Annotated in this window: 75 protein-coding genes, 1 tRNA gene and 1 pseudogene; 25 read left to right on the plus strand and 52 right to left on the minus strand. The window is 58.2% G+C overall.

Annotated elements, in window-relative coordinates; translation table 11 throughout:
* Positions 1 to 757: 757 nt before the first annotated feature.
* The 3 genes from EIEH_RS09025 to EIEH_RS09035 all read left to right on the plus strand — a co-directional run bounded on the left by EIEH_RS09025 (position 758) and on the right by EIEH_RS09035 (position 5,590).
* The gene (locus EIEH_RS09025) at positions 758 to 2,470 is read left to right on the plus strand and encodes a pyridoxal phosphate-dependent decarboxylase family protein (protein ID WP_015870301.1); all 1,713 of its coding nucleotides are present in this window, start codon (positions 758 to 760) and stop codon (positions 2,468 to 2,470) included.
* Between the two features lie 163 nt (positions 2,471 to 2,633).
* Positions 2,634 to 4,085 carry a glutamine/gamma-aminobutyrate antiporter GadC gene (gene gadC, locus EIEH_RS09030; RefSeq protein ID WP_015870300.1) on the plus strand — a complete coding sequence of 484 codons (1,452 nt, stop codon included), beginning with the start codon at positions 2,634 to 2,636 and terminating at the stop codon, positions 4,083 to 4,085.
* A gap of 50 nt (positions 4,086 to 4,135) precedes the next feature.
* Positions 4,136 to 5,590 (plus strand): amino acid permease, encoded by a 1,455-nt coding sequence (locus EIEH_RS09035; RefSeq protein ID WP_035609332.1) that lies wholly within the window; start codon positions 4,136 to 4,138, stop codon positions 5,588 to 5,590.
* Positions 5,591 to 5,655: 65 nt separating this feature from the next.
* On the opposite strand, the gene EIEH_RS09040 is transcribed toward EIEH_RS09035, so the two are convergent.
* Positions 5,656 to 6,702: an FAD:protein FMN transferase gene (locus EIEH_RS09040; RefSeq protein WP_015870298.1), complete on the minus strand. Its 1,047-nt coding sequence runs from the start codon at positions 6,700 to 6,702 to the stop codon at positions 5,656 to 5,658.
* A gap of 316 nt (positions 6,703 to 7,018) precedes the next feature.
* On the opposite strand from EIEH_RS09040, the gene dpaA reads away from it, so the two are divergent.
* Positions 7,019 to 7,741, plus strand: a complete 723-nt coding sequence (gene dpaA / locus EIEH_RS09045) for a peptidoglycan meso-diaminopimelic acid protein amidase (RefSeq protein ID WP_015870297.1) — start codon at positions 7,019 to 7,021, stop codon at positions 7,739 to 7,741.
* On the opposite strand, the gene EIEH_RS09050 is transcribed toward dpaA, so the two are convergent.
* The 8 genes from EIEH_RS09050 to purL all read right to left on the minus strand — a co-directional run bounded on the left by EIEH_RS09050 (position 7,712) and on the right by purL (position 19,351).
* The gene (locus tag EIEH_RS09050; protein ID WP_015870296.1) at positions 7,712 to 8,479 is read right to left on the minus strand and encodes a class II glutamine amidotransferase; all 768 of its coding nucleotides are present in this window, start codon (positions 8,477 to 8,479) and stop codon (positions 7,712 to 7,714) included. The genes dpaA and EIEH_RS09050 overlap by 30 nt on opposite strands.
* A gap of 44 nt (positions 8,480 to 8,523) precedes the next feature.
* Positions 8,524 to 9,105, minus strand: coding sequence for a D-sedoheptulose 7-phosphate isomerase (lpcA, locus tag EIEH_RS09055; protein WP_015870295.1), 582 nt, complete (start codon positions 9,103 to 9,105; stop codon positions 8,524 to 8,526).
* 253 nt (positions 9,106 to 9,358) lie between these two features.
* Positions 9,359 to 9,697: a nitrogen regulatory protein P-II gene (glnB, locus tag EIEH_RS09060; protein WP_005283058.1), complete on the minus strand. Its 339-nt coding sequence runs from the start codon at positions 9,695 to 9,697 to the stop codon at positions 9,359 to 9,361.
* Positions 9,698 to 9,710: 13 nt separating this feature from the next.
* Positions 9,711 to 11,333, minus strand: a complete 1,623-nt coding sequence (locus EIEH_RS09065) for an NAD+ synthase (RefSeq protein ID WP_015870294.1) — start codon at positions 11,331 to 11,333, stop codon at positions 9,711 to 9,713.
* Positions 11,334 to 11,483: 150 nt separating this feature from the next.
* Positions 11,484 to 12,824 (minus strand): two-component system response regulator GlrR, encoded by a 1,341-nt coding sequence (gene glrR, locus EIEH_RS09070; RefSeq protein WP_015870293.1) that lies wholly within the window; start codon positions 12,822 to 12,824, stop codon positions 11,484 to 11,486.
* A gap of 3 nt (positions 12,825 to 12,827) precedes the next feature.
* The gene (gene qseG, locus EIEH_RS09075) at positions 12,828 to 13,550 is read right to left on the minus strand and encodes a two-component system QseEF-associated lipoprotein QseG (RefSeq protein WP_232347327.1); all 723 of its coding nucleotides are present in this window, start codon (positions 13,548 to 13,550) and stop codon (positions 12,828 to 12,830) included.
* 8 nt (positions 13,551 to 13,558) lie between these two features.
* Positions 13,559 to 14,974, minus strand: coding sequence for a sensor histidine kinase (locus EIEH_RS09080; protein WP_015870291.1), 1,416 nt, complete (start codon positions 14,972 to 14,974; stop codon positions 13,559 to 13,561).
* A gap of 486 nt (positions 14,975 to 15,460) precedes the next feature.
* On the minus strand, positions 15,461 to 19,351 hold the full coding sequence (gene purL, locus EIEH_RS09085; protein ID WP_172468378.1) for a phosphoribosylformylglycinamidine synthase: 3,891 nt from the start codon (positions 19,349 to 19,351) through the stop codon (positions 15,461 to 15,463).
* A 280-nt stretch (positions 19,352 to 19,631) separates the two neighbouring features.
* Between purL and mltF the strand changes: the two genes are divergently transcribed.
* The gene (gene mltF, locus EIEH_RS09090) at positions 19,632 to 21,056 is read left to right on the plus strand and encodes a membrane-bound lytic murein transglycosylase MltF (RefSeq protein WP_015870289.1); all 1,425 of its coding nucleotides are present in this window, start codon (positions 19,632 to 19,634) and stop codon (positions 21,054 to 21,056) included.
* Positions 21,057 to 21,078: 22 nt separating this feature from the next.
* Here the strand turns inward: mltF and tadA are convergent, their stop codons facing one another.
* Complete coding sequence (tadA, locus tag EIEH_RS09095; RefSeq protein WP_015870288.1) at positions 21,079 to 21,591, minus strand: tRNA adenosine(34) deaminase TadA; 513 nt, start codon at positions 21,589 to 21,591, stop codon at positions 21,079 to 21,081.
* A 197-nt stretch (positions 21,592 to 21,788) separates the two neighbouring features.
* Between tadA and pspE the strand changes: the two genes are divergently transcribed.
* Together pspE and yiaY are read left to right on the plus strand one after the other, a co-directional pair.
* A complete protein-coding gene (gene pspE / locus EIEH_RS09100) occupies positions 21,789 to 22,127 on the plus strand; it encodes a thiosulfate sulfurtransferase PspE (RefSeq protein WP_015870287.1) in 339 nt (112 codons plus the stop codon).
* 261 nt (positions 22,128 to 22,388) lie between these two features.
* Positions 22,389 to 23,540 (plus strand): L-threonine dehydrogenase, encoded by a 1,152-nt coding sequence (gene yiaY, locus EIEH_RS09105; RefSeq protein WP_015870286.1) that lies wholly within the window; start codon positions 22,389 to 22,391, stop codon positions 23,538 to 23,540.
* A 31-nt stretch (positions 23,541 to 23,571) separates the two neighbouring features.
* Here the strand turns inward: yiaY and yfhb are convergent, their stop codons facing one another.
* Entirely contained in the window at positions 23,572 to 24,219 is a 648-nt protein-coding gene (gene yfhb / locus EIEH_RS09110) for a phosphatidylglycerophosphatase C (protein WP_370447960.1), read from the minus strand.
* Between the two features lie 152 nt (positions 24,220 to 24,371).
* On the opposite strand from yfhb, the pseudogene EIEH_RS09115 reads away from it, so the two are divergent.
* Positions 24,372 to 25,219 (plus strand): annotated as a pseudogene (locus EIEH_RS09115) (MurR/RpiR family transcriptional regulator).
* 1,127 nt (positions 25,220 to 26,346) lie between these two features.
* Here EIEH_RS09115 and EIEH_RS18990 read toward each other — a convergent pair.
* Positions 26,347 to 27,018 carry a phage portal protein gene (locus EIEH_RS18990; RefSeq protein WP_239642631.1) on the minus strand — a complete coding sequence of 224 codons (672 nt, stop codon included), beginning with the start codon at positions 27,016 to 27,018 and terminating at the stop codon, positions 26,347 to 26,349.
* A 28-nt stretch (positions 27,019 to 27,046) separates the two neighbouring features.
* Here EIEH_RS18990 and EIEH_RS17650 point away from each other — a divergent pair, with 28 nt between their 5' ends.
* From EIEH_RS17650 to EIEH_RS09130, 3 genes are all read left to right on the plus strand, one after another.
* Complete coding sequence (locus EIEH_RS17650) at positions 27,047 to 27,265, plus strand: head completion/stabilization protein (RefSeq protein WP_232347353.1); 219 nt, start codon at positions 27,047 to 27,049, stop codon at positions 27,263 to 27,265.
* Between the two features lie 171 nt (positions 27,266 to 27,436).
* Positions 27,437 to 27,781: a type II toxin-antitoxin system RelE/ParE family toxin gene (locus EIEH_RS09125; RefSeq protein ID WP_015870280.1), complete on the plus strand. Its 345-nt coding sequence runs from the start codon at positions 27,437 to 27,439 to the stop codon at positions 27,779 to 27,781.
* Position 27,782: 1 nt separating this feature from the next.
* Entirely contained in the window at positions 27,783 to 28,100 is a 318-nt protein-coding gene (locus EIEH_RS09130) for a helix-turn-helix domain-containing protein (protein ID WP_015870279.1), read from the plus strand.
* Positions 28,101 to 28,132: 32 nt separating this feature from the next.
* Here EIEH_RS09130 and EIEH_RS09135 read toward each other — a convergent pair whose 3' ends face one another.
* The 3 genes from EIEH_RS09135 to EIEH_RS17655 form a co-directional block, all read right to left on the minus strand.
* A complete protein-coding gene (locus tag EIEH_RS09135) occupies positions 28,133 to 28,510 on the minus strand; it encodes a type II toxin-antitoxin system death-on-curing family toxin (RefSeq protein WP_015870278.1) in 378 nt (125 codons plus the stop codon).
* Positions 28,507 to 28,635: a hypothetical protein gene (locus EIEH_RS19955; RefSeq protein ID WP_015870277.1), complete on the minus strand. Its 129-nt coding sequence runs from the start codon at positions 28,633 to 28,635 to the stop codon at positions 28,507 to 28,509. Before EIEH_RS19955 ends, EIEH_RS09135 begins: the two co-directional genes overlap by 4 nt.
* A 104-nt stretch (positions 28,636 to 28,739) precedes the next feature.
* Complete coding sequence (locus EIEH_RS17655; RefSeq protein ID WP_071525714.1) at positions 28,740 to 28,919, minus strand: hypothetical protein; 180 nt, start codon at positions 28,917 to 28,919, stop codon at positions 28,740 to 28,742.
* Positions 28,920 to 29,146: 227 nt separating this feature from the next.
* Here EIEH_RS17655 and EIEH_RS18500 point away from each other — a divergent pair.
* Positions 29,147 to 29,898 (plus strand): IS5 family transposase gene (locus EIEH_RS18500; RefSeq protein ID WP_107775188.1). Its coding sequence is split into 2 segments (ribosomal slippage): positions 29,147 to 29,423 and positions 29,423 to 29,898, totalling 753 coding nucleotides; the frame shifts between segments, so codons are not numbered across the junction.
* On the opposite strand, the gene EIEH_RS18995 is transcribed toward EIEH_RS18500, so the two are convergent.
* Positions 29,864 to 30,142: a hypothetical protein gene (locus EIEH_RS18995; RefSeq protein ID WP_133175613.1), complete on the minus strand. Its 279-nt coding sequence runs from the start codon at positions 30,140 to 30,142 to the stop codon at positions 29,864 to 29,866. The two genes, EIEH_RS18500 and EIEH_RS18995, sit on opposite strands and share 35 nt — an antisense overlap.
* A 604-nt stretch (positions 30,143 to 30,746) precedes the next feature.
* On the opposite strand from EIEH_RS18995, the gene EIEH_RS09150 reads away from it, so the two are divergent.
* On the plus strand, positions 30,747 to 31,007 hold the full coding sequence (locus EIEH_RS09150; protein WP_015870274.1) for a YfhL family 4Fe-4S dicluster ferredoxin: 261 nt from the start codon (positions 30,747 to 30,749) through the stop codon (positions 31,005 to 31,007).
* Between the two features lie 21 nt (positions 31,008 to 31,028).
* Here the strand turns inward: EIEH_RS09150 and nlpE are convergent, their stop codons facing one another.
* The 3 genes from nlpE to EIEH_RS09165 all read right to left on the minus strand — a co-directional run bounded on the left by nlpE (position 31,029) and on the right by EIEH_RS09165 (position 32,769).
* Positions 31,029 to 31,706: an envelope stress response activation lipoprotein NlpE gene (gene nlpE / locus EIEH_RS09155; protein WP_015870273.1), complete on the minus strand. Its 678-nt coding sequence runs from the start codon at positions 31,704 to 31,706 to the stop codon at positions 31,029 to 31,031.
* A 96-nt stretch (positions 31,707 to 31,802) separates the two neighbouring features.
* On the minus strand, positions 31,803 to 32,219 hold the full coding sequence (gene arfB / locus EIEH_RS09160; RefSeq protein ID WP_015870272.1) for an alternative ribosome rescue aminoacyl-tRNA hydrolase ArfB: 417 nt from the start codon (positions 32,217 to 32,219) through the stop codon (positions 31,803 to 31,805).
* Position 32,220: 1 nt separating this feature from the next.
* A complete protein-coding gene (locus tag EIEH_RS09165; RefSeq protein ID WP_015870271.1) occupies positions 32,221 to 32,769 on the minus strand; it encodes a YaeQ family protein in 549 nt (182 codons plus the stop codon).
* Positions 32,770 to 32,988: 219 nt separating this feature from the next.
* On the opposite strand from EIEH_RS09165, the gene EIEH_RS09170 reads away from it, so the two are divergent.
* Positions 32,989 to 33,189 (plus strand): YaeP family protein, encoded by a 201-nt coding sequence (locus EIEH_RS09170; protein WP_012847630.1) that lies wholly within the window; start codon positions 32,989 to 32,991, stop codon positions 33,187 to 33,189.
* Positions 33,176 to 33,436, plus strand: coding sequence for a Rho-binding antiterminator (gene rof / locus EIEH_RS09175; RefSeq protein ID WP_015870269.1), 261 nt, complete (start codon positions 33,176 to 33,178; stop codon positions 33,434 to 33,436). Before EIEH_RS09170 ends, rof begins: the two co-directional genes overlap by 14 nt.
* A 51-nt stretch (positions 33,437 to 33,487) precedes the next feature.
* Here rof and EIEH_RS09180 read toward each other — a convergent pair whose 3' ends face one another.
* The 24 genes from EIEH_RS09180 to rpsB form a co-directional block, all read right to left on the minus strand.
* Positions 33,488 to 33,817 carry a c-type cytochrome gene (locus EIEH_RS09180; RefSeq protein ID WP_015870268.1) on the minus strand — a complete coding sequence of 110 codons (330 nt, stop codon included), beginning with the start codon at positions 33,815 to 33,817 and terminating at the stop codon, positions 33,488 to 33,490.
* A gap of 32 nt (positions 33,818 to 33,849) precedes the next feature.
* Complete coding sequence (gene tilS, locus EIEH_RS09185; RefSeq protein ID WP_015870267.1) at positions 33,850 to 35,169, minus strand: tRNA lysidine(34) synthetase TilS; 1,320 nt, start codon at positions 35,167 to 35,169, stop codon at positions 33,850 to 33,852.
* Between the two features lie 173 nt (positions 35,170 to 35,342).
* Positions 35,343 to 36,809, minus strand: coding sequence for a dipeptide permease DtpD (dtpD, locus tag EIEH_RS09190; RefSeq protein ID WP_015870266.1), 1,467 nt, complete (start codon positions 36,807 to 36,809; stop codon positions 35,343 to 35,345).
* 77 nt (positions 36,810 to 36,886) lie between these two features.
* Positions 36,887 to 39,031, minus strand: a complete 2,145-nt coding sequence (locus tag EIEH_RS09195) for a lysine decarboxylase CadA (protein ID WP_015870265.1) — start codon at positions 39,029 to 39,031, stop codon at positions 36,887 to 36,889.
* Positions 39,032 to 39,171: 140 nt separating this feature from the next.
* Positions 39,172 to 40,503 (minus strand): cadaverine/lysine antiporter, encoded by a 1,332-nt coding sequence (cadB, locus tag EIEH_RS09200; protein ID WP_015870264.1) that lies wholly within the window; start codon positions 40,501 to 40,503, stop codon positions 39,172 to 39,174.
* A 419-nt stretch (positions 40,504 to 40,922) separates the two neighbouring features.
* Positions 40,923 to 42,569 carry a lysine decarboxylation/transport transcriptional activator CadC gene (cadC, locus tag EIEH_RS09205; RefSeq protein ID WP_015870263.1) on the minus strand — a complete coding sequence of 549 codons (1,647 nt, stop codon included), beginning with the start codon at positions 42,567 to 42,569 and terminating at the stop codon, positions 40,923 to 40,925.
* An 81-nt stretch (positions 42,570 to 42,650) separates the two neighbouring features.
* Entirely contained in the window at positions 42,651 to 43,070 is a 420-nt protein-coding gene (locus EIEH_RS09210) for a VOC family protein (RefSeq protein ID WP_015870262.1), read from the minus strand.
* Between the two features lie 147 nt (positions 43,071 to 43,217).
* Positions 43,218 to 44,177 carry an acetyl-CoA carboxylase carboxyl transferase subunit alpha gene (gene accA / locus EIEH_RS09215; protein ID WP_015870261.1) on the minus strand — a complete coding sequence of 320 codons (960 nt, stop codon included), beginning with the start codon at positions 44,175 to 44,177 and terminating at the stop codon, positions 43,218 to 43,220.
* Positions 44,178 to 44,189: 12 nt separating this feature from the next.
* Positions 44,190 to 47,678, minus strand: coding sequence for a DNA polymerase III subunit alpha (gene dnaE, locus EIEH_RS09220; RefSeq protein ID WP_015870260.1), 3,489 nt, complete (start codon positions 47,676 to 47,678; stop codon positions 44,190 to 44,192).
* Between the two features lie 56 nt (positions 47,679 to 47,734).
* A complete protein-coding gene (gene rnhB, locus EIEH_RS09225; protein WP_015870259.1) occupies positions 47,735 to 48,328 on the minus strand; it encodes a ribonuclease HII in 594 nt (197 codons plus the stop codon).
* Positions 48,321 to 49,505: a lipid-A-disaccharide synthase gene (lpxB, locus tag EIEH_RS09230; protein WP_035609342.1), complete on the minus strand. Its 1,185-nt coding sequence runs from the start codon at positions 49,503 to 49,505 to the stop codon at positions 48,321 to 48,323. Before lpxB ends, rnhB begins: the two co-directional genes overlap by 8 nt.
* A 3-nt stretch (positions 49,506 to 49,508) precedes the next feature.
* On the minus strand, positions 49,509 to 50,297 hold the full coding sequence (gene lpxA, locus EIEH_RS09235) for an acyl-ACP--UDP-N-acetylglucosamine O-acyltransferase (protein ID WP_035609345.1): 789 nt from the start codon (positions 50,295 to 50,297) through the stop codon (positions 49,509 to 49,511).
* A gap of 3 nt (positions 50,298 to 50,300) precedes the next feature.
* Positions 50,301 to 50,756, minus strand: a complete 456-nt coding sequence (gene fabZ / locus EIEH_RS09240) for a 3-hydroxyacyl-ACP dehydratase FabZ (RefSeq protein ID WP_035609348.1) — start codon at positions 50,754 to 50,756, stop codon at positions 50,301 to 50,303.
* 106 nt (positions 50,757 to 50,862) lie between these two features.
* Positions 50,863 to 51,885: a UDP-3-O-(3-hydroxymyristoyl)glucosamine N-acyltransferase gene (gene lpxD, locus EIEH_RS09245; protein ID WP_015870256.1), complete on the minus strand. Its 1,023-nt coding sequence runs from the start codon at positions 51,883 to 51,885 to the stop codon at positions 50,863 to 50,865.
* A 3-nt stretch (positions 51,886 to 51,888) separates the two neighbouring features.
* Entirely contained in the window at positions 51,889 to 52,386 is a 498-nt protein-coding gene (skp, locus tag EIEH_RS09250; RefSeq protein ID WP_015870255.1) for a molecular chaperone Skp, read from the minus strand.
* Positions 52,387 to 52,595: 209 nt separating this feature from the next.
* A complete protein-coding gene (bamA, locus tag EIEH_RS09255; protein WP_015870254.1) occupies positions 52,596 to 54,983 on the minus strand; it encodes an outer membrane protein assembly factor BamA in 2,388 nt (795 codons plus the stop codon).
* A 34-nt stretch (positions 54,984 to 55,017) separates the two neighbouring features.
* Complete coding sequence (rseP, locus tag EIEH_RS09260) at positions 55,018 to 56,373, minus strand: sigma E protease regulator RseP (RefSeq protein ID WP_015870253.1); 1,356 nt, start codon at positions 56,371 to 56,373, stop codon at positions 55,018 to 55,020.
* An 18-nt stretch (positions 56,374 to 56,391) separates the two neighbouring features.
* Complete coding sequence (gene cdsA / locus EIEH_RS09265; protein WP_015870252.1) at positions 56,392 to 57,249, minus strand: phosphatidate cytidylyltransferase; 858 nt, start codon at positions 57,247 to 57,249, stop codon at positions 56,392 to 56,394.
* 9 nt (positions 57,250 to 57,258) lie between these two features.
* A complete protein-coding gene (gene ispU, locus EIEH_RS09270; protein ID WP_015870251.1) occupies positions 57,259 to 58,020 on the minus strand; it encodes a (2E,6E)-farnesyl-diphosphate-specific ditrans,polycis-undecaprenyl-diphosphate synthase in 762 nt (253 codons plus the stop codon).
* Positions 58,021 to 58,299: 279 nt separating this feature from the next.
* Positions 58,300 to 59,499: a 1-deoxy-D-xylulose-5-phosphate reductoisomerase gene (gene ispC / locus EIEH_RS09275; protein ID WP_015870250.1), complete on the minus strand. Its 1,200-nt coding sequence runs from the start codon at positions 59,497 to 59,499 to the stop codon at positions 58,300 to 58,302.
* Between the two features lie 226 nt (positions 59,500 to 59,725).
* A complete protein-coding gene (gene frr / locus EIEH_RS09280) occupies positions 59,726 to 60,283 on the minus strand; it encodes a ribosome recycling factor (protein WP_015870248.1) in 558 nt (185 codons plus the stop codon).
* Between the two features lie 130 nt (positions 60,284 to 60,413).
* On the minus strand, positions 60,414 to 61,139 hold the full coding sequence (gene pyrH, locus EIEH_RS09285) for a UMP kinase (protein ID WP_015870247.1): 726 nt from the start codon (positions 61,137 to 61,139) through the stop codon (positions 60,414 to 60,416).
* Between the two features lie 139 nt (positions 61,140 to 61,278).
* Complete coding sequence (gene tsf, locus EIEH_RS09290) at positions 61,279 to 62,136, minus strand: translation elongation factor Ts (protein WP_015870246.1); 858 nt, start codon at positions 62,134 to 62,136, stop codon at positions 61,279 to 61,281.
* 161 nt (positions 62,137 to 62,297) lie between these two features.
* On the minus strand, positions 62,298 to 63,023 hold the full coding sequence (gene rpsB / locus EIEH_RS09295; RefSeq protein WP_015870245.1) for a 30S ribosomal protein S2: 726 nt from the start codon (positions 63,021 to 63,023) through the stop codon (positions 62,298 to 62,300).
* A gap of 335 nt (positions 63,024 to 63,358) precedes the next feature.
* Between rpsB and map the strand changes: the two genes are divergently transcribed.
* The 4 genes from map (at position 63,359) to EIEH_RS09315 (ending at position 68,549) form a co-directional block, all read left to right on the plus strand.
* Positions 63,359 to 64,165 (plus strand): type I methionyl aminopeptidase, encoded by an 807-nt coding sequence (map, locus tag EIEH_RS09300; protein ID WP_015870244.1) that lies wholly within the window; start codon positions 63,359 to 63,361, stop codon positions 64,163 to 64,165.
* 89 nt (positions 64,166 to 64,254) lie between these two features.
* Complete coding sequence (gene glnD / locus EIEH_RS09305; RefSeq protein ID WP_015870243.1) at positions 64,255 to 66,909, plus strand: bifunctional uridylyltransferase/uridylyl-removing protein GlnD; 2,655 nt, start codon at positions 64,255 to 64,257, stop codon at positions 66,907 to 66,909.
* A gap of 75 nt (positions 66,910 to 66,984) precedes the next feature.
* Positions 66,985 to 67,809, plus strand: coding sequence for a 2,3,4,5-tetrahydropyridine-2,6-dicarboxylate N-succinyltransferase (dapD, locus tag EIEH_RS09310; RefSeq protein ID WP_015870242.1), 825 nt, complete (start codon positions 66,985 to 66,987; stop codon positions 67,807 to 67,809).
* A 353-nt stretch (positions 67,810 to 68,162) separates the two neighbouring features.
* Positions 68,163 to 68,549 carry a DUF3461 family protein gene (locus EIEH_RS09315; protein ID WP_015870241.1) on the plus strand — a complete coding sequence of 129 codons (387 nt, stop codon included), beginning with the start codon at positions 68,163 to 68,165 and terminating at the stop codon, positions 68,547 to 68,549.
* A gap of 38 nt (positions 68,550 to 68,587) precedes the next feature.
* On the opposite strand, the gene EIEH_RS09320 is transcribed toward EIEH_RS09315, so the two are convergent.
* The 4 genes from EIEH_RS09320 to syd all read right to left on the minus strand — a co-directional run bounded on the left by EIEH_RS09320 (position 68,588) and on the right by syd (position 71,457).
* The gene (locus EIEH_RS09320; RefSeq protein WP_015870240.1) at positions 68,588 to 69,037 is read right to left on the minus strand and encodes a flavodoxin; all 450 of its coding nucleotides are present in this window, start codon (positions 69,035 to 69,037) and stop codon (positions 68,588 to 68,590) included.
* Positions 69,038 to 69,058: 21 nt separating this feature from the next.
* Positions 69,059 to 69,850 (minus strand): tRNA pseudouridine(65) synthase TruC, encoded by a 792-nt coding sequence (gene truC, locus EIEH_RS09325; RefSeq protein WP_015870239.1) that lies wholly within the window; start codon positions 69,848 to 69,850, stop codon positions 69,059 to 69,061.
* 91 nt (positions 69,851 to 69,941) lie between these two features.
* Positions 69,942 to 70,271, minus strand: coding sequence for a YqcC family protein (locus tag EIEH_RS09330; protein ID WP_015870238.1), 330 nt, complete (start codon positions 70,269 to 70,271; stop codon positions 69,942 to 69,944).
* A 631-nt stretch (positions 70,272 to 70,902) separates the two neighbouring features.
* A complete protein-coding gene (gene syd / locus EIEH_RS09335; protein ID WP_015870237.1) occupies positions 70,903 to 71,457 on the minus strand; it encodes a SecY-interacting protein in 555 nt (184 codons plus the stop codon).
* A 197-nt stretch (positions 71,458 to 71,654) separates the two neighbouring features.
* Between syd and queF the strand changes: the two genes are divergently transcribed.
* The 3 genes from queF (at position 71,655) to xni (ending at position 74,858) form a co-directional block, all read left to right on the plus strand.
* Complete coding sequence (gene queF, locus EIEH_RS09340; RefSeq protein WP_015870236.1) at positions 71,655 to 72,500, plus strand: NADPH-dependent 7-cyano-7-deazaguanine reductase QueF; 846 nt, start codon at positions 71,655 to 71,657, stop codon at positions 72,498 to 72,500.
* A 182-nt stretch (positions 72,501 to 72,682) separates the two neighbouring features.
* Positions 72,683 to 74,047, plus strand: a complete 1,365-nt coding sequence (gene ppnN, locus EIEH_RS09345) for a nucleotide 5'-monophosphate nucleosidase PpnN (RefSeq protein WP_015870235.1) — start codon at positions 72,683 to 72,685, stop codon at positions 74,045 to 74,047.
* 49 nt (positions 74,048 to 74,096) lie between these two features.
* Positions 74,097 to 74,858, plus strand: a complete 762-nt coding sequence (gene xni / locus EIEH_RS09350; RefSeq protein ID WP_015870234.1) for a flap endonuclease Xni — start codon at positions 74,097 to 74,099, stop codon at positions 74,856 to 74,858.
* Between the two features lie 29 nt (positions 74,859 to 74,887).
* Here xni and rlmM read toward each other — a convergent pair whose 3' ends face one another.
* The 3 genes from rlmM to EIEH_RS09365 are packed head-to-tail and all read right to left on the minus strand — an operon-like array spanning position 74,888 to position 77,360.
* A complete protein-coding gene (gene rlmM / locus EIEH_RS09355; RefSeq protein ID WP_015870233.1) occupies positions 74,888 to 76,012 on the minus strand; it encodes a 23S rRNA (cytidine(2498)-2'-O)-methyltransferase RlmM in 1,125 nt (374 codons plus the stop codon).
* Positions 76,005 to 76,400 carry a DUF423 domain-containing protein gene (locus EIEH_RS09360; protein ID WP_041730285.1) on the minus strand — a complete coding sequence of 132 codons (396 nt, stop codon included), beginning with the start codon at positions 76,398 to 76,400 and terminating at the stop codon, positions 76,005 to 76,007. Before EIEH_RS09360 ends, rlmM begins: the two co-directional genes overlap by 8 nt.
* A 12-nt stretch (positions 76,401 to 76,412) precedes the next feature.
* Entirely contained in the window at positions 76,413 to 77,360 is a 948-nt protein-coding gene (locus EIEH_RS09365) for a transcriptional regulator GcvA (protein ID WP_015870231.1), read from the minus strand.
* A 524-nt stretch (positions 77,361 to 77,884) separates the two neighbouring features.
* Here EIEH_RS09365 and csdA point away from each other — a divergent pair.
* Together csdA and csdE are read left to right on the plus strand one after the other, a co-directional pair.
* Positions 77,885 to 79,093 (plus strand): cysteine desulfurase CsdA, encoded by a 1,209-nt coding sequence (gene csdA, locus EIEH_RS09370; protein ID WP_015870229.1) that lies wholly within the window; start codon positions 77,885 to 77,887, stop codon positions 79,091 to 79,093.
* Positions 79,090 to 79,536, plus strand: coding sequence for a cysteine desulfurase sulfur acceptor subunit CsdE (gene csdE / locus EIEH_RS09375; RefSeq protein WP_015870228.1), 447 nt, complete (start codon positions 79,090 to 79,092; stop codon positions 79,534 to 79,536). Before csdA ends, csdE begins: the two co-directional genes overlap by 4 nt.
* On the opposite strand, the gene tcdA is transcribed toward csdE, so the two are convergent.
* Positions 79,515 to 80,330 carry a tRNA cyclic N6-threonylcarbamoyladenosine(37) synthase TcdA gene (tcdA, locus tag EIEH_RS09380; RefSeq protein ID WP_015870227.1) on the minus strand — a complete coding sequence of 272 codons (816 nt, stop codon included), beginning with the start codon at positions 80,328 to 80,330 and terminating at the stop codon, positions 79,515 to 79,517. The genes csdE and tcdA overlap by 22 nt on opposite strands.
* Positions 80,331 to 80,432: 102 nt before the next feature.
* Entirely contained in the window at positions 80,433 to 81,584 is a 1,152-nt protein-coding gene (gene mltA / locus EIEH_RS09385) for a murein transglycosylase A (protein WP_015870226.1), read from the minus strand.
* Between the two features lie 228 nt (positions 81,585 to 81,812).
* Between mltA and EIEH_RS09390 the strand changes: the two genes are divergently transcribed.
* A tRNA-Met gene (locus EIEH_RS09390) sits at positions 81,813 to 81,871 on the plus strand.

The following is an 81,871-nucleotide window of genomic DNA, read 5'->3' on the forward strand; positions in this document are numbered from 1 at the left end:
TAAAGCCCATATGGATGTAGATGATATTCCGCATCAACCCGTTCCACGCCTCAAACACACTGTATGAGAGTGCAGTATTCTTGAGGCAATTCAACCGCTGCGCTATCGTAACGGCAGTGTCGGATATAGCCACTCAATAAAACCATTACCATCCGTTTATAAATAATGACACAATTAAACTCTAAGCCTGCTTTGATTACAGCATGGTGATATTAATCACACGAAAAACACCTCACAGATAATTATTTCTCATGTAATTAAAGACAACCATTGCATAATGTTTCATATGTCACCCACTCTGTTTCACTCGAAATTAGCAATCAAAGCCATTTAAATATTTAGGTACAGTATTTGCATAGTCATGATATTGCGCCACAATAGGGATAACTGTCATGCAATAGTGCACTCACGACATGGCTGAATTTATATTATAAAACTATCAGCTCGATTTCCATCACGATCGGACTTTTGTCGCATTTACACTCTTTATTTCATGATAAGCACATCTGCGGTGCTAGAATTAAAAACGTTGACTGCGCAAGCTTAACTTATTTTAATCGACACGTTCAGCACGGTACAACATGCTGTTTTAATACCGCCACAACTTTCGTTTCCAGAAGACAGAGTTAATACATGCAATATAGAGTTTACTGACATTCCCATAGTCGTTTCCCTTTTCTCTGTGGTGTCATCCATCAGGGAAATTGGTCTGCGGCTTATCACTGACGTGATAGAGACCATATCAAGGACATTAAAAATGAAAGCGTGTAACTGCAATAATGACAAACAGTGGGCTAAATACCGCGAAGAGATGCGTTCTGCATTTCCGTCTGCATTCAGTGACGATCATGATCCTTTAACCAAATCGATAGCCAAAGCCATTGAACAGCTGAATAAGCTACGTCCTGCCGACGGCGGCCCCGCCTATTTGGGACGGAATCCGGCTTTGACTATCGATTTCGATAAAGTCAAAGACATTGAAATGGCCGATAAAATGAGCAGCAGCGACCAGGTCATTGCTGAGACCAGCGCTCTGTTTGAAGGGTTGCCTAACTGGGGCCACCCGCTGACCATGTGCAACGTGATCCCACAGGCGAACACCGCCTCTATTATTGCGGCCGTGATGTCAGAAATTTTCTCCCCGAACATTCTGGAAGGTGAATACTCCTGGAACGTTCACCGCGCCGAGCTGGAAAGCGCCGGGATGCTGGCCAACATGATCGGTTGGGATGCCAAACACGCCGGCTGCCTGTATACCTACGGCGGCTCAGGCTGCTGGACCTACCATGTTAAGTATGCGCTGACCCGCGTATTGCCGAACTCCCGCCACAGCGGTGTCCGTACCGATGCCAAGGTGCTCTGCTCTCAGCAGGCGCACTATACAATGCTGAACAGCACCGACTGGATGGGTCTGGGGATGGACAACATCATCCGCATCAAGACCGATCCTGACACCAACGCGATGGATCTGAACGACCTGGAGGCGGTGCTGAAATCGCTGCAGGCCCAAAAAATCCCGGTGGCATCCGTGGTATGTACCATGGGTACCACCGACGCCAACGCCTTTGACCCGGTGGGCGGAGCACGTAAACTGCTGGATAAATACCCCAACGCTGCCCCCTATGGCAAGGCGCTGTTGTACTGCGATGCCGTTACCAGCTGGTCATGGCTGGCCTTTAAGAAATATGATTTTGCCAAAAACCCGCTGCAGTTCACCAAGGAGCTGCTGCCGTTCATCGAGGCCAACTGCCGTGCCCTGCAGGACATGAAGTACGCTGACGCCATCGGATTTGACTTCCATAAAGCCGGCTTTACCCCCTATGCCAGCAGCTGCTTCACCTATCGCAACGCGGAAGAGTTTGAAAGCATCCTGAAACGCCCGGGCTCTGCCTATCTGCAGCCGCGATCTCCATACAACCCGCTGGATTACACGCTGGAGGTCTCCCGTGCGGCAACCGGCGCACTGGCAGGCTGGGCCACGATGAAATACTTCGGCTATGAGGGCTTCCAGGCCATCATGGGTGGTATTCTGGAGAACCAGTATTACCTGCGTAATCTGCTGCATGAAAATGCCGCTACCGTCTGCGTCAACCCCGATGACTACAGTCTGGTTACGCTGTTCCGTATTTATCCGGAAGGCGTTATGGCCCATCAGCAATACCAGCATGAGCTGAACGACCCGTCCTACAAATCTCAGTTGCTCACCAATAATAAATTAACCATGGATGTCGGTAATAAACTCTACGAGTGGTTCCGTAACGGTAAGAAAATCAACGGGCAATATACTCCATATATGAGTTTCAGTACTGGATTCCGGGTTACTAAATATAACCGTGATGCGCACGATCCCGATGCAACAGTATTTGCTCTGAAAGTGTATCCGATGAATGTTCACTTAACCCATGAAATTATGCAACACGTTGTGGATTGTGTAACTGCCGCACGTAATGAGGTGCTTGGCATTAAATAATGTCATCCGACCATCCCATTACGCTACATTACATCGATGCACCGTAATGGGACAGCGCCATCAATATATGCACAGGCCGGGTTATCCCGGCCTATATGCCTCTTTATTTTCGCATAGCTGACACATGAAGCACGTATAAATCAGGTTTTATCAAGGAGCATTTATGGCCTCCACATCGGACTCCACGACGCAAGGGAAACCTTCCGCCAAGCTCAGCATCGTGACGCTGGCAATAATGAATATCACCACGGTAGTCAGTTTACGTGGTCTGCCATCCGAAGCCGAGTACGGTATTACATCTGCCTTCTATTATCTTTTTGCCGCCGTTTTCTTTTTAATCCCCGTTTCACTGGTGGCCGCCGAGCTGGCGACCGGCTGGCCGCAGAAGGGCGGCGTCTTCCGCTGGATCAGTGAGGCCTTTGGCCACCGCTGGGGGTTCGTCGCCATCTATCTACAGTGGGTGGCGACCACTATCTGGTTCCCTACGGTGCTGATCTTCGCCGCCGTATCGCTGGCCTTTATCGGGCCGCACCCCGACGCCGACTCCCATCTTGCCGCCAACCGGCTGTATACCGTGGTGATCCTACTGCTGGTCTACTGGCTGGCCACCCTGGTCGCCCTGCGCGGGGTTAAATCCTCCGCCAAACTGGCAACGCTGGGCGGGCTTATCGGGACTATCATCCCGGCCATCATCCTGATGGTGCTGACACTGGTGTATGTTCTTAACGGTAACCCGGTACACTTTGTGGCGCGCGCCGCCGACTTCTTCCCCGATCTGACCAACCTGAACAATCTGGTGCTGGCCTCCAGTATCTTCCTGTTCTTCGGCGGGATGGAGATCAACGCCGTCCACGTGGTCGAAGTGGACAATCCATCACACAACTATCCGCTGGCCATCATCAGCGCCGCCGTCGCCACCGTCGTTATCTTTGTCTTCGGTACCCTGTGTATCGCCACCCTGATCCCCAAGCAGCAAATCAACCTGGTGCAGAGCCTGCTCATCGCCTATAACGCGCTGTTTGACCACTTTGGCCTGCACTGGTTGGGCGAGGTGCTGGCCGCCATGCTGGCGTTCGGGGTGCTGGGACAAATTACCGCCATCGTTGCGGGGCCGTCCACCGGTCTGCTGCAGGTCGGTCGCTCCGGCTATCTGCCCCCTTTCCTGCAAAAAACCAATCGCCACGGCGTACAACAGCACATTCTGATCTTCCAGGGTCTTGTCGTCAGTATCATCTCCGTTCTGCTGGTGGTGCTACCCTCAGTGCAGTCCGCCTATCAGATCCTGGGACAGCTGGCGACCATTCTCTATCTACTGATGTATATCATGATGTTCGCGGCAGCCATCTACCTGCGCTATAAAGAGCCCAATACGCCCCGTCCATATCGGGTCCCCGGCGGCGCGGTGGGGATGTGGCTTATCGCCGGTGCCGGTTTTATCGGCTCCCTGGTGGCTTTCGTCCTCAGCTTCATTCCCCCCTCCCAGATCCCCGTCGGTAATCCGGGCAGCTATATCCTGATCCTGATGGTCGGATCGGTCTGCTTCTTCATTATTCCGCTGATTACCTATGCCTGCCGCAAGCCCTCTTGGCTACCGGCCAACGCCGATCAGCAGTAACCGCAACACCCGGGCCGCCCGGTGCGGCCCCTTATCGTGAGCGTCTTATCATGAATTCACAATCGAGCAGCAAGCCTGTGCTGGCGGCGGCAAGCCTGGGGGCTGGTACCTTCGCCATGATGAACATCACCACCGTGGTCAGCCTGCGCGGACTGGCGGCCGAGGCCGAGTACGGACTGGCCGTCGTCTTCCTCTATCTGTTCGCCGCCCTGTGCTTCCTGGTACCGGTCTCTCTGTGCGCCGCCGAACTGGCAACAGGCTGGCCACAGAAGGGCGGGGTTTTTCGCTGGATAGGCCAGGCCTTTGGCGATCGCTATGGCCTGCTGGCCATCTTTCTACAGTGGCTGGCGACTACCATCTGCTTTCCCACCATGCTGATCTTTACCGCCGTCGCGCTGGCCTACGCGCTGCCCTTCCCCGGGGCCGACGCCCACCTGGCGTCCAATGCATTCTATACCCTGGGTATCGTGCTGCTCGTCTATTGGCTGGCGACCTGGATTAACCTGCGCGGCGTCCGGTCGGCATCACGCATCAGCGCCATCGCCGGGATGATAGGCACCCTGATCCCGGCAGCGATCCTGATCGGCTGCGGTATCCTCTACATCGCCCGCGGTAACCCGCTGCACTTTACCCTGGGGTGGGACGCGCTGTTTCCCAACATTACCCATCTGCATAACCTGGTACTGGCCGCCAGCGTCTTTCTGTTCTACTCCGGAATGGAGATCAATGCCGTCCACGTACGCGAGCTGAACAACGCATCGCGTAACTATCCGCTGGCTATCGGGATCAGTGCGCTGCTGACCGTGGTGGTACTGGTGCTGGGTACCCTGACCATCAGCGCACTGATCCCCGCCGATCGCATCAACCTGGTTCAGAGCCTGCTGGTGGCCTATAACCTGCTGTTTAGCTCGCTCGGCGTCCCCTGGCTCGGCCATGTCGTCGCACTGATGGTCGCCGTCGGGGTGCTGGGGCAGGTGACAGTGATCGTTGCCGGGCCATCGCGCGGCCTGTTTGAGGTGGGGCGGCAGGGATATCTGCCGCCGTTGCTGCAGCAGAGCAACAGCAGCGGCGTACAGCGCAATATTCTGCTGCTGCAGGGCGCCATCGTTACGCTGATGGCGATCATGCTGGTCTGCCTGCCATCTGTGCAGGCCGCGTTTCAAATCCTGGGTCAGCTGGCCGCCATTCTCTATCTGCTGATGTATATCCTGATGTTTGCGGCGGTGATCACCTTGCGCTACACCCAGCCCAATACGCCACGCCCCTACCGGATCCCCGGTGGCAACGCAGGGGTCTGGCTGGTGGCTGGCATCGGGCTGATCGCCGCCCTGCTGGCTTTTGTGCTCAGCTTTATTCCGCCGGATCAGATCCCGGTCGGCTCACCGGCGCGCTACGTCCTGCTGCTGCTGGGAGGCACCGCCGCCTTCGTGGCGCTGCCCCTGCTGCTACACGCCTACAGCCAGCGCAGCGCGGCGCACCACGACGAGCCCCACGCCAGCGTCTAGCCGGGCTGATAGCGCAACAGGAGCGCGGTGCCGCGGCCATGGTGCCTATGGATATGGCACCGTGGCTAAGGTTTGCCCGGTGCCCGATAGGCGTTAAACGCCGCCGAGGCGCGCTCCTCAAAACCGTGTTCGCCCTTGACGATCATATAGACGGGGATGTGCATCTGATTCGCCAGCGCCATCGCGCGATCCGGCCCCATCACAAACAGCCCGGTGGAGAGGCCATCGGCGGTCATACAGGTCGGTGCCAACACGGTGATCGATGCCAGGCGGTGTGTTACCGGACGTCCGGTATTGGGGTCAATTTCGTGGGAAAAGCGCAGGCCATCCTGCTCAAAATAGTTGCGATAGTCGCCGGAGGTTGCTATCGCCATCTGCCCTGGCTGAATGATCGTCTGCACCTGCTGCTGGGCGTCGCCCGACGGTTTCTCAATGGCGATACGCCACGGCACTCCCTCGCCGTTATCCCCTTTGGTTCGCACCTCGCCGCCGATATCGACCATATAGTTCTCAATATGCAGCGACTGAAGATACCTGGCGACGACGTCCACCCCATATCCCTTGGCGATAGCCGACAGGTCAACGTACAGCTGGGGGATATCCTTCACCAGGGCATTGCCTTGCAGCGACAGGTGCTGAATACCGACCCAGGCGCGGCGCTGTGCTATCTGTGCCGCTGCAGGCTCACGATCCGGGCGCCCCTCTGGGCCAAATCCCCACAGATTGACTAGCGGCCCCACAGTAATATCCAGCGCACCGTCCGTCAGCTTATTGATGCGCAGTGCCTCTTTCACCACCCGCGCCGTGTCCGTCGACACCGGGAATGGCACGTCCACCGTGCGGCTCTGGTTAAAGCGGCTCAGCTCTGAACCGGGGCGATAGGTGGACATCTGATCGTTGACCCGCTCCAGGCGGCGATCGATCTCGGCCTGAACCACTGCCGGCGCAGGAGCACCGTCCACGCCGACATATTTAACCGCATAGTAGGTGCCCATGGTTTTCCCGGCGAGATCCACCTGGGTCGGGCCACAGCCGCTCAGCAGCAGTACCGCCGTCAGCAGCGCGAGAAAGCGGGTCATCGGCCCGTGTCCGGTTGATTGATGTTTCATCATGCCTATTGCCTGTCTTACGGGTGTACACCTCGCGGCACACCGTTTATGGATGGCGCACATTATGGGGACAAGGCCACCGGGGGACAAGGCCACCTCAGCGTCCAATCCTATAAAATAGATATAATCAGCGGGTGGAATTCACACCTCTGGTTATAAAAAAGAGCGTAAGGCGGCGGCGTGTCGTTTTACCCGCCGTGAACAAAAAAAAACACTCACGATACCCTTCAGCTCTGGATTACACTGTGCCTACTTTGGGGATCGTCAATCGACCTTATCCTAAAAATTACTGGTATTACTCTCTTTGACAGGTTCTTAAATGGGTAAGATAGTTGCCATTCTGGCGATATGCCTGACATTGCCACTGGCGGCGAGCAAATCGTCCGCCAGCGAGTCCGGTATCACTCCACTCAACGACGCCAATAGTCTGCTGGGATCGCAGGTCTATATTCAAATCTTCAAGGAGGAGCGTCAGCTGGAGCTATATGCCAAAGTACAGGATAAATACCGGCTGGTAAAAAGCTTCCCGATCTGTAAGTTTTCCGGCGGCCTGGGTCCCAAGCGCACCGAAGGGGATTTTAAGAGCCCGGAGGGCTTTTACCAAATCGACGCCCGCCACCTGAAGCCCGATAGCCGCTATTATCAGGCCATCAATATCGGCTATCCGAACAGCTTCGATCAGTCCCACGGCTATTCCGGCAACTACCTGATGATCCACGGCGATTGCGTGTCGATCGGCTGCTATGCCATGACCAACGACGGCATCTCGGAAATTTACCGCTATGTACAGAGCGCATTCCGCAGCGGCCAGACGTTGGTCAATATCAATATCTATCCATTCCGGATGACCGACAGGAACATGCAGCTCCATCGTAACTCCAGCTACATCGGCTTCTGGCGCCAGCTGCAGCCGGGCTATCAATACTTTGCCCAGAATGCGTTGCCGCCGCAGGTCAACGTGCAGGATGGCCGCTACGTGGTCAGCGGCGCGCTGCCGGGCAGAGGCGCTCTGTCACGTCTGGCGTTCACCCAGGCAAAATAAGGCATACTCCCCCGGCGCGATCCGCTGCCACTCCTCATCGCAGGTCAGCGGCTGGGTCGCAATCACCGAAACGACGTCATTCGGCGTCGTTTCGGCCTGAAAATCGATCGCCACATCCTCATCCACCAGCGTCGCCTTGCCGAAGGGCGCGCGCCGGGTGATCCAGTGCAGCTGGGTGCTGCAGTAGGCCATCACATAGCGCCCGTCAGAAAGCAGCATGTTGAACACCCCGCGCTCGCGCAATTCGGCCGCACAGTCACCGATAAAATGAAACAGCGCCATCATATCGTCCGGAGGCCGGGGATAACGGGTACGCATCCGTTGCAATAACCAGCAAAAGGCATATTCACTATCGGTCTGCCCTACCGGACAATACATTCCCGTCGGCAGCGACAGATACTCCTCAAGCTGTCCGTTATGGGCAAAGGTCCAGTTACGCCCCCACAGCTCGCGGGTAAACGGGTGGGTATTCTCCAAGGAGACAGCCCCCCGGTTAGCCTGGCGCACATGGGAGACGACGGCGCAGGATTTGATCGGATACTCGCGTACCAGGCGGGCTATCGGTGAGCTGTGGCTGGGCTGTGGATCCTTAAAGGTCCGACAGCCTTTCCCCTCGTAAAAGGCAATCCCCCAGCCATCCTTGTGTGGGCCGGTACGGCCACCGCGCAGCGCCAGCGCGGTAAAGCTAAAGCAGATATCCGTCGGCACGTTGGCACTCATGCCCAGCAGTTCACACATTCCCGCTCCTTATCGCGGGGCAGACGCCGCCTGCCCCGTCGTCATCAGACTGACGCCATCTCTTTTTCGATCAGCTGGATCATGATATGGATCGCCTTGATGTGGATCTCCTGAATACGATCGGCGTAGCCGAAATGCGGCACCCGGATCTCCACGTCGGCGCTTCCGGCCATCTTGCCGCCATCTTTCCCGGTCAGTGTGATAACCTTCATCCCTTTGGCACGCGCAGCCTCGATGGCCCTGATGATGTTGCCGGAGTTGCCGGAGGTCGAGATCCCCAGCAGTACGTCCCCTTCACGCCCAACAGCCTCAACGTAGCGCGAAAAAACATAGTCGTAGCCGAAATCGTTGCTGACACAGGAGAGATGGCTGGGATCGGAGATGGCGATCGCCGGATACCCGGGGCGGTTCTCCCGATAGCGGCCGGTCAGCTCCTCGGCAAAGTGCATCGCATCGCAGTGGGAGCCGCCATTGCCGCAGGAGAGTACCTTACCGTCGGCCTTAAAGGAGGCCGCCAGCAGCTGAGCTGCCTGCTGGATTGCCAGAATGTTGGCCTCGTCGGCCAGGAAATTATTCAGTGTCTGCGCCGCTTCGTTCAGCTCGCTACGAATCAGATCTTGATACATGGGCACGCCTCGTCAATGAGTTCAATACGGATACCCCTGCAGTGTAACGGATTGACCAGGCGGCGAGAAGCAAGGCGGGCGCGCTTTCCTGCCACAGCAACATTTTCTTTTTCGAATGAGAAAGGGTTATATTCGAACAAAACACCCGCACCGCGGGGCGCGCAGGGAAGCGGCACACCGGGAAAGGAAAGGTTCGGCGGCCCCGGGAAAGGAGACGCCGATAGACAACAGTGGCTGCCGCAGCCCCCGGGGATCAGATGGCCTCTTCGTCCTGCTCGCCGGTGCGGATACGGACGACCCGCGCCACGTCGTAGACAAAAATCTTACCGTCGCCGATCTTACCGGTCTGTGCCGTCTGCATAATGGTCTCAACGCAGGTATCGACGATATCGTCAGCCACCACGATCTCCAGCTTTACCTTGGGCAGGAAATCCACCATATACTCCGCGCCACGATACAGCTCGGTATGTCCCTTCTGGCGGCCAAATCCTTTGACTTCGGTTACCGTCATCCCGGTAATGCCGACTTCAGCCAGCGCCTCACGCACGTCATCCAGCTTGAACGGCTTAATAATCGCATCAATTTTTTTCATCACAGCTCCTCAGTCACCAGTTTTTGCGGCCAAAGCCGGAGGTAATCGGATAACGGCGATCTTTACCAAAGTTACGCGCCGTAATGCGCGGCCCCACGGCGGCCTGACGGCGCTTGTATTCGTTGATATCCACCAGACGGATCACCTTGCGTACCACAGCCTCATCGAAGCCGTCGGCCACCAGCTGCGCTACCGACCTGTCCTGTTCGACGTAACCCTGCAGGATAGCATCCAGAATATCATAGGGCGGCAGGCTATCCTGATCGATCTGATCCGGTGCCAGCTCGGCGGAGGGTGGCCTGTCGATAACCCGCTGTGGGATCACCGGCGTCAGGGTATTGCGGTAGCGGGCCAGCTGGAATACCAGCGTCTTCGGCACATCCTTCAGCACGTCAAAACCACCGGCCATATCGCCGTACAGCGTAGCATAGCCGACCGCCATTTCACTCTTGTTGCCGGTGGTCAGCACCAGACGACGGCGCTTGTTCGACAGCGCCATCAACACCACCCCGCGGCAGCGCGCCTGGAGGTTCTCCTCCGTCGTATCGCGTTCGGTACCGGCGAACATCGGCGCCAGCTGCCCCATAAAAGCATCGAACATCGGCTCGATGGAGAGGATGTCAAACTCGACCCCCATCGTCAGCGCCTGCTCCCGGGCGTCGGCGACACTGATGTCGGCCGTGTAGCGGAACGGCATCATCACCGCCTGCACCCGCTCTTTGCCCAGCGCATCCACCGCGATGGCCAGCGTCAACGCGGAGTCGATCCCGCCTGACAACCCCAGCACCGCGCCCTGAAAACCGTTCTTACCGACGTAGTCGCGCACCGCCAGTACCAGCGCCTGATAGATCTGCGCCAGCGGCGGCAGTTCAGCCGCCGGCGAGGTCATTGGCAGCAGGCGTCCATCGTCCAGGCGAACCTGGGTCACCTGCTCGCTGAAGGCAGCCAGACGGTGCGTCAGCACGCCGCTGGCATCAAAGGCCTTGGAGCAACCGTCGAACACCAGCTCATCCTGCCCGCCCACCTGGTTGAGGTACAGCAGCGGCAAGCCGGTCCGGCGACAGTGATCCGCCAGCAGGGTATTGCGCATGTAAGGCTTTTCGCGGTTATACGGCGAGGCGTTGATGGTCAGCAGCACCTCAGCCCCGGCGGCGGCCAGCGCATCGACCGGCGCATCAAACCACACGTCCTCACAGATCAGCAGCCCCAGGCGGTAGCCTTTCAGGGTGACGGTGCATGGGGTATCCCCGGCGCTAAAGTAGCGTTTCTCATCGAACACGCCATAGTTGGGCAGACGCTGCTTGTAGTAACGGGCCAGCAGACGTCCTTCGGCAAACACCGACAGGGCGTTATACAGGCAATCGCCGTCGCGCCAAGGGTGGCCCACGATCACGGCGATCCCGGTGGAGGCCTGCTGCAGACGCGCGAGCTGACTCTGGCAGCGCTGATGAAAATCGTCGCGATACAGCAGATCCTCCGGCGGGTAACCGCAGAGCGCCAGCTCAGAGAACATCACGGCATCGGCACCCGCCTGTTGCTGCTGCGCCAGAGTGGCCAGCATACGCTCGGCGTTGCCTTCGATATCACCGACCAGCAGATTCAGCTGGGCCAGTGCGATGGAGAGGGTTCGACTCATAAATACTCACTGTCCGATATGCCGCTGGGCGCCGCACGCGGCATACCGCAGCCTGACTGATAAAAATCCGCAGGGAGTGTAAATCATTCCGGCGACTTTGTTTAGCGGCAGCGGCGGGCTATCCCCGCCACATGAGAAAAAATCAGAAGATTACTCTTTGAAATCATTAGAATCTAGCTCATGACGTGACAGCAACTTATAAAACTCGGTGCGGTTACGACCGGCCATACGCGCCGCGTGGGTCACGTTCCCTTTAGTGATCTGCAGCAACTTACGCAGGTAGTGCAGCTCAAAGAGGTGACGCGCCTCGACAAAGGTCGGCAGCGCCGTATTTTCGCCCTGCAGCGCCTGCTCCACCAGTGCCTCGCCGATCACCGGCGCCGTGGTCAGCGCCACGCACTGCTCGATGACATTGACCAGCTGGCGTACATTACCCGGCCAGCTGGCGCTCATCAACGCCTTCATCGCACCGCTGGAGAAACTGCGCACCAGCGGCTTATGACGCTCGGCGGCCTGGCGCAGCAGGTGGGCGGCCAGCAGCGGAATATCCTCCGGGCGCTGGTTCAACGCCGGCAGACGCAGGGAGACCACGTTGAGGCGATAAAACAGATCCTCGCGAAATTCCCCCAGCTCCATCGCCTTGGGCAGGTTGCGGTGGGTGGCGGAGATGATACGCACGTCGATATCGAGGTCGCGGTTGCTGCCCAGCGGGCGGACCTTGCGCTCCTGCAGCACCCGCAGCAGCTTCACCTGCAACGTCAGGGGCATGTCGCCGATCTCATCCAGAAACAGCGTACCGCCACCGGCGGCCTGAAACAGCCCCTCACGGCTGCTGACGGCGCCGGTAAAGGCGCCCTTGGCATGGCCAAACAGCTCTGACTCCAGCAGCGGCTCCGGCAGCGCGCCGCAGTTGATGGCGATAAAGGCCTTTCCGACGCGCGGGCTGGCGCTGTGTATCGCCCGCGCCAACAGCTCCTTGCCGGTCCCGCTCTGGCCGTTGATCAGGACGCTGACGTCCGACTGGGCCACCATTCGCGCCTGCTCCAGCAGACGCAGCATCAGCGGGCTACGGGTCACAAATGCCTGACGCCATCCGTCATCGCCGCCCTGCGGCATCGACTGCGCCAGCGCATCGTCGATGGCGCGGTACAGGGCATCGCGATCGACGGGCTTGGTCAAGAAGCTGAAGACCCCCTGTTGGGTGGCCGACACGGCGTCTGGTATCGATCCGTGGGCGGTCAGGATGATCACCGGCAGCCCCGGCTGACGCCGCTGGATTTCACTGAACAGCGCCAGGCCGTCCATCTCGTCCATGCGCAGATCGCTGATCACCAGGTCGATGGGAGCGCGGGCCAACAGACGCAACGCCTCCTGGCCGCTGGCGGCGGTCGTTATCCGAAACCCCTCGCTGCTCAGACGCATGCCCAGCAGCTTCAGCAGACTGGGATCATCATCGACCAGCAGCAGGCTGGCAGAGTGGGCGGATGTCATCCGTTAGGGCTCCTTGCTCGCGTCACTGCCTGCCGGTGCCGGGAGACTCTTGGCCTCCGGTACCATCTGCTTGCGCGATGACAGCTGGCGTTCAATATCAGTGAGGTTTTCCAGCTTACGCTGCGTCTCATCCAGACGCGCCTGCAGCAGCTGCCGCTCATCGCGCAGGCTCTCCAGCTGTGTCTCGCTGGCGGAAAGCAGCCGCTGATAGCGGGCCCGCTCCTCCTGCAGGGTGATCGCCAACGTCTGCTGGGCGCGCCACAGCTGCACCAGGGGCTGCAGCGTCGGCGGGATCTGCCCGTCCAGGCTCGCCAGGCGATCGAGGATCTGACGGCGTTCGGCTACGCTAGGATCGGCGCGTCCCACCAACAGGCTCTGCTTAAGGGCCGCCTGCCAGCTTTCTCCTCCTAACCGATGCGCCTGCGCCCGCGCCTGGGTACGGTTCATGCGCTCTGCGCAGGTCATGGCGCGCAGCCAGTACAGGCCGTTCCCCATCGTCAGGGGGGACTGCTCCTGCCATAGCGTATCACAGGCGGCATGCTGATAGTCGCGCATCACCGGCGTGCCGGTGCAGGTCCGCACCCCGGCGGACTCCACGGCGCGATCGCCACCGCGGCTACAACCGCTGAGCAACAGCAGCATCATCAGCCACAGGAGAACAGGTGGTCGCCGCAGCAAACGACCGCAGATGGGAGGACTCGGAAGGGGTAAGAACCACATACTCATGCTTGCTGTTATCTCACTATCGGGAGTTCAAGGCGGAAGCAAACATCGGCTTCATCGTCGGCGACCAGGCGCAAATCGCCGTGCATCCGGCGCAGCGAATCGCGGGCGATGCTCAGACCGAGACCGCTGCCCTTGACAGCACCTTTGCGCTGATGACTCCCCTGAAAAAAAGGCTCAAAAATCATCGCGTGCTCATTGGCCGGGATCGGAGTGCCGCTATTGGCGACCTCGATCACCAGACACTCCCCTTCCCTGCGGGTGCGCAGCCAAATGGTACCGGATTCCGCGCCATAGTGCACCGCATTGGAATAGAGATTCTCCAGCACCCGTTCCAGCAACACCGGCTGCACGCGGCAACGGGTCTCCTCCAGCACGTAACACGTCTGGATATTCTTGGCCCGCGCCGGCAGGCAGTGGGCGGTGACCACCCGCTCCAACAGCGCGGCCAGATCCAGCTGGGCGGACTCCAGCGGGGCATCGGCCAGGCGGCGGTTATAGTCCAGCAGCTGTTCGATCAGCACCTGCAGGCGACGGCTGCTGTCATCCAGAATCGCCACCACCTCGCGCTGATCCGGGCTCAGCGGTCCGGCAACCCCGTCCGCCAACAGTTCGGTGCCCTCCCGCAGGCTGGCCAGCGGGGTCTTCAGCTCATGGGAGAGATGGCGCAAAAACTCATGGCGCTGGGACTCCAGCCAAGCCAGCCGATCGCTGAGCCACAGAATGCGCTGCGCCAGCGTACGGATTTCACGCGGCCCGCGAAAAGGAGGACACGCCTGTAGGCTCAGTCCCTCCCCCAGGCGCCGGATCATGCGCTCTACGCCCTTCACCGGGCCGATGATCATGCGGGTAAACAGCGCCACCAGCAGCACACTGACCAGAAACAGCACCAGCGCCTGCCAGCCAAAATAGCGGCCTCGCCCGGCGATCGCCTGCTGCAGCTGCTGACCTCGGCCAAACAGCACGTTACGGGTCGCCTGCACCATCGCGCCGTTGGCGCGGGAAAACTGAGCCAGCTGACCGTCGGCGATCGCCAGCGGCAGGCTGTTTGCGCAGCGCGGCGCGACCAGCTGCCGCAGCAGGGCATCCAGCTGCGCGTAGTCGCTGCCGCCGGGCAACAGCGCAGCGTGGCGCTCCAGCAGCTGACGGTACTGGGCGTGCTGACGCTGATACAGCGCTGCCAGCGTCTCATCCCCCAGCACGCAGTACTGACGATAGCTGCGCTCCATCTCCAGCGCCAGCGCGGCCATCGCCTCGCTGCGACGGGCATCGCTCAGGGTGGTACGGTTGATATCCGCCGCCTGGGCGCTCAGGTGATTCAGACTCTGATAGGCCTGATAGGCCAGTACCAGCAGGGGCAGCAGCACCAGCAGAAAGGCCAACAGCACCAGCTGGCGCAGCGAACGGGGAAACAGGGGCCACGGCATGACGGCATCACTCCCAAAGGTCAAAGGGGGTCGCCACAGGCTAACCGAACGGCCATAACGGGAAAAGCCCGGCGGCGGGTAACCGGCGGGCCTGATGGCGTGCCGACGGGGCTGCGGCCCCGTCGCGCGACCTGCGCCTTATCGGCACAGGGCAGAATAGGTGGCGCCTCACTCAACGTGTCGTCCTGTGCCTGATAAAGCGCCGAGGCGGCTGTTATCGATATTTCCGGACGGTAGGCGCCGTGCTAATGGCGTCATTCGATGTTTTATGGAGCCGGCCGTGATAGGCGCTGACATAAAGGGCCAAATGAGCAACCGAGAATATGGTTGCATAACTCACTCAAAATAAAAAGTGGTCACAATTAATATTGTGTCATATTAAGAGCAATCCCAGCGCAGCGCCAACGGCATCGCGACGCTTTTTTAGCGCGCAGGAAACAGAAGAAAAAAGCGGCCTGAAGGCCGCCAGCTATCCCGCCGTGCGGCTCAGCCCAGCACGCGCCGCGCATTGCGGAACATGCGCAGCCACGGGCCATCCTCGCCCCACCCGGCGGGGTGCCAGGAGTTGCTCACCGTACGGAATACCCGCTCCGGGTGTGGCATCATCACCGTCGCCCGCCCACTCCGGGTGGTCAGCGCGGTGATCCCGTTGGGGGAGCCGTTCGGGTTGGCCGGGTAGCGTTCGGTAACCTGCGCAACGTTGTCGACGTAGCGCAGCGCCACCAGATTCTGCTGCTCCAGCGCCGTCAGGTGAGCCTCATCGCGCACCTCGACCCGCCCCTCGCCGTGGGAGACGGCGATCGGCAGGCGCGACCCGGCCATCCCCTGCAGGAACAGCGACGGGCTGTCGCTGACCTCGACCAGGCTGAAGCGGGCCTCAAAGCGCTCGGACGCGTTGCGGACAAAGCGCGGCCACAGCTCGGCGCCCGGGATCAGCGAACGCAGGTTAGACATCATCTGGCAGCCGTTACACACCCCCAGCGCCAGCGTATCCGGACGCAGGAAGAAGGCGCCGAACTGGTCGCGGGCGCGGGCGTTGAACAGAATCGACTTGGCCCAGCCCTCTCCGGCGCCCAGCACGTCGCCGTAAGAGAACCCGCCGCAGGCCACCAGCCCCTGGAATGCCTCCAGCGTCGTCCGCCCGGAAAGGATATCGCTCATGTGCACATCCTGCGCCTCAAACCCGGCGCGATGGAAGGCGGCGGCCATCTCGACGTGCGAGTTCACCCCCTGCTCCCGCAGCACCGCCAGGCGCGGTCGCGCGCCGCGGGCGATGAAGGGCGCCGCAATATCCTCCTGCGGATCGAAGCTCAGGGTCACGTTAAGGCCGGGATCCTCCTCCACCAGCTTGGCCTGATGCTCCTGATCGGCGCACAGGGGATTATCGCGCAGACGCTGCATCTGCCAGGTAGTTTCTGCCCACCAGGCGCGCAGCGTAGAGCGCTTCTGGTCATACACCGTCTGTCCACCGCGCTGGATCCGCAGGCGGTCGCCCGGCAGCGCCCGACCTATCTCGTGGCTGACCGCCGCCAGACCGTGTCCGGCCAGCAGCGCCTGCGCCGCCGCCAGATCGCGGCGCGCCACCTGGATCACCGCCCCCAGTTCCTCGCTGAACAGCGCCGCCAGTGCGTCGTCGCCCAGCGCGGCGATATCGATATCCAGCGCGCAGTGGCCGGCAAAGGCCATCTCTGCCAGGGTAACCAGCAGCCCGCCGTCGCCGCGATCGTGGTAGGCCAGCAGCAGCCCCTGCGCCACCAGCGCCTGCATGGCGCTAAAAAAGCCCGCCAGCTGCGCCGTATCACGTACGTCGGCGGGCGTATCCCCCAGCTGGCGATACACCTGCGCCAGCGCGCTGCCCCCCAGCGCGTTGCGGCCGGCGCCCAGATCGATCAGCAACAGCGCGTTATCCTGCGCGGGCTGCAGCTGCGGCGTTACCGTACGCCGCACGTCCTCCACCCGGGCGAACGCGGTGATCACCAGCGACAGCGGGGCGGTCATCTCCCGTGTCTGTCCCTCCTGCTGCCAACGGGTCTTCATGGACATCGAATCCTTGCCGACCGGGATGGTCAGCCCCAGCGCCGGACACAGCTCCTCACCCACCGCCTTCACCGCCTGATACAGGCCGGCGTCCTCGCCGGGATGCCCCGCCGCCGCCATCCAGTTGGCGGAGAGCTTGATCCGCTTAATATCGCCAATATGACAGGCCGCCAGGTTGGTCAGCGCCTCCCCGACCGCCAGACGGGCCGAGGCGGCGAAGTCCAGCAGCGCCACCGGGGCGCGTTCCCCCAGCGACATCGCCTCGCCGTAGTAGCTGTCCAGGCTGGCACTGGTCACGGCACAGTCGGCTACCGGAACCTGCCACGGGCCCACCATCTGATCGCGGGTAACCATGCCGGTCACGCTGCGATCGCCGATGGTGATCAGGAAGGTTTTCTCCGCCACCGCCGGCAGGTGCATCACCCGGTGTACTGCCTCGGCCAGCACGATGCCGCCGCGATCCAGGGCATGCCCCGTGGCCCGCAGGGTCTCCACCGTACGCGTCATCTTCGGCGTTTTCCCCAGCAGCACGTCAAGGGGCATGTCGATGGGACGGTTGTCAAAGTGCCGATCGCTCAGGGTCAGCTGACGCGCCTCTGTCGCCTCGCCGATCACCGCGTAAGGGGCTCGCTCCCGTTCGCAGATGGCGGCAAAGCACGCCAGATCCTGCGGCGCCACCGCCAGGACATAGCGCTCCTGTGACTCATTGCACCACAGCGCCAGCGGGCTCATGCCCGCCTCGTCGTTGGGAATGTCGCGCAGCTCAAAACGGCCGCCGCAGCCGCCATCGTTAACCAGCTCCGGCATGGCATTGGAAAGGCCGCCGGCGCCCACATCGTGGATAAAGCGGATCGGATTGGCATCGCCCAGCTGCCAACAGCGGTCGATGACCTCCTGGCAGCGGCGCTCCATCTCCGGGTTATCACGCTGCACCGAGGAAAAATCGAGATCGGCATCGGACTGACCGGAGGTCATCGACGAGGCGGCGCCGCCCCCCAGGCCGATATTCATCGCCGGACCGCCCAGCACGATCAGGCAGTCACCGGCGGTAATCTCCCCCTTCTGCACGTGCCCGGCGCGAATGTTGCCGAGGCCGCCTGCCAGCATGATCGGTTTGTGGTAACCGCGCAGCTCCGTACCGTTATGGCTGTCGACCCGCTCCTCATAGGTGCGGAAGTAACCCAGCAGCGCCGGACGCCCAAACTCATTGTTAAACGCCGCGCCACCCAGCGGTCCGTCGGTCATGATATTCAGCGCGCTGACGATGCGCGCCGGACGGCCAAAGTCCTGCTCCCAGGGCTGCTCAAAGCCCGGGATACGCAGGTTGGAGACGGAGAAGCCGACCAGCGCCGCCTTCGGCTTGGCGCCGCGCCCCGTCGCCCCCTCGTCGCGGATCTCCCCGCCGGAGCCGGTCGCTGCCCCCGGCCAGGGCGAGATCGCCGTCGGGTGGTTGTGGGTCTCCACCTTCATCAGGATGTGCGTCGGCTCCTGATGGAAGTCATAGCAACCGCTGTCGGCGTCGGCAAAGAAGCGCCCCACCGCAGAGCCTTCCATGACCGCCGCGTTGTCCTTATAGGCGGACAGGACATGCTCAGGCGTCTGCCGGTAGGTGTTTTTAATCATCTGGAACAGCGATTTCTCCTGCAGCTGCCCGTCGATAATCCAGTCGGCATTAAAAATCTTGTGACGACAATGCTCCGAGTTGGCCTGTGCGAACATATACAGCTCGACATCGCTCGGGTTACGCGCCAGGCGGACAAAGGCGTTGATCAGGTAGTCCATCTCATCCTGCGCCAGCGCCAGCCCCAGGCGCTGGTTGGCCTCCTCCAGCGCGGCCCATCCCCCACCAAGGATATCCACAGACTGCACCGGCTGCGGCGTATGCTGCTCAAACAGCTGCCCGGCGTGCTCCAGCTCAGTGAAGACCCGCTCCATCATGCGATCGTGCAGCAGATCGCACAGCGTCTGCCACTGCACCTGATCCAGCGTCTCACCCTCAATGTAGTAAGCCAGACCGCGCTCCAGCCTGCGGATCTGCACCAGTCCGCAGTGACGGGCGATATCCGTCGCCTTGGATGACCAGGGGGAGATCGTGCCCGGGCGCGGCGTGACCAGCAGCAGCCGTCCTGACTGCGGGCGGGCCGCCTGCGATGGCCCATAGGTCAGCAGCTGGCACAGCGTATCGCGCGCCACCGGATCCAACGGCACGCTGACGTCGGCAAAGTGAATGTACTCGGCGTAAATCGCGTCGATAAGCAGGGACGCGTCGCGGCAGGCAGACAGCAGCTGATTAACACGAAAGGGCGATAAAGCGGGAGAGCCGCGCAGAATTTCCATGATGATTTGATTCTCTCGTCTGCGAGGAAGCTGTTTACAGCCGCCTCAATGGGCGAAACAGGGGGAAACCGGACGCCATTATAGTGAATCTCCCGCGCCGACGAAACCGTTTGCGTAGCCTTTCTTGTAAAGAGCGCAGTGGGCTGGTTTATTGATCAATAATGCGGTTAAAGTTGCACGCTGGCGTTTTGTTAAGCAAAATGCGCCTGCATGATTGGCTTGACCTTTATTCCACTTTTAACACCAGCAACCGCATCCCGCTAGACCGTCATGGGATAACTATTTGAAACGTATAAAATATAATTATTACCTTATCGGTATTGTCTCTGCGCTTTTAGCGCTGGCGCTGTGGCCCAATATTCCGTGGCGCAGCGGTAATGAAAACCAGCTACAACAGATCCTCGACCGGGGGGAGCTGCGCGTCAGCACCATCGTCTCGCCACTCACCTATCAGCGTGAGGGCAATGCGATCTCCGGCCTGGACTATGAGCTGGCCAAGCGCTTCGCCGACTATCTGGGCGTGAAGCTGCACGTCACTGTACGCCCCACATTACCGGGTCTGTTTGACGATCTGGATGGACAGAATGCCGATATGATTGCAGCCGGACTGCTGTACAACAGCGCGCGGCTGCACCGCTATCGCACCGGGCCGACCTATTACTCCGTCTCCCAGCAGCTGGTCTACCGCCAGGGCAAGGTGCGCCCGCGTAACCTGGCCGATCTCAGCGGCGCCCTGATGGTGCAGTCCGGATCGGCCCATATCACCACCCTGGAGCACTACCGTCAGCAAAAGTACCCTGGCCTGCAGTGGCAGAGCAGCGACAGCCTGTCGGCAACCGAGCTGCTTAAGCAGGTCGCCGAAGGCAAGCTGGATTATACGGTGGCGGATTCGATGGCGATCTCCCTGTTTCAGCGCATCCACCCGCAGGTGGCGGTCGCCTTCGATATCAGCGATGAAGAGCCGGTCATGTGGTATCTCAACCGCAGCGAGGATGACAGCCTGTACGCGGCGATGCTGGACTTCTTTAGCCAGAGCGCTGAAGACGGTACCCTGGCGCGCCTGGAGGAAAAATATATCGGCCACGTCGGCAGCTTCGACTACGTCGATACCCGTACGTTCCTCTCCGCCATCGATAGCGTGCTGCCGTCGCTACAGGACTTTTTTACCCAGCATGCGCGCAAAATGGACTGGCGGCTGCTGGCCGCAATCTCGTATCAGGAGTCGCACTGGAATCCCCAGGCCACATCGCCGACCGGCGTACGCGGGCTGATGATGCTGACCCGCGCCACCGCCGAAGGGCTGGGGGTTAAGGATCGCCTCGATCCGGAGGAGAGCATCGCCGGTGGTTCTCTGTACCTGGAGCGGCTGATGGAGAGGCTGCCGGAGAGCATTCCACAGGATGAGCGGATTTGGTTCGCCCTGGCCGCCTATAATATGGGTTATGGACACATGCTGGATGTCCGCCAGCTGACCCGAAAACAGGGGGCAAATCCCGACAGCTGGGCAGATGTCAAACAGCGTCTTCCGCTGCTGAGCCAAAAGAAATACTACCAGCGGCTGACCTATGGCTATGCGCGTGGGCATGAAGCCTATCAGTATGTCGAAAACATTCGCCGCTATACCGTCAGCCTGCGCGGCTATCTGCAGGAAAAGGAGAAGCGAGAGGCGGCAGAGGCGACCCAGCTGGCGCTGCTCGGCCCACGCTGAGCCGCGCCGTCCGATCAGCGCCTTACTCTGCGTCGTCGCTGTGGGCACTGCGGCGGGCGTCTCGCTCTGCCCGCTTCTGCGCCCGCCGCTGGCGGAAAAAATCGCTCAGCTGCGCTGCGCACGCATCGGCCAACACACCGCCGCATACCTCGATCCGGTGATTCATTCCCGGGTGTCCCAGAACATCCAGCAGCGAACCCGCCGCGCCGGTCTTGAGATCCGGCGCGCCGTATACCAGCCGCCGGATGCGGCTGTGCACCATCGCCCCGGCGCACATCACGCAGGGCTCCAGGGTTACATACAGCGTCGCCTCCAGTAGACGGTAATTCTGCATGACGGCCCCCCCCTGCTGCAGCGCCATGATCTCGGCGTGTGCAGTCGGATCGTGACGGGTAATCGGCCGGTTCCACCCCTCGCCAATCACCCGATCGTTCAATACCAAAACGGCGCCGACCGGCACCTCGCCCTGCGCTCGGGCCTTTTCCGCCAGCTGCAGGGCATGGCGCATCCAGTCACTGTCATCGCGTTGCGTCACACGTTACCCCTTTCTGTTTCCGGCGCGCATTATACACAGCCCCTGCGCACCCGCCGCGTCTAATTGGCGCTATTGCCCCATTTCTCCACGCGGAAGCGGACAGCTGCCGCGGCGCAGGCGTATGATACGCCGGCACCTGCCCACCGTATCAAGGAGGGAAAAAGGGCATAGCCTAATTATTCTCAGGAGATATCTGGATGTTTGCACAAATTCGGCGCATGAAACAGGGCCTGATGATGGCAGGCCTGCTGGCGACATCCGCCCCGTTGTGGGCGGCAGAGTACTGGATCGATGTCCGTGTACCGGAGCAATACCGGCAGGAACACGTCAAGGGCGCACACAATATTCCGCTCAAAAACCTGGCGCAGCGCATTGGCACTCTGACCCAGGACAAGAATGACACTCTGCACCTCTATTGCAACAGCGGACGCCAGTCAGGCCAGGCGGAAGCGCTGCTGCTGCAGATGGGCTACCGCCACGCCGTCAATGCGGGCGGGCTGGAGCAGGTCGCCACGCACCAGCAAATGGTAAAATAATAACACTCTGCGCGCGGCGGTCTGCAGCCACACTGCAGCCGCATCGGCGGATGCCAACTTATTATTCGTTCAGTAAAAAATCGCTTTAAAAAAGTATAAAATAGCAGCGATATCGGCTGGTTATGGCAATTTAATACAGGAAAACATTAATTGTTAGTTTTCTAAACATTTAATTTTCATCATTCCGTGCGCGGGATCGCTGTAATAATTCATCGGCAGGCTATCTTGGTTGTTAATTTACTAACACCAAAGGAGTTGTCGATGACGACCTCAACGTTTTTTATTCCCAGTGTAAATATGATCGGTCGCGGTTGCCTGAACGAGGCGGCGGCGACGATGAAAGAGTACGGCTACAACCAGGCGCTCATCGTCACCGACAGCGTGCTCAGCCGTCTGGGCATCGTCGGCGATGTGCAGGCACTGCTGGCCGGGGTGGGCATTCAAAGCGCGGTGTATGACGGCACGCATCCCAACCCGACCACCGATAACGTCGCCGCAGGGCTGACGCTGCTGCGCGAGCATGGCTGCGACTGCGTAATTTCGCTGGGCGGCGGCTCGCCCCACGACTGCGCCAAAGGCATCGCGCTGGTGGCGGCCAACGGCGGGGATATCCGTGACTATGAAGGGGTCGATCGCTCACAGCACCCGCAGCTGCCGCTGATCGCCATCAACACTACCGCCGGTACCGCCTCTGAAATGACGCGCTTTTGTATCATCACCGATGTACAGCGTCACATTAAGATGGCCATCGTCGACAAGCATGTCACTCCGATCCTTTCCGTCAACGATCCGCAGCTGATGCGCGGTATGCCGAAGGGGCTGACCGCCGCTACCGGAATGGATGCCCTGACCCACGCCGTAGAGGCCTATGTCTCTACCGCTGCGACGCCGATCACCGATGCCTGCGCGCTGAAGGCCATCACGATGATCTGCGCCCATCTGCGCGACGCCGTCCGCGACGGCGACGACATGGCGGCGCGCGAAGCCATGGCCTACGCCCAATTTCTGGCAGGGATGGCCTTTAACAATGCCTCTCTGGGGTATGTCCATGCGATGGCTCACCAGCTGGGCGGCTTCTACGATCTGCCACACGGCGTCTGCAATGCGATACTACTGCCCCACGTGCAGAGCTTCAACGCCCGTGCCTGCGCAGGTCGTCTGAAGGATATCGCGGCAGCAATGGGCGTCGCAGTTCAGGATATGGACAACGAGCAGGGAGCTGAGGCCTGCATCGCCGCAATCCGCAGCCTGGCCCACGACGTGGCGATCCCGGTGGGTCTGCGCGAGCTGAAGGTTCGTGAAGAGGATCTGGACACCCTGGCCAACAACGCCCTGAAGGATGCCTGCGGTCTAACCAACCCGATCCAGGCCAGTCATGCAGAGATCGTGGCGATCTTCCGCGCCGCGCTGTGAACCCCTGCCCCGCCGACGGTGGGGCCCCCGATTAAGGCAGGCGCCGCAGCGCGCCCTCCTTATCAACCCGATAGCGAAAGCGGCAGTGGCTCAGCACCACATCATCCTGGCGGCTATCGCTATAGCCACTGTACAGCCGCAGCGGGCGCCCGAGACAGCGCTCCAGCTGGCGCACCTTTTCCCGCCCCAGACAGCGGCGCGTCAGCGTCCAACCACCGAAGCGACGGTGCATCCGAGTACCTATCAGCGTCACGCGCAGCAGAATACCGCTGTCACGATACACCTGCTCCACCAGCTGCTCGGGTGAGCCGGTCAGCAGCCAGACCCGCGTCATCGGGCTCGCCAAATAGTCATCCAGGCGCGCCCTAACCAGGGGAAAGGGCTGGACCCGGTGGCGAAACTGCTCCACAAACAGCGTCTCCAGCGTTCGCAGGCACCCTTCCGGGCGGCCTGCGGTCATACTCCACAGCAGCAGGCTGACCGGACGCCGCGCCGCCCTCCCGGCGAATAGCAGCCCCAGCCCCACCAGCGGCAGGCACAGCAGCACCAGCGGCCAATTCAGCGGCAGTCGCCACAGCATAAAACGCAGAAAGCAGCCAAACAGATCCTGGCGGTGCAGCGTACCGTCCAGGTCAAAAAAGACCTGCCTGCACACCGAATGTTCCCGCTGATGTATCACGACCGCCTCCCGTTACCCGCGTCGGGTCTATGTCACTCGCGCAGACAAATGATGACGATGGCGTCATGATATGGTGTTTATGCAGCAAGTGAGGTTTCGCCTCATGAGTCTGACTATGGCAAACTATCCCCTCGCATGCAAAGGGGACATTTATGAGCAGCTTGGTGAGAATAAAGCAGCTTTATCATTCGCTGGCACAAAACGAGACGAGCGTAAGCTGGCCGATTTTATTCTCTCCTCGCCGGAGCAACTGGGCAAGCTGAGCTCTCAGGAGCTGGCCAATACGCTCGGCATAAGCCAGTCCAGCGTGGTTAAATTCGCCAAAAAACTGGGTTTCCGCGGTTTTCCCGCGCTAAAGCAGGATATCTCGGCCCATCTGCTGCGCCATCAAGCGCCGGCTAACGAGGCCGCGCTCCATCACGGTATTCTACGCCACGATCCGCTCAAGGTGGTCGGCGAAAAGCTGATGGCGGAAAAGATCGCGGCGCTGCAGTCCACCCTGACCATCAACCATGAGGAGCAGCTGCAGCGGGCGCTGCGCATGCTGCTCGGCGCCCGGCGCATCGTCATTACCGGCCTCGGCGCCTCCGGCCTGGTGGCCAGGGACTTCGCCAATAAGCTGATGCAGATTGGCCTGGCGGCCTACGCCGAATCGGATACCCATATGCAGATAGCCTGTGCCCAAGCCATGCAACCGCAGGATCTCCTGATGGCCATCTCCTACAGCGGCGAACGCAAAGAGGTCAACATAGCCGCCGCAACACCCAGGTGCTGGCCCTGACCGGTTTCTCTCCCAATCCCCTGCAGGATCTGGCGTCGCTGACGCTGTATATCGTCATCGATGCCCACGCCGATCAGACCACTGCCATCTCCTCACGCATTGCGCAAAGCGCAAAGCGCCCTGACGGATCTGCTGTATATGGGGATTGTCCAGCAGAACGCAGAGCACGCCTGCCAGTCTATCCGCAACAGCTGTGCGCCGGTCAAAACGCTGGAATAGTCGGCACAGAAAGGTTTTTCAATGTGGTTTATACTGTGAAAAAATACAGACAGTGCGTGATAGTGCGGAGCATAGAGTTACACTATCAAGATGATTTTTAAAGACTATATGCGTAAGTGACTAGAATGGCGTTACTGATTACTAAGAAGTGCATCAACTGCGACATGTGTGCCATTGGGCAAAAAAATTTATAAAACAATAGATTAATAACATACATTACATTTTACGTTGCTTTTGTAAATTATACAGGAACGGTAGTAGAACAACCTCGTAACGCAGATCTGGCCAGCCACCTTCCTTTTCTTACAACACTGCACCGCCAGTTTCACACCAAACCCACAGTACTCATTGCGAATAGAGAACAATCGGCAAGACGGTTATTTTTCGATCTATTCTCATATATCCCAAAGTCCGTGGGGGCCTCGGAAAAAGATAACATTGGTAATCTGCAATAAAAAACATAAGCAATGCATTGAATTTAAAAAATTTTATTAAAAATAGGAAGGGTAAGTTTTTGGTAACCAAAAGGTTATCAGGTTACCTTTTTAAAGAGTCATTTTTAAATTACATAACAAATTGTTTTATACGATATTGAAAAATAGATTACCTTCTTGGTTCCCTCAGATTACCTTTTAGGGGTAACCTTTTTTCTATAAATAAATCATGGTATTAAATTACTTTTTACGTAGGAGTTACGGAAGTTACCTTTTTCCGACGCGCGATCCAAAAATGCCCGTCAAATCCCAGATTACTGCCTATCTTATCGCCGTACTGCATACACAGACTGAATAAATCCGCATGCTCCCCGTTCGCCTTAAAACTCACCTTCAGCCCTCTGTACGGCCCGCCACAGTGCCCCAGAACAAGTGCCAAAAAAGCGATCTATTTACTGCGCAGGCGTGGCAGGGTCACAACGGCGCGCTGGCGGTGTTGACCGGAGATTCTGGCGGTAAGAAGACGTAAAAAAGCCCGCAGGAAGCGGGCTGAGAAGTACACTGTGGCGCTGATGAGTACAGGTAAAGGTCAGGATGGCCCTGCGTCATCATCAGCAAGGCGGTACTTTCTGAAGCGGATAACCTCCATCCCCAGCCAGTCGTTCAGTTCTTTGAACCGCGCCTGCAGCGGCTCTATCTCGTTGCAGTTGAATACCTTCGCCGCTTTGATGGCATAGCCAAAACCTCCGGCGTTACTCGGCCCCCCATCAGGGCAGGCGGTACCCGGTGCACGGCTAGCTGATCGTCACGACTGACGCTTTTGATATCGGAGAAGTTATCTTTTGCTGCCACCTCACCGATAGGGATCACCTTCACGCTGTCCGGCTTACCGTTTGGCAGGTACATCAGCAGATTACGGAAGTTGCCAGGGCCACGACTATCCGCCAGCGCCTCCTGCAATGCTTCGATATCTGCTTCGTTATGAGCAGGAGCGCTCAGGTAGAGGATGAAACCGGCATGACCGCCGTTCTTATAGTAACGGCGACGGAACAGCGTGGCGGCGTTATCCAGCCATGCCACGTTCAGGGCGGACAGGTACTCCGGCAGGCCGTAGATTTCCTGATTGATATCCGGCTCCAGCAGGTGACCAATGCTGCCCGGCGTAAACTCATGATCTACTTGACCTGGCTGGACAAAGAAATAGTTATCCAGTGCCTTGCCGCGCCGGACGTCTTTCGCCAGCGCCGGCACCAGTTTTAACGGCTGTCCCAGCCGGTTTTCCTGCCGCTCTAAGTAGGCGTTGCCAAACACCAGATAATCCAGCGCAAGGGAGCAGGAGCAGGAGCAGGAGCAGCGCAGTGTCACCTGTATTCAGGAAACCACCAGCGAGCAACTGGATGGCGAAAGCGTCAACCTGCACCGTTACCGTCGCGCCGTATATAGCCTGACGCACGCCAACCAACTGGAGCGCTACCGCAACTTTGACGCCACCGCCCACGATAGCAAACTGGCGGAACAGAAGGAAAGCACCGCCGACGATCTGGCGCGCGATGCCCGCTTTGCCGTGCGGGATATTCTGAGGAAGCCGCGCAGTACCTTTGTTCTGATATAAGAAAGAGTACGGGTATGCGATGCGCACTGTACCGCTTTATCTAAGCACTGGTTGGGGCGCCACCTACCTAATTTACGCCAATGTATCCCCTTTCCAGTTTGACTATACATTAGCCACCAGCCATATTAGATTATATCCATATAGATATAATCTGACGCATGGATAACGCGGATGAAGTCACTATATTGGGTTGGTAGTACAAAAAAAGACCTCCAGTCATTGCCTGAAGAAGTACAGGATATTTTCGGCTATGCCCTGCATCTGGCACAGGTAGGAGGTAAACACTCACAGACCAAGCCACTGAAGGGGTTTAGTGGAGCTGGCGTACTTGAGGTAGTAGAAGACTTTCTCGGTGATACTTATCGTGCAGTGTATACCGTTAAGTTCGGTGATGCCGTCTACGTTTCGCACGTATTCCAGAAAAAGTCTTCATCGGGAATCGCCACGCCAAAGCTCAATATGGACAAGATCCGCGAACGGCTAAAAGCCGCAGAAAACCATGCCAGAGGAGCATAATATGAGCCATGATATTGAAGTCAGCAGCGGCAACGTTTATGTCGATATTGGCAGAGATGATGCCGAGGAAATGCTGTTAAAAGCTCAGCTTGCCACCACTATTGGAAACATCATTAAAAGCCGTAGCCTGACGCAAGAACAAGCAGCAAAACTGCTGGGGATGACGCAGCCCAAACTGTCCAATATGCTGCGTGGGCAGTTCCGGGGCATCAGTGAAGCCAAAATGCTGGAATGTCTGACCCGCTTAGGGCGCGACGTGCAAATCGTGGTTGGAAAGCCGCGCCGGACGCCGGGTAGCGTGAAAGTAGTGTTAGCCTGAGAACCATAACAGCCCGATTTATCGGGCTGTTTTCAGGAAGCATTTACATCGCTAAGGGTATAGAAAATATCTGCCAAATCATCCAAATCCAGCGTTCCCTCGGCCACATCCACCATAATATCTTCCAGCTTCTGCGTCCGTTTAAGGTTCACACCCTGCATATCAAGGTATGTCAACGCCGTTACCAGTGCTGTTCGCTTGTTAGCATCAGCAAAAACATGCCCTCTGGCAATGGAAACTGCATAAGCGGCGGCTATCTGGAAAATATCATTCATCTGTTCATACAGAATGCGGTTATCCACCCGCGCCAGCGTAGCATCAACCCGGCCAGCATCCTGATAGCCAACCAGCCCCGGCTCATGAGCAAGAATAAAATCGTGAATTCCAATGACCAGATGTGCATCCATCATCGGTTAGCCAACGCCTTAATAACCTTGTTGTGTCTGGCATAAATACGCTCTGCCGACTTTTTAATCACTCGCTCGCCTTCCGGCCCGTCCAGCTTCATTTCGACGGGGGCGAACTGCCCGCTCACGCAGTCTCTTTTTACGACTTTGATACCGTATCTATTGGTGGAGCTACTATTTTTCGCCATCATTTTTACCTCTGATACTCTTTTATCAAGAGTATATCTGGCCGCTACTCTTTTGTCTTAATACCACGCGACTGAAGCTCTTTCCTGATAATTCGCTTAATCCACGCGGAAACAGAGGCATCACCATCAGCTTTAAGTGCCTGCTGAATTCCGGCATCAAGAGCTGGATCTACTCGTAACGCGATTTGCTTACTGCCTTTACCTTGAATAGAAATGGTTGACACTTGCTATACCCCTGCTATATTTTTCTATAGTTAGTAAAGCAAGTGTATGACAAGAGTCATACAAAAACAACGAAGCCTGCAGGTGCTACCAACAACAACGGGTCTCTAACCACAACATTAAGAGCCGCTAACAAAACCGAGTTGATTCGAATAACGTCAATCCCCATATAGCAGGCATGACACGAAAAATCATCAGTAAGCAGCTCTGGAAATCCTGACAGCCACTTCTGCCGCCCCAACCGCCTTCGTCACGGGGTGGCCGCCCACGCCTTGATGACGATGCCGTTCTCAACGGTATTCTGTTTGTCCTTACGACTGGGATACCCTGGGAGGAGTTGCCCCAGTCGCTGGGTTTTGGCAGCGCAATGACGTGCTGGCGTCGCCTACGCGATTGGCAAGCTCAAGGCATCTGGCTGCGACTTCACGTGGCTCTGATGACCCGGCTACACCAAGCGGGTCACATCGACTGGAGCAGAGCACGCCTCGATGGCGCGAGCGTAGCCAGCCCCCGGGTGGCCAGGAAACAGGACGTGACCCGACAGACAGAGGCAAGCTGGGCAGTAAACGACACATAGTGCTGGAACGTCAGGGCATCCCACGCGCCGTGCTTGTCTCTGGAGCCAATCGCCATGACCCGATAATGTTTGAGCCATTGTTGGATGCCCTCCCGGCGTTAGCAGGCAAGAGGGAGCGACCACGATATCGGCCTGACAAGCGACACGCAGACAAGGGGTATGATTTTCGCCGTTGCCGGGATTATCTGAGGCGACGGGGAATCAAGGCCCGTATTGCCCGGCGATGCATTGATAGCCATGACTGCTTGGGTCGTTATCGCTGGGTTGTAGAGCGAACTCATGGGTGGTTAGCGGGTTTTGGCAAGCTGGGTATTCGTTTCGAACGGCGGCTGGATACCCATCTTGCATTGCTGACGCTGGCTTGTGCTGTTATCTGCTTGCGCTTTGTTGAACGGTTTTGTTAGCGGCTCTAAATAACGGAGCCGCGAACTTCCAGAAGCGGCGCAGTTCTGCGAACAGCTCAATAGCCTGATTATTAGATTTTGCGATAACCCACTGATCCAATGCTTCAATAAGCTGACTATAGGTAACATCTAACATCGCTAAAAACATCGCGCGGGCCGAACGCCTTCTCAAGCTGGTTAATCCGGCAGCAATAGATGCTGAAACTATGCTCTCCTCATTTTTTACGTAACGCTTTTGCTTCAAGGTCATCCCTGTAAGCGTTAAGAGCTTGATGGACGGACTCCGCTCGCAGCCCTCCCTCTGCGACAAGCCGCGCTTTCTCGCGCGCTTGTTCCAATGTCATTTCCGGCCACTCCCCCCAATTTTCGGCCTTTCAGTTCCATCCTTTTGGGAAACTCAGCATAGATAACCGTTTTTCCCGATCTGCTGAACTCAATACGCAGATGGCTGTCCTCTTCATACTTTGAACGGCACATTTGCCCCTGATGGTTGAGTATGACTTTTGCCGCAGCAACGCAGACCTTCATGTGAGTACTGGTATAAGGTGATTTACATGATTCCCAACATTCTGCCGCGTTTAAAAATTCATCACCATTGGTATTTTTATGTCCCTACGTTGCAATCTGGGGCATAGTAATTCCATGAATTATTGAGGATTAACACCCAAGTTCACACATGCAATGTTTTTATAGTAATGAGTTGCCCTTGCGTTACTATTTTGCGTTGCGCAGAAAGGTTTTTCAATGTGGTTTATACTGTGCAAAAATACAGACAGTGCGTGATAGTGCGGAATATAAAGTTACACTATCCAGATGATTTTTAAAGACTATATGCGTAAGTGACTAGAATGGCGTTACTGATTACCAAGAAGTGCATCAACTGCGACATGTGTGAACCTGAGTGCCCCAATCAGGCGATCTCGATGGGGGAACAGGTTTACCAGATCGATCCGGCGCGCTGCACCGAATGCGTCGGTCACTACGACGAACCGACCTGTATCAAGGTCTGCCCGATCGATAACACCATCATCCGCGATCCGGCGCACGCCGAAAGCGAAGAGCAGCTGTGGGACAAGTTTGTGCGACTGTACCACGGCGACGTCCTGTAAGCGGGCCGCCACCCGCGTCGCTCAGCGGCAGTGGCCGCGGGCGTCAAAACGGGCCTCGCCGTCCGGCACCAACGTTTTCGCCACCTGTCCCTCCTCCATGGAGGGCAGCACCGCAAAGTGCCCCTTCATCTCCATGTAAACCGCCTGTCCTGGCGCCGGGCGGGCGTTAATATAGGCCTGCTCGAGCTCGACCGTGCTGCTCACCGGATACACGTTGTCCGTCGCGCAGTCGTGAAACGTGGCGGCATTCGCCATATAACGGTACATCCCTTTCACGCTCATCGCCGTCACCGGCAGCGGCGACGTGGCCGCCTTAAGCGTGTAGTTGAACGGCGAGTCTATCTCATTACCATTGGTGTCCAGCAGGCGCATATCATTCCCGACCGGACGGAAGTAACGCTTCTCACCGTCGCTGCCGATCAGCACCAGGCGATCGGCAGTACGCTGCCAGCGCCCGTATTCGGCGAAGCTCTGATCGCCGTCGCGGCTGGCCCGGTAGATCGATTTCAGGACAAAGCTGCCGTCCTTGTCCAAAAACAGCGACATCTCCATGCCGCCGCAGTCGGCGCACGGCAGCGTGCCTTGAAAACTCTGCGCCATCGGCACCAGAGGCTGTTCAGCGTACTGCGTACGCGCATGACACCCAAACAGGGTGATCACCCCCGCCGCCAACAACAGCGAAATAGCCATTTTTTTCACAGTTTCTCTCCTACTGTGCAAACGAATGCAATATCAAGCGGGCGACCTGCATGTCCCCCGGCTCCGCCGACCCTGCGGCAGCGCGAAAAAAGCGCCCTAACCCGGAATGACCTTGCCGCGCAACGACTTCAACGATCCGCGCCGCGTTTTATCGTCGGTACGCCGACGGCGCGCGCCGCGGCTGGGCGCCGTGGCCCGGCGTGGCTTAGCCACCTCTGTGGCCTGGCGGATCAGCGCCGCCAGGCGGGCCAGCGCATCGTCGCGGTTCTGCGCCTGGGTACGGAATGACTGGGACTTGATCACCACCACGCCGTCGTCCGTAATCAAATGGTGCTGCATGGCCAGCAGCCGCTGCTGGTAAACCGGCGGCAGGCTGGAGGCACGAATATCAAAGCGCAGGTGAATGGCGCTGGATACCTTATTGACATTCTGCCCGCCGTTTCCCTGCGCGCGAATGGCGCTCAGCGAGATCTCCCATTCGGGGATCATCAGGCGGGCGTTGATATACAGCATCTCAGACGCTACCCTGCTGCCAGACATCCAGCGCGATTTCTATGCTGTTAGCCGTATCGGAAACCCACAGTTGCCCCTCCTGGCGCGTCACCTGCAAATCCATGGTTCTGGTCGCCAGCGCCGCCAGTCGGCTCAGGGCCTCATCATCGATAAAATAGATACTCAGCGGGCGCAGCGTCGCCAGCCGCGCCTGATTCTGCTGCCACCAGACCCGCGCGGCACGCTCACTATAGGTGTACAGCACCACCTGGCGCGAGAGTGAGCAGGCTTTTTTAAGACGTTTCTCATCCGGTAGGCCCAGCTCAATCCACAGATCCACGCCGTTGTAGTCGTTACGCAGCCACAACGCTGGCTCATCGTCTGCGCAGAGTCCCTTGGTAAACGTCAGACGCTCATCCGCATGGCAGCACCAAGCCAGCAGGCGCAGCATCATGCGCTGCTCCGTCTCGGAGGGGTGCTGCGCCAGCGTCAGCGAAGCATCCTGATAGTGGTGCCGATCCATGTCGGCAATATTGACGTTGGCCTTATAAATGGTTGCCTTCAGTGCCATGCGTTTCCCCATTTCGAATCTTTACGCCATTTTACCCGTTTTTACCGTCCGGCACGAATCCATGCCGGGGGAAAAGCACACTTTTTATCGTCGGGTACCGTTGAGCCCCGCTGCCGCTAACGCAACGCTGTGATATAGTCAAAATGGAGATTTATCCGCAGGTAAGCGCACCTCGCCCGCAGGATAACGCCATCGGGTTACGCTCTATAGGAGAAGACGTTGCAACAATACTCTGCGTTGGTTCGGCGTAGATATGCAGAGATCGCCAGCGGCGACCTTGGCTATATCCCCGATGCGATAGGATGTGCCTTAAAGGCACTGGATGCGGTTGCGGCCGATGAACAGCTGCCACCGGCCGTTAGGGAACAGGCGGCCTATGCCGCCGCGAACTTATTGGTGAGTGATTATGTCGACGACTGAAGAGTATCAAGCCATCAACTGCGATGATTACGACAGCCTGGAGCTCGCCTGCCAGCACCATTTGGTTTTACAGATCGTTCTGCGCGACGACGAAACATTCGAGGGGCAGGCCAACGATATAATCTCCCGTAAGCACGTGGAATATCTGCTGGTCACCAGCCAGGGCCAGCAACGCGAGCTGCGCCTGGATCACATTACCCGCTTTAGCCACCCTATGCTGGGCACCATCATCATCGGCATACCGTAACGGCATGCGCTCTCCCATGTGGTCGGGGATCCACTGCGCCCCGGCCACCCATTACGGTGCAACCGGTGGCGTCAGACTGGCATAGTACGCCGCCAGATCTGCCATATCCTGTCCGCTGAGCCGTGCCACATAGGCCGACATAATCCCCGCCTGCCCACCGTGGCGCGTCCCCATTTTATATCCCTGCATCGCCTCCACCAGACGCTGCGCACTCAGCCCTGCCAGCGGCGGATAGATCGGCGCCAGCCCCTGCCCCTGTACTCCGTGGCAAGAGGCACAGGATGCAGACTTCTGCCGTCCGGCGGCAGCATCACCACCTGCCTGTGCTGCCAGGGGCAACGCCAGCACAAGCGCCAGTATCCCCATCACACCCCGTTTCATCGCTATCCTCCTGAGAAATCCGTTGTCATATCCTACATCCAGTCTTTAGACCAGTGAATATTCCACATCGTCGCCCCAGCCACCGCCTGTCCTTCCTGGGTAACAAACACGCCCAGCGCGGCGATCAGGCTCTCACCATAATACAGCATCGGGGTTCGTTCACGCTCCCAGGGCGGAATATGCAGCTCCTGCCAGATTTTTTTTATCGCCCGGGAGTGGCGGCGTCCGACAATGCGCAGCACACCCTGTGCACAAAAGCGGATGGTAACGGCTTCGCCGGGCGTCGGCGCACGCACACAGACACCCCGACTACCCATCTGCAACTCCCCCAGTCCATCTGGCAGTGTCAGCGGCTGATGCGGATCCCAGCGCAGCACCTCGTCTCGCAGCGAGCGCAGCGTTGGCAGCAGGTAGAGCCTACGCCGGAAGCGACGCACCTGACACTTGGCCAGGTGCAGCTGCGGCTCGGCGTCCTCACGGGCCAACGCAACCTCATGCCATAGGCGCTGCAGCTGCTCACGCGTCGGCATCATCACGCCAAAGCAGGCGATCCAGCGCCGCAGCAGCGCATAGCGTTTGGCCTCGGACAGCGGCAGCAGGCCGTCGATGCTCAGGGCATCATCTTCGCTCATCAGCGCCTGCAGCGACTCCATCAGCAGTTCGTCCAGCAGCTGCTCCTGTTCGGCGCACAGGCTGGCGCTGCGCGCCACAGCCTCTGAAAAATGGGGCCAGCGCTCACGCAGCAGCGGCACAATGCGCATACGCAGGAAGTTGCGATCGAATCGGGCATCGGCATTGCTGTCATCCTCAACCCAAGAGAGATCGTGCACCTGTGCATAGGCCGTTAGCTGCTCACGCGAGATATCCAGCAGCGGACGCAGCTGTTCACAGACGAAAAACGGCATGCTTTGTGCCATCGCCGATAGCCCGGTTGGGCCGCTGCCTCGCTTAAGCGCCAGCAGGAAGGTTTCACACTGATCGTCCAGATGCTGCGCGGTCAGCAGAGTTTCGCGGCTATCGATCAGCTCGGCAATCGCCTGGTAGCGGGCATCGCGCGCCGCCGCCTCTACGCTGTTACGCTGGGTATCAACCTGAACATGCAGTACGTGCAGCGGCACCTGCCACAGGTAGCATACCGATTCACAGTGGTCGACCCACTGATCGGCAAAATGGCTCAGTCCATGGTGCACATGCACCACCCGCAGGCGTAAATGGGGAAGACAGCTGGCACGCAGCTGTACCAGCGCATGCAGCAGCACCGTGGAGTCCAGGCCGCCGCTAAAGGCCACCAACAGACGCCGACGCCCGGCCAGCCTGTCGGCAATATGCCTCTGGATATCTAGGGTATTCATGGAAGTATTTGCGGCTTTCACCGCCCTGCATCGATAAGTATCAGCACGTTAACCAGCAATTACGCGAGAAGCAAGCCTCTTGATCTCCCCACAGTAAACGCCAGCGCTCTCCGTGCCGTTTAATGCCGCCATACGGGCGGCATCCCCGGTACCCGATTTTACTCTGACACCGCCTACGACGCAGCACGCCGTACCAGCAGCAGGTTAATCAGCCAAATCACGGCCACCAGCGCGACACATCCCAGCGCCCCCCAGGCAATATCGCTAAACACCTTGGCATAGGCCATCACAGAATGGGTGATCGCCTCTCCGCCGTGGGCAAAGCTGGATTCGGCAGTCTGATTGGCGATGATCCCGGCCAGATAGTTGGCTACCGATCCGGTCGCCAGCATATAGATCCCGGTGAGAACGCCCGTCACTCCGGGGATCGTCAGGCGCGTGATCTGCGCCATCGCAACCGGATCGATAAACAGTTCTGCGCAGCCCATTACCGCCAGCCCCAGCACGGTCAGCCCCATGGAAGCCTGCCCGTGCAGCGCCGCCCAGCGGGCGTTGAAGGTCAAAATACCGAAGCCGATGCTGATCAGCGCCAGTCCCAGTGCAAACTTGCCCCAAATGCGCAAAATACGGTTACCGCCGCTGTGCCCGCTGACCAGCCAGGCTAAAACCACCCCGCAGGCCATCACGGCAAAACCGTTCACGGACTGGAACAGCGCCGTCGGCACGGTGAGGGAGAGCAGATGGCGATTCACAAAGCGGTCGATAAACAGGCTGATGGAGCTACCACCCTGCTGGGCAAAGGCCCAGAACAGCGTCCCCAGCGCCATCAGAATCACTATCTGAATTAGCCCGCGACGCTGTTCGGGCGTTGCCCGGCGAAAAATTTTACCCAGGATGATCATCGCCACCGCGCAGACCAGCGCCAACGCATAGCTGGACCAGTCGCGCCAAAACAGGACCGCAACCAGCAGCGGGGAGACCAACAGCCCCAGCAGCAACCAGCTCCAGTTGGGCAACACGGCCCTGCGCGCCTGCAGTGCCTGACGGTTCACGCCATCCGTATGGCGGAAGTGGCGGTGTCCACACATAAAAATCATCAGACCGGCAAACATACCGATCCCCGCCAGCGCAAAGCCGACGTGCCAACCGTACCGTTCAGCGGCCAGACCACAGGCAATCGGCGCTATGATCGAGCCAATATTTCCCGCTGCATACAGTAAGGAGAAGCCCCCGTCACGGCGCGGATCCTCTGCAGAGTAGAGTTCGCCGAGCAGGCAACTGATATTCGATTTGAACAGGCCATAGCCGCACACAATGATGGCCAGGGCAAGATAGAGAGAGAACGGAGAGACGGCGCTGAGTCCCAGAACGACGTGTCCCAGTGTCATCAGCGAGGCGCCGGTAACCACCGCCATACGGTTACCCAGCAGTTTGTCGGCCAGGATACCGCCCAGAATAGGCGTGACATAAACCAGCGATGCATAGGCGCTATACAGGCTGAATGCATGGGTATCATTATAACCGAGCTGGTGGGTGAGATAGAGGATCAGTAACGCACGCATGCCGTAAAAGCTGAAATATTCCCAGATTTGTAGCGCTACGACATAGTAGATTGCGCGCGGTTGTGAGGGTGTTTTCATAGATTCTCCCTGAGGCGGGGGATAGAACGGAGGGTAAAAATAAAGGGCGCCCCTGACGGGACGCCCTCGGTCATCAATTACTTCTGTTCAGTTTTGAGAACTTTCACAGTGTAACGACCGTCAGCCTGACGATAGGCACCGTGGATGTCGGTTTCGAAGCCCGGATAGTGAGCGCCGATTTCGCACAGCATCTGCAGGAACTCCAGCACCGGACGGCTTTCTTCGGTCAGCATTTCACCCGGCATTACCAGCGGAACTCCCGGCGGGTACGGCAGGATCATGTTGGCGTTAACTTTGCCGATCATATCTTCGAGGTAAACCTCTTCGGTCTGACCACGCAGCTCCATCTGGAAGGCGTTGTGCGGGTTCATCACCATGGTCGGCAGAACTTCGAAGGCACGGTACATCAGATCCGGCAGGTTGTGATGCTGGATCAGCGCGTGGATGCCCTGGGCCAGTTCCTGGATACGCATGTTTTCATAGAACTCCGGATCTTCACGGTACAGTGAAGGCAGCATGTTCTTAACGCGCAGGTTCAGGTCATAGGCACGTTTGAAGTCAGTCAGACCACGCAGCAGACTCATGGCCTTGGTCTTGTCGATACCGATGCTGAACAGGAACAGCAGGTTGTACGGACCGGTCTTCTCAACGATGATGCCATGCTCATCCAGGTATTTGGCAACGATGGAGGCCGGGATACCGGTGTCTGCCATGGTGCCATCTTCCTTCATCCCCGGGGTCAGCAGAGTAACCTTGATCGGGTCCAGGAACATGTGGTCTTCATCGATGTCTTTGAAGCCGTGCCAGGATTCTTTCGGATCCAGGTTCCAGCATTTCGCTTCATCAATGTGCTCCGGTTGCCATACGTCGAAGAACCAGCCATCAGACTCGCTACGCAGACGTTTAATCTCTTTACGGAAACGAACGGCGCGTTCGATAGAACCGTTGATCAGACGCTTACCAGCATTACCCTTCATCATCGCCGCGGCGGTTTCGATGGAAGCAACGATACCGTAGTGCGGAGAAGTAGAGGTATGCATCATGAACGCTTCGTTGAAGGTTTCTTCGTTGATGTCACCTTTAACGTGGATCATGGACGCCTGAGAGAAGGCCGCCAGCAGTTTGTGGGTAGACTGGGTTTCATAGATAACCTTGCCTTCTACACGACCACCGCTCATGCCACACAGGCCTTTATAGATCGGGCTGAAGTTGGTGTAAGGAACCCAGGCTGAATCGAAGTGGATGGATTTAACATCCAGGGTCTTCTTAATGTACTCAGCGTTGTAGAACAGACCGTCGTAGGTGGAGTTGGTCACCACGGCGTGTACCGGCCAGGTCGCGTTCGGGGTGTTCTTCACGCGCTCTTCGATGGTTTCACGGGCAAATTCGCTCTTCGGAATACCACCCAGGATACCGTAGGCGTTACGGGTCGGACGGAAGTAGATCGGCGTAACGTCGCTCATCATCATCAAATGAGTCAGAGACTTATGGCAGTTACGGTCAATCATGATGGTGCTGCCGGCCGGCGCAGAATACATGCCGACGATCTTGTTGGCAGTAGATGTACCGTTGGTCACCATGTAGCTGCGTTCAGCGTTGAAAGTACGTGCGATGTACTCTTCAGCCTCTTTGTGCGGACCAGTGTGGTCCAGCAGAGAGCCCAGCTCGGAGACAGAGATAGAGATGTCAGATTTCATGGCGTTGGCGCCGTAGAAATCATAGAACAGGCTACCTACCGGGCTCTTCTGGAACGCGGTGCCGCCCATGTGGCCCGGAGTACAGAAGGTATACTTGCCTTCTTTAACGTAGTTGAACAGCGCCTTGGTCAGCGGCGGCAGGATTTCGTCTACATAGGCGTCGGTGGTCTGACGGATTTTCAGCGCGATATCTTCGGCTGCACCCAGTGCATATTCGAAGAATTCAACGTTCAGGCGCAGATCGCTCAGGCTAACGTCCAGGGTAGAGTGGGTGTTGGCGAAGGCGTAAACCGGCAGGTGCTCGTTCATCTCGCTGATGTCGCGGCACAGATCCAGGTTGTAGGTATCCCAGTCGAAGATAACGCCGCACAGACGTGCGTTGTTGTCGATCAACTTCAGCAGGTCTTCACGATCGTTCGGATACACGACCTGGAAATTCTGTGCTTCCAGTGCCTTATGCAGTTCACGGATGGGCTCTTCTTTGAAGTAAACACCCATGTGATTCAGGATGGCAATAATATTCATACTTTAATTCTCCAGGCAAAATGCGGGCCTCTCCCTCCCGTTCGGCGGGACTGTGTCGCAGTAGAGAGAGGCTGGATAAAGTCGTTAAATTACTTGCTGTGTGTAATCGTTATGATTACTAAATCGTCTTACTTATTTACTTATGCCGCAGCGTTACTGTTGTTTTCAGTATTCTGTGTCTTGCGGGTATTCATCTTACGTGCATAGAACATCAGGATGATCAGGCTGACGATGAAGGTACCGGACAGCTCCATGTTGCCTGCGCCCATCAGAGCGATGAAGCAGAAGCAGCACCCCAGTACAGCGGCAACCAGGCTCATGATGTTCTTAACGTTGGCACCTTCGAAGCGAATCAGGTCAACGCAAGAGTAGAAGTACGGCAGCATGGTCAGCAGCACGGCGATACCGGTCAGCATGCCGAACAGGTCAGAGGCTTTACCACCGCTGGCATTCAGGATAGTGATCAGCACCATCAGTACGGTCATTTTCACGGAAGCCAGCAGCAGGCCTTTCTTCGGAATGCCGTTCTTATCCATCTCACCGTAAACTTTCGGGAAGTTACCATCGTTGGCGGCACGGACACCGGCCTGGCCAACCAGCATCATCCAGGAGCCCAGAGAGGTCAGGCAGGCGAATGCGGTAAAGGCGGAAACAACCGGAGCAGCCCAGTGACCGACCATGGCAGAAGCGGAAACAGCGAACGGCGCGCCAGAGGCAGCCATTTCACTGGCCGGGAACATACCGGCGATAACCTGAGTTGCGGCGATATAAACGATACCGGCCAGGCAGGTACCCATCATGGTTGCCAGCGGAACGGTACGCTGAGGGTTTTTCACCATGCCGGTACTCACAGCGGCGGATTCAACCCCGACGAACGCCCACAGGCACAGCAGGATACTTTTAACAACAGCGTGAGTATCAGTACCGCCAGAGGTATTCCAGTTAGCGTGATAAACAGCCGGATCAAACCAGGCCCAACCGGCGATGGCGGTGCCCACAACCGGGATCAGTACCAGAACCAGACCGATAGTGGTCAGACGGCTCACCCAGGTACCACCCAGCATGTTAACGAAGGTGAAGATCCATACGATGACGATACAGGCGATGCCGGCGGCAATCGGGCTGTTCAGCACCGGGAAGAAGGTGGACAGGTAAGAGACGGCGGTAATACCGATGGCCAGGTTACCGATCCAGTTAGCGTGGTAATAAAGCACACCGGTCTGGAAACCAAAAGCAGGACCAACCTCACCGGCATAGGCGATAGGACCACCCTGCTGCGGGTTTTTGGTAGCCAGTCGCGCATAGACATAGGCCAGTGACATGGCACCAACCAAAGAAATGATCCAGCCGAAAATGGCGATGGAACCTAAACTCGCCAGGTTCGCCGGCAGAAGTGCAATGCCGCTCCCCATCATATTACCGGCAACAACACCGGTACAGGCGACAAGCCCGATTTTTTTGCTCGATGACATGCTCAAGTTGCTCCTGATTAATTTTCAGATAAGTCGAATTTGCTTACTAATGTCTGGCAAGTATCCGACTTGATGGCAGGCATAGTAATGACCCCGGGGAGCAAAGTCCTAAAGGTAAAGTTAAATTCTCAGCGTGTCTCAATAAATGACATCTTGATATTTTTTTAGATTAGGCTAAAAAACATCAGGACAAATCATATTACATCATACAATACAATACGTTGATGCAATGTTGATATAAAAAAATAGCACAAAAAATACACTAAAATACCAATAAAATGTTCAATGCCTTCATCACACAAATGTAATCAAAAAACAAATCGCCGCATTATATTGAGGTTTTATCTGGATTATACTGGATCAAAAAAAACCCGCCTTCATCACCGAAGGCGGGCGCGAACAATCATTATACAAATTTATCAAAATTTATTTACATTGTAATTGAGTAGGTAAGGTGCGACGCGCTCAATATTAGTTTGGAATACACCATTTTTAATCCAGTCCAGCGTATTATGACCCGGTCGCAAATTAAAGGCGGTGATATAGGCATCGGCCGCCTGGTTATTCTGACCCTTTAGCTCATAAACCTTACCCAGCAACACATAGTTTAACCAGGACATTTCCAGATCAATGCCCTTATTGATAGCGGAGCAGGCCTGAGCCACCTTCCCCTGCCCCAGATAGTCGACAGTATAAATTTGCTGAATGATCGGTGTCCCCTGCAGCAGCGGGTTATGCTCTACGTCATTGATCTCTTGGCGCAGTGCTGTCAGCTGCGGAGCACTGAGGGGCTGATAGGAGTTAAGCAGAATATCGACCAGCGCCTTTTCCGCCTTGGCATACACAAAGTCGGGGTCCTGCTGAATAATCTGCGTCAACAGCTGGCTGGCTTGATTGAGTGATTCGCTGTCGCCCTGCAACAGCAACTGATGGGCATGGTAATACTGCTGCAACACCTGGCTGTGCGTAGGCATCAGCGTCTCATAACGCTTATCCAGCGAAGGAGGCATACTGACCTTGAGCACGGTAAAGATGCTATTAATGAAGTCCTTCTGTACGCTGAGCAGGTTATCCGGTGTGATAAAATAACGCTTCTCCAGCATGACCAAATTATCCGCATTGTCTACCAGGCGAACAGAGAGGAAACACTGCTGCGCCCGATAGTGGCGCTGATTGACAAACTCGATGTACAGCGACTTGCCGGAGCTGCTTTTGCCACCATAGTTATAGTTGGTCTGATCGTGGACCAGGAAGGTAGAGTAGGTATTCAGCCCCTGGGCCAGATCCTCACTTAGCCCGATGACATAGGAGAGTTGATTGGTCCAGTTACTGCAGCGGTTACCGCCCTGAATACGGATATCAATATCGCGTGGATTGAGCAGCATCGGATGGGACACCACCGGTCCCCGGTGACTGAACACCGCCAGCCCGACAAAGGCCGCGCACAGCGCCAGCGTCACCCAAAAAGCCACCCAGACCCAGGATGAGGAGCGCAGGCGCCGCGGCGTCGGCGCGGCGTCGGCAGTAAGCGCAGACGTTGGAGGCATCACCGGTGTATCACACGACGACGCAGGTTGCGCCATAAGGAGCGGCGTAGATGCGGGGGGCGGCGTAACAGCACCAGATTCCGCGGCGAACGCAGGGCTGGCTGACCCTGACGGCGTGACTGCTTCGGCAGCAGCGGGGAACGACGGCGTCTCTGCCGGTAAAACCGCCGCAACCAGCTGTTCGAGACTCTCCTCTCCACACCAAATGACCGACTCAACCAGCTTATAACCACGCTTCGGCACGGTCACGATATACTCTGGCGCTTCGGGACGACCATCCTTCAAGTACTTGCGCAACTCGGAGATACACTGAGTAACAACATGATTGGTAACGATATTCCGTTTCCATACATTATCAATCAGCTCATCTCTGCTCAACACCATATCAGGATGATGAGCAAAATAGCTCAACATGTCGATGAGTCTGGGCTCAAGTACCAACACGCGTCCTTCGCGGGTGATTTTATTGTCTGCTGCCAGTACTAACCACTCGCCTACGCGGAAAGTTTGCTCTTGCATAGTGTACTAATTGCCCGGAGAGAAAAATCTAAAGCGTGCCATACTACCATAGTGCTTAAAATAACACATGCACACCATCTATTAGTTTACTATAGAAACTGTTTTCTTTACCAACAATTCCTGATACAACTCCAGCGGTAATCCATCCGGATCGCGAAAAAAAGTAAAGCTGCGTCCGGTATATTCATCACAACGTATCGGCTCACACGTTACGCCGAGACTGGCGAGATGCGCAACGGCCAATGCCAGATCCGTAACGCTGAAAGCCAGGTGGCGTAAACCGCAAGCCTCTGGCGTAGATACCCGTGGCGGCGGTGCAGGAAAGGAAAACAGTTCCAGAGTATAAACGCCGTTCAGCGCCAAATCGCCCTTCCATGAGTCACGTTCAGCACGATAATGCTCATTTACCAAAGAAAAGCCGAGGATATCACAATAAAACGCCTTGCTACGCGCATAGTCCGACGCAATCAAGGCGATGTGATGAAGACGATTGAGCTGCACTATATCTCCCAAGGGGCCTATAAGGTGTTGCGAATTATGCCGTGTCCGCGACAAAAGCGTTAACGTATGACGTGGAAAAACATACAGAAAATAAAGACATCAAGCCCGTTCCCGGGCTTGATATAAAGGGATACCACGGTATGGGGATCAGCAGTAACCGTAGTTCATCAGACGCTGATAGCGACGGTCGAGCAGCTCTTCTTTCTCCAGGGTATCCAGGTCCTCCAGATCGGCCAGCAGCTGAGTCTTCAGGCTGGCCGCCACCGCCTGCGGATCGCGATGGGCACCGCCCAGTGGCTCCGGGATCACCGAATCGATCAGCTTCAGCTCCTGTAGTCGCGGTGCGGTGATCCCCATGGCCTCTGCCGCCAGCGGCGCCTTGTCGGCGCTCTTCCACAGGATGGATGCGCAGCCCTCCGGTGAGATCACCGAGTAGGTGCTGTACTGCAACATGTTGACCTTATCACCAACGCCGATAGCCAGCGCGCCGCCGGAGCCGCCTTCGCCGATAACCGTGCAGATGACCGGCACCTTCAGTCCAGACATCTCACGCAGATTACGTGCGATGGCCTCAGACTGGCCACGCTCTTCCGCCCCCACGCCCGGATAGGCACCCGGCGTATCGATAAAGGTGACGATTGGCAGGTTAAAGCGCTCTGCCATTTCCATCAGGCGCAGTGCCTTGCGATAGCCCTCAGGCGCCGGCATGCCGAAGTTACGGCGGATCTTTTCTTTGGTCTCGCGTCCTTTCTGATGGCCAATCACCATCACCGGACGCCCGTCCAGACGAGCCATGCCACCGACAATAGCCTTATCGTCGGCGTAGGCGCGATCGCCGGCCAGTTCATCGAAATCGGTGAAAATATGCTGAATATAATCCAGGGTATAGGGGCGGCGCGGGTGACGCGCCAGCTGGGCAATCTGCCAGGCGCCCAGATCGGCAAAAATCTTACGGGTCAGCTCAACGCTCTTCTCACGCAGGCGCTGAACCTCCTCGTCGATATTAATATCCAATTTTTCGTCTTGACGGCTGAGAGCGTTAAGCGAATCGATCTTCGCTTCAAGTTCGGCAATCGGCTGTTCAAAATCAAGAAAATTCAGACTCATAGTATTCCTATATTAGTCAAATTCCAGTTCAACCTGTTCACTACCCACCAGCGTGCGCAGATCGAGCAGCAGACGATCCGTTGGCGTCACACGCCAGGCTGCACCGAAGCGAACCCGGGCCCGCGCATCTGCACGCTGATAATACAGGTGTACTGGGATCGTCCCCGAACGATGTGGTTCCAGCGCTTCACGGAGACGGTTTAAAAGCTGATCATCAATTTGCCTGTCAGTCAGCGAGATGGCAAGTCCGCGTGCATATTTTTCACGGGCTTCGCTGATATCCATTAACTCGCGGGCGATCATTTTAAGGCCGCCGCTGAAGTCATCAAAGCTGACCTGTCCACTGGCGATCAGGATACGGTCTTTTTCCAGCAAATGCTGGTATTTTTCCAGCGCGTCGGTGAACAACATCACCTCCAGACGACCGGAACGATCATCCAGAGTGCACATTCCGATACGGTTACCACGCTTGGTGGTCATCACCCGGGCCCCCAGAACCAGTCCCACGGCGGTGGTCATCTTGCCACGATCCGTCGGATGCATATCCTTCAGACGACCGCCGCCGGCATAGCGTTCGATCTCTTTCAGATACTGGGTGATCGGATGTCCGGTCAGGTACAACCCCAGGGTCTCACGCTCACCGTCCAACACCATCTGGGCAGGCCAGGGTGGCACGCTGCCATACGATTGCTCTACCTGCTCCGGCTCTTCCGCCAGCACGCCAAACATGTCCACCTGCCCGATGGCCTCGGCGCGGGCGTGCTGTTCGGCGGCCTTCAGCGCATCGCTCAGCGAGCTCATCAGTGCCGCGCGGTGCGGCCCGAGGCGATCGAAGGCGCCGGACATGATCAGCTTCTCCATCATCCGACGGTTCAGCTTCTTGGTGTCAGTTCGGGCGCACAGGTCAAACAGATCCTTAAAATAGCCCTGTTCGCCGCTGTTGCGCGCCTCTATGATCGCCTCGATAGGACCCTCCCCCACACCTTTGATGGCGCCAATACCGTAAACGATCTCGCCCTCATCGTTGACGTGGAAGTGGTACTGCCCGCTGTTGATGTCCGGCGGCAGGATCTTCAGCCCCATGCGCCAACACTCATCCACCAGCCCGACCACCTTCTCGGTGTTATCCATATCGGCGGTCATCACCGCCGCCATAAACTCGGCCGGATAGTGGGTTTTCAGCCATAGCGTCTGGTAAGAGACCAGCGCATAGGCGGCGGAGTGCGACTTATTAAAGCCATACCCGGCGAACTTCTCCACCAGGTCGAAGATGTGCATCGCCAGTTCGCCGTTGACGCCGTTGTTTCTGGCACCCTCTTCAAACACCGAGCGTTGCTTGGCCATCTCCTCCGGCTTTTTCTTCCCCATTGCACGGCGCAGCAGGTCAGCGCCGCCCAGCGAGTAGCCGGCCAGCACCTGGGCTATCTGCATCACCTGTTCCTGATACAGGATCACGCCATAGGTCGGCTCCAGCACCGGCTTCAAGCTTTCATGCTGCCACTCGCGATCCGGGTAGGAGAGCTCCTCACGCCCATGCTTACGGTCGATGAAGTTATCCACCATCCCCGACTGCAGCGGGCCGGGGCGGAACAGCGCCACCAGCGCGATCATATCCTCGAAGCAGTCCGGCTTCAGACGCTTGATCAGATCCTTCATCCCGCGCGATTCCAGCTGGAATACCGCCGTGGTCTCCGCCCGCTGCAGGATATCGAAACTCTTCTGATCGTCGAGCGGAATGGCGGCGATATCCACCGGCTCCAGCCCCTGACACGCACGGCGGGCGTTGATCATCTCCAGCGCCCAGTTGATGATGGTCAGGGTACGCAGGCCCAGGAAGTCGAACTTCACCAAGCCGGCATACTCCACGTCGCTCTTGTCAAACTGGGTCACCGGGTGGTTCCCCTCCGCATCGCAGTATAGCGGCGCGAAGTCGGTGATCTTGGTCGGGGAGATAACCACCCCACCGGCGTGCTTACCGGCGTTGCGGGTGACACCCTCCAGCTTGCGCGCCATATCGATCAGCGCCCGCACTTCTTCATCTGCCTCGTAGATCTCCGGCAGCTGCGGCTCCGCCTCAAAGGCCTTGGCCAGGGTCATACCCGGATCCGGCGGCACCAGCTTGGAGATGCGATCGACGAAGCCGTAGGGATGACCCAGCACACGTCCCACGTCGCGGATCACCGCCTTGGCCGCCATGGTACCAAAAGTAATGATCTGCGATACCGCCTCGCGGCCATACATATCGGCGACGTGATCGATCACCCGATCGCGCTTCTCCATGCAGAAGTCGACGTCAAAGTCGGGCATGGATACGCGCTCCGGGTTGAGAAAACGTTCGAACAGCAGATCGAAGGCTAGCGGATCGAGGTCGGTAATCTTCAGCGAATAGGCCACCAGCGAGCCAGCGCCGGAGCCGCGCCCCGGTCCCACCGGAACCCCATTATCCTTTGACCACTGGATAAACTCCATCACGATCAGGAAGTAGCCGGGGAACCCCATCTGGTTGATCACCTTCAGCTCGATTTCCAGACGCTCATCGTACGGCGGGCGCAGTCGGGCGCGGTCCGCCTCATCAGGGAACAGGAACGTGAGACGCTCCTCCAGCCCCTCATGCGCCTTCTTCACCAGGAACGCTTCCGTCGTCATCTCCCCGGTCGGGAATTGCGGCAGAAAGTACTCGCCGAGGCGAATCGTCACGTTACAACGCTTAGCAATCTCTACGCTATTTTGCAGCGCCTCCGGCAGATCGGCGAACAGCTCGCACATCTCCTCTTCGCTGCGCATATATTGCTGAGCGCTATAGTTACGCGGACGCTTGGGATCGTCTAAGGTATAACCGTCGTGGATCGCGACGCGGATCTCATGGGCGTCAAAGTCCGAGGTCTCCAAGAAGCGGACGTCGTTGGTCGCCACCAGCGGTAAATCTCGCTGCTGCGCCAGCTCCACCGCCAGGTGCAGATAGCTCTCCTCATCAGGACGCCCTGTACGCACCAGCTCCAAAAAGTAGCTGTCGGGAAAGTGGCGCTGATAAAAATCAACGCACTCACCGGCCAGCGTCTGATTACCGCGCAGCAGTAGCTTGCCGACATCACCCTGACGGGCGCCGGAGAGCAAAATCAGCCCGGCGCGGTACGCGATCAGCCAATCGCGATCGATCGTCGGCCCCTCTGCGCCATAGCCGCGCTGGTAGGCGTGTGAGATAAGCTGGGTCAGATTCTGGTAACCCTGGTTATCGCAGGCCAGAAGAGTCAGCGCCGACAGCTCATCGCCCATCGTCTCGCTGCGGACCAGGACATCGGCCCCGACCAGCGGCTTGATCCCGGCACCGTGCGCACTGCCATAAAACTTGACCAGCCCGCACAGGTTGGTGTGGTCAGTGATCGCGAAGGCGGGCATCCCCAGCGCGGCGACCTTCTTGACCAGCGGCGCGGTTTTGGCCAACCCGTCAATCATCGAGTAGTCACTGTGCACATGCAGATGTATAAAACGTGGTTCCGCCATCGAACGATTACCTTTTAATACCAGAAAACGATGCCATCCAGGCAAGGAATGACAGACTACAGGCCCAGTACCCGCTTCACCGGCCCAAAGCTGCGCCGGTGATGCTCGGTGGCCCCCAGCGCCGCCAGGCGCTCCAGGTGCAGTGCGGTAGGATAGCCCTTGTGCCGGGCAAAGCCATATTCGGGATACTGGCGATCCAGCGCGGCCATTTCGCGATCGCGCGTCACCTTGGCCAGGATTGACGCTGCACTGATCTCTGCCACCCGGCTATCGCCTTTGACCACCGCCTGCGCCGCCATCGGCAGCGCCGGACAGCGGTTGCCGTCGATCAGGACAAAGTCCGGCTGCCGCGCCAGCCCGGCCACTGCGCGCTGCATCGCCACCATCGTAGCCTGCAGAATATTGAGGCGATCGATCTCTTCTGCCTCTGCCCGGCCCAGGCTCCAGCACAGCGCTTTCTCGACGATCTCGTCATACAGCGCGTTGCGTCGCTTTTCACTCAGCTTTTTGGAGTCAGCCAGCCCGGCAATCGGACGCGCGGGATCCAGGATCACCGCCGCCGTCACCACTGCCCCCACCAACGGCCCGCGCCCGACCTCATCGACACCGGCGATGCGTCCGGCACAGGGATAGACAAAAATATCACTCATTGGAGGACTCCCGGGGCTCTGCGGCCAACATCAGCACCGCCTCTGCGGCTTGCGCATCGGCGCCACAGCGGATCTGGCTGTGCAGCTGTAAAAAGGTCTGCTTCAGCGCCTGAGTCTGTGCGCCATCGGCCAGCATCGGCGCCAACGCCTGCGCCAAGCGCGGCGGTTGGCAATCGTGCTGTAACAATTCCGGCACCAACTCGCGACCGGCTAACAGATTAGGCAACGAGACGAACTCCGTCTTCACCAAGCGCTGCGCCAACCAGAAAGTGAAGGGTTTCATGCGATATGCCACCACCATCGGGCATTTGGCCAACATACACTCCAGTGCCGCCGTTCCCGACGCCAGCAGTGCCGCATCGCTGGCGTACATGGCGTTACGCGCCTGACCGTCCAGCAGATGTGCCGCCAAGTCCGGCGCCACCTCCGCCTTGATCCGTTCAAACTGCGCGCGACGCCGGGCATTAACCAGCGGCACCACGATCTGCAGATCGGGGTAAGTCTGACGTAACAGCAGCGCGGTGCGCAGGAAATCGGCGCTCAGCATCTCAACTTCGGCGCTGCGGCTGCCGGGCAGCAGCGCCAGACAGCGCGCATCGGTAGCGATCCCCAGCGCGCGGCGCGCCGCGGCACGATCCGGCGCCAGCGGCATCGCATCGGCCATGGTATGGCCGATGAAGCGGCACGGCACATTGAAACGATCGTAGAAGGCTTTTTCAAACGGCAGGAAGGCCAGTACCAGATCGGTGGCACGACCGATTTTAAACACCCGCTTCTGACGCCAGGCCCAGACGGAGGGGCTGACATAGTGGATGGTGCGAATACCGCGCTGGTGCAGGTGACCTTCCAGGGTCAGGTTGAAGTCCGGCGCATCGATACCGACAAACACGTCCGGCCGCAGCACCGTAAAGCGCCGGGTCAGCTCGCGGCGAATGCGCAGCAGGCGCGGCAGACGCTCCAGCACCTCGACGATGCCCATCACCGCCAGCTCCTCCATCTCGAACCAGGACTCACAGCCCTCAGCCTGCATCAGCGGACCCGCCACGCCGACGAAGCGGGCGTTGGGGTGACGCGCCTTCAGCGCCCGGATCAGCCCCGCACCGAGAATATCGCCGGAGGTCTCCCCGGCGACCAGACCAATAGTAAGCTGGCGCTCACCCAACGCTGACGCCACCATGGATTAACGGATGATACCGCGGGTGGAGCGGACAAAGAAATCGACGAATAGCTGCACCGCCGGCTGTCGCTGAGCCAGGGCCTCGATCTCCGGCTTTGCCTCTTCCAGGGTTTTACCGCTGCGGTAGAGGATCTTGTAGGCGTTACGAATCGCCTGTAGGGCATCCTTCTCAAAGCCGCGGCGCTTCAGCCCTTCCAGATTCAGCCCATACGGCGTGGCATGGTTACCCTGGGCAATCACGTAGGGCGGTACGTCCTGCGCAACGCCGGAGCAACCGCCCACCATCACATGCGCGCCGATCACACAAAACTGGTGTACGGCCGTCATCCCGCCGATGATGGCGAAATCATCTACGCTGACGTGGCCGCCCAGCGTGGCGTTATTGGCCAGAATACAGCGATTGCCAATGACGCAGTCATGGGCAACGTGGGTATTGACCATCAACAGGTTATCGCTGCCGATACGGGTCAGCCCGCCGCCCTGCGCCGTACCGCGATGAACAGTAACGCTCTCGCGAATGCGGTTGCGATCGCCGATCTCAACCCGGGTCGGCTCGCCGGCATACTTCAGATCCTGATTCACCTCACCGAGGGAGGCGAACTGATAGATCTGGTTATCGCAGCCAATTTTGGTGATCCCGTTGACCACCACATGGGACTTCAGCACGCTGCCCGTACCGATTTCAACCTGCGAACCGATGTAGCAGAACGGGCCAATGTGAACACCGGCGCCAATCACCGCACCGTCTTCGACAATGGCGCTGGGATGGATAAAGGCGGTTTGATCAATCACGTATCAGGCCTCTCGGTTACGGGCGCACATCATGGACGCCTCGCACACGATCTTGCCGTCAACCTTGGCAACACCGTTAAAGCGAGCTACGCCGCGGCGCTCTTTCAGAAACTCAACTTCCAGGATCATCTGGTCACCCGGATGAACCGGACGCTTAAAGCGGGCATCATCGATACCGGCAAAGTAGTACAGTTCGCCCGGCTCCAGTTTACCTGCGCTCTTAAAGGCCAGAATGCCGGTGGCCTGCGCCATGGCTTCAAGGATCAGTACCCCGGGGAAAATTGGTTTACCCGGAAAGTGTCCCTGGAAAAACGGCTCGTTGAAGGAGACGTTCTTCACTGCGCGCAGGAATTTTCCCTCTTGGTAATCCAGCACACGATCCACCAGCAGGAACGGAAAACGGTGCGGCAAAAGCTCTAAAATCTCTGAAATATTGAGAGTATGAGTGTCAGTAGTCAAAATACTCTTCCTGTAAAAACGGATGTCAAACAACACGGCCTGCCTCACTCCTTCAGGGGACATGACGCAGGCCGCAAATCGAATTGGGCCACAGGCCCGGCGGGCATTAATCGCTGTGGACTTTCTTTTCTACAGCCTTTAAACGCTTATTGATCTCGTCAATATTCATCACCAGCGCAGCCGTTTTACGCCACACCTTGTTTGGCTGAAGCGGAATGCCAGAAGAGTAGATACCGGGTTCGGTGATAGGTCGCATCACCATGCCCATCCCCGTCACCACCGCCCGATCGCAAATCTCCATGTGACCATTAATCACACTGGCACCACCGATCTGGCAATAGCGTCCAATCTTGAGGCTACCGGCCATGATAACACCGCCGGCAACCGCTGTATTGTCACCAATAATGACGTTGTGCGCAATCTGACATTGGTTGTCGATAATCACGCCGCTGCCGATAACCGTATCATCCAGGGCGCCGCGGTCGATCGTGGTACAGGCGCCAATCTCGACGCGATCGCCGATGCGCACGCTGCCCAACTGCGGAATCTTCACCCAGTTACCACGCTCGTTGGCATAGCCAAAGCCATCACTGCCGATCACCGTACCCGACTGCACCAAGCAGTGTGCGCCGATCTCGACCTGATGATAGACGCTGACGTTGGCCCACAGGCGGGTGCCGGCACCAATCTTGGCAAACTTACCGATGAAACAGCCCGCGCCGATGATCGCCCCTTCGCCCAGCTCCACGCCCTCTTCGATCACCGCATTGGCGCCGATGGAGACGTTGTTGCCCAGCGTCGCCGTCGGATCTATCGACGCGCTCGGCGCGATGCCGATCGCCGGCGCCGGCGTCGTGTCCATGATCTGCGCCATCATGGCGTAGGTCAGGTAGGGATTTTTCACGACCAGTGCCGCCTGAGGACAGAATTCCAGATCCGCTTGCGTCAACACGACGGCACCAGCCTGAGAGGTGGCCAATTGCTCACGATAGCGGCTGTTGGACAGAAAAGTAATCTGGTTCGCTTGTGCTGAATGCATCGATGCCACACCGGTGATGACGAGATCGCCATCACCGTGCAGATCGGCATTCAACTGCTGAGCAAGGTCAGCCAGTCGAATTGAAGCCATACCTTATTTAACCTGTTTCAATACTTGAGCAGTAATGTCATCAGAAGACTGAGAATAGGCTACCGCGTTGGCATCGATAACCATATCGTAGCCCTTGTCTTTCGCCACGCTGCGCACAGCATCCTGGATACGACTCAGCAGCTTATTACGCTCTTCCATCTGGCGACGACGGTTATCCTGTTCAAAAGCTTGCGCCTTACGGGCAAAAGTTTCACGCTGTGCGGCGATCTCTTTTTCCATCTTGGTGCGCTCACTGGCCTTCATGGTGGAGCCATCGCGCTGCAGACGTTGCATTTTACCCTGCAGATCGCGCTCCATGCCCTGAAGCTCAGTGGCGCGGCTCTTGAACTCGCTCTCCAACTGCTTCGCCACCGCATCACGCTGCGGAAGCTGTTGGAAAACGCTGGCAACGTTCACTACAGCAATTTTTTCAGCAGCCTGCACATTGGCGGAAACAGCCATCGCTACGCCCAGACCCGCCGCATATAACCACTTTTTCACTTTGAACTCCTTACCATCACCTAGGTGTGTCAATGACACGTCACTGCACAGGCGCCGACCCATCGTGTCTCACCACGTCCAGAGAAAAGAACGCGCTGAGCGGAGCATATGCAAAAGGGGGCGGGGAAATCCCGCGCCTTTATATCCGGAGACCTGCGCCGACGACGTCGTCACACCACAGAACCTCCTTCAGATAATAGCGTTTCCGGTTACCAGGTTTTACCGATATTAAACTGGAACTGCTCCGACTTATCACCCTCATACTTCTTGACCGGCTGGGCATAGGAGAACACCAGCGGCCCCAGCGGCGACATCCACTGCAGCGCGATACCGGCTGACAGGCGCACGTTGGTCGCCTTGCTGTAGTCCGGCAGCGTCGGGTAGGTGGTCTGATCCCAGTTGGTATCCCATACGGTACCGGCATCCATAAACACGGAAGTACGCAGGGAGTTGGCATACTGCTCGCTGACGAACGGCGTCGGGGTGATCAGCTCCAGACTGGCGACGGCCATGGCGTTACCGCCCACCGCGTCGTTGCCGCCGGTCTTGTTCTGATCCACGCTGCCATCGCTGTTCAGGTACACCGCCTTCGGGCCGATGTTATTGGACTGGAAGCCACGTACGCTGCCAGAACCACCGGCGTAGAAGTTCTCATAGAACGGCATCTCTTTGCCGCCGAAGCCATTACCGTATCCCAGACGGGTACGTCCCAGCACCACCCAGGTACGATCCTGGTTAATCGGGAAATAGCTCTGGCTGTCAAAGGTCAGCTTGTAGTATTCATTATCGGAGCCCGGCAGCGTGATCTTGCCGTTCAGCGAAGCCTTGCTACCGGCCGTCGGGAAGAAGCCGCGATCCAAGTTGTTGTAGGCCCAGCCAGCGGTCCAGGTATAGTCATCGGCCTTGTAGCTGGCGCGTTCACTGTCGCTCGGATTCTGACCCACAGAGCGCAGATAGCGCCACATCGCCACCTGCGGCTGCATATCGGACAGGTCGTTGTGCACATAGCCCAGGCCGGTACGCAGCGAGTTGTTCTCATTGATCGGGAAGCCCAGGGTGCCGTCAAAGCCATAGCTGCTGTTGGTATAGTCAGACAGATCGGCGTTATTGGCCTTAAAGTCGTTATAGAACAGGCGGCCGCCCAGACTGACGCCGTTCACCGTAAAATACGGGTCGGTTAAGGAGAGTTCTGCATAGGTCTGGTAGTCGTTCTTGGTACCGTTGATGGCGACGACATTTCCGGTGCCCAGCCAGTTGTCCTGCTGTACCCCGACCTGAAAGCTGATGCCGCTTTCGGTGCCATAGCCGATACCGAAGTTAAAGCTGCCGGTATTGCGCTCTTTCACCTTATAAACAACATCAACCTGATCCGGCGTACCCGGTACGCGCTGGGTCTCAACATCGACATTTTCAAAGTAGCCGGTGCGGTTCAGACGTTCTTTACCCTGCTCAACCTGATCGCTGCCCAGCCAAGAGCCCTCCATCTGACGCATCTCACGGCGCAGTACGGCATCTTTACTGGTATCGTTGCCGACAAAGCGGATCTGGCGCACATAGTAGCGGTTACCGGCATCAATGTTCATATGCAGGATGACGGTCTTATCTTTGTCATTGATCTCCGGCTGCGTCTGTACACGCGGATAGGCATAGCCATAACGCCCCAGCAGCTGCTTGATCTCATCCTCCATCTTGGTGACCTTGGCGCCGTTGTACAGCTCGCCCGGCTCAACCTTGGTCAGGCGGGTGATTTCGGCGCTGTAGCCGGCCATATTGCCAGTAACGTCAACCCCTTCCAGCTTATACTGATCGCCTTCGGTGATGTTGATGGTGATGTAGATCCCTTTCTTGTCCGGCGTCAGGCTCACCTGCGTCGAATTAATGGTGAAACGGGCGTAACCGCGATCCAGATAGTAGCTGCGCAGAGCCTCAAGGTCACCGGCCAGCTTCTGCTTCTGGTATTTGCGATCAGCCATCAGGTTCCACCACGGTACATCGTCGCGCAGCTGAAAGTGGCCCAGCAGCTCGGCACTGCTGAACGCATGGTTACCAACGATGTTAATCTGCTGGATCTGCGCCGATTTACCCTCGGTAAACACCAGTTTCAGATCGACGCGATTACGCGGCAGCGGCGTCACCACCGCCTTCACGGTAGCGTTATATTTACCGACGCTGTAATAGAAATCCTCCAGCCCTTTTTCAATACTGGAAAGCGTGGTGCGATCGAGCGCCTCGCCGACGCGAACCCCGGAGGCCTCCAGGTTTTGCTTCAGCATCTCATCCTTCACGGACTTATTGCCAGAGAAGGTAATGCTGGCGATGGTCGGACGTTCCTTAACCTGCACAATCAGATTGTTACCATCACGAAGTACCCGCACATCCTCAAAGTTACCAGTGGCGTACAGCGCGCGGATGGTATTACTCAGATCCTCATCAGAGACGGTATCGCCTACGCGTACCGGCATGTTAAGTAACGCCGCACCGACGGCGACCCGCTGCAGTCCTTCGAAATGAATATTTTTCACTACGAAACCATCTGCACCGTATACGGTTGCGCTGCCAAACAGCAGCGACGCTAAGAGCAACTTTTTCATCGCCATCGTTGTTATGCGTTCTTCCTAACAATCCCGCCCATTACAGCCGCGAGAAATCATTGAAAAGTGCAAGCCCCATAAACAGCATCAGCAAAATCACGCCAATGCGATAGCCGAAAGCCTGAACCCGTTCGGACACCGGACCACCCTTGAGCTTTTCCAGCGCAAGAAACAGCAGATGTCCCCCATCAAGAACCGGTAAAGGAAACAGGTTGATGATCCCCAGATTGACGCTGATCAGCGCCAAAAACATCAGGTAATACACCAAGCCATACTCAGCCGACGCCCCCGCTCCCTGTGCTATGGAGATAGGGCCGCCCAGATTGTTCAACTTTACATCACCGGTAATCAGTTTACCCAGCATGGAGACCGTCAGCCTCATCAGCTGCCAGGTCTTGTCTGTCGCCTGATACAGTGCCATGAACGGCCCATACTGGCGAATGATTTGATACTCCTCCGGTAGCGGGATCACCTGCGGAACCACGCCGGCAAAGCCTTCGGTCAGCCCGCGCGCCGCGCGCCGACTCTCCGGCGTCAACGCCAGCGACACCGGCAGCCCCGCACGCTCGATATCCAGCGCCAACGCATGGCCGGGATTATCGTGGATTTGCAACGCAAAATCACGCCAGCCGCGTATCGGAATGCCATTGACTTTAACTATCCTATCCCCTACTTGTAAACCTGCTTTCTGTGCCGCCGACCCCTTTTGTATCTCCGCCAGCACCGGCTCAATGGTCGGTCCGCGCGGGATGATCCCCAGCGATACAACCGGGTCCTGACGCTCGGGATCAAACTGCCAGCGCCGCAGGTCCAGCGTTTTTTCACTCACCAACTGGCTGCCAAACGGCCCTACGCCGAGCGTGGTACTGCCGTCGCCAATCTGCCCCACCAATGCCAGTCGAACGGACTCCCAGTCCGGAGTATCGACACCGTCAACGGACTTCAGTTCCATTCCCGGCGTAATATGGGCGGCGGCGGCGATAGAGTCCGGGGTCACGTTGGCGATCACTGGGCGCACGCTGGGCACACCGATGACGAATACCAGCCAGTAGGCGATGATAGCGAATAAGAAGTTGGCGATGGGACCGGCGCTGACAATCGCGGCACGCTGCAGCACGCTCTTGTTATTGAACGCCTGGTGGCGCAACTCCGGCACCACGCTCCCGACCCGCTCATCCAACATTTTAACGTAGCCACCCAGCGGGATCGCCGCGACCACATATTCGGTCCCCCGGCGATCGACCCGACGCCACAGCGCCTTGCCAAAGCCGATGGAGAAACGCTCGACCCGCACGCCGCAGCGGCGCGCAACCCAGAAGTGGCCAAATTCATGTACGGTGATCAGTACGCCAAGCGCCACCAAGAATGCCAGTACACTCCACAGGATTCCACCCATCGATCCTCCCTTACCCGTTTAGGGCTGGCCAAATACCAACAGCATCAGGCAGGCAAACACTGGCACCGCCGCCGTCAGGCTATCGATGCGATCCAGTACGCCGCCGTGGCCAGGGATCAGGTGACTGCTGTCTTTAATCCCCGCCTCGCGCTTGAACATACTCTCCGTCAGATCGCCCAGCACAGAGGCCAATGCAGCGATAACCGAGCAGACTAACAGCACGCGAACATCGACATCCAGCGGTGCATAACGCCCAAACAGCCACGAGAGCAGCGCAGAGGTCATCAACCCGCCGATAAGCCCCTCCCAGGTTTTCCCCGGCGATACCTTCGGCGCCAGCTTATTCTTACCGAACAGTTTGCCAAAGATATAGGCGCCGGAGTCGGCCCCCCATACCAGGAGCATGACATACAGCAGCCACCAGGCACCGCGATAATGGTTGGCATCATAGCCATACTGACGCAGCGCCACCATTCCCCAGAAGAAGGGCAGAATGGTAACGATGCCAAACAGTACCCTCAGCGCGCGCGAATGACGCCACCACCCGGCCGAACTGGGGTAAAAAAACACCAACACCAGCGCCACAATCCACCACCCGGCTGCGGTCCACAGCGAACCGGCGATCAGCGGCAAATGAACGCTACGGGTGAACTCAGGCATCCCCAGTAGCATGGCGGCCAGCACCAGGCCACAGATCACAGCGCCCCAGATACGCTGATTGCGGCTGGCGAAGCCAGCCAGCTGCCCCCACTCCCAGGCGGCCAGCATACAGACGGCGAGCGTCACCAGTGAGAATCCCAACGGCGGCAGCAAGAACAGGACGGCAATCACCACCGGGACCAAAATTAATGCAGTAATAATGCGCGACTTCAGCAAAAGTTCCCCCTATGACGCATCGGTTGCGTTGATAGGTGTCGTTCCCCCGAAGCGACGCTCGCGTTGTGCAAATGCATTCAGTGCACCTTCAAAGGTTGTTTCATCAAAATCAGGCCACAGCACGTCAGTAAAATAAAATTCTGAATAGGCAATTTGCCACAGCAGAAAGTTACTGACCCGATGCTCGCCTCCGGTACGGATAACTAAATCCACGGAATCTTGTTCATGCAGGCAGACCTGCTCACCCAGCATCGACTCCGTGATCGCCTCCGGCAGCAGCGTCCCTTGACGCACCTGTTCTGCCAGCGTTTTCACCCCCTGAACGATATCCCAACGCCCACCGTAGTTGGCGGCGATGTTCAGCGTCAGGCCGGTATTTTCAGCGGTCATCTGCTCTGAGCGTCGAATACGCTCCTGCAGGCGTGGGCTAAAGCGGCTGATATCACCGATCACCTTCAGTCTCACCTGATGTTTATGCAGTCGCTTGACTTCACTATCCAGTGCACGGACAAATAACTCCATCAGCGCCGACACTTCCTGCTGCGGCCGATTCCAGTTTTCGCTGCTAAAGGCATACAGCGTCAGCGCCCGGATCCCCCGGGTGACCGCGAAGCGCACCGCACAGCGTACCGACTTAACGCCGGCCTTATGTCCGAATACACGCATTTTACCCTGATGTTTGGCCCAGCGGCCATTGCCGTCCATGATAATCGCAACGTGCCGGGGAACAGAGGCTACGCTGCTCATCACAGTTGGTTGTGTGGATGACATACGTGTAAATTTTTCCTCAACAAGCCAGCAGGGCGGCCTCAACGTGTCCATCCCGCCACGCGCAGTCCTGCGGCGACGGTCACTCCTGCATGAATAAGGCCGTGAATAGCACGGCCCCCCAATCATCTCAATTCAGAAAGCCGCGCGCACCCTTCATCGGCTGGCATGGGATCATGCCCCGCCCTTACACCGTTCTTTTCGCAGCGCGCGCAAAAAACTGGCGCAGACTATATCATCATGCTGTTAGCGCCACAAATCAGCACACCTGACCAAATGAATTTAGCGGGAAAAACGCGCGCTCAGCGTCTGAGCCAACTGGCGGGCAGCGCTATCAATCACCAGTACCGCCTCAACGCAGTCCGGCTCAGCGCAGCGCAACTGCTCCACCACGCGGCGGTTCAAGCGGGCGATGTCAGTAAAGCGTAAACGCCCATCCAGAAAGGCGGCAACCGCAATTTCATTCGCCGCATTCAGCGCCGTCGTTGCCGCCTGCCCCTCGGCAAACGCCTCGATAGCCAGCTGCAGACAGGGATAGCGCGCCATATCCGGCGCCTCAAAACTCAGCGAGCCCATGCGGCAGAAATCCAACGGTGCAACGCCGCTCGGCACGCGATCGGGATAGGCCATAGCGTGGGCGATCGGCGTACACATGTCCGGATTACCCAGCTGGGCAATCACACTGCCGTCCCGATAGCGCACCATGGAGTGGATCACCGACTGCGGGTGAATGATCACCTCCATCTCCTCCGCCGAAGCATTAAACAGCCAGCGCGCCTCAATATACTCCAGCCCTTTATTCATCATCGTGGCAGAGTCAACAGATATTTTACGCCCCATCGACCAGTTAGGATGGGCACAGGCCTGCGTCGGTGTGACGGCATCAAAATCCGCCAACGGCAGCTGACGCAGAGGCCCACCGGAGCCGGTCAGCACAATACGGGTCACGCCATGCTCACGCAGGCAGGCAAAACCCAGCTGTTGCTGTACCGCCGTCGGCAAGCTCTGGAAAATGGCGTTGTGCTCGCTGTCGATAGGCAGCAGCTGAGCCTGACTGTGGGACAGCGCCTCCATAAACAGACGTCCGCAGGTCACCAGGGCCTCTTTGTTGGCCAGCAGCACCCGCTTGTTGGCCCGAATCGCCGCCAGCGTCGGCAGCAGGCCGGCTGCACCGACAATGGCGGCCATTACCTGATCGACCTCATCCAGGGCGGCGAGTTCACAGGCAGCGTGCTCCCCGCTCATCACCGCAATCGTACCAAGGCCACACTCGAACAGGCGCTGGCGCAGCGCGGCGGCGGCACCTTCATTGGCCATACAGACATAGCGGGGGGAAAATTCACGGCACTGCTGCAGCATGACATCAACGTTCTTGCCTGCCACCAGTGCTACCACGCGGAACGCGCCGGGATTGGCCCGCACCACCGCCAGCGTACTGGTGCCGATAGAGCCGGTTGAACCTAAAATGGTCAGCGTCTTCATGAGGATACTCTGAATTACTGGGTCAAATCGCTACAGGATACGCTAACCCAGCGCACCTCCCCAGCGAATTTTGCGCCGTCGCCAAGGCGCGTCAGCAGCGAACAAACAAAAGCGCCGCCGAAGCGACGCTTATTACCGAAACGACGGACCAAGAGACGGCCGCAGCAAAGGAGCAGCGCAGCGGCCTGTGCGAATGGCACCCCGGAGTACCGCTGCAATGGCTGGATTAGAAATCCATCAACTCTTTTTCTTTATCTGCCAGCGCCGCATCGATCTTCTTGATCATCAGATCGGTGATCTTCTGGATCTCCTCCTGAGACTTGCGATCTTCGTCTTCGCTGATCTCTTTGTCTTTCAGCAGCGCCTTCACCTTATCGTTGGCATCGCGGCGTACGTTACGCACGGAAACGCGGCCAGATTCGGCTTCAGAGCGTACCAGCTTGATCAGATCCTTACGGCGTTCTTCCGTCAGCGGTGGCAGCGGAACGCGGATCACGGTGCCGGCAGAGGCGGGATTCAGGCCCAGATCGGAGGTCAGGATAGCTTTTTCGATAGCCCCGGACATGCTGCGATCGAACACGGTCAGGGCCAGCGTACGGGAGTCTTCCGCAACGATGTTGGCCAGCTGACGCAGCGGCGTCGCGGTGCCGTAGTACTCAACCTGAATACCATCGAGCAGGTTGGGATGTGCACGGCCGGTGCGGATTTTGCTGATATTGCCCTTGAATGACTCGACGCATTTATCCATGCGCGTTTCGGCATCTTTTCTGATTTCGTTGATCACGTTGCGAACCCTTGAAAACGGTGGTTGTGGTTAATAGAGTGAATTGTGCACCAAAGGCCAAGCATTTTTCAATGCGACCGGCACAATACGGCAGCCGGACGTGCCGGCTGTCCCACACGCACGCAGCGCATTATTTGGTGATCAGCGTACCTTCTTGTTCACCCATCACCACGCGACGCAGCGCACCCGGCTTATTCATGTTAAACACGCGGATCGGGAGATTATGATCGCGCGCCAGAGTGAAGGCAGCCAGATCCATCACCTTCAGCTCTTTCTCCAACACATCCTGATAGCTCAGCTGTTCATACAGCGTGGCGTCCGGATTTTTCATCGGATCGGCAGAGTAGACGCCGTCCACTTTCGTCGCCTTCAGCACGACGTCAGCCTCAATCTCGATCCCGCGCAGACAGGCGGCAGAGTCGGTAGTAAAGAACGGATTACCGGTGCCGGCGGAGAAAATCACGACGCGGTTGTTGCGCAGCAGGCTGATCGCCTCCGCCCAGCTGTAGTTGTCGCATACGCCGTTCAGCGGAATGGCGGACATCAGGCGGGCGTTGACATAGGCACGGTGCAGCGCATCGCGCATCGCCAGGCCGTTCATCACCGTCGCCAGCATCCCCATATGGTCGCCGACCACCCGGTTCATCCCCGCCTGCGCCAGACCGGCACCGCGGAACAGGTTGCCACCACCAATCACCACACCCACCTGAACGCCTAACTCAACCAGCTCTTTGACCTCCTGCGCCATGCGGTCCAGCACGCTCGCATCGATGCCAAAACCTTCTGAGCCTTGCAGAGCTTCACCGCTCAGCTTAAGCAGAATACGCTGGTAAACGGGTTTGGAATTGGTAGCCATGGTGTTTGAGTCCTAAGAAGCAGTCAATTAATTAGTCGGAGGTATTTCAATGTACGGTCTGCGCCCCTGACCGCTCATTGAAGTAAGTCTGGCCGGATAAAACAGAACCGCCTCTCGGCGGCTCTGTCGTCAAAGGGGATTATGCCCCTTTAGACATCGCGGCAACTTCTGCTGCGAAGTCAGTTTCTACTTTCTCGATACCTTCGCCTACTTCAAAGCGGATAAAGCCGGTCACGTTCGCGTTGTGCTCTTTCAGCAGCTGGCCAACGGTCTTGCTCGGATCCATAACGAAGCTCTGACCGGTCAGAGAAACTTCGCCGGTGAACTTACGCATACGGCCTTCAACCATCTTCTCAGCGATTTCGCGCGGTTTGCCAGACTGCATGGCGATATCCAGCTGGATCTGGTGCTCGTGGGCAACCACGTCTGCCGGCACATCTTCCGGCTTAACGTATTCCGGCTTGCTGGCAGCGATGTGCATGGCGATGTGCTTGATCAGCTCTTCGTCAGCGCCGGTAGCGGCAACCATAACGCCGATGCGCGCACCGTGGCTGTAGGTGCCCAGCAGGTCGCCGGTCAGTTCAGACACGCGACGGATGTTGATGTTTTCACCGATTTTGGCAACCAGCTGAGTACGCTGTTCTTCGAACTTCGCTTTCAGGGTGTCGATATTGATGATTTTGTCAGCCAGGGCAGCGGCGGCAACTTCATCGGCGAATGCTTTGAAGCCAGCGTCTTTGGCAACGAAGTCGGTTTCGCAGTTCATCTCAACGATGACACCATATTTACCGTCAGCGGCAACCTTGGTCAGGATCACGCCTTCAGCGGCAACACGGCCGGCTTTCTTGGCCGCTTTGGCCTGGCCGGATTTACGCATGTTGTCGATGGCCAGCTCGATGTCGCCGTTAGCTTCAACCAGTGCCTTTTTACATTCCATCATGCCTGCGCCGGTACGCTCACGCAGTTCTTTTACCAGGGAAGCGGTAATTTCAGCCATTGTATTTTCCTCGGTTATCTCGCCCAGAGGGAACCCCTGCGCCAGACGATTGTTCTAGAGATGACATCTTTGCGGGGTAGCCACAAAGAAAGGGGGCCATGATAGGCCCCCTAACCAACATATGAATACCGGTTAATAAGGGCTCCTGCGAGCTGTCCTTATTATTCAGCTTCAGCCATGGTTTCTTCAGCCTGGGCAACCAGATCCTGAGAACGGCCTTCACGCACGGCTTCAGCCACAGCGCTCAGGTACAGGGTCACAGCGCGGATAGCGTCATCGTTACCCGGGATAACGAAGTCAACACCGTCCGGATCTGAGTTGGTATCAACGATAGAGAATACCGGGATACCCAGGTTGTTAGCTTCTTTGATGGCGATGTGTTCGTGATCGGCATCGATAACGAACAGCGCGTCCGGCAGACCGCCCATATCTTTGATACCGCCCAGGCTGTTTTCCAGCTTGTCCAGCTCGCGGGTACGCATCAGAGCTTCTTTCTTGGTCAGCTTGTCGAAGGTGCCATCCTGAGACTGAGTTTCCAGATCTTTCAGACGCTTGATGGACTGACGAACGGTTTTCCAGTTGGTCAGCATACCGCCCAGCCAGCGGTGGTTCACGTAGAACTGATCACACTTCAGGGCTGCGTCTTTTACCGCTTCGCTTGCTGCGCGCTTGGTACCAACGAACAGGATTTTGCCCTTACGGGAAGCGATCTTGCTCAGCTCAGCCAGAGCGTCGTTGAACATCGGTACGGTTTTTTCAAGGTTGATGATGTGAACCTTGTTACGGGCACCGAAGATGAACGGCTTCATTTTCGGGTTCCAGTAACGGGTCTGGTGACCGAAGTGAACACCAGCCTTGAGCATATCGCGCATGGAAACAGTTGCCATGATTAGACCTCTATAAAAATTGGGGTTATGCCTCCACGTATCCCATGACGCCGACCACCGCACGCATTCGCGTCCGACGGCACCCCGGCACATGTGCCGATACGTGTGTGTTGTTTATGCAAATAACACAAAGTGAGATTTACAGCCTCCGCGTACGCCTTGCAGACATACGGGAACTGCGGCGCGCTTTATACCATAAACACGCGATAGACTCCACCTTTTGTTGCATTTTGAGCCAGCCCCCTGCTGCCATTTGGCAGGGCGTAGCGGGACTGTTACCATAGAAGACATTGCTTCTCATTGTCGCTGCGGCGACATCCGTGGACAGAATACCTATGGCTATTGCACTGAAAACACCACAAGACATCGAAAAAATGCGCATCGCCGGCCGCCTGGCCGCCGAGGTGCTGGAAATGATCGCACCGCACGTGGTGCCCGGCGTCACCACCGGCGAGCTGGATCGCCTGTGCGATGCGCACATCACACAGCAACAGCACGCCATCTCCGCCTGCCTGGGCTATCACGGCTACCCGAAGTCCGTCTGTATTTCGGTCAATGAGGTGGTCTGCCACGGTATCCCGAGCGACGAGAAGGCGCTTAAGGAAGGCGATATCGTCAATATCGACGTCACCGTGATCAAAGACGGCTGGCACGGCGATACCTCAAAAATGTTTATCGTTGGCAAACCGACTATCCTCGGCGAACGTCTGTGTCGCGTCACCCAGGAGAGCCTGTATCTGGCACTGAGGATGGTCAAACCAGGCATCCGCTTACGCAGCATCGGCAAGGCCATTCAGAAATTCGTTGAAGAGAACGGTTTCTCCGTGGTGCGGGAATACTGCGGCCACGGCATTGGTGAAGTGTTCCACGAAGAGCCGCAGGTGTTGCACTATGATGCCGATGACAGCGGCGTGGTACTGCAGGCGGGCATGACGTTCACCATTGAACCGATGGTCAACGCCGGTGACTACCGCATCCGCCTGATGAAGGATGGCTGGACGGTAAAAACTAAGGATCGCAGCTTGTCCGCGCAGTATGAGCATACTATCGTTGTCACAGATAACGGCTGCGAGATCCTGACGCTGCGCGAAGAAGAGCACGAGTTACCGCGGGTGATCGCCCACGACATGAGCGCCCAGTGAGTACGCGCCCGCCCCTACGGGGGCGTCTCACTGCAGCACACCGATAACCTAGGCCGGCTTATGCCGGCTTTTTTATCAATGGACTGCCTATGGCCGAGTTATCGCATGGCGAATCAGATGCCCTGCCGCCCGTATCGCCGGACACCCTCCCAGCTGACGCGCTGACCTGCGCCGGGCTGAAGCCCCATATGGAACAACTGCGTCACTGGCTGGATGAGGCATTTCGCCGCGGCGAGAGCGCCGAGTCCCTGGTTGCCGCCCGTACCCACTATATCGATCGTTTGCTGCTGCGCCTGTGGTGCAACTATGGCTTCGACTCCCAGCCCGACCTGGCGCTGATCGCCGTCGGCGGCTATGGTCGAGCTGAGCTGCACCCGCTATCGGACATCGACCTGCTGCTGCTCAGCGCCGAACCGCTGGCACAGGAGCAAGAGGTGCAGATTGGCGCGCTGATCGCCCTGCTATGGGACCTGCGTCTGGAAGTTGGCCACAGCGTGCGTACCCTGGCGCAGTGCCTGAGCGAAGGGCTGGCCGACCTGACCGTCGCCACCAACCTGATCGAATCCCGTCTGCTGTGCGGCGACGTCACCCTGTTTCTCCAGTTACAAAAACAGCTATTCTGCGATGACTTCTGGCCCTCACCGTGCTTTTACCACGCCAAAGTGAACGAACAGCGCGAGCGCCACCAGCGCTACCACGGTACCAGCTATAATCTGGAGCCGGATATCAAGGCCAGCCCCGGTGGTCTGCGCGATATTCACACCCTGCTGTGGGTGGCACATCGCCACTTTGGTGCCACCTCCCTCGATGAGATGGTCGGCTTCGGCTACCTGACGAGCGCCGAACGTGACGAACTGAACGAATGCCGCAGCTTCCTGTGGCGTATCCGATTCGCCCTGCATCTGGTGGTCAACCGCTACGACAACCGCCTGCTGTTCGATCGTCAGCTCAGCGTCGCCCGACTGCTGGGTTATCAGGGCGAAGGCAACGTGCCCATCGAAAAGATGATGAAAGAGTTTTACCGCATGACCCGACGGGTGCGTGAGCTGAACCAAATGCTGCTACAGCTATTCGATGAGGCGATCCTGGCGCTGGACACCCGGGAAAAACCGCACATTCTCGACGACTACTTCCAGCTGCGCGGCACCCTGATCGATCTGCGCGATCCGGACACCTTCAGCCACGACCCGGTGATTATTCTACGCCTGTTCTACGCCATGGCGCGCAATCCGGAGATCGAAGGTATCTATTCCACCACGCTGCGTCAGCTGCGCTACGCGCGCCGCCATCTGAAACAGCCGCTGTGTGCCCTGCCCGAGGCGCGCCACCTGTTCATGGCGATCCTGCGCCACCCCGGCGCGGTGCAACGCGCCCTGCTGCCCATGCACCACCACAGCGTCCTGTGGGCCTATATGCCACAGTGGGGGAAGATCGTCGGCCAGATGCAGTTTGACCTGTTCCACGCCTACACCGTGGACGAGCACACCATGCGGGCTCTGCTCAAGCTGGAGAGCTTTGCCGATCGGGATAACCATGGGTGCCACCCGCTGTGCGTCGAGCTCTATCCACGCCTGCCGCAGCCGGAGCTGCTGCTGCTCGCCGCCCTGTTCCACGATATCGCTAAAGGGCGCGGCGGTGACCACTCCCTGCTCGGTGCCGATGACGTGCTGGAGTTTGCCCGTCTGCACGGTCTCAATACGCGAGACACCCAGCTGGTGGCCTGGCTGGTACGCTGCCATCTGCTGATGTCGGTCACCGCCCAGCGCCGCGACATTCAGGATCCCGAGATCATTCGCCACTTCTGTACGGAGGTGCACAGCGAAACCCGGCTACGCTATCTGCTCTGCCTGACGGTCGCCGATATCTGCGCGACCAACGAAAACCTGTGGAACAGCTGGAAGCAGAGCCTGCTGCGCGAACTGTTCTTCGCCAGCGAAAAACAGCTGCGCCGCGGTATGCACAGTAGCCCGGACATGCGCGAACGGGTACGTCATCACCGACTGCAGGCGCTGGCGCTGCTGCGGATGGATAACATCGATGAGCCGGAGCTGATGCAGCTGTGGGGCCGCTGCCGCGCGGACTACTTCCTGCGCCATACGCCCGGTCAACTGGCGTGGCACGCCCGCCACCTGCTGCGCCACCGCGGCGACGGCCCCCTGGTGCTGGTCAGTCAGCATGCCACCCGCGGTGGTACCGAAATCTTCATCTACAGCCCCGATCGGCCTTACCTGTTCGCTGCCGTCGCCGGTGAGCTTGATCGGCGCAATCTCAGCGTACACGACGCACAGATCTTCACCAATCGCGATAACTACGCCATGGACACCTTTGTGGTACTGGAGCCAGACGGCAACCCGCTGGCGCCCGATCGTCACGACACCATCCGTCTGGCGCTGGAACACGCGCTGACGCAGCCACGTTATCACCCGCCGCGCGCGCGCCGCGCGCCAGCGCGTCTACGCCACTTCAGCGTTCCAACGGAAGTTAGCTTCCTGCCAGCCCATAACGCCCGGCGTAGCTACATGGAGCTGGTGGCGCTCGATCGTCCGGGGCTGTTGGCACACATCGGCGAGATCTTTGCCGAAATGGGGCTATCGCTGCACGGCGCCCGCATTACCACCATTGGCGAGCGGGTTGAGGATCTGTTTATTCTGGCCGACGGCGAACGGCGTGCATTAACGCCTGACATGCAGCGTGATCTGGCACAACGGTTGACAGAAACCCTGCTTAGCGCCGATAAAGGGTAGTTTTTTCGCACCCACGCGCCTGCCCCGGCGGGCAATGCGTGGGACGGTTGATATTACGAGAGGAATATAGACAGGATGCAGCAGTTACAGACAGTTATCGAAAATGCCTTTGAGCGCCGCGCCGAGATCACACCGGCCAACACCGACAGCATCACCCGTGAGGCGGTCAGCCAGGTCATCGCCCTGCTCGACAGCGGTGCCCTGCGCGTTGCCGAAAAAATTAACGGCGAATGGGTCACCCACCAGTGGCTGAAGAAGGCGGTACTGCTCTCTTTCCGCATCAACGACAACCGCCTGATGGAAGGTGCGGAAACCCGTTTCTACGACAAAGTGCCGATGAAGTTCGCCGACTATGACGAAGCCCGCTTTCAGCGCGAGGGATTCCGCGTCGTGCCACCGGCGTCCGTTCGCCAGGGAGCCTTCATCGCCCGCAATACCGTACTGATGCCCTCCTACGTCAACATTGGCGCCTACGTTGACGAAGGCACCATGGTCGATACCTGGGCCACCGTCGGCTCCTGCGCCCAGATCGGTAAAAACGTTCACCTCTCCGGCGGCGTCGGCATCGGCGGCGTACTGGAGCCGCTGCAGGCCAATCCGACCATCATCGAGGATAACTGCTTCATCGGCGCCCGCTCCGAAGTGGTCGAAGGGGTAATCGTTGAAGAGGGCTCGGTTATCTCTATGGGTGTATTCATCGGGCAGAGTACCAAGATCTATGACCGTGAAACCGGCGAAGTCCACTACGGTCGAGTACCGGCAGGCTCCGTGGTCGTCTCCGGCAACCTGCCTTCCAAACGCGGCGACTACAGCCTGTACTGCGCGGTTATCGTCAAGAAAGTGGATGCCAAGACGCTCGGTAAGGTCGGCATCAACGAGCTACTGCGCACCATCGACTGATCTCCTCTCGCCCAGCCGCCCGGCGCCGGGCGGCCTTTAACCACCGCACAGCGACGCCCCAGCCCCATTACCACAGGAGCGGTGATCAAGCTCACCAACAAAGCCTACTCCCGCGGCCTCCACAGCTAAATACATCGGTACCTGTTCCTGGGATCCAATCCGCCGCCCCCCCATAAAAGAGCGCGATAATCCTTCTGGTATCACAGGCAAAATAGCCCACCGCATGTATACTTTCAGCGCAATTAGGTTCTTTATTATTTGTCAAAAATGCCCCATCAAAACCACGACTGTATTCATTCCGCCAGAAACCGTCTCTGACGGAGCCGACGCGTTAACGCATGAAAGGTGCCGCTATGTATGACAATCTGAAAAGCCTGGGGATCACCCAACCGGAAGAGATCGATCGCTATAGCCTGCGTCAGGAGGCCAACAACGATATTCTGAAGATTTACTTCCGCAAGGATAAGGGCGAATTCTTTGCCAAGAGCGTGAAGTTCAAATACCCACGCCAGCGTAAAACCATACTGAGCGACAACGACAGCCAGGGGATGCGGGAGATCAGCGAGATCAGCCCCAACCTGCGCTATGTCATCGAGGAGCTGGACCGCCTGTGCCTGCGCGATCGCCAGGAAGAGGATCTGAAGCGCAAAATCCTGGACGATCTGCGCCATCTGGAGAGCGTGGTCGCCAACAAGATCGCCGAGATTGAGGCCGACCTGGAGAAACTCACCGGCAAATAGCGCCGCGACGGCAGCGCGGCGTCTCCGTACCGCGGCGACTAGTCTAAGCGCTGCGCCCAGGCACTGACCCACGGCGAGGTAACCGCTTCCGGCTCCGGCGCCTGCTGGCCATCCACCTCGAACAGCTCACCCAGTCGGGTCGCCCCCTGCTCCTGCAGCAGTGCATCAAACCGATGTCCGGCGCCACAGAAATGGGCAAAGCCGCTGTCGCCCAACGCGATCAGCCCATAGCGCAGCGCCGTCTGCTGTCCCCCCTCATCGCGCAGCGCCACAAACAGCGGCACCAGCGTATCAGGCAAGTCACCTTGCCCGGTGGTCGAGGTCACCACCAGGACATGCTGCTGAGCATAACGCTGCCAGTCAGCCAGCGTCCCCTCCTCAAACAGCGTCACCTGGTGCCCCTGCTGCTGCAGAATGGCCTGCGCTTCTTCCGCAACCATCAGCGCGTTGCCATATACGGTTCCCACAAAAATGCCCACTTGCGCCATTGCCCACTCCTTCTGTCAGACCTATTGACCGCTCTCAGTCTCATCCGCTCTATCCTGAAGGCAATCGGGTATAAACTCAACCCGATCAAGCTCAGGGAGATAGGTTTGCCAGCCCAACCCGTCCATCAGCGCCTGCCAGCGCAGATCCAGGCCTGCCCGTAGACACAGCGCCTCACCGCTCACCGGATGCGTCAGGCACAGTTCGCTGGCGTGTAGCATTAAACCGGGCGTATCAAAATGGACGGCGATGCCGCGATTCTGGCGCAGATCGCCGTGCGCGGTATCACCGATGATCGGATGGCGCAGGTGTGCCATATGGCGGCGCAGCTGATGCTTACGGCCGGTCTGCGGTCTCAGCTCAACCAAGCTAAAGCGCGACGTCGGATAACGGCCAATGGCCAGCGGCACCTCCGCCGTTGCCAGCCCCCGGTAGTAGGTCTGCGCTGGCTGCGGGGCACGATCGGGGGAGCGGAAACGATCGGCGATTTTATCCAACTCCGGTGTCAACGGATAGTCAAGCAGCGCCTCTCCCTGCAAATAACCGCGGACCACCGCATGATAGACTTTATGGATCTGATGCTGTTCAAATTGCTGGGCCAGCGCGCGCGCAATCTCGCTCGATAGCCCCAGCAGAAGCACCCCGGAAGTCGGCCGATCCAGGCGATGGACGGTATAGACATGGCGCCCGATCATATCGCGCACCGTCTGCATAACCACCACCTTCTCTTTACGATCCAGCCAGCTGCGGTGAACCAACCACCCGGCAGGCTTATTGACTGCCACCAGATGATCATCCTGATAAATAATTTGCATCCCGATACCCGACAAAAAGAAAAAACGCGGCACCTTACAGCATTACCCACCGGAAGCGCAATCTGGCGCGCAGCGCGATGGATCCCCCCGACTACTGCGGATCGCCGCCAAGATGCCGATCCAGGCGCTGCAGCGCCGCCAGCAGCGGAGCCACCCGCGCCAGATCCGGTTGGTAAGCCATCTCAATATAAGGGGCGATCGCCATCCGCTGCGGCAGGGGAGCTCTGCGGAGCAACAGGGCATTCATGCGCGGTAAAAAGACCCACTGCAGCCACTCGGCCGCCTCCAGGGTATCGACACAGAACGGCTCCTGGCTTGCCAGGGCGTCGTCGGCTGGCGCCTGCGCCTGCCACAGGGACAGTGCGCGCATCTGGGCTTCGATCTGCTGTAAATGGCTGCGTACAATGGCGTAATCACTCATGACGGGCTCTCTTGCGGTCTGGTGGGAAAAACGCGTCAGCATACCACCGACGGCGCCGTGCCCAAACCGGGCGGGAAAAATCGGGCGCAAAAAAGAGGGGGTGCTGTCATGCAGCACCCCCTGATTCGTTTTATAGCAGTCCCGCTACACAACGTGCTCCCTGCTCATCCGTGAAAACTTTTCCCTGCGGATTTCCTTTTCCGGACACTCCATTGCCTGCGTCCTGCTCGCCATCCGGGCAAGATCCCTCAGTCATCCTGACACACCGGCCATCCAAACCGGCTCTCAGTCTCCTTCCTGGAGGTGTCCCTCATTTCATCCTGAAATATCCTGACCGACGTCCTGCGGTACATCCTTTCGCCCGTCCTGGGTGGGTCCTCGCCTCGTCCTGAGACAACATCATCCTGATGTGTCCTTAATCCGGCAACTCCCTTTCGATGTAATTACTTTCGCCGATTTTCGCAGGTTTAGCAATGGTGATATTGTCTTACATATGTGATACTTACGTAATCTTTGAATTTTAATATCATGATAACTATCGAATTTACGACGGCGTTTCGAAAAATAATCAGATAATAAAACGAGATCTCTCACAGTGCGTGTAAGAGATCTCTCACACACCGAGCCGCCATTACCCTACTTCCTGTGCCAGCGGCTGCAATTCCGCGAGGAACTCGGTCAACGTCTGCGCCAGCACACGCCGCTGCGGGCTACCAAACTGCTCAAGCAATACGCTGCCACTCAGGTTACACAGCGTCACCATGCTCAGCTCATCCGCTGTGCTGGCCAGGAACAGGGTCGGCGACAGCTTCAGACGACGCTGGGTGACCAAATGGCCTATCTGGTTCTCCTGCAGGCGATGCAGGTCCTCCACGCTCCAGACCTGCACCAGATCCATCTCGATCTCATTCCAGCGCGCGCGCATATCGCCGGCGTACTGGGTGGTAAAAAACGGCGCCAGTGCCGGATGCAGCCGGATATCCAGCGCCCGGCCAATCCCCTCCAGATCCTCCCCGCGCCCCGGCTCGGGACGCCAGAATACGCAGTCGTCGCGACTGTAGACCACGCAGGGGGACGGAATACCGTACAGCGCATGGCTGGACGGCCAGTCGCCGTGCTGCTGCTGCCACTGCGCCACATAGCGCTGAGTAAATTCGCGCAGGGCGGCGGAAACCTGATGCTCCATAATATTCTCTCTGTCTTTTGGGGCGGAATCCCATCACGCACCGTCGCACCGGCGCAGCGCAGAGACGCGTGCCCACAGTTACGGGATACCGCCTGGCGGTGGTAAACTGCGGCAAGCGATGACCGGCCTCTGCGCCGGTTTCCCATTGTACCCTGCTGTCGCACCGCGCACAGCCGCTTTCACCACAGGTTAACCGTATGTCATACCAAGAGAACCCGGCGCTCACCTCCCTGACCCTGGGCAAGGCCACCGAATACCGCGACCAGTATGATGCCTCGCTGCTGCAGGCCGTACCGCGCAGCATGAACCGCGAACCGCTGGGGCTCTACCCCAACGCGCTGCCGTTCCACGGCGCCGATATCTGGACCCTGTACGAGCTCTCCTGGCTCAACGCCAACGGCCTGCCGCAGGTCGCCTTGGCCGAGGTTGTCCTGGATGCCTACGGCGCCAATCTGATCGAATCAAAGAGCTTTAAGCTCTATCTCAACAGCTTTAACCAAACCCGTTTCGCCGACTGGGACACGGTGCAGCACACGTTACAGCGCGACCTGACCCACTGTGCCCAGGGTAGTGTCAGCGTCACCCTGCTGCGCCTGTCGCAGGCCGAAGGCCAGCCTATCGCCGCGCTCCCCGGCGAGTGCATCGATGACCAGCCCATCAGCATCGACAGTTACTGCTTCGACGCCACCCTGCTGGAAAACGCCGCGGATCCGACTCGCCAGGTCGAAGAGACGCTGGTCAGCCACCTGCTGAAGTCCAACTGCCTGATAACCCATCAGCCCGACTGGGGCTCCGTGATGATCCGCTACCGCGGCGCAGCCATCAGCCACGAGGCGCTGCTGCGCTACCTGGTCTCGTTCCGCCACCACAACGAGTTCCACGAACAATGTGTGGAGCGAATTTTCAACGATATTCAACGTTTCTGTCGGCCAGAGGCACTCAGCGTGTACGCCCGCTACACGCGGCGCGGCGGGTTGGACATCAACCCTTGGCGCAGCAACGTCCCGTATCAGCCACCCCGCGGGCGCCTGGCGCGCCAATAGTTGCGGAGAGACATTGATTTTTGGCATTTTTCCCTGACAGGGTTGGCAAGACGCCTGCGCACACGGTAAGGTGAAAACGGTACGGAGCGGCGCCCATACACGCCGCCCGGAGTGAGACGCCGGGCACAGTAACGCCCCACGGCGACGCGGTAACCGCATCGTTTGGATGCCTAGGAGAGATTTTGATTACACACATCAGCCCGTTGGGATCGATGGATCTGTTGTCACAGATGGAAGTGGACATGCTGAAACGCACAGCCAGCAGTGACCTGTATCGCCTGTTCCGTAACTGCTCCCTTGCCGTGCTCAACTCCGGCGCGAAAACGGACAACAGCACCGAGCTGCTGTCTCGCTTTGAAAACTTTGATATCAACGTGCTACGCCGTGAACGCGGCGTTAAGCTGGAGCTTATCAACCCACCGGAGGAGGCCTTCGTCGACGGGCGCATCATCCGGGCACTGCAGGCTAACCTGTTTGCGGTCCTGCGCGATATTCTGTTTGTTAACGGCCAGCTGATGAGCGCCCAGCGCACCCAGGATCTGGATCTGGAAAACCCGACCATCATCACCAATCTGGTGTTTTCAATATTGCGCAATGCCCGATCGCTGCACGTTGGTGATGAACCTAACATGATCGTCTGCTGGGGTGGCCACTCCATCAGTGAAGTTGAGTACCAGTATGGCCGCCAGGTCGGTAATCAGCTGGGGTTGCGCGAGCTGAACATCTGCACCGGCTGCGGGCCCGGCGTCATGGAGGCGCCGATGAAGGGTGCCGCCGTCGGCCACGCCCAGCAGCGCTACCATGAGGGACGCTTTATCGGTATGACCGAGCCCTCGATCATCGCCGCTGAGCCGCCCAACCCACTGGTCAATGAGCTTATCATCATGCCGGATATCGAAAAGCGGCTGGAGGCCTTTGTCCGATTCGGCCACGGCATCATCATCTTTCCCGGCGGTGTAGGCACGGCAGAGGAGCTGCTGTACCTGTTGGGGATCCTGATGGATCCTGAGAACCATGACCAGGTGCTGCCGCTGATCCTGACCGGACCGCAGGAGAGCGCCGACTATTTCCGCGTGCTGGATGACTTTATCGTCAATACGTTGGGCGAGCAGGCGCGCAGTCACTATCAGATCATCATTGACGATCCGGCCGAAGTGGCGCGGCGCATGAAGCTCGCCATGCCGCGGGTTAAAGAGAATCGGCGCCAGAGCGGCGATTTCTACAGCTTTAACTGGTCACTGAAAATCAGCGCCGACCTACAGATACCGTTTGCACCGACCCACGCCAACATGGCCAACCTTAACCTGCATCCCAATCAGTCGCCGGAGCAGCTTGCCGCCGCCCTGCGCCGCGCCTTCTCCGGCATCGTGGCCGGCAACGTGAAAGAGACGGGGATCCACGCCATCGCCGAGCACGGGCCGTTCAAGCTGCACGGCGATCCGCAGATGATGCAGCACATGGACCGTCTGCTGCAGGGCTTTGTCGCCCAACAGCGTATGAAGCTGCCCGGTTCGGCCTATGTGCCCTGCTACCAGATCGTCCGCTGAGTCTTTACCCCGGGGCGCACCGCCGCCCCGCTAATCCGGTTAAATCGCTATGTCCATCCATCTGTTAATCGTCGATGCCCTCAATCTGATCCGCCGCATTCACGCCGTGCAGGGTTCTCCCTGCGGCGACGCCTGCAGCGCGGCGCTGCGTCAGCTGGTGGGACATACCACGCCCAGCCACGCCGTCGCCGTTTTTGACCAAGATGATCGCGCGGAGAGCTGGCGTCATCGACTGCTCCCCGGCTATAAGGCCGGCCGTCAGGCGATGCCGGATGCACTGGCGCAGGAGATGGAGAGCCTACGCGCCGCGTTTACCGCCCAGGGCGTCGCCTGCTGGCACAGCCCCGGCAATGAGGCGGACGATCTGGCCGCCACGCTGGCGTACAAAGTGGCGCAGGGCGGACATCGGGTGACGATCGTCTCAACCGATAAAGGCTACTGCCAGCTGCTCTCGCCGCAGATCCAAATCCGCGACTATTTTCAAAAGCGCTGGCTGGATCTGCCGTTTGTACAGCGTGAGTTTGGCGTAGCGCCGCAGCAGCTGACGGACTTCTGGGGGCTGGCGGGGATCGGCAGCAGCAAGATCCCCGGCATCAGCGGCATCGGCGCCAAGACCGCCGCCGCGCTATTGAAGGAGTTCGGATCGCTGGAGGCACTCTATCAGCACCTGGCGCAGGTGCCCGAACGCTGGCGTCAACGCCTGACCGAGCAGCGGGAGATGGCGGAAATCTGTCGCCGCGTCGCGACGCTGCAGACCGACCTGGCACTGCACGGCAATCTGCAGCAGCTACGTCTGAACGGCCGAGCATAGCCGCCGCCGAACGGCGGCGGTGCCGGGGGTTAGTCACGCTGTTCGCGGCGGCGGAATTCCCGTTCGTCGCGACGGCCGGGAATGGCGCCCCAGATGCGCCGAACGTGCACCGTCACCTCTTCACGATCGTGATACAGCTGCTTGGCCGCAATCTGTGCATTGATGCCGTTCTCTTTCAGCACCTGTGCCAGCGTGGCCAAATTCTGGCTCACCTCTTCGTAGCGCTTCTTCATCGGTAGCTTCAGGTTGAAGATAGCCTCCCGACACCAGCCATTGACCAGCCAACGGGCCATCAATGCCGAGACCTTGGCCGGCTTCTCGACCATATCGCACACCAGCCAGTCGTTATCGCCTTCCGGCGTAAAGCGGAAGCCATCGGCGCGGTGATGGGTCACCTGCCCGGTCTCCATCAGGCTCGGCACCATCGGGCCATTGTCGATAGCCTGTACCATCATGCTGCGCTGCACCAGCTGATAGGTCCAACCACCGGGGCAGGCCCCCAGATCGACGGCGCGCATGCCGCTGCCCAGACGCTCATCCCACTCATCCGCGGGGATAAAGACGTGGAACGCCTCCTCCAGCTTGAGGGTAGAGCGGCTGGGGGCGTCGGCGGGAAACTTCAGGCGAGGGATCCCCATATAAAACGGCGAGTTATTATCGCTATACGAGTAACCGACGTAGCAGCAGCCCGGTGCAATAAACAGTACGTGCACTACCGGACGATAGGGATTCTCCTGGCGCAACAGGGTACGCTGCTCACGCAGCGCCGCGCGCAGCGGCACGGTGAACTTACGACAGAACTTCAGCAACTCTTTACTTTCGTTGGTATCTGGTACCTCGACGCGCAGCTCACCGCCGCCCTCGACAACCCCCAGCAGCATGCCGCAGATCGGTGCGATGCGATCCTCAGGCGGCAAATCTTTCAGCAGCTCGCCGACCACCAGCATCTGACGGGCAAAGATCAGCTCCCGGAACGGCAGTTTTCGTGCCAGTGTGTCCGCATCGTCCGGCTGATAGCACTCAAACAGCACATAGCCGCTGTTCTCTTTCACCCGGGCAAAGCCGTACACCTCAAGAGCCGCCGCTTTATCGGTGATCTCCGCAGCACACTCTTTCTCAAAACCAGGACGGCAATATAAAGCAAGTCTATTCATGGCGTTCCGCCCTCTTTCCCATGCGCATCGCGCCAATCAACATCAATACCCAGCCAATCAGGAAGCAGGTGCCACCGATCGGTGTGATATACACCCAAATTTTAAGCTGCGATAGCGCCAGACAGTAAAGACTGCCGCTGAACAGCACGGTTCCCAGCGCCAGCAAGGCGCTGCTCCAGTAAAACCACAGATTACTGCGACGCAGCATCAGCGCCGCCAGGCCCAGGATCGCCAGCGTATGCACCGCCTGGTACTGCAGTCCGGTATGCAGCCAGGCCACCTCTTTGGCTCCCAGCGTATTACCCAGTACGTGGGCGCCAAACGCGCCCAGCGCCACAAAGATAAAACCGCTGATGGCGGCAAATAAAATCATGGAACGGCTACTCATCACGTGACCTTTTCACTCTTTTTCCTCACGCACGCCGGCACCATCCGATTCATAGCGGAAGCGGAATTTCTCCTGCTCACCGGCGGCCCTGGCCAGTATCCACTGGCGAAAAGCGGATATTTTACCCAAGTCTGCCTGCGCATCTTGGCAAACCAGATAAAAGGCATTTTTACTGATCAGAACATCGTTGAACGGGCAGACCAGGCGCCCGGCCTCGATCTCCGTCTGCGCCATCACATTGTTGACCAGCGCAATCCCCTGACCGTGTACGGCGGCCTGCACCACCATGGCACTGTGGCTGAAGATCGGCCCCTGCTGCACGTTGATGTGCTGCAGGCCGAGCTGCCGGGTATAGGCCAGCCAATCGCGGCGCGACGTGTCGTGCAGCAGCGTATGATAAGCCAGATCGGCCGGATCTTTTAGCGGGTGTTCTCCCAGCAGCAGCTGGGGCGAACAGACCGGCATCAGATATTCGGCATACAGTCGCTCGACCCGCAGCCCCGGCCAGTGACCACGGCCGTAGAAAATGGCGACGTCAACGTCGTCCGCCAGCTTGCCCTCCTCCCGATCCACCGCCTGAATACGCACATCGATGCCGGGATAGGCGCTATTGAAGCCGGAGAGACGCGGCACCAACCACTGAATGGCGAAGCTCGGTGGCAGGCTGACGGTCAGCGCCCCCTTGGCACTCCGCGCCTGCAGCTTACGCGTAGCATCGTTCAGCGCAGAAAAGATCTCCTTGATATCCAGATAATAACTCTGTCCTTCCTCCGTCAGCAGCAGTGAGCGATTGCGGCGGCGGAACAGCTTCAACCCCAGAAAATCCTCCAGCGATTTGATCTGATGGCTGACCGCTGCCTGCGTCACGAACAGCTCCTCAGCAGCCTTGGTAAAACTCAGATGTCTGGCTGCGGCATCAAAGACGCGCAGCGCATTCAGAGGCGGTAATCGTTTCGACATATCGGTCACTTACTATCAAATGGTTACCCACGGTTAACCGGATGTTTACACATTAGTTTTTTTTATCCGAGCCATTATAATTTGTCCGTTGAGGATAGGCCAGCAAATACCTATAGTGGCGGCACTTCCCAGGCCGGAACGAAAAAGCAGGAATGACTATTTTCAGGAATGCTTTTGGCTTTGTGGTTGTGATGTTGTGTTTGCAAGTTGTCTGACACCTTTCAGACATGGTAGCGGCGTGAGCCCCTGCCGTTTTTCACTTCCTGTACATTTACCCTGTCTGTCCATAGTGATTTAGTAGCACCGCCCGTTGCGGTGCTTTTTTTTCGGCGCCACGGCGCGGAAAAGCCCATACAATCGCTTCATCATCGCCCTTTACCGGTTTAAAATATCCGCCATTTAGGCCCGTGCGCCAGTCCGCTCAGCGGGCTGCGGTAAATTGTGAGCCCGGTCTCGGATTAATCCTGTTAATCCTGAATCCGGTTCATATCCCGCTTCCGCGCCATATTACTGAGATCCCACCCATGACGTTTGACTTTATGGCGCTGCGCCGCGACTTCCCTGCGCTGGGAGCGGACAGCGTTTACCTGGACAGCGCCGCCACCGCACTGAAACCACGGGCGGTGCTGGAGGCCATTCAGGCCTATTACACCGACAACGGTGCCACGGTACACCGCAGCCAGCACGTGGCTGCCCGACACCTCACCGAACGCTTCGAAAGCACCCGGCGTCAGACGGCGGCGCTGATCGGGGCCGATGAGCATGAAATTATCTGGAGCAAAGGCGCGACCGAATCGATCAACCTGGTCGCCCAGAGCTACCTGCGACCGCGCCTGCGCCCCGGTGATCGGATCTTGGTCAGCGAGGCTGAACACCACGCGAATCTGATCCCATGGCTGATGGTCGCCGAGCAGTGCCAGGCGCAGGTCGTCCCCCTACCGGTCGATGCACGCGGCCTTCCGGACCTCACCCAGCTCCCGGCTCTGCTCGAATTGCACCCACGCCTGCTGGCCCTCGGACAGATGTCCAACGTCACCGGCGGCTGCCCGGATCTGGCGCAGGCGATCGCCCAGGCGCATGCCTACGGCTGCGTCGTCATGGTCGACGGTGCGCAGGGGGTGGTACACCATCCCCTTGATGTGCACGCCGCCGACGCCGATTTCTACGTCTTCTCAGCCCATAAGCTGTATGGCCCCTGCGGGCTGGGCGTACTGTACGGCAAACGCGCGCTGCTGGAGGAGATGCACGCCTGGCAGGGCGGCGGAAAGATGCTGACCCATGCCGACTTTCACGGCTTTACGGAGCAAGCAGTACCACACCGCTTCGAGGCGGGTACCCCCAACATTGCCGGGGTGCTCGGCTTTAGCGCCGCCCTTGACTGGCTGGCAAAGATCGATCTCCCCGCCGCCGAGCACCACTGCGTCGCGCTGGCGCAGCAGGCGGAGGCGGAACTGGGCCAACTGCCCGGCTTTATCAGCTACCGGGCACCCGACAGCGCCCTGCTGGCGTTTAATTTTGCCGGGATCCACCACAGCGATCTCAATACCCTGATTTCAGAGCAGGGCGTCGCGCTGCGTAGCGGCGCACACTGCGCGGCGCCGCTGATGCAGGCCCTTGGCGTCAGCGGCACGCTGCGTGCCGCCTTCGCCCCCTACAATACCCCCGCCGATGTCCAGGCGCTGGTGCAGGCCGTCGGCCGCGCCGTTTCACTGCTTAACGAGGATCCGCTATGAAGGCACCGCACCCCTTTGGCCGTCAGATCACCGCACAGACTCTGTGTCAGCGCTTTGCCGGACTGACGCAGTGGGAAGATCGCTACCGCCAGATTATCATGCTGGCACGCGAGCTGCCGCCGCTGGATGACACGCTGCGCTGCCCGCAGGCGGAGCTCGCAGGCTGTGAAAACCGGGTCTGGCTGGACGGAGAACGGCTGGAAGACGGCACCCTGCATCTGTACGGCGACAGCGAAGGACGCATCGTCAAGGGGCTGCTGGCGATCCTGTTGACCGCCATCGAAGGGAAAACGCCCGCTCAGGTGCTGGAGAGCGATCCGCTGGCGCTGTTTGGCGAACTCAATATCATGGCGCAGCTGAGCGCCTCGCGCAGCAGCGGGTTACAGGCCCTGGCGCAGGGCGTTGCGGCGATTGCCCGCCGCTATGCCGACGCGGCGCGCTGAGCGCGGCGGGCCAGCAGTTTTTTCAGGGCATGGGAGACCGCCACAAAGCCAAAGCTGGCGGTCACCATCGTCACCGAGCCAAACCCGGCGCTGCAGTCCATACGCTTCGGCCCCTCGGCAGTGCTACGCTGCGCGCAGACGCTGCCGTCCGGCTGCGGATAGACCAACGCCTCGCTGGAGAAGACACAGTCGATGCCCAGCTTTCCCCGGCTGTTCTTCACGATGCGGTGATCCACCTTCAACCGTTCGCGCAGCTTGGCCGCCAGCGGATCCTGAATAGTCTTGGCCAGATCGGCCACCTCAATGCGCGTCGGATCGATCTGCCCCCCGGCGCCGCCGGTGGTCACCAGCGGGATCTTGTTGCGCCGACAGTGCGCCAGCAACGCCGCCTTGGGTCGTACGCTATCGATGGCATCGATCACATAGTCGAAGCGGCCATCGATCAGCGCGGCCACGTTATCCGGGGTAATAAAGTCATCCACGCAGGTCACCCGGCACTCGGGGTTAATCTCCCGGATCCGCGCGGCCAGTGCCTCGCCCTTAGGCTGCCCGACGGTGCTGCGCAGGGCCTGAATCTGCCGGTTGGTATTGGTCACGCAGACATCATCCATATCGATCAGCGTGAGGGTGCCAATCCCGCTACGCGCCAGCGCCTCTACGGCCCAGGAGCCAACGCCGCCCAAGCCAATGACACAGAAGTGGGCGCCAGCGAACGCCTCTAGCGCCGGGCGGCCATACAGGCGCGCAATCCCGCTGAAGCGTTGCCAATAGGCGTCAGAAAATGGTGCAGTCATGGGAGGTCCCCTATCAAGCGTGAAAACTGCCGGGCAGTATAGGGGATAGCGAGAAAAACAAAAGGGGCACGCATGCCCCTGGCGTTCCCTATCCCGCACGCCTCAGTTACGTACCAGTACCTGCCCACCGTCGTGACTGGCGCGCTGCGGGTGATAGGCGTTAAACAGCGGTGCACCGCTCTGTGGCGTTTTCAGCAGCCAGACCCGGCCATAGTGATTGTAGTAGCCAGCCCAGTGTCCGGCCTCCGGACCGATCCCCTGATAAATGTCGAAATGCTGCCCCTTGATGGCACCGCCCACGTCCAGCGCCACCATCAGGCGCATCTGGTAGCGCCCGGTAAATTTTCCCTGCGGGCTGAGCTGCGGCACTTCGGCCAGCAGCACCGATCCTGCCGGGATCAGCGAGCGGTCCGACGCCACGGAGGCCTTGGCGATCAGCGGCACGCCGCTGGCACCTTTCACCGGCGCAAACTGCTCCGGCTTAAAGAAGACAAATGAGGGGTTCTGCTCCAGCAACTCACGCACCTCTGCACGGCTGTGACCATCGGCCCACTGGCGGATCGCCTGCATCGACATATCCTCCCTGGCAACCTCACCGCGATCGATCAGCACCTTGCCGATACTGTGGTAGGCATGGCCATTCTTACCGGCGTAGCCAAAGAAGGTCAGGGGCTGGCCGTCGCCAAAGTCGACGTAGCCGCTACCCTGTACCTCCATCATAAAGTTGTCCATCAGCGAGTTGCTGTAGGCAATCTCCAACCCGCGATTATCCAGGGCGCCATTGTAGATGGCTGAGCGTGCCGGCAGGCGGCCACGTTTATGCGGCATGCGGTACAACGGATACCGAAACGCCCCCTGAGGCCGGGTACGCGCCTGTACCACCGGCGTGTAATACCCGGTAAACTGCACGTTGCCAAAGTTATCCACGCCCTCCATCTGGTAGGCGTTCAGGCCAAACTGTGCCAGCCTGCGGGTATCCGCCCCGGCCATCAGCCATTCGGTCACCGCCTCAAAATTACCGGCGTGACGGCCATACAGCGACGGCGAAGCCTGACGGATGGCGTCCACCTGCTCCACGAAGTCCTTGCCGTTAACCGGCTTACCCTTGGCGTTTGGATGGTTAACCAGCTCCAACGGCTGGTTCAAAGCGCCATCTTTATACTGCTGACCGCGATCCGTCGGCCGGGAGGAACACCCGGCCATCAGCGCCACCAATAACCCACATACCGCGTATTTTTCCCAACGCCCTTTCATCTCTCGCCTTTTTCTTTTGCACTCGATTACCACCGGCGAACCATAACAAACCCCTATTGCGAAAGGAATTAGAGCGAATAAAAAAATCATCCACATCCATGCTGTGATTGAAATTAAAACAAAATGATGAATATTCGCGCGAACGCACTGCGGAACGGTGATGTTTGTCAAAAAAATCTTGCATCCCGTCAGATGGCGTGTATTATCCGCCCTCATCGGACGCGGGGTGGAGCAGCCTGGTAGCTCGTCGGGCTCATAACCCGAAGGTCGTCGGTTCAAATCCGGCC

Origin of the sequence: Edwardsiella ictaluri ATCC 33202, from assembly GCF_000264785.1 — a bacterium.
GTDB classification, from domain to species: domain Bacteria; phylum Pseudomonadota; class Gammaproteobacteria; order Enterobacterales; family Enterobacteriaceae; genus Edwardsiella; species Edwardsiella ictaluri.

Bases quoted from the DNA above. Each gene is read 5' to 3' on its own strand.
- EIEH_RS09025 (WP_015870301.1), top strand. From the start codon at position 758: ATGAAAGCGTGTAACTGCAATAATGACAAACAGTGGGCTAAATACCGC.
- gadC (WP_015870300.1), top strand. From the start codon at position 2,634: ATGGCCTCCACATCGGACTCCACGACGCAAGGGAAACCTTCCGCCAAG.
- EIEH_RS09035 (WP_035609332.1), top strand. From the start codon at position 4,136: ATGAATTCACAATCGAGCAGCAAGCCTGTGCTGGCGGCGGCAAGCCTG.
- EIEH_RS09040 (WP_015870298.1), bottom strand. From the start codon at position 6,702: ATGATGAAACATCAATCAACCGGACACGGGCCGATGACCCGCTTTCTC.
- dpaA (WP_015870297.1), top strand. From the start codon at position 7,019: ATGGGTAAGATAGTTGCCATTCTGGCGATATGCCTGACATTGCCACTG.
- EIEH_RS09050 (WP_015870296.1), bottom strand. From the start codon at position 8,479: ATGTGTGAACTGCTGGGCATGAGTGCCAACGTGCCGACGGATATCTGC.
- lpcA (WP_015870295.1), bottom strand. From the start codon at position 9,105: ATGTATCAAGATCTGATTCGTAGCGAGCTGAACGAAGCGGCGCAGACA.
- glnB (WP_005283058.1), bottom strand. From the start codon at position 9,697: ATGAAAAAAATTGATGCGATTATTAAGCCGTTCAAGCTGGATGACGTG.
- EIEH_RS09065 (WP_015870294.1), bottom strand. From the start codon at position 11,333: ATGAGTCGAACCCTCTCCATCGCACTGGCCCAGCTGAATCTGCTGGTC.
- glrR (WP_015870293.1), bottom strand. From the start codon at position 12,824: ATGACATCCGCCCACTCTGCCAGCCTGCTGCTGGTCGATGATGATCCC.
- qseG (WP_232347327.1), bottom strand. From the start codon at position 13,550: ATGAGTATGTGGTTCTTACCCCTTCCGAGTCCTCCCATCTGCGGTCGT.
- EIEH_RS09080 (WP_015870291.1), bottom strand. From the start codon at position 14,974: ATGCCGTGGCCCCTGTTTCCCCGTTCGCTGCGCCAGCTGGTGCTGTTG.
- pspE (WP_015870287.1), top strand. From the start codon at position 21,789: ATGTTTGCACAAATTCGGCGCATGAAACAGGGCCTGATGATGGCAGGC.
- yiaY (WP_015870286.1), top strand. From the start codon at position 22,389: ATGACGACCTCAACGTTTTTTATTCCCAGTGTAAATATGATCGGTCGC.
- EIEH_RS09125 (WP_015870280.1), top strand. From the start codon at position 27,437: ATGAAGTCACTATATTGGGTTGGTAGTACAAAAAAAGACCTCCAGTCA.
- EIEH_RS09130 (WP_015870279.1), top strand. From the start codon at position 27,783: ATGAGCCATGATATTGAAGTCAGCAGCGGCAACGTTTATGTCGATATT.
- EIEH_RS09135 (WP_015870278.1), bottom strand. From the start codon at position 28,510: ATGATGGATGCACATCTGGTCATTGGAATTCACGATTTTATTCTTGCT.
- EIEH_RS09150 (WP_015870274.1), top strand. From the start codon at position 30,747: ATGGCGTTACTGATTACCAAGAAGTGCATCAACTGCGACATGTGTGAA.
- arfB (WP_015870272.1), bottom strand. From the start codon at position 32,219: ATGCTGTATATCAACGCCCGCCTGATGATCCCCGAATGGGAGATCTCG.
- EIEH_RS09165 (WP_015870271.1), bottom strand. From the start codon at position 32,769: ATGGCACTGAAGGCAACCATTTATAAGGCCAACGTCAATATTGCCGAC.
- rof (WP_015870269.1), top strand. From the start codon at position 33,176: ATGTCGACGACTGAAGAGTATCAAGCCATCAACTGCGATGATTACGAC.
- EIEH_RS09180 (WP_015870268.1), bottom strand. From the start codon at position 33,817: ATGAAACGGGGTGTGATGGGGATACTGGCGCTTGTGCTGGCGTTGCCC.
- tilS (WP_015870267.1), bottom strand. From the start codon at position 35,169: ATGAATACCCTAGATATCCAGAGGCATATTGCCGACAGGCTGGCCGGG.
- dtpD (WP_015870266.1), bottom strand. From the start codon at position 36,809: ATGAAAACACCCTCACAACCGCGCGCAATCTACTATGTCGTAGCGCTA.
- EIEH_RS09195 (WP_015870265.1), bottom strand. From the start codon at position 39,031: ATGAATATTATTGCCATCCTGAATCACATGGGTGTTTACTTCAAAGAA.
- cadB (WP_015870264.1), bottom strand. From the start codon at position 40,503: ATGTCATCGAGCAAAAAAATCGGGCTTGTCGCCTGTACCGGTGTTGTT.
- cadC (WP_015870263.1), bottom strand. From the start codon at position 42,569: ATGCAAGAGCAAACTTTCCGCGTAGGCGAGTGGTTAGTACTGGCAGCA.
- accA (WP_015870261.1), bottom strand. From the start codon at position 44,177: ATGAGTCTGAATTTTCTTGATTTTGAACAGCCGATTGCCGAACTTGAA.
- dnaE (WP_015870260.1), bottom strand. From the start codon at position 47,678: ATGGCGGAACCACGTTTTATACATCTGCATGTGCACAGTGACTACTCG.
- rnhB (WP_015870259.1), bottom strand. From the start codon at position 48,328: ATGAGTGATATTTTTGTCTATCCCTGTGCCGGACGCATCGCCGGTGTC.
- lpxB (WP_035609342.1), bottom strand. From the start codon at position 49,505: ATGGTGGCGTCAGCGTTGGGTGAGCGCCAGCTTACTATTGGTCTGGTC.
- lpxD (WP_015870256.1), bottom strand. From the start codon at position 51,885: ATGGCTTCAATTCGACTGGCTGACCTTGCTCAGCAGTTGAATGCCGAT.
- bamA (WP_015870254.1), bottom strand. From the start codon at position 54,983: ATGGCGATGAAAAAGTTGCTCTTAGCGTCGCTGCTGTTTGGCAGCGCA.
- rseP (WP_015870253.1), bottom strand. From the start codon at position 56,373: ATGGGTGGAATCCTGTGGAGTGTACTGGCATTCTTGGTGGCGCTTGGC.
- ispU (WP_015870251.1), bottom strand. From the start codon at position 58,020: ATGTCATCCACACAACCAACTGTGATGAGCAGCGTAGCCTCTGTTCCC.
- ispC (WP_015870250.1), bottom strand. From the start codon at position 59,499: ATGAAGACGCTGACCATTTTAGGTTCAACCGGCTCTATCGGCACCAGT.
- pyrH (WP_015870247.1), bottom strand. From the start codon at position 61,139: ATGGCTACCAATTCCAAACCCGTTTACCAGCGTATTCTGCTTAAGCTG.
- tsf (WP_015870246.1), bottom strand. From the start codon at position 62,136: ATGGCTGAAATTACCGCTTCCCTGGTAAAAGAACTGCGTGAGCGTACC.
- rpsB (WP_015870245.1), bottom strand. From the start codon at position 63,023: ATGGCAACTGTTTCCATGCGCGATATGCTCAAGGCTGGTGTTCACTTC.
- map (WP_015870244.1), top strand. From the start codon at position 63,359: ATGGCTATTGCACTGAAAACACCACAAGACATCGAAAAAATGCGCATC.
- glnD (WP_015870243.1), top strand. From the start codon at position 64,255: ATGGCCGAGTTATCGCATGGCGAATCAGATGCCCTGCCGCCCGTATCG.
- dapD (WP_015870242.1), top strand. From the start codon at position 66,985: ATGCAGCAGTTACAGACAGTTATCGAAAATGCCTTTGAGCGCCGCGCC.
- EIEH_RS09315 (WP_015870241.1), top strand. From the start codon at position 68,163: ATGTATGACAATCTGAAAAGCCTGGGGATCACCCAACCGGAAGAGATC.
- EIEH_RS09320 (WP_015870240.1), bottom strand. From the start codon at position 69,037: ATGGCGCAAGTGGGCATTTTTGTGGGAACCGTATATGGCAACGCGCTG.
- truC (WP_015870239.1), bottom strand. From the start codon at position 69,850: ATGCAAATTATTTATCAGGATGATCATCTGGTGGCAGTCAATAAGCCT.
- EIEH_RS09330 (WP_015870238.1), bottom strand. From the start codon at position 70,271: ATGAGTGATTACGCCATTGTACGCAGCCATTTACAGCAGATCGAAGCC.
- syd (WP_015870237.1), bottom strand. From the start codon at position 71,457: ATGGAGCATCAGGTTTCCGCCGCCCTGCGCGAATTTACTCAGCGCTAT.
- queF (WP_015870236.1), top strand. From the start codon at position 71,655: ATGTCATACCAAGAGAACCCGGCGCTCACCTCCCTGACCCTGGGCAAG.
- xni (WP_015870234.1), top strand. From the start codon at position 74,097: ATGTCCATCCATCTGTTAATCGTCGATGCCCTCAATCTGATCCGCCGC.
- rlmM (WP_015870233.1), bottom strand. From the start codon at position 76,012: ATGAATAGACTTGCTTTATATTGCCGTCCTGGTTTTGAGAAAGAGTGT.
- EIEH_RS09360 (WP_041730285.1), bottom strand. From the start codon at position 76,400: ATGAGTAGCCGTTCCATGATTTTATTTGCCGCCATCAGCGGTTTTATC.
- EIEH_RS09365 (WP_015870231.1), bottom strand. From the start codon at position 77,360: ATGTCGAAACGATTACCGCCTCTGAATGCGCTGCGCGTCTTTGATGCC.
- csdA (WP_015870229.1), top strand. From the start codon at position 77,885: ATGACGTTTGACTTTATGGCGCTGCGCCGCGACTTCCCTGCGCTGGGA.
- csdE (WP_015870228.1), top strand. From the start codon at position 79,090: ATGAAGGCACCGCACCCCTTTGGCCGTCAGATCACCGCACAGACTCTG.
- tcdA (WP_015870227.1), bottom strand. From the start codon at position 80,330: ATGACTGCACCATTTTCTGACGCCTATTGGCAACGCTTCAGCGGGATT.
- mltA (WP_015870226.1), bottom strand. From the start codon at position 81,584: ATGAAAGGGCGTTGGGAAAAATACGCGGTATGTGGGTTATTGGTGGCG.